Source organism: Paenibacillus tritici (genome assembly GCF_013204885.1).
GTDB lineage: Bacteria > Bacillota > Bacilli > Paenibacillales > Paenibacillaceae > Paenibacillus_AQ > Paenibacillus_AQ tritici.
Genome location: NZ_JABMKX010000002.1, coordinates 1 through 115,343, shown reverse-complemented (window position 1 = coordinate 115,343; position 115,343 = coordinate 1). Strand labels below are relative to the sequence as shown.

General features: G+C 50.3%; 80 protein-coding genes and 1 riboswitch (1 of these 81 running past the window's edge). Of the genes, 62 read left to right on the top strand and 18 right to left on the bottom strand.

All coding sequences use genetic code 11. From position 1 onward, the window contains the following. The 3 genes from HQN87_RS03605 to HQN87_RS03595 all read left to right on the top strand — a co-directional run. A protein-coding gene (locus tag HQN87_RS03605) for an alpha-mannosidase (RefSeq protein WP_254075346.1) crosses the window boundary here: on the top strand, positions 1–1,918 show its 3' portion. 1,013 nt of this gene lie to the left of the window's left edge; the window shows 1,918 of its 2,931 coding nt (coding positions 1,014–2,931); the start codon falls outside the window, past its left edge; its stop codon occupies positions 1,916–1,918. A 32-nt stretch (positions 1,919–1,950) separates the two neighbouring features. After that, positions 1,951–3,558 (top strand): hypothetical protein, encoded by a 1,608-nt coding sequence (locus HQN87_RS03600; RefSeq protein WP_173127951.1) that lies wholly within the window; start codon positions 1,951–1,953, stop codon positions 3,556–3,558. A gap of 104 nt (positions 3,559–3,662) precedes the next feature. Next, complete coding sequence (locus HQN87_RS03595) at positions 3,663–4,685, top strand: SGNH/GDSL hydrolase family protein (RefSeq protein ID WP_254075345.1); 1,023 nt, start codon at positions 3,663–3,665, stop codon at positions 4,683–4,685. A 527-nt stretch (positions 4,686–5,212) separates the two neighbouring features. Here HQN87_RS03595 and HQN87_RS03590 read toward each other — a convergent pair. The 3 genes from HQN87_RS03590 to HQN87_RS03580 all read right to left on the bottom strand — a co-directional run bounded on the left by HQN87_RS03590 (position 5,213) and on the right by HQN87_RS03580 (position 7,863). Next, complete coding sequence (locus tag HQN87_RS03590; RefSeq protein WP_173127948.1) at positions 5,213–5,887, bottom strand: hypothetical protein; 675 nt, start codon at positions 5,885–5,887, stop codon at positions 5,213–5,215. Positions 5,888–6,062: 175 nt separating this feature from the next. Next, positions 6,063–7,253, bottom strand: a complete 1,191-nt coding sequence (locus HQN87_RS03585; RefSeq protein ID WP_173127944.1) for a cohesin domain-containing protein — start codon at positions 7,251–7,253, stop codon at positions 6,063–6,065. 316 nt (positions 7,254–7,569) lie between these two features. Beyond that, positions 7,570–7,863, bottom strand: coding sequence for a DUF6809 family protein (locus HQN87_RS03580; RefSeq protein WP_173127941.1), 294 nt, complete (start codon positions 7,861–7,863; stop codon positions 7,570–7,572). A 398-nt stretch (positions 7,864–8,261) separates the two neighbouring features. Here HQN87_RS03580 and HQN87_RS03575 point away from each other — a divergent pair, with 398 nt between their 5' ends. The 13 genes from HQN87_RS03575 (at position 8,262) to HQN87_RS03515 (ending at position 21,138) form a co-directional block, all read left to right on the top strand. Further along, the gene (locus tag HQN87_RS03575; RefSeq protein ID WP_173127938.1) at positions 8,262–8,645 is read left to right on the top strand and encodes a hypothetical protein; all 384 of its coding nucleotides are present in this window, start codon (positions 8,262–8,264) and stop codon (positions 8,643–8,645) included. 215 nt (positions 8,646–8,860) lie between these two features. After that, entirely contained in the window at positions 8,861–9,199 is a 339-nt protein-coding gene (locus HQN87_RS03570; protein WP_173127935.1) for a DMT family transporter, read from the top strand. A gap of 3 nt (positions 9,200–9,202) precedes the next feature. Next, entirely contained in the window at positions 9,203–9,517 is a 315-nt protein-coding gene (locus tag HQN87_RS03565; RefSeq protein ID WP_173127932.1) for a DMT family transporter, read from the top strand. 183 nt (positions 9,518–9,700) lie between these two features. Further along, positions 9,701–11,464: a S8/S53 family peptidase gene (locus HQN87_RS03560; RefSeq protein WP_173127929.1), complete on the top strand. Its 1,764-nt coding sequence runs from the start codon at positions 9,701–9,703 to the stop codon at positions 11,462–11,464. Positions 11,465–11,492: 28 nt separating this feature from the next. Continuing rightward, positions 11,493–11,729 (top strand): acyl carrier protein, encoded by a 237-nt coding sequence (locus tag HQN87_RS03555; protein ID WP_173127925.1) that lies wholly within the window; start codon positions 11,493–11,495, stop codon positions 11,727–11,729. A gap of 332 nt (positions 11,730–12,061) precedes the next feature. Then, the gene (locus HQN87_RS32940) at positions 12,062–12,328 is read left to right on the top strand and encodes a PqqD family protein (RefSeq protein ID WP_173127922.1); all 267 of its coding nucleotides are present in this window, start codon (positions 12,062–12,064) and stop codon (positions 12,326–12,328) included. A 7-nt stretch (positions 12,329–12,335) separates the two neighbouring features. Continuing rightward, positions 12,336–13,355, top strand: coding sequence for a radical SAM/SPASM domain-containing protein (locus HQN87_RS03545; RefSeq protein ID WP_173127919.1), 1,020 nt, complete (start codon positions 12,336–12,338; stop codon positions 13,353–13,355). Between the two features lie 38 nt (positions 13,356–13,393). Continuing rightward, positions 13,394–15,205, top strand: coding sequence for an ABC transporter ATP-binding protein (locus HQN87_RS03540; RefSeq protein ID WP_173127916.1), 1,812 nt, complete (start codon positions 13,394–13,396; stop codon positions 15,203–15,205). Positions 15,206–15,245: 40 nt separating this feature from the next. Then, positions 15,246–16,967, top strand: a complete 1,722-nt coding sequence (locus HQN87_RS03535; protein ID WP_173127913.1) for an ABC transporter ATP-binding protein — start codon at positions 15,246–15,248, stop codon at positions 16,965–16,967. A gap of 16 nt (positions 16,968–16,983) precedes the next feature. Next, entirely contained in the window at positions 16,984–18,351 is a 1,368-nt protein-coding gene (locus HQN87_RS03530) for a tetratricopeptide repeat protein (RefSeq protein WP_173127910.1), read from the top strand. 58 nt (positions 18,352–18,409) lie between these two features. Further along, the gene (locus HQN87_RS03525) at positions 18,410–20,017 is read left to right on the top strand and encodes a hypothetical protein (protein WP_173127907.1); all 1,608 of its coding nucleotides are present in this window, start codon (positions 18,410–18,412) and stop codon (positions 20,015–20,017) included. Positions 20,018–20,065: 48 nt separating this feature from the next. After that, the gene (locus tag HQN87_RS03520; RefSeq protein WP_173127904.1) at positions 20,066–20,548 is read left to right on the top strand and encodes a macro domain-containing protein; all 483 of its coding nucleotides are present in this window, start codon (positions 20,066–20,068) and stop codon (positions 20,546–20,548) included. Positions 20,549–20,763: 215 nt separating this feature from the next. Continuing rightward, the gene (locus HQN87_RS03515; RefSeq protein ID WP_173127902.1) at positions 20,764–21,138 is read left to right on the top strand and encodes a VOC family protein; all 375 of its coding nucleotides are present in this window, start codon (positions 20,764–20,766) and stop codon (positions 21,136–21,138) included. A gap of 17 nt (positions 21,139–21,155) precedes the next feature. Here HQN87_RS03515 and HQN87_RS03510 read toward each other — a convergent pair whose 3' ends face one another. Next, on the bottom strand, positions 21,156–21,953 hold the full coding sequence (locus tag HQN87_RS03510; protein WP_173127900.1) for a helix-turn-helix transcriptional regulator: 798 nt from the start codon (positions 21,951–21,953) through the stop codon (positions 21,156–21,158). A gap of 187 nt (positions 21,954–22,140) precedes the next feature. On the opposite strand from HQN87_RS03510, the gene HQN87_RS03505 reads away from it, so the two are divergent. The 13 genes from HQN87_RS03505 to HQN87_RS03445 all read left to right on the top strand — a co-directional run bounded on the left by HQN87_RS03505 (position 22,141) and on the right by HQN87_RS03445 (position 45,151). Beyond that, complete coding sequence (locus HQN87_RS03505; protein ID WP_173127898.1) at positions 22,141–23,154, top strand: glycoside hydrolase family 5 protein; 1,014 nt, start codon at positions 22,141–22,143, stop codon at positions 23,152–23,154. Between the two features lie 48 nt (positions 23,155–23,202). Next, positions 23,203–25,146, top strand: a complete 1,944-nt coding sequence (locus HQN87_RS03500) for an alpha-L-arabinofuranosidase family protein (protein WP_173127896.1) — start codon at positions 23,203–23,205, stop codon at positions 25,144–25,146. Between the two features lie 282 nt (positions 25,147–25,428). Then, the gene (locus tag HQN87_RS03495) at positions 25,429–26,001 is read left to right on the top strand and encodes a TetR/AcrR family transcriptional regulator (RefSeq protein WP_173127894.1); all 573 of its coding nucleotides are present in this window, start codon (positions 25,429–25,431) and stop codon (positions 25,999–26,001) included. Positions 26,002–26,024: 23 nt separating this feature from the next. Further along, complete coding sequence (locus HQN87_RS03490; RefSeq protein WP_173127892.1) at positions 26,025–26,636, top strand: GNAT family N-acetyltransferase; 612 nt, start codon at positions 26,025–26,027, stop codon at positions 26,634–26,636. A gap of 537 nt (positions 26,637–27,173) precedes the next feature. Beyond that, the gene (locus HQN87_RS03485; protein ID WP_173127890.1) at positions 27,174–28,367 is read left to right on the top strand and encodes an ROK family transcriptional regulator; all 1,194 of its coding nucleotides are present in this window, start codon (positions 27,174–27,176) and stop codon (positions 28,365–28,367) included. Between the two features lie 26 nt (positions 28,368–28,393). Next, the gene (locus HQN87_RS03480; RefSeq protein ID WP_173127888.1) at positions 28,394–29,377 is read left to right on the top strand and encodes an ROK family protein; all 984 of its coding nucleotides are present in this window, start codon (positions 28,394–28,396) and stop codon (positions 29,375–29,377) included. A 49-nt stretch (positions 29,378–29,426) separates the two neighbouring features. Then, positions 29,427–31,799, top strand: a complete 2,373-nt coding sequence (locus tag HQN87_RS03475) for a glycoside hydrolase family 95 protein (protein ID WP_173127885.1) — start codon at positions 29,427–29,429, stop codon at positions 31,797–31,799. 705 nt (positions 31,800–32,504) lie between these two features. After that, complete coding sequence (locus HQN87_RS03470) at positions 32,505–36,833, top strand: endo-1,4-beta-xylanase (protein ID WP_173127882.1); 4,329 nt, start codon at positions 32,505–32,507, stop codon at positions 36,831–36,833. A 1,300-nt stretch (positions 36,834–38,133) separates the two neighbouring features. Continuing rightward, positions 38,134–39,102 carry an ABC transporter permease gene (locus HQN87_RS03465; RefSeq protein ID WP_173127879.1) on the top strand — a complete coding sequence of 323 codons (969 nt, stop codon included), beginning with the start codon at positions 38,134–38,136 and terminating at the stop codon, positions 39,100–39,102. Positions 39,103–39,120: 18 nt separating this feature from the next. Further along, positions 39,121–39,999, top strand: a complete 879-nt coding sequence (locus tag HQN87_RS03460; protein WP_173127876.1) for a carbohydrate ABC transporter permease — start codon at positions 39,121–39,123, stop codon at positions 39,997–39,999. Positions 40,000–40,093: 94 nt separating this feature from the next. Next, positions 40,094–41,800, top strand: a complete 1,707-nt coding sequence (locus HQN87_RS03455) for an extracellular solute-binding protein (RefSeq protein WP_173127873.1) — start codon at positions 40,094–40,096, stop codon at positions 41,798–41,800. Between the two features lie 56 nt (positions 41,801–41,856). Beyond that, on the top strand, positions 41,857–43,569 hold the full coding sequence (locus tag HQN87_RS32935) for a sensor histidine kinase (RefSeq protein WP_173127870.1): 1,713 nt from the start codon (positions 41,857–41,859) through the stop codon (positions 43,567–43,569). After that, a complete protein-coding gene (locus HQN87_RS03445; protein WP_173127868.1) occupies positions 43,523–45,151 on the top strand; it encodes a response regulator in 1,629 nt (542 codons plus the stop codon). Before HQN87_RS32935 ends, HQN87_RS03445 begins: the two co-directional genes overlap by 47 nt. Before the next feature lie 532 nt (positions 45,152–45,683). On the opposite strand, the gene HQN87_RS03440 is transcribed toward HQN87_RS03445, so the two are convergent. Further along, the gene (locus HQN87_RS03440) at positions 45,684–46,259 is read right to left on the bottom strand and encodes a hypothetical protein (RefSeq protein WP_173127865.1); all 576 of its coding nucleotides are present in this window, start codon (positions 46,257–46,259) and stop codon (positions 45,684–45,686) included. Between the two features lie 831 nt (positions 46,260–47,090). Between HQN87_RS03440 and HQN87_RS03435 the strand changes: the two genes are divergently transcribed. The 15 genes from HQN87_RS03435 (at position 47,091) to HQN87_RS03365 (ending at position 65,143) form a co-directional block, all read left to right on the top strand. Further along, positions 47,091–48,455 (top strand): ABC transporter substrate-binding protein, encoded by a 1,365-nt coding sequence (locus tag HQN87_RS03435; protein ID WP_254075344.1) that lies wholly within the window; start codon positions 47,091–47,093, stop codon positions 48,453–48,455. Positions 48,456–48,540: 85 nt separating this feature from the next. Continuing rightward, positions 48,541–49,422, top strand: a complete 882-nt coding sequence (locus HQN87_RS03430) for a carbohydrate ABC transporter permease (protein WP_173127862.1) — start codon at positions 48,541–48,543, stop codon at positions 49,420–49,422. Further along, entirely contained in the window at positions 49,422–50,249 is an 828-nt protein-coding gene (locus HQN87_RS03425; RefSeq protein ID WP_173127859.1) for a carbohydrate ABC transporter permease, read from the top strand. The genes HQN87_RS03430 and HQN87_RS03425 overlap by 1 nt, the downstream gene beginning before the upstream one ends. A 283-nt stretch (positions 50,250–50,532) precedes the next feature. After that, on the top strand, positions 50,533–51,522 hold the full coding sequence (locus tag HQN87_RS03420; RefSeq protein ID WP_173127856.1) for a LacI family DNA-binding transcriptional regulator: 990 nt from the start codon (positions 50,533–50,535) through the stop codon (positions 51,520–51,522). A gap of 142 nt (positions 51,523–51,664) precedes the next feature. Further along, positions 51,665–52,639 (top strand): LacI family DNA-binding transcriptional regulator, encoded by a 975-nt coding sequence (locus HQN87_RS03415; protein ID WP_173127853.1) that lies wholly within the window; start codon positions 51,665–51,667, stop codon positions 52,637–52,639. Positions 52,640–52,692: 53 nt separating this feature from the next. After that, on the top strand, positions 52,693–53,631 hold the full coding sequence (locus HQN87_RS03410; protein WP_173127850.1) for an alpha/beta hydrolase: 939 nt from the start codon (positions 52,693–52,695) through the stop codon (positions 53,629–53,631). A gap of 179 nt (positions 53,632–53,810) precedes the next feature. Further along, positions 53,811–54,767 carry a carbohydrate kinase family protein gene (locus HQN87_RS03405; RefSeq protein WP_173127847.1) on the top strand — a complete coding sequence of 319 codons (957 nt, stop codon included), beginning with the start codon at positions 53,811–53,813 and terminating at the stop codon, positions 54,765–54,767. Positions 54,768–54,777: 10 nt separating this feature from the next. Beyond that, positions 54,778–56,244: a sucrose phosphorylase gene (gtfA, locus tag HQN87_RS03400; RefSeq protein WP_173127844.1), complete on the top strand. Its 1,467-nt coding sequence runs from the start codon at positions 54,778–54,780 to the stop codon at positions 56,242–56,244. A gap of 27 nt (positions 56,245–56,271) precedes the next feature. Beyond that, positions 56,272–57,063, top strand: a complete 792-nt coding sequence (locus HQN87_RS03395; protein ID WP_173127841.1) for an alpha/beta hydrolase — start codon at positions 56,272–56,274, stop codon at positions 57,061–57,063. Positions 57,064–57,156: 93 nt separating this feature from the next. Beyond that, a complete protein-coding gene (locus HQN87_RS03390; protein ID WP_173127838.1) occupies positions 57,157–58,869 on the top strand; it encodes a sensor histidine kinase in 1,713 nt (570 codons plus the stop codon). A 2-nt stretch (positions 58,870–58,871) separates the two neighbouring features. Then, entirely contained in the window at positions 58,872–60,467 is a 1,596-nt protein-coding gene (locus HQN87_RS03385; RefSeq protein WP_173127835.1) for a helix-turn-helix domain-containing protein, read from the top strand. 387 nt (positions 60,468–60,854) lie between these two features. Beyond that, positions 60,855–62,396: an ABC transporter substrate-binding protein gene (locus HQN87_RS03380; protein WP_173127832.1), complete on the top strand. Its 1,542-nt coding sequence runs from the start codon at positions 60,855–60,857 to the stop codon at positions 62,394–62,396. Positions 62,397–62,469: 73 nt separating this feature from the next. Next, positions 62,470–63,393, top strand: coding sequence for an ABC transporter permease (locus HQN87_RS03375; RefSeq protein ID WP_173127828.1), 924 nt, complete (start codon positions 62,470–62,472; stop codon positions 63,391–63,393). 12 nt (positions 63,394–63,405) lie between these two features. Continuing rightward, positions 63,406–64,299: a carbohydrate ABC transporter permease gene (locus HQN87_RS03370; RefSeq protein WP_173127825.1), complete on the top strand. Its 894-nt coding sequence runs from the start codon at positions 63,406–63,408 to the stop codon at positions 64,297–64,299. A 37-nt stretch (positions 64,300–64,336) separates the two neighbouring features. Next, a complete protein-coding gene (locus tag HQN87_RS03365; RefSeq protein WP_173127822.1) occupies positions 64,337–65,143 on the top strand; it encodes a Nif3-like dinuclear metal center hexameric protein in 807 nt (268 codons plus the stop codon). A gap of 270 nt (positions 65,144–65,413) precedes the next feature. Here the strand turns inward: HQN87_RS03365 and HQN87_RS03360 are convergent, their stop codons facing one another. Continuing rightward, the gene (locus HQN87_RS03360) at positions 65,414–67,030 is read right to left on the bottom strand and encodes a xylulokinase (protein WP_216857131.1); all 1,617 of its coding nucleotides are present in this window, start codon (positions 67,028–67,030) and stop codon (positions 65,414–65,416) included. Between the two features lie 544 nt (positions 67,031–67,574). Here HQN87_RS03360 and HQN87_RS03355 point away from each other — a divergent pair. The 5 genes from HQN87_RS03355 to HQN87_RS03335 all read left to right on the top strand — a co-directional run bounded on the left by HQN87_RS03355 (position 67,575) and on the right by HQN87_RS03335 (position 75,207). After that, positions 67,575–69,158 (top strand): acyl CoA:acetate/3-ketoacid CoA transferase, encoded by a 1,584-nt coding sequence (locus tag HQN87_RS03355; RefSeq protein WP_173127819.1) that lies wholly within the window; start codon positions 67,575–67,577, stop codon positions 69,156–69,158. A gap of 46 nt (positions 69,159–69,204) precedes the next feature. After that, positions 69,205–70,440, top strand: a complete 1,236-nt coding sequence (locus HQN87_RS03350) for an L-lactate MFS transporter (protein ID WP_173127816.1) — start codon at positions 69,205–69,207, stop codon at positions 70,438–70,440. 149 nt (positions 70,441–70,589) lie between these two features. Then, entirely contained in the window at positions 70,590–71,543 is a 954-nt protein-coding gene (locus HQN87_RS03345; protein WP_173127813.1) for a DUF561 domain-containing protein, read from the top strand. A 93-nt stretch (positions 71,544–71,636) separates the two neighbouring features. After that, on the top strand, positions 71,637–73,019 hold the full coding sequence (locus HQN87_RS03340; RefSeq protein ID WP_173127810.1) for a sigma-54 interaction domain-containing protein: 1,383 nt from the start codon (positions 71,637–71,639) through the stop codon (positions 73,017–73,019). A 70-nt stretch (positions 73,020–73,089) separates the two neighbouring features. Then, complete coding sequence (locus tag HQN87_RS03335; protein ID WP_254075343.1) at positions 73,090–75,207, top strand: serine hydrolase domain-containing protein; 2,118 nt, start codon at positions 73,090–73,092, stop codon at positions 75,205–75,207. A gap of 1,179 nt (positions 75,208–76,386) precedes the next feature. On the opposite strand, the gene HQN87_RS03330 is transcribed toward HQN87_RS03335, so the two are convergent. Together HQN87_RS03330 and HQN87_RS03325 are read right to left on the bottom strand one after the other, a co-directional pair. Beyond that, the gene (locus HQN87_RS03330; RefSeq protein ID WP_246552902.1) at positions 76,387–77,262 is read right to left on the bottom strand and encodes an ankyrin repeat domain-containing protein; all 876 of its coding nucleotides are present in this window, start codon (positions 77,260–77,262) and stop codon (positions 76,387–76,389) included. 329 nt (positions 77,263–77,591) lie between these two features. Next, positions 77,592–81,311 (bottom strand): glycoside hydrolase family 9 protein, encoded by a 3,720-nt coding sequence (locus tag HQN87_RS03325; RefSeq protein ID WP_173127807.1) that lies wholly within the window; start codon positions 81,309–81,311, stop codon positions 77,592–77,594. 320 nt (positions 81,312–81,631) lie between these two features. On the opposite strand from HQN87_RS03325, the gene HQN87_RS03320 reads away from it, so the two are divergent. From HQN87_RS03320 to HQN87_RS03275, 10 genes are all read left to right on the top strand, one after another. Then, positions 81,632–83,002, top strand: coding sequence for a response regulator transcription factor (locus tag HQN87_RS03320; RefSeq protein WP_173127804.1), 1,371 nt, complete (start codon positions 81,632–81,634; stop codon positions 83,000–83,002). Between the two features lie 52 nt (positions 83,003–83,054). Then, positions 83,055–84,764, top strand: coding sequence for a sensor histidine kinase (locus tag HQN87_RS32930; RefSeq protein ID WP_173127801.1), 1,710 nt, complete (start codon positions 83,055–83,057; stop codon positions 84,762–84,764). Positions 84,765–84,852: 88 nt separating this feature from the next. Then, on the top strand, positions 84,853–85,788 hold the full coding sequence (locus HQN87_RS03310; RefSeq protein WP_216857130.1) for an ABC transporter permease: 936 nt from the start codon (positions 84,853–84,855) through the stop codon (positions 85,786–85,788). 16 nt (positions 85,789–85,804) lie between these two features. Beyond that, a complete protein-coding gene (locus HQN87_RS03305; RefSeq protein WP_173127795.1) occupies positions 85,805–86,716 on the top strand; it encodes a carbohydrate ABC transporter permease in 912 nt (303 codons plus the stop codon). A gap of 73 nt (positions 86,717–86,789) precedes the next feature. After that, on the top strand, positions 86,790–88,379 hold the full coding sequence (locus HQN87_RS03300) for an ABC transporter substrate-binding protein (RefSeq protein ID WP_173127792.1): 1,590 nt from the start codon (positions 86,790–86,792) through the stop codon (positions 88,377–88,379). 87 nt (positions 88,380–88,466) lie between these two features. Continuing rightward, a complete protein-coding gene (locus HQN87_RS03295; protein WP_173127789.1) occupies positions 88,467–89,570 on the top strand; it encodes a glycoside hydrolase family 88 protein in 1,104 nt (367 codons plus the stop codon). A 33-nt stretch (positions 89,571–89,603) separates the two neighbouring features. Then, on the top strand, positions 89,604–91,775 hold the full coding sequence (locus HQN87_RS03290) for a GH92 family glycosyl hydrolase (protein ID WP_173127786.1): 2,172 nt from the start codon (positions 89,604–89,606) through the stop codon (positions 91,773–91,775). A 27-nt stretch (positions 91,776–91,802) separates the two neighbouring features. Beyond that, positions 91,803–94,073, top strand: coding sequence for a polysaccharide lyase 8 family protein (locus HQN87_RS03285; RefSeq protein ID WP_173127783.1), 2,271 nt, complete (start codon positions 91,803–91,805; stop codon positions 94,071–94,073). Positions 94,074–94,157: 84 nt separating this feature from the next. Beyond that, positions 94,158–95,324: a leucine-rich repeat domain-containing protein gene (locus tag HQN87_RS03280; protein ID WP_216857129.1), complete on the top strand. Its 1,167-nt coding sequence runs from the start codon at positions 94,158–94,160 to the stop codon at positions 95,322–95,324. Positions 95,325–96,257: 933 nt separating this feature from the next. After that, on the top strand, positions 96,258–99,011 hold the full coding sequence (locus tag HQN87_RS03275) for a polysaccharide lyase family 8 super-sandwich domain-containing protein (protein ID WP_173127780.1): 2,754 nt from the start codon (positions 96,258–96,260) through the stop codon (positions 99,009–99,011). Between the two features lie 136 nt (positions 99,012–99,147). On the opposite strand, the gene HQN87_RS03270 is transcribed toward HQN87_RS03275, so the two are convergent. Continuing rightward, entirely contained in the window at positions 99,148–99,999 is an 852-nt protein-coding gene (locus HQN87_RS03270) for an aldo/keto reductase (protein WP_173127776.1), read from the bottom strand. Between the two features lie 174 nt (positions 100,000–100,173). On the opposite strand from HQN87_RS03270, the gene HQN87_RS03265 reads away from it, so the two are divergent. The 3 genes from HQN87_RS03265 to hflC all read left to right on the top strand — a co-directional run bounded on the left by HQN87_RS03265 (position 100,174) and on the right by hflC (position 103,059). Beyond that, positions 100,174–100,629 carry a MerR family transcriptional regulator gene (locus HQN87_RS03265; protein WP_173127773.1) on the top strand — a complete coding sequence of 152 codons (456 nt, stop codon included), beginning with the start codon at positions 100,174–100,176 and terminating at the stop codon, positions 100,627–100,629. Positions 100,630–101,149: 520 nt separating this feature from the next. Next, on the top strand, positions 101,150–102,196 hold the full coding sequence (hflK, locus tag HQN87_RS03260; RefSeq protein WP_173128833.1) for an FtsH protease activity modulator HflK: 1,047 nt from the start codon (positions 101,150–101,152) through the stop codon (positions 102,194–102,196). Beyond that, on the top strand, positions 102,193–103,059 hold the full coding sequence (gene hflC / locus HQN87_RS03255; RefSeq protein ID WP_367272654.1) for a protease modulator HflC: 867 nt from the start codon (positions 102,193–102,195) through the stop codon (positions 103,057–103,059). The genes hflK and hflC overlap by 4 nt, the downstream gene beginning before the upstream one ends. Positions 103,060–103,531: 472 nt before the next feature. Here hflC and HQN87_RS03250 read toward each other — a convergent pair whose 3' ends face one another. From HQN87_RS03250 to HQN87_RS03210, 9 genes are all read right to left on the bottom strand, one after another. After that, positions 103,532–104,344, bottom strand: a complete 813-nt coding sequence (locus tag HQN87_RS03250; RefSeq protein ID WP_173127770.1) for an undecaprenyl-diphosphate phosphatase — start codon at positions 104,342–104,344, stop codon at positions 103,532–103,534. A 37-nt stretch (positions 104,345–104,381) separates the two neighbouring features. Beyond that, on the bottom strand, positions 104,382–104,975 hold the full coding sequence (locus HQN87_RS03245) for a DedA family protein (protein WP_173127767.1): 594 nt from the start codon (positions 104,973–104,975) through the stop codon (positions 104,382–104,384). Between the two features lie 73 nt (positions 104,976–105,048). Next, positions 105,049–105,163: riboswitch (SAM riboswitch) on the bottom strand. A 40-nt stretch (positions 105,164–105,203) separates the two neighbouring features. After that, positions 105,204–106,178, bottom strand: coding sequence for a hypothetical protein (locus HQN87_RS03240; RefSeq protein ID WP_173127764.1), 975 nt, complete (start codon positions 106,176–106,178; stop codon positions 105,204–105,206). A 19-nt stretch (positions 106,179–106,197) separates the two neighbouring features. Then, a complete protein-coding gene (locus HQN87_RS03235) occupies positions 106,198–107,682 on the bottom strand; it encodes a pyocin knob domain-containing protein (protein WP_173127761.1) in 1,485 nt (494 codons plus the stop codon). A 30-nt stretch (positions 107,683–107,712) separates the two neighbouring features. Continuing rightward, complete coding sequence (locus HQN87_RS03230) at positions 107,713–109,182, bottom strand: pyocin knob domain-containing protein (protein ID WP_173127758.1); 1,470 nt, start codon at positions 109,180–109,182, stop codon at positions 107,713–107,715. 220 nt (positions 109,183–109,402) lie between these two features. Then, entirely contained in the window at positions 109,403–111,442 is a 2,040-nt protein-coding gene (locus HQN87_RS03225) for a serine hydrolase domain-containing protein (RefSeq protein WP_173127755.1), read from the bottom strand. A gap of 344 nt (positions 111,443–111,786) precedes the next feature. Further along, complete coding sequence (locus HQN87_RS03220) at positions 111,787–113,091, bottom strand: ATP-binding protein (protein ID WP_173127751.1); 1,305 nt, start codon at positions 113,089–113,091, stop codon at positions 111,787–111,789. After that, a complete protein-coding gene (locus tag HQN87_RS03215) occupies positions 113,078–113,833 on the bottom strand; it encodes a LytR/AlgR family response regulator transcription factor (protein ID WP_173127748.1) in 756 nt (251 codons plus the stop codon). Before HQN87_RS03215 ends, HQN87_RS03220 begins: the two co-directional genes overlap by 14 nt. A 474-nt stretch (positions 113,834–114,307) precedes the next feature. Next, positions 114,308–114,808, bottom strand: coding sequence for a cupin domain-containing protein (locus HQN87_RS03210; protein ID WP_173127745.1), 501 nt, complete (start codon positions 114,806–114,808; stop codon positions 114,308–114,310). Between the last annotated feature and the right edge of the window lie 535 nt (positions 114,809–115,343).

Genomic DNA, 115,343 nt, shown 5'->3' with positions numbered 1-115,343 from the left:
TGATAATGTAGCAGATCCCTTCCCCTATAATACGTTTCTGTGGGAAGGGATCGACGGTTCGCAAATCTTGGCGCATCTGCTGAACTATGGAGACTACTACCCGATCCGGATCAGTCCGTCGTTCTTAATCAATCAGTGGAAAGACCGCGTCCAGCTGGAAGGGATTTCTACGCGGCTCACGCAGTTCGGGCATGGCGACGGAGGCGGAGGCTCGAACCGGGACGATCTTGAGTTTATGCGCAGGCTCGGCAATCTGGAGGGCGTTCCCAAGACGAGGCACGGCTCGCCAATCGAATTTTTCCGGGATCAGATCGAAAAGGGCATCCCGGATGCCAAGTATGTGGGAGAGCTCTATTACCCCGCTCACCGGGGAACTTATACAACACAAGCGGTCATCAAAAAGCTGAACAGGAAGGCGGAAATTGGCTTCCGTGAGGCGGAGGTATGGGGGGCTGCAGCGGAGCATTTAAATAACCGGACCTATCCTTACGGAGAGCTGGACCGTCTGTGGAAGGTATTGCTGCTGCATCAGTTCCACGATATTCTGCCGGGCTCCTCTATCCACCGCGTCCATGAAGAGGCGCAGCTTGAACTGATCGAATTGAATAAGAATGTGTATAACATGGCGTCAGAAGCAAGAGAAGCAATCACGGACGGCGACTCCTCGAGTGTTACCGTATTTAATTCGCTGTCCTGGAGAAGACAGGAACTGGTAGCATTACCTAATGGCGTTCACGGAATTGCGGATAGCCATGGAACAACTCTACCCATGCAATTGCACGAAGGTGTTAGCTATGCCCGGCTGGAGGCTCCTTCCATGGGCTGGTCGAGCTACAAGACTGAACCGCAAGTGCCGGCCGTTCCTGTCCTGTCGACAGTCTTGGCAAGTGAATCGCATATGGAGAATGAATGGATTGAGCTTGGAATTAACGAAAAGGGTGAGATTACACGGGTTGTCGATAAGGAGACCGGTACGGAGTGGGCAGCAGACTGCTGCAATGTCATGCGGATGTACCGGGATCAAAATTCGGATTTCGATGCCTGGGAGATTGACCGGCGCTACCGCTTGGCACCCATTGATCTAAACGCTACTGCCAAGGTCTCCATTACTGCGAATGGACCGCTCTTCGCGAATATTCGGGTGGAGCGGGAATTGAATCATTCGACTATGATTCAGGATATCCGGTTGCTGGCGGGCAGCCGCCGGGTGGAGTTCCATACAACGATTCAGTGGCGCGAGAAGAATAAGCTGCTGAAAGTCGATTTCCCGGTTCGCATTCATACGAACGAGTCCCTGCAGGAGATTCAGTTCGGTCACGTCAAGAGGCCGAATCATGCTTCGCGTCCGCATGATGCGGATCGTTACGAAGTGGTTCAGCATAAGTGGTCCGCCCTTGCAGAGGCAAACCGCGGCTTCGCACTGCTGAACGACTGCAAATACGGCATTTCCGTCGATGATAACACGATGAGCCTAACACTGCTTCGGGCTCCGACCTGGCCGGATGAAACATCCGATCAAGGGGTGCATCATTTTACCTACGGATTTACATTCTGGAACGGCGCGTTTCTTGATAGTCCTGTCGTACGTGAAGCTTATGAGCTGAACTATCCTGTCAGCCTTGCACCTGGAGGAGGGGGCGGGACAGATTCCTTACTCAGCATTGATCAAGCGAATGTGATTGCGGAGACCGTCAAGCTTGCCGAAGACGGATCGGGTGATTGGGTGGTGCGTCTGTACGAGAGTAAAGGGGCTTCTGTAGACTGCAAGCTTCACATCGGGCTGTCCATTGCAGCGGTTAGTGAGACCAATATGCTGGAGGAGAAGATTGCAGAAGTGCCGCACGAAGGCGGAGAGGTCATGCTGAAACTTCGTCCGTTCGAGGTGAAGACCCTTCGGATGGCGCTCCGCAAGGCGTGATATGAAAAAACTAAGATCGGGAGGCCAATAAAATGAAAATGAAGCCGTGGAAAAGTGCGGGAATATGGACTTGCCTTGTGCTGATGATTATGACGGCGCCGGGCGGCGCGTTTGCAGCCCAGGCGGAGGAAAACGGTAGCCGGCAAAATCCGAGCAGCGCAAAGACAGGGGTCCAGGCGCCATTCAAGATCAAGGTCGTGGATGCCGAGACGGGCCGGGGCATTCCTCTTGTGGAGCTGAAGACGACGAACAACATTCTGTATTATACGGATAGTGCTGGTGTGATTGCGTTCAGCGAGCCCGGATTGATGGATCAGTCGGTCTTTTTCCATCTGTCGAGCCACGGTTATGATATCCCTGCCGATATGTTTGGCAATCGTGGGCAGGCGGTACAGATTATGCCTGGGGGCATGATTACCATCGAGATGAACCGGGTCAACATCGCTGAACGGCTGTACCGGATTACGGGGCAAGGTATTTACCGCGACAGTATGCTCCTTGGTCTGGGGGCGCCGATTCAGGAGCCGCTGATAAACGGTCTGGTCATGGGACAGGATTCTGTGCAGACGATCACGTACAACAATAAGCTGTACTGGTTCTGGGGCGACACCGACAGACCGGCGTATCCGCTGGGGAACTTCCGGGTAACAGGAGCAACTTCTCAGCTGCCGCAGGCTGGCGGATTGGACCCGGACGCCGGTGTGAATCTGGATTATCTCACTAAACCGGACGGTTTCGTCAAAAGCCTGGTGCCGCAGCTGCCAGACGGCGCCGGCATCGCTTGGGTGTTCGGATTGATGACTGCCAAGGACAGTGCAGGACATGAACGCCTGCTCGCCGGATATAGTACCCACAATCCCGGACTCAACGCCTTCGGCATCCTTGCTTTTAATGACAATATCAAGGAGTTCGAGCAGGTCGTCCAGTTTCCTTCCATAGACGATTGGCGCCATCCGGGCGGCCAGGCGACCTATTATAAGGAGAACGGCAAGGGCTATTGGCTCTTTACCGAGCACCGGATGCCGAATTTACGCGTGTCCGCAAGCTATGATGCCATCATCGACTATACTCAATATGAATCGTTTACAGCTCTAACACCGGGAACGGCGTACAACGGAGCTCAAACGTCGTTGGAGCGCAATGCAAACGGCCAACTTGTATGGGGATGGAAAAAGAATACGCCGCCGCTTAAGCAGGATCAAGAGAAGGAGCTGATCGGCTTAGGCGTGATCCAGGCGTCCGACCTGAAATATTATCAATTGAAAGATGCCGATACCGGTGAAGAGGTTCAAATCTCCTCAAGCTCCGTCGAATGGAATGCTTACCGGCAGCGTTACGTGATGATCGGTCAGCAGCTGCAGGGGACCTCGGTGCTTGGAGAGATTTGGTACGCGGAAGCTCCGGCGCCTCAAGGTCCATGGACTACTGCCAAAAAGATCGTAACGCACGATAATTATACTTTTTATAACGTTGCCCAGCATAAGAACTTCAATAAGTCCGGCGGCCGGGTAATCTACTTCGAGGGGACTTATACGAATACTTTCACGAATCATGTCGCAACACCGCGGTATAACTATAATCAAATTATGTATAAGCTCGATCTGGCAAATCCAAAGCTAGGGCTTACTCCGGTTCAATGAAAGACTGGTCAATAGAGTGCCGGGTGATATGCACTAACTGAATAAGGACCCTTCCGGAAGTGCTGCAGGTTTTCTGGAAGGGGGCCTTTAGGGGAGGAGTTACTTTGGAATTTGACTTTACTAAGTACACCAGGCTGATGGGGAGATTTGAGCTAACAGTGAACGGGAATCCGAAATGCGGATGGGTGAACAGTGCTGTTCAGCTTGCCTTCCGGGGTACGGCCATCTCTATGACAGCAGAGGATTCCGGCGGCCAGGATTACGTTGAAATCGTATTGGACGGGATCGCCCGGAATTGGATTAATCTGAAGAAGGGGGTTCATGCATACTTAATCGAACAGGGACTCCCGGATGGTGAGCATACTTTGGAAATCCACAAGCGAACAGGGATTTTGACCGGAAATATCGCTTTTCATCATTTTTCTCTTCCGGACGGCGGAAGCTTCCTTGCCCCGCCTGCGGCCAAACCTATCCGGCTTGAATACTTTGGGGATTCCATCACAGATGGAGCAGGGATCGGCCATCCGCATGAGCTCGCTGAAGCCCCGCATCTTGACGACGGCTACATGTCCTATGTCGGGATCAGCGCCAGAATGTTGAACGCGGAATATCATACGATGGCCATTTGCGGCATTGGCGTTTGGCAGGATGCGGTAGGGAATAAGCATGGATTGCCGGAGCATTTTTTCGGGACCCTCGGCAAAGAGACGGCGCCATGGGACTTCTCCCGATATATTCCTGATGGAATTGTCATTAATTTGGGTCAAAACGATTATTCAACGCCCATTGAGGATGAGGCGTATATCGCCGCTTATATAAAATTCATTCAGGTTATCCTGGATCAATATAATGATCCCTATGTCTTTTGCTGTGTCGGAACCATGAACAACAACTATCTGGCCAGTGCAAAGAAGGTCGTTGCCCATTGTAATCAAACTGGAAACGGAAAGGTATTCTTGGTGGATTTAGGGCTGATTCATCCAGAGGTGGAAGGCTGGGGCGGCCGCTACCATCCTGGCTATCAGACGCATTACCGGATGGGCTGCGAGCTTGCCTCTTTTATATCCGCCCAGACCGGATGGGAATTGCTTAAGCGTCCGCTGATTGCTACGGAATGCGTATTCTGAAGAGTCTGAGGGGGGATTTCGGCGGGCAAAGTGCACAGACGTGAATTGGATTCCATATTTGACGCCCGGATAGAGCCCTCGGCTGCACTGAGGTATAGTTATAAGCTGGGAGAGTGCCGTAAATGGTGCTCTCTTTTGTGTTGTAGCGGCAACTGTTCAATAGCGTCGATCTTACTTTTCGATTTCATGTAAAGACAATACATGTCTGGGTATCAATCCTCTTTGTGGCGAGTCAGAGAGCAGGTCAGTGCACTAGGCTGAAAAGTTTAGTTTTACGTTACTTGGAGCTTGGTTAACCTTTTGGAGCCACCGTATACGGACCCCGTTACCATGGTGAGAGAGAACAGGACCAGCTAAGTATGCGATCAACAAAAATAACAATAATAAGGGACTGTTTAACACCAGTAAAGAATATGTGATCTTTGATAAGATACTTACTTTCAGTGTTGACGAATACTCCGTTCAAAAAAATTAATAAGTATAAAATAACCCGTCGGGCATAACAAGCCAGACGGGTTGTCTATTGTTTATTGAGCTGTGTACTCACTTACTTCAAAGGTAAGGATCTTATCATGTATTACGTATTCGGTGCGTTTGCTGAATGGGCCTTTGATGTTGCCGTGTTTATCTATGCCGTGTCGAGCTGATCCAGAGGCTGAATCGTACCATGCAAGGAATGTAGTTACCTCGGACATTGACAGATCAAATTCTTTATCATCACCTGTAATTAAAGTCAATGTTAGGATTGCCCGACTGCCAGAAGGCGCTTCAGGAGTTACAGAAGGTGTTGGTTCAGGTGTCTTTGTAGGTGTTGGTGTTATCAATGGATTAGTGGAGGAAATCATTGTTACTTTTCCGGTGGACCCATTGTTGGCTGTCCAGTTTAATCCGGTTAGCTCAGCTCCATTATCCAAAGTGATTTCTATCATACGGATAACTTCATTGCCAGCAGAATAATTTCCGTAATTACCTGTTAGACTGAGACCTGTAGTTGGTGTGCTGAAGAATGCGATCCCCTCTAAGTTATAGAACTTCATATTATGACCAGTACCTGATCCTTCTAGTTTGAAGGTATTTACATTTTGACCATTTGGTCCAAAATCAATATACACTACTCCTGGACCAATGTTTGCAAAGGCCCCCTTTACAGGTAAAATAGTGAAAATTAATAAGATTACTAATAATGATTTCAGTTTTTTCAAGAATAACACTCCTCTTATGTAATATAGAAAGAAATATTACAAAACATAGAAAGGATTGTCTAAACAAATATGTCTATATATGCAATAAAGTGAGCGATAAGTATTAATTATATCTAATTAGACATAGAAACAACCCCGTCAATAAAATCTGACGAGGTTATTTTTAACTCATTATTTAACTATTAGGCAAGTACTCTGGATTGTTTAAAATCTGATCGACTATAAATAGAAGGTCATCATCATTAACATATTCATCACCGGCTTGTTGGGCGTTGTATTTTACAGGGTCAACATCGGGTGCGAAATACTTAAAGTATCTGGCATCAATCGCAAGGTCAACCAGAGTGAAGGTTCCAGATTTATTTACGTCTGTCGCTTCTATGAGGATGCTGTCCTCTAAACAGTTATCTGTCACAAGATCATATTCCTCTTTGGTATCCGCAATTCTCGCCTTGGTTGAATCGACAACGGCTGTACCTTTGGCCTTTGCCTTAAACTTGAGCTTTACTACTACTGTGTCTTCATTGATGCCGAAATCTTCACCTTGACTGGCTACAACAAAGCGAATGGCGCCGTTTTGATCGACTGGCTTGTTGTATACCTTATAACCGGTTACCTCTTCAAATCCGAGGTACTGTAAGTGCTCTTTGTCGTACTTCACTTCAAAATCCTCGGCGTAAATATCCTTCACATTTTTGAGGGAAATGTCTGCTGTGAACTCTTTGCCTAAACCTATCTTTTCTGGCGTAATGGTTACGTCAAGAGTAGGTTCTAACGCAGGGGTTGGAGTAGGACTTGGTGTAGGTTCAGGTGTTACTGTCGGTGTCGGAGATGGAGTTGTAGTTGGGGTCGGGCTTGGTGTCAGCGTTGGTGTTGGTATTTCTGTCGGCGTTATTGTTACAAAAACATTAACGGAACTTGCTCTATTAGTTCCAGTCAAAACTATCTTATTGATATTTTGATACGAACCCACTGATAAAGAATTATTATAGCCCAAGGTACCTATATTATAAGTTCCAGAATTAGTAATGATACTTACTGAAACTATATTAGGAGAACCATCGCTACCAGTGTATGATCCTCCTGCACCTTGTAACTTGATAGAATTTGCGTCAATAGGCTCTGATGCAATGAATTCATAAGTGTCGTAAGCGTTAACTTTAATGGTGCCACTATATACTGTTCCATCAAATTGTAAACCGGTAATTGTTGGTGAAGCAAAAGCAGTAGATACTGCGAAACACATAAATATTGATAAGAACATAATGATCTTTTTCATATTAAACCCCTCATAATAATATTTTTCCAAGATTGTTTCTAAAATTTTATGTAACTGCTGAGTGAATAGCTTTATTTCTCCTTTCATTGAAAATTATGTGTTCTGTTGCCCGACTATCATAAGACAAAAAAATGGAATTCGTCCAAACAAAAATTCTTATATTTGGGATTATTAGATCATGTTCATTTAATGTACATAATTATGGTAACAAAGGAATTCACTAATGATTTATTAGGAAACGTTAGTTTGGTTGTGATAAAAACAAATGTTAACTTAATTCTGGGGTGTTCAATCATGTGATGAGTATCGGTTACTCAACAGAAAATTGAAGTGAATGTCATACGTGATAGCCGTATCCGTGTTACATGCCTGGCTACCGATGCACCTCATGTATTCTTGGTAGCTATCTCAATGTAACGGCAAGCTCTTCTTCCCCGGTTAAGACCTCTACCATGATGCCTGCGCCCAGGCGGAACCCATAATTGAAAATAGAGGCTAACTCCATGCCATGGGTTTGACCGTATAAGTCTAACAATGCTTCTAACTCTTCGAATTCCTCCGCTGAAAGTCGATCTTTCCACATCTCTATAATTTCAGATACTCTTTTTCTTAAAATAGGGTATTGCGGGTCATTGGATATAACATTCTCATCTGGATGCAATCTGCCATGATATAGCTTCTCTATATTACTTTTCACTTCCTCATCTCCTTCATTTGTAAAGTACTTTGTATTCAACCATAAGTGATCTAAATGGCTAAATCCACGTAGTATACTCTACAAAGAAAAACGTTTTTCATTGATGGGGGGGCCAAAACAAAAAAACCATCTCAGGTACCTTCATACCGTTAATGGTTTGGATAAGGGCTAGGGGCTCGACGATCTCGATGGTCAGACCATCCGCTGCTACAATATTCTGAAGTTGCTGATTCAGAATTAGAATTTTTCACAAAAGATACACCAGCTGCAATGATAAGAAGTACAGCCAAACCTGCAATAATGAAACTTCCTTTTCTGCGGATGATCATAGTTCATTCTCCCTTTTGGATAGACTATACTAAATCTATTCCCTATCTCAACAGAAGGAGGTATTACTAATGAGCAATAAAAGAAAGTTAGTCCTTTCATTTGTACTTCTATTTGTTATTGCATATCTCTCATTTAGTGCATGGATTGCACATGATACTAAAATTATTCTGAAAGAAGCCATGAGTCAGGATGCTAATAGGAAGTACATGAATAGTTCAGCATTTGAAAGTATTAATCCAGTCGAACGTGGCATGAAAGCGGATAGCTTTAAATATAATCCAAGCTCTCATCATATCGGTTTTGTATTGCCGCTGCATTTCTTCGTAGTATCCAAAGCGTTTGTAACTCAGAAATACGAAAATGCTGATTTTGGATTTAGAGAACCTGTCAAATTAACGCTAATATTAAAATCTGGAAAGTGGTACGCCACTAAGGCAACTAGTCAACCGTAGTTAAGGCGGTAAAAAACAGGGCAGCAATACTCCGATAACGGGAGAGACGCTGCTCTTTTTTGCTTGTAAACTTGTCCTGCTGTACTTCGGCTCTGGTTAACCTGTTCATACAAATCACAAAAGTTGAAAATAACTCACGAGTGATTTATTATTGTATTAAATGATATGAAATTATATCAATAAGGTTCTAACTATCGCAGGGAGGAGAATGTTCTATGGCTTGGTTGTTTCTTATTCTTGGAGGGATTTTAGAGGTGGGCTGGGCTCTGGGCTTGGCATTCTCAGACGGGTTCACGCGAATAGAGATCGTAATACCGACGGTCATTGCTATGGTTGGCAGCTTCTATCTATTTGCAAAGTCAGTAAGGATTCTTCCGGTATCGACAGCGTACGCCGTTTTCACAGGACTGGGTTCCTTTGGAACTGCGCTTGCTGGAATGCTCTTCCTGGGGGATAAAGTGAGTGTCATCAAAATCGTGTTAGTCATAACTCTAATTGGTTGTATCATCGGTTTGAAATTCACCTCTGATCAACCTCAAGAAGAAGGTGCGTAGAAGATGAGTTGGATTTTTCTGATCTTAGCGGGGTTGTTCGAAGTAGGGGGCGTCATCTTTTTGAAGCATTCCGAGGGCTTCACCAAATTAAAGCCTACCCTAATATTCGCCTTGTTCTTGGGCTTAAGTTTCATTTTCCTATCTTTGTCTTTAAGGGAAATTCCAATTAGCATTGGCTATGGGATCTGGACCGGGATCGGTGCTTCAGGCAGTGTTCTACTCGGGATGTTTGTGTTCAAGGAGCCTAAGAATATGAAGAAATTAGCCATGGTTGGTGGTATTATCATTAGCATTGTTGGCTTGAAGTTAGTATCGTAAACAGGTCTGGAACTCGGGAGGCACAATAGAGGCTGGCGGATGCTGGCTTGTATTGTGTTTTTTTTATAAAACTATAAATAGGCAGGCTAAATACTATAATTTGACAGGTTATTCCTGGGGGTGGAAAATGATACTGTTAATTAGGAGGTTGTTAGTGATTATGTTAAGTGAGGATTGGTCATTATGAAAAATGTAAGAATCGCTATTATAGATTCAGGCATTTCAGGAAAATCTGAATTCATTAATAATGTGTCAGAATCGTATATTCTAAGCCAAGATGATGGAAACTTCACCATACTACTGGGTGAGGCTACAGATTATATCGGCCATGGTACAGCTGTTGCTCATATTATACATAAAATAAATAGTCAAACGGAATTTGTATGTTTTAGGATTTGCAACGATGTCTTGGATATTGATGAGAAGGGACTATTGTATGTATTAGAGTACATATATGACAATATTGGTGTTGATGTGATTAATATAAGTGCTGGAATTACTTATCTATCCATGCATCGAGAGCTTAATGAAGCTTGTAAGAAGCTGTATCAGAAAGGTGTAATTATTGTATCTGCATTTGATAATGATGGTGCAGTATCCTATCCGGCTGCCTTTGATGAAGTAGTGGGGGTGGATACAAAAGATGAATATGATAATAAAAATGACATTTATTATGCTAGCAATAGTATCATAGATATTTTTGTACCTAATATTTACTACCGTACGATGTGGAATGATAAAAAAACTATAGTAAAGGGCTCTAGTTTTGCTGCTGCTAGAATAACAGGGATTTTGTCTCAGAAATTGCAGGAAGCTGTCCTTCCACTTCAAAAAATGGAATTATTAAAATCAATATCAAATGTGGATCTGAACGTGGAAAAAAACATATCAATAGAACCTCCTCATTTTGACATCAAAAGGGCAATTATATTTCCAATAAATAAGGAAAGCCACTCATTATTAAGATATAAGGATTTGTTAAGTTTTGAAATTGCCGGCGTTTATGACGAGAGGGTGGCCGGAAATGTCGGCAAGACTCTATTTGATGAAAGCATACAGTCGTTTGACTCTATCGATTGGAACAATGATTTTGATACTGTGATTTTGTCGTGTACGTCGGAGCTTTCAGCAATAACAAAGCGTCAGTATGACAATGAAGTTATTAATCTTGCAAAAGCACATAAAAAGAATGTCTACACTTTTGAGAAGATAGAGTCTCATTACGAAAATTTATTTTATCCCGATATTATCCCGGCGATGGTTCCACGAGGAAATTTCCTGAAATTAAGAAAAGCAATAATTCCGGTTGTAGGAGTGTTTGGTACAAGCTCAAAACAAGGTAAATTTACTCTTCAGTTGGAACTTATCAGAAGGCTTTCTGAACTGAAATATAATGTTGGGCACATCTCCACAGAACCTTCAGGATATTTGTTTAATTCAGATTATGTATTTCATTTTGGTTATCATTCATATCTGCCTATCCAACCATGGGAAAGTATAGCCATTCTTAATAATATGGTCTGGGGGACACAGTTAAAAGGCAAAGATATTTTGATCACCGGGTGTCAATCCGCCACATTGCACTACAATAATACACAGATTGAGCATTTTGCATTATTTCAGTATGCATTCGCATTAGGGGTAATGCCGGACTTTTGTGTTCTATGTGTCAATCCACACGATGATATTGATTATATAACTAGAACCATAAATTTCATGAATTCTATTGATGATGGGAAGGTGCGTGCTTTAGTTGTTTTTCCTGTTCTTGCTATAGAAACTTTATCGGGAATCAAATATAAAACCGAAAAGTTATCTAGCAATGAGATATCAGATCTAAAGAATAAGCTACGCGAACTATTTAATATTCCAGTGTATTGCATAGGAAACGAAAAGGATATCATAGAACTTTGTGATTTAGTCATTTCCTATTTTGCAGAAGATTAATTCCTAAAGAAAGAAGGGCATCATTAAAATGAATGTAGAAGAAAGAATACTTAAAAACTTAGAAGAGAATGGAATTGAAATAAGTGAGGACGGCAGTTTGATTAATTTAGACTCGATTGGCTTTATCTCGTCAATTGTTTGTATTGAACAAGAGTTCGAAATAGAGATTCCTGGTGAATATTTAGTCATCGAAACCATGTCGAATATAGATAACATTAGCTACATTGTTAACCAGATTATTTATAATAATCTAGGTTGTGATTAAAATCACAAAAATAAGAAGCTTTGAACAGCTTTCACATGAAAACTTAGGACCAAATCAGGTAATAAGAAGGAAAAAGCGTTAGGCTTTCTCTTTCTATTATAAATAACCTTAAGAAAGGAGGGGATATCCATGCAGAAGTTAGTTAAAAAGATTTCAAAAAAGAAATCGAACTTATCATTATACTATTGTGAGAACACTGGAACTTGTAGCGGCAGATAATCATCATACTTAGAAATAAGAACATAATTAACGAGATTATTCTCGTTAATTATGTTTCTTAATTAGGTAGGTCAATATCAAAAGTGGAAATTTTATGGAGGTGAATAGATTATATGTATAACAATATTCTTTATCCCCAACATATATCGTGGAATTCGCTTAAAGATAGTATCTTTGTTTTTGATGAGATTACGAACAAGATGTACTTGCTCAAGGGGGTGTCCAGGGAGTTTTGGATGTTGATTCTACATAATAACGATTTTGACGATATTATTAAAACTTTGGCTGAAAATAAAAATATTGAATATAGCGTTATGAGAAACGATATTCTTCAAATAACAAAAAGACTTGTGAAAAATAATTTATTGATTTGGAGTTGAGATTACTATGAAACAAGAAATGATTACAGATTATTTCTATGATCTGGCATTTTTAAATAATACCCCAGTAAGTGTAATTATTGAACTCTCGACGAAATGTAATCTGAGATGCGAGCACTGCTATTTGCCGGATTACAAAAATCGAGGGATGACTACCGATAAAATAAAGAGTCTTTTGATTGAATTGAGGCAATTGGGAGTTGTTAATCTTTCATTTACTGGAGGAGAAATTTTACTTCGCGAAGACCTTTTTGAATTGATTGAGTACGCTAGGAGCATATACATGAGGGTGTTCCTTCTTAGCAACGGAACCTTACTTGATGAAATAAAGGTCGAGCGCCTATCAAGGCTATACATATCCGAATTTTCTACAACAATGTTTTCCGTTCAACCAGAAATCCATGATTCAATAACCAAGGCACAGGGTTCTTTAGATATTTTGAAAAAAAACCTGCAGTTGTTAAAAAAGCATAACATAAGAGTACAGGTTAAAATGCCAATAATGCAAACAAATGCTTTGTGTATTGATGCAGTTAGAGACTACTGTGAGCAAAATGATTTTAAATTTTTCGCCTCGCCTATGATATATTCCAAAATAAATGGCGATGAATCGCCCAAATGTCTAAGGGTAAATAGAGATAACCTAGGTCCTGTATTGAAAAAAATTGATGACCTCAATAATAGAAAAAACAAGCTCATTCACGAATCCGATGTACCCTGTGGAGCATTATTCTATTCTTTTTCTATTGACAGTAACGGTGATGTCTTTCCATGCAATTCTTTTCCTTATAAAGTTGGGAGTGTTATGGAGAATTCAGTAAGTAATATATGGAATAAATCAGAATCTCTTCAATATATAAAAAGTATTAAAAAAACGGATTTAAATCATTGCCCGGGATGTCAATATGAAGATCAATGTGAAAGATGCCCCGGAATGGCCCTTCTGGACAGTGAGAATGTTCTTGCATGTGATACATTTGCGAAATCGATTGCTGAAGTGAGGTCCAAAAATTATTGTTTGAATTAGGGTGGTTCTTGGTTCAAGCAGAAGTATAAGGAGACATTATGCTTAATTCAAGAGATTACACCATATTCGATTTAATCGTAACACCCTTTCGGATTATACCTGTTCAGACTCTTGCAGCTATTCTGTATATGCTGCTCGACGCTCTTATGCCTGCGTACCAGACCCTGGTTATTGCTTATTTCATTAATACGGCTACAGAAATATTTAATGGCAGGGCAGACTATTCATTAATTGTTAAGCCGATTGCGCTGATTATGGGCTATGTGATTGTTACCCACCTGTTTCCAAGCCTTATGCAGATTGTGGATCTAACAGGGCGAAACAAGCTGAATGTAACCCTGAAGAAAGAAATCGTGTTGAAGCGGGCCAGGTTAGAGTATAAGCATATTGAGAACAACGACACCTGGGAGTTGATCCATAGAGTGTGCGGAGATCCGGTTGGTTATTTCATGAACGGGTTCAATAATATTTTAAGTGGAATGAATCTGCTGATAGGTACAGCCTCTTTGCTTGTTATTGTGATGTCGTCTACGTTTATTACAGGAATCGTTATCGTGCTGGTCGCCGTACCTTTGTTCTATATAGCTATAAAGACCGGCAGGGAGAATTACGCCATGGGTCTGGATGCTCATAGAATCAGGAGGAAATATAATGATCTGGCAGATATTTTGACCAACAGGGATTATGCTGAGGAACGCACATTGTTCGGGTACAGTAGTGCGATCACGGATAAATACGACAAGCTGTATAAGGAGTCTTACACCATAGAGAAACAGATTCAGATCAGAACCTTTGTGAATTTAAAAAGCGGCTCGATGATAGCCTTGTTGATCGGTATTGTTATCGTGGGATTGCTGTTGCCTCCACTGAACCAAGGCGAGTTATCCATTGGCCTGTTTATTTCGCTGGTTACCGCTATTTTCAGTCTCGTGCAGAGGATGTCATGGCAGTTGTCCGACACTATGCAGCAGCATGCCCGGATTAAGGAGTACTTGAAGGATTTCTCGGAATTTGCCAAACTCAGCGAAAAAGAAGATGCGGAAGCAGTGCCCGTTAAAGTAGATGGCTTTATTTTTCATTCCCTGGAATTCAAAAACGTAGGTTTCCAATATCCGGGTACAGATAGAAGCATTTTAAAGAACTGCTCATTCAGAATGGTTCACGGGAAAACCTATGCCTTTGTCGGAGAAAATGGGGCCGGTAAGACTACAATCATTAAATTGCTGACTGGGATGTACGATGATTATGAAGGTGAAATCTTCATTAATGATAAGAATCTGCGAGAGTATAGCTTTGCCGAGCTTAAAGGGTTCATTGCCGTGGTATTTCAAAACTTCTCTAAATACGCTTTGACGGTAAAAGATAATATTCGGCTGGGGAATATCCTGAAGCATGATGAAGAGGACATCCGAAAAAGTATAAGCGAGATGAATTTGAACGGAATGATTCAAGGCTTGGAGTTCGGTCTTGATACTTATGTCGGCAAAATGAAGGAGAACAGCGTTGATCTGTCCGGAGGGCAGTGGCAACGGCTTGCGATCGCCAGACTATTGTATTCAGACTCCGCAATTCATATCTTGGATGAGCCTACTGCTGCCCTGGACCCTATAGAAGAGAGCAAGTTGTATGAATTGTTCAGTAGGATTAACACAGACAGGTTCACCATTTTCATTACCCACAGACTGGGCGCCGCCAGAATATCGGATGAAATCCTGGTCGTTAGTGAGGGGCGTATTGCAGAGCAGGGCTCTCATGAACAATTGATGGGATATCCGAGCGGGATGTATCAGAAGATGTTTGCAAGCCAGAGGTCATGGTATGAAGCAGAGAGTAAGGTGCACTATGGGTAAAGTGAAGGGCGTGGGTTTCTTAAATAACAGCGCGAGATGCTTGAGACTTTTACTTAAAGTGAATCCGGGCATGGTGTGTACCTATATAGGGATTGCTTTTTTTCAAGCGATATCCTGGGTGCTTCAAGTATTAGTTATGCAATGGTTCTTCGATGCGGCTACGGAGTATGCTAATCATAACCGCAATTTGGGGATGATCCTGTTCTCCTTAGGCGGTTTAGCCGTAGTATATCTCTTTTATCACTTCATGGATGGACTAGGGAACTGTTATGAAGAGATTTTTGGATTAAGCGTTGGCCAACATTTGAATAAACTCATGTTCAAACGGATAGATTCCTTAAATGCTTCTGAATTTGAGGACACCTCGCGTCTGGATACTATTCATAAATCTGTGAACGGAAGCGGTAAATTGATCTGGATCGGGGTGACCTTATTAGACATAGTCTTTTATTATACAACCTACTTTATATTCATGGGATGGTATCTGTTCAGTCTGAAGCCAATCCTGGCTCTAAGTGTAGTGATTGTATTTGTGCCAGTTATTCTCTCTCAGTTGGTTCTAGTATCATCCTTTAAGCATTTGGAAGCTGCCTCTGCTCCTATACGCCGTGAATATGAGTATTATGAGCGATGCTTAACGGACAAGGAGTATTTCAAAGAGACCCGCTTGCTTGGGGCCACTGCCTTTTTCAATGACCTGTATACCTCTTCCATACATCGTTTGAACCGTATGGTATTTCGGACTCAGCTCCGTAAGCATCTGGTTCAACTAACACTGAATATAGTTACGGTTACTGGTTATGGCTTGATCGTGTACATGCTATTTGTCTCCGTCATGAAGCAGGAAATCTCCATCGGTGCTTTTGCAGCTGTGCTTGCCTCTATAGGCAGTCTATACCGCTTCATGAACAAGTTAATATCCGAGAGAATCGCATGGGCCACTGAGAACATAGGCTCTACGGAGAATTATCTGGATTTCATAGATGAGCCGATTCAGGATACAGGTAGTATGCCGATGCCTGCAGAATCTGATATTGAGCTGAGAGGAGTTAGCTTCAAATATCCGGTAGCGACCAGCAATGCTGTGGACCGTGTTGATCTGATCATTCCGTACAAGCAGACCGTAGCCCTTGTAGGCGAGAATGGAAGCGGCAAGACCACGCTGTGCCGCATGATTATGGGATTGTACCCTCCTACCGAAGGGGAAGTAAGGTACGGGAAGGTTCAAGCGTCGCAGGTCAGTTATGACAGAACGTCAGCTATTTTTCAGAAATATCGTGAATATAACACAACCTTAAAGGAAAATGTGCGCATTAGCCAAATGCAAAAAAAAGCAGAGGATGCAGCAATTTCATCTGTATGTGAGGAGGCCGGTGTTCTTATATCGAGCGAAGTCTATACAGAGGGTATACATACGATGCTTGGGCGTGAGTTCGGCGGCACAGATCTATCCGGTGGTCAGTGGCAACGTATAGCGATCGCCCGCGGATTGTTCCGGGATAGTGATTTGATTATTCTGGATGAGCCTACAGCTGCCATTGATCCACTGGAGGAGACCCGTCTATACAATGATTTCTCTACGATATGTCAGGATAAAACCGCCGTTATTGTCTCCCACCGACTGGGTTCAGTGAAGCTGGCAGATAGAATTATCGTGATGAAAGAAGGCCGGATTGTACAGGAGGGTACCCATGATGAGCTTATAGGAACAGAGGGGGAATACCAAAGGATGTATGAGTCGCAGAGGAAATGGTATGCATAGGAAGAGGCGATAGAATATGATGTCAAAGGTGTATCAGATTGATAATCATGATGAAGCTTATCAAATATGGATGGATAATGGCATTCATAACGCCGTATTATTTCATATTGATGCCCATAAAGATTTTATAACCGAAAAGTGTGAATATATCACAATTGGGAATTTTTTGAATTATGCATGGGACAAGGGGCTTATTAATACTATTGTATGGATCATTCCTACCCCTTCTTTTTTGTGTGCAAATATCCTTGCCCAACTAATAGAGGAGATGGAAGTTAATTTTACATTAGTCGATCAGTCTAAAAGAATGCTTAAATTTGTTATGAATAGCCATAGAGTAAATGAAGTAATTATAACAACAATGCCTAACATAAGTTTTGTAGAAGAATCTTTATCTTCCGACATTCCTGTTCTGGTTGATATTGACATCGATTACTTTGTTAATCCCTATGTTCATAGAACATATTCAAATGATTACCCGAATTCTTTTTGGACAAAAAGTGAATCGGTGTATCAGGCCATACAGTCCTTAGTTAGCAAGTGTGATCTGATTACAATTGCCAAGAGTATTTATGGAGGGTATACGCCATTATTATTTTCTTTTATTAGTGATCAACTATACGCTATGTTGGTGAATCAAACAGATTATATTCAGGAATATGTATATCTTGAAAAAGCGATTGAACTTTTAAACATGCATAACTATATAGAGGCATCTAAACTATTTGAGAAAGTCATTCATTATCCTAATTGCTATTTGAGCGCTATTACAGGTCTGCTTTATTCAAATCTGTTTTCGGGTCGCACTGATAAGGTGAGAAAATACTATAGTGATTTATTAACAGGATATCCCCAATATGAGCCGTATTTTTTTCCTGTACATCCAATGCTGAAGAGTGATCATTTTGTACAAGCAGAGCAATTAATAGATAGCTGGTTACATATTTCACCGGAATCAAATCAAGCCAATTTGTATAAAGTCAAGGTGTTTTCATGCTCATCGTGCTATTTTAAGATGGGTTATCAATTATATCTTGATAAGATAGACGATGAAGAAACTAAATCTGAAAAGAGTTATGTTATGGCGGATTATTATTTGAAATTACATTTATACAATGAGTCAATTGAGTGTTGTGAAAAAGTACTGGCTTACTTGAAAAACAATGATTCTCCATTGTGGGTTGGTCAAATAAGCAGCTATGAATCACGTAAAAATCATGGTAATATTCTGGCTTTTCTTTTTGAGAAAATGGCTATAGCCTATTATAAATCGGGAGATTTCAAATGCGCCCAAAAGTATGCATTAATGTGCAAGAAGATCGGCTATAAAAATCAAAATCCACAGGCAATAATTAACACTGTTCTCGAAAAAAGAACAAGTTAATTCAAACTCAAATAGCTTTCTTTTTCAATTATTGGTGAAGCATTGAAAGGAGAATAAAATGAGAAAAAAATTGCCTGTAAGCAAAAACAGTTTTCTCACTGCCTACCCGCATTATGTTAATATATCCTCTGTTTTATTTGATGATAGAATGGACGAACCTTTCAATCTATGGATTTCTAATATCAAAACAAGTGAATCGAAATTCAATGCGGAATGGTTTGAAACAGAAATTACGGAATACAGCTATAGCAAAAAGGTGGAAAATAGGGTTAAAGTTATTTTATCTGATCTTAATAAAATTTCTTGCCATGAAGGAGACCTAACTGGGTGTAATGATTCCTTTAAATATATCCATACTGAGATGAAGGGAGATGGTTATATTGAAATCGAGATAGAGCACTTTAAGAATACTGGCGTTTGGGCAAAAGCAGGCTTAATGTTCAGAGAAAGCCTTTGCTCAGATTCAAGATACATATCCATTCTTGCCACTCCTTCGGTTAATGGTATCATCATTCAAACGAGAGAATCAGCCGGAACAGAGTCCCAATATGAGTATATATGTGCTTCTCTATTTCCGACATCTATGAAAATAGAGCGCATGGGTGATCGCATTCATCTGTACTGCCGCAATTTATCAGGTAAATGGGAATATATCAGAACAATTGAATTTGAATTGAAATCCCATGCTTTTATGGGAATATCATTATGTTCACCTGAGAATAATGCATATTTAAATTGGATTGCTACAAATTTTATTCAATTATACTGCTTCCAAGACTTCAATATCCACGCCATCCCCATGAACTATAATGCCGGTATATACTTAAATGATGACTTTTATTCCTTTTGTCCATATCTGAGAGTTCAAAATATTAAATATTCTCTATTGAAAAAAAATAACATAAATATAACTGAATTTATAATTAATGCTTTGGATGATGATAATTATATTGATGTATATTTAAATGAGTATTTTGTGCCCCAAGGTAAGGGTTTTGGAAAGTATGAGTATCACCATGGAAATATGATCTACGGATATGATCTTCAGAGTAGAACGTTTAATATAGTCGGTTATAGTGAGCACAGTGTTATTAGACATAGTTTGTTGTCATTTCAAGAGTTGGAGGATGCCATGATTGAGGATGGCAGAGAAGGCTGGTATGGAATAGGACTATTATCAATATTTAAACTTCATCCCTATTTTACTTATAAATTTAACTTGGATCTGATGTTACAGCAGCTTGAAGACTATATAAATGCTAAAAACTCGTTAGAAAGTTGTTCACTTATGGAAAACTATGATTCCAGAATCGCCCATGGAATATCTGTATACGATTATTTGATTTTAAATATCTCGGAATTCCAAAGAGATATTCGGCCTTTGCATGTGATATGGGAACACAAGAAAATCATGCTACTGCGATTGAAGTATCTTAAGTCTCACAATTACTTGAATATCAAAGATTTTGAATTTCTTTATAATGAATATTCTTCTATCGAAAGGCTGGCAATGCAGACAAGAAATTTGCAACTGAAAAATAATTTGCGATATGATCTTGATAACATTGATAGGATACAGAAAAATATTGAAATGCTTAAATGTAGGGAAAAGGATATTATACCCAAGCTTATTCAAGCCTGCCAGCCGAATCACAATAATAATTGAAATCACTGTCAGGAAGTAACTACGAAGTGACTATAGGAGGGCAGAGGCATGACAATCCGGTTAATGAACGGCGATCTGTTAGAAGCGGAGGAAGACATCTTGGGACACCAGGTGAATTGTCAGGGGGTGATGGGGTCGGGGATTGCGAAGATCCTGCGGGACCGTTATCCGAATTTATATCCTGAGTATAAAAAATACTGTGAGCAGCACACGCCTGACGAGTTGCTCGGACACTGCCAGCTGGTGCAGACGGGCGCGAAGTACACGGCGAATCTGTTCGGCCAGCTTAACTATGGAAAAAGCAAAACCCGGTATACGGATTATGCTGCGCTGGAGCAAGCGTTAACCATCCTGAAGACAGAGGCACAGGCCAAGGGTCTGTCTGTGGCGCTTCCGTATAACATTGGCTGCGGATTGGCAAATGGGGAGTGGAGTGTGGTGGAACAGATGATCGGCAAGGTTTTTGCAGACTATGAAGTTACTTTGTATAAGATTTATATTATCTGTACGCTATACTTCTGCTATCTATAAGCTTTAAGTAATGAAGCGGTCCGCCTTAGAGGGGACTGTTTTTTTTCAAGAGAATTTATACGTTTTGGGGTCCCCGCAAAGTACCTGAGTCATCATCGAAGCTTAAGCCCCACTTTGTGGGGTTATTTTATGGATTTTTATCAGGAATTACTATAATATAGAATTATATTATGAAATAAAGTTTCATTAGATGAAACTACTGAGGAGGAAGATGGATGGCCTACAATTATTGTGGTTTAGACCATGTACAACTGGCAGCCCCGGAAGGCTGTGAAGCTGAGGCCCGGAGATTCTTCAATAGCTTGTTAGGCTGGCCGGAGATTCCCAAACCAGAATTGCTGCAAAAGCGTGGCGGGGTTTGGTTCCAATGCGGGACGCATCAGGTACATATCGGGGTACAACGGGATTTTGTTCCCGCTACCAAAGCGCATCCGGCATTTCATGTGCAGCACTTGAATAAGTTACGTGAGCATCTGTTGCAGAATAACATTCAAGTCACGGATGATGAAGCAAGGGCGGATGAAGGCGTCAGGCGCTTCTATATAAATGACCCTTTCGGGAATCGTCTTGAGTTCTTGGAATATCACTAAAAATAAAGCCAAACTGCTTACAAGCGGTCTGGCTTTATTTTGTGCTCCCTGTACTGTGACGGCGTCTGCCCCGTCTGCTGCTTGAACTGCCGCATGAAGTGGATCTCGCTTGCGTAGCCGCTCATCTCTGCAATTTTTTTGACAGAGATATCGGTAGTGGTAAGCAGGTATTTCGCATGTTCGATCCGGCTGGCAATGACGTCCGCCATCGGGCTTACGCCGAAGTAATCTTTGTACAGGTGCTGGAAGCAGGAGCGACTCATGGTCAGCTCGTGGGACAGACCCCCGATCGTCCAGTTCAGGAAGGGCTGATTATAGATTTTGGTGCGGATGAGAGACATCTTGTTGTAGTGGGTGTTGCCGACCTCCTTCTGGGCGGAGTGAATCCGGTTGCTCAGCTTAATGAAGAATAATTGCAGATATAATTCCATCGTCTCGTCCTTATGCGGGTTCTCGGAATACGATTCATAGCACAAATGGTTAATGATGATCGACAGCTCGTTCAGATCGCCAACCGGGATCACTTCATCCCTGGGGATCGCCAGCCGGTCCAGCAGTGCAGCGTCGCCCGGCTTGTCCAGCCGGAAATGGAACCAGTCATTGGTGAACTGCGGCCCATAAGCCCGGTAGAACTGCGGGGTATACTCACTGTACAGAATGAAAGAATCAGGTTCTGTAACCTGCTGCAACCCAGCGAAGGTGAAGATTGCCGGGGTCTTCAGCAGCAGCAGCATATAGTCTCCGGACCCCTGGGGCCGGTTGATGATGAAATCCGCGTCATGGCTATGATTGTAGCCGATGTTCTGTATATTCATATGAACCTCCAGTGCAGCAGTTAGGTCTATTGTAGAAGTTAAGAGCACTACTTGTAAATAAGGATTGCACAATAAGTTAGTACTTACGCACGATGTGTAATTGTTCTGCTGCCCGGATGTATCTATGCTTAATACAAGCAGTCACTGAAGCATATGTTGAAGGCTGAGGCCGGAGAGGATGATAGGTATGAGAGAATGGACCGGTTATTCAAGAGGGGTGAATCTCGGAGGCTGGCTGTCCCAGTGTCCTTATCAGCAGGCACATTACGACACCTTCATTACGGAAAAGGATATCCAAACGATTGCCTCCTGGGGCCTGGACCATGTACGGCTGCCGGTGGATTATGAAGTCATTGAAGACCCCTCGAACGCTGAGGCTTATGCAGGGTTCAAGCATATCGACAACTGTATTCGCTGGTGCGCGGCCAACGGGCTGAATCTCATTATTGATCTGCATAAGACGCCCGGGTTCTCCTTCGACAGCGTGTCTGCGAATTCCCTGTTTGATGATCCGGCGCTCCAGGAGCGGTTCCTGAATTTGTGGAAGGCAATCTCTGTCCGTTACGCAGCTTATAAGGATACTGTGGCTTTTGAATTGCTGAATGAAATTGTGGAGCAGGACAGCAGCCGCTGGAATGCACTGGCCCGCCGGACGATTACCGAGATTCGCCAGCATGCGCCGGAGACCAAAATCATTATCGGCGGCATTCAGTGGAACAGCGTGCATACCCTCAAGCTGCTGGATCAGCCCTACGACGACAATATCGTGTATACCTTCCACTTCTATGAGCCGTTCCTGTTCACTCACCAGCGTGCAGAATGGGTGGAGCAGATGCCTAAGAGCAGTATGGACTACCCGGGTGAGCTGGCGGTGTACCGCAGCACTTCGGCCACCATCGGCGCTTTTGGATCGGGATTTCAGGGAGATGGCTTCAGCCAGATGGGGCCTGAGTACATCACCAGCCTGATCCAGACAGCCTTGGATGTTGCAGCAGAGCGTAACGTGTATCTGTATTGCGGGGAATACGGAGTCATTGAACATGCCCCCTCTCCTAGCGTGGTGAACTGGTATAAGGATGTGCATGGAGTGTTTGAACAATACAAGATCGGACGGGCAGCGTGGACCTATAAATCCATGTCCTTCGGCATCTCTGACCGCTACGACAGCAGCATTACGACGGAGATTATTTCTTATTTGTAAGTGGCAAATAGAAAGTTTAATTACTCTTTTCTAAGCGAGGTCCTATAAATGAAATTACAAATCACAGATAAACCAGGAGTATCAATTTCCAAGGGGATGATTGGCCTCTTCTTCGAAGATATCAACTACGGTCTGGACGGCGGGCTGCATGCGGAGATGATTGAGAACCGTTCCTTCGAGTTCATGGAAGCCAAGGGGGACAAGGGGCGCTTCAGCGAGAGCTATGACGGCCTCTATGGCTGGACGGCTTATCCCGCAGAGTCGAGTGGGGCAATGCTGCAGATTCAAACGGAGCATCCCCAGAATGAGGTGAACCCCCATTATCTGGAGTTTACGGCCGCAGACCGTCAGAACGCTTTTACCAATAAAGCCTATGATGGAGTCTCTCTGAAGCCGGGGCTTCAGTATCAGGTATCCTTCTATGCCAGAGCAGAGGGGTATGCAGGAGGCATTGAAGTTTCGGTTGAGAAAAATAGCACGGTTATGGCACAGGCAATCATCGCGACAGCGGTAGGGGAAGAGTGGACACGCTATACGGCGCAGCTTAACTGTAGTGAACCTGTATCGTATGGGGATTTCGTCATCCGGCTGGATGCTCCAGGTACGGTCTGCTTCGACTTCGTATCCATGATTCCCTCCAATGCAGTGCTGGGCTTATTCCGCCGGGATCTGGTTGAACTGCTGCAAGAGATGAAGCCCGGCTTCCTTAGGTTCCCGGGAGGATGTATTGTTGAGGGTTATAACCTGGAGAACCGCTACCAATGGAAGCAGAGTGTGGGTGCCGCCGAGCAGCGCAGGAATAATAGCAGCCGCTGGGCGATGCATGGAAACAATGAAGAGAATCACTACACCAGCGAGTATAGTCATTATAATCAGAGCCTGGGGATTGGGTTCTATGAGTATTTTCTGCTCTGCGAATACCTGGTTGCGCGGCCGATTCCGGTGCTGAACGTCGGGCTGGCCTGCCAGTTCCAGTCTACTGAGCATGTGGGCGTGCATGATGAGGATTTTCAGAAGTATATTCAGGATGCCCTGGATCTGCTGGAATTCGCCAACGGGCCAGTGGAATCGCAGTGGGGCGCTCTCCGCTTGCAGATGGGCCATCCTGCGCCGTTCGGTCTGGAGCTGATTGGGCTAGGCAATGAACAGTGGGAGACGGAGCATGCGGATTTCTTCACCCGGTACGACCTGTTCGAGCAGGCGATTCATGCGCAGTACCCGTCCGTACAGCTCATCGGCTCCGCAGGGCCGGATGTCAGCTCGGAACACTACACCCGGGCGTGGGAGTATTACCGTAAGCGGGCCAAGGCTAACCCTAATTTCGTCTATGCTGTCGATGAGCATTATTATGTGAAGCCGGAATGGCTGTGCGAGAACGTACATTTCTATGATCAGTACCCGAGAGACATTAAGGTGTTCGCGGGGGAATATGCGGGTCACTATGGCAACGGGATGAATGCGCCGCACTTCAACAGCTGGGGAGCAGCGCTGGCAGAGGCCGCATTCCTGACGGGTCTTGAGCGCAACGCCGATATTGTGGTGCTTGCTTCTTATGCACCGTTGTTCGCCAGACTCGGCTACGCCCAGTGGTCGCCTGACATGATCTGGTTCGACGGGGAGAATAGCTACGGCACGCCAAGCTATTATGTGCAGCAGATGTACAGTACGCTAATGGGAACGAAGCTATTGCAGACTGTGAATGAGCAGGAAGAGATCCCGTTCACTGTCTCTTACGACGAAGAGGCGCAGGTAATCTACGTGAAGCTGGTGAACACCTTGGAGCGAAGTGTGAGAGTGGAGCTGGAGACTGAGATGTCCCTGACCGGACTCGGTGAGGCGTATGTCATGCAGGGGCAGGAGGAGGATGTGAACTCGATCGGGACTCCCCGCAACATCGCTCCGCATTCCTATCCGCTGGAGACCGCAGGCTCCATGGTCTATGAGATCGGCCCTAAGTCCTTCCATGTGCTGAAAATGTATTGCGGGGCATAATAGCCCCTGACCTAACCCCCTTGAAGAAGCGTTATGACGCTTTTTTGAGGGGGTTTTTAAAAATATAAGAATTTATATGTTGTACACAATAACTTATCTTTATATTTCTCGCTGAAACGAATACCGTCCTTATAAAAGGACGGCAATGCCGTTTCTACTTGTGTACATCAACAATTTGACACCAGCTATCCGCGGGTATAAAATGATAATAAATGATAGATAAATATATCATTATATTAACAAAGATATCACTTAAATTACAGCAAAGGCAGGCCTATGTTCATGAAACCCAGTGTTAAGGACAATAAACGGAAAGCTATTCTGGACGCAGCCACGGAGCTGATGGTGTTGAAGCCGACGGCTACGCTGCAGGAGATCGCGGATCATGCACACATCGGGATTGCCACGCTGCACCGCTATTTCTCCACAAGGGAGCTGCTGCTGGATGCGCTGGCGCTGAATGCTATCGGGCTGGTGGATGAAGCGCTCACAGGAATCCTGAATGATGACAGCGATATGCTCCGCTTCCTGACAGAGGTGTTCGAGGTGCTGATTCCTTTGGGCAGCAAGATGTCTTTTCTCAGCTTCGCGGCATCGGTTGAAGAGAATCCTGATATTCTTGCCGAGGAAGCCCGCGTCAAGCAACCGCTGCGGGAAGCGGTGGAAGGCTGGCAGACACGCGGTCTGCTGAATGCCGCGATGCCCGCCCACTGGATGATCACCGTCATGTATAATCTGCTGTTCGTCGCCTGGCAGGAGATCCAGAATGGCAATCTTGCGAAGAATGATGCTCCGCAATTGTTGGTATCCACCGTCATTCAAGGCTTCGGCGCCCCGGGACGAAGCGGCAGCTGAAGCAACATTAAGGAGGAAGCTGTATGTCAACGATAGAGGTAGAGATTGTTAACCGCCTGGACGAAGCGCAGAAACTCGAGGTTGCCAGACTGTTTTATCAGGGATTCACCTTGAAGTTCAATGCTCTGTGGTTATTTACCCGCAATGAGCAGCAAGCCGTGGAGGTGCTATGCCGGAGCCTGCGTTATGACGACGGTCTGTATGCGGTACGCGGGGGAAGGGTGATGGGATTCATCGGTCTGGAAAAAGGACACGGCTTCTTCGCAACGCTGGGCTACGAGGCTCTCAGACATACGTTCGGCATAGCAGGCGGTGCGTGGCGTTATGCAGCCTATGGTATATTCCGTATGTTTCACAGCGGCGTTCCGAAGGACTCTATTCATATTGATCCGCTCGTCGTCTCCAGTGAGGCAAGAGGGCTGGGAATCGGAACCCGGCTGCTGGAAGCGGCCTTTGCCTTAACCCGTCAGGCGAACCGCAGCAAGATGCTGCTGGAGGTCGTTGACACCAATCCGCAAGCGAAGAAGCTCTATGAGCGGCTCGGCTTCAGAACCTTCAAGGTGCAGAATACCCGGCTGTTCACGGAACAAGCGGGCTTTGCCAAAGTGCTGCATATGGAGAAGCTGCTGGACTAGCGCGTGACCCTTCCCGATCCTCAATACGGATCGGGAATTTTTGGTTTTTCTACCGGATATGGTGATAGCAAACCGGGAGGTTAAGGGCGGAGCGGAGCAATAGTTGGGTTGTAGTTAAGCATGTAGGATATGGAGAGAGGTGAAAACAATAGCAGTTGGATTTTTAGCACTTGCTGATGAACGACGGGATCGTGTCGGGGCAGCAGTTGGACAAACAGCACTTAAATGCGCACCATTCCTGCAAAGTCGCAAAAATCAACAACAGTAGATGCTGTTTATCCACTTGCTTGCCCATTATCTTCGGAAATGGACAAATTAAGCTACCTATTTCCATTTGCTTAGTACAAGAGACGGCGTGTACTCCTGCCCTTCGTGATGGCCGAACGAATCCGGGCAGAACAACAGGGCTGGAAGGCAACAGGGCACTGATGAACAAGAAACGGTAAGCCCGGGGACTGGATAAATGGTCTGAAACTATGTATTATGTATATTAAGTTAGTAAACTTAATTAACTATATATAGAACGGAGTATGAATCATGAAAATTCAAACCGCAGGGACTCCCAGGGTCATGCGCAATCTGAATGAATTTCTGATTCTGGACCGGATGATTGCCGGCGGACCGCAATCCAGAGCGGAGCTTAGCCGGTACACCGGCTTAAGCAAGCCTACTGTATCTTCGGCTATTGCCCACCTGCTCGAACGTGGACTGGTCAGAGAGACCGGCAGCGCCGGGAACGTCCAGGGCCGCAAAGCCACCCTGGTTGAATTCAACCCGAAATGCTTCTATATCATAGGAGCGGAGCTGGGGGGAAGCAGACTGCGGATGGCGCTCGCAGATATGAGCGGACAGATCTGCCATTACAAGCAGCTCCCGATGCCGGAGGACTCTTTGACAGAGTCGGCATTTCAGGAATGTCTGGTACAGAATATTGAAGGGCTTCTTGTGGACTCGGGACTCTCCTGGGAGAAAATCTCGGCAGCGGTTTTCGGGATTCCTGGTGTTGTGGACCCGGCAGACGGAGTGGTGTCTGAGCTTGTTGCACCGCTGCAGGGGCGTGAAGCAGCCCTGAGGATGGCTAATCTGGCGCAGCTCTTCCCTGTGCCTGTCATGACGGAGAATGATGTCAATCTTGCCGCCCTTGCGGAATATGCCTCATCCGGGTTGGCAGCAAGCGGCTCTCTTCTGTATTTCTCCATCGGGGAGGGGACCGGAGGCGGCCTCATTATCCATGGGGAGATATACCGCGGCCTGGGCGGCGGGGCAGGAGAATTAGCCAACCTGATGCTGAGCGCAGGCAGACTGGAGGATGTGCTGTCCGTAGACGGATTCCTGAAGCTGGCCGCACGGATGGTAAGGGAGCATCACGGAGACGCGGAGCATGTGCTGAGCGCTCCCGGGGTCACGGCGGAGTTCATATTGGATGAAGTGCGCAGAGGCGAGCCTCTGGCCCTGATGATCATCGAGGCCTATTGCGGTCTGCTTGCAGAGGCGCTTGGCAGTATTTGCACGGTGATGGCCCCCGATACTGTTGTTCTTGGTGGAGGGCTTGGCAGTCACGGGGATGTACTGCTGCACAGGCTGGAAGCCAAGCTGGACGGGCTTCAGCGCAGGCCGCGGCTGTCTGCTTCCGGCCACCGGGACAAGGATGTTGTACTTGGAGCCGTTCAAGTCGCGGTCCAGTCGGCGTTCCGGCATATGCGTAATCATAGAAACAACATAAGCTTATAATCTGCAGAATTGCTGGGGGAATCCTAATGAACAGGTATACGGCTGGAATTGATGTGGGCGGAACCAAAACCCTTTTGTGCCTAACGGATGAGGATGGAACTATTCTTGAACAGTATAAGCTGGAGACACAGCTTAGCCGGGAGCCGGAAGTGTTCTTCCGCTGGTTATTCGGTGAATTGGAGCAGCTCTGCAAGCGCAACGGAAGTACGCTCTCCTCCTTACAGGGAGTGGGCATCGGGTTCCCGGGAGTCATGAATGAGCGTACAGGCACGCTGACCAGCGCACCGGCCTTGAATTGGCCTGCAACGACCGACATCCGTCCGGTTATAGCGGCGTTTTATCCGGGACTGGTGGCGCTTGACAATGATGTGAACATGGCTGCAATGGGAGAGTATGCTGCCGGATCGGCTGCCGGGTCGGAGCATTTCATTATGATTACTGTAGGGACGGGAGTGGGAAGTGCCTTGTTCCTTAACGGGCAGCTATACCGGGGCGCAAGCTTCGCGGCTGGCGAGATTGGCTATCTGATCGTTGAGCCTGGGGCTGTTAACGCTGCTGCCGCCCCGGAATACAGTGAGTTTGGCCCTTTTGAAATGGAGGTATCCGGCACGGGAATTGGGGCTAAGGCTGCTGCCGAGCTGCACATGAACAGCAATAACTCGCTAATCCGGGAGCTGGCGCAAGGCGGCGTGATCCGGGCGGAGCATGTATTTGCTGCGGCGCAGCGCAAGGACGCAACGGCAATGAAGCTGCTGGATCAGGCGTATGAGCAGATGGCGGCGGCGGTGAAGAATATAGCCCTCACCCTGGATCTGGAGCTCGTCATTCTGGGCGGCGGAGTCGTGGAGAAGAACCCCGGCTATGTGCAGGAGATTGCGGCAAGAGTCAGCCGTTACACCCCTCAGCAATCCTTAACGCTCCGGCAGGCGGTACTTGGCAACCAGGCGGGAGCGATTGGAGCTGCGGCGGCGGCAAGAAGCAGATCGGCTGCGGGCAGAGGCAGGATCTGAGAGTATGTGAATTCATTGACAAAATAGGTGTAAGGAGGTAGTCAGCGCAATGAATATTTCATTTAATACGCCTGCCACTTATTGGGTGGAGGCGCTTCCAGTCGGGAACGGGAGGCTGGGAGCGATGATTTTTGGCGGTATCGAGAAGGAACGGCTGGCTTTGAATGAGGATACCCTGTGGTCAGGGTATAAGACCGACTGGAATAATCCCGGGGCCAGGGAGATTCTCCCGCAAGTAAGGGCACTGATAGCAGAAGGCAGAAATGAGGAAGCGGATGAGCTGTGCAAGCAAATGATGGGTCCGTATGTACAGTCATATCTGCCGTTCGGGGATCTCCTCCTTACGATGGAGCATGGACAGGTCATTCAAGGAGACTATAGCCGGAATCTGGATCTGTCCACGGGGATCGGCACTGTCTCCTATGAGATCGGCGGTATCCGGTACAATCGTGAGGTCTTCGCCTCCCATCCCGATCAGGTGATCGTTGTCCGTCTCTCGGCAAGCAAGGACCATGCGATCAGCTTCCGGGCGAAGCTGGACAGTCCGCTCCGCTTCCGTTCGGAAGCAGAGGGGGAGCATTACACGATCACGGGACATGCCCCGGAATATGTGGCACCGAATTACTACGATGTGGATGAACCGGTCCGCTACGGCGGGGAGTCTCCCCGAAGTCTGGAGTTCCATGGCCGCCTGGCCGCTGTGCAGACCGGGGGCACCCTTGAAGCTACAGCAGAGGGTATCCGTGTAACGGGAGCGACGGAAGCTGTGCTCTACTTCAGTGCGGCGACCTCCTTCGATGCGGAATCGGGAACGGTGCAGGCGGATTGCAATGTGCGGGATCTGACTGCACAAACGGTGCAGCGGATCAGCGGAGAGCCGTATGCCGGGGTACGGGAGCGCCATGTGCAGGACCATCGCGGGATTTTTGACCGGGTGGAGCTGGAGCTTGGGGAGAGTCTGGCCCCTGAAGGTATGCCGATGGACCAGAGAATTGCCGCCTACGGAAGCGAAGATCCGGGTCTGGTCGAGCTTCTGTTCCATTATGGCCGCTACCTGTTGATCGCCAGTTCCCGTCCGGGAACACAGCCGGCGAATCTGCAGGGCATCTGGAATCAGGATACCCGGGCGCCCTGGAGCAGCAATTACACGCTGAATATCAATGCGCAAATGAATTATTGGCCGGCGGAAATCTGCAATATGGCAGAGCTGCACGAGCCATTGATCGGCTATACCCGGAGACTGGCGGCCAACGGCAGTGAGACGGCCCGCACGAACTATGGCGCACGCGGCTGGGTAGCCCATCATAATGCTGACCTCTGGGCGCAGACGGCTCCGGTGGGCGGCTTCGGCGATGGCGATCCGGTATGGGCATCCTGGGCGATGGGCGGAGTATGGCTTACCCAGCATTTGTGGGAGCATTACGCCTTCGGCGGGGATCTGTCCTATCTGCGGGAGACCGCATACCCTGTCATGAAGGAGTCGGCCCTGTTCTGCCTGGACTGGCTGATTGAGAACAAGGAAGGGTATCTAATTACTTCGCCGTCCACTTCCCCTGAACACAAAATCGTAGACGGAGACAAGCGGTACGCGGTCAGTGAAGCGGCGACGATGGATTTGACGCTGATTGCGGAGCTGTTCACGAACTGTATCCATGCTGCGGAATTGCTCCAGCTTGATGGAGAATTCATCCAGACGCTGCAAGCTGCCAAGGCGCGGCTGCTGCCGCTGCAGATCGGTGCGCAAGGCCAGCTTCAGGAGTGGTCGGTTGATCTGGAGGGCGAGGATGTGCATCACCGCCATGTCTCCCATCTGGTCGGCGTCTATCCCGGAAAGTCGATTACTGAGAAGCTGGTTCCCGGGCTGTATGAAGCCGCCAGAACCTCACTTGAGATTCGCGGGGACGGAGGGACAGGCTGGAGTCTGGGCTGGAAAATCGGACTGTGGGCCAGATTCAAGCAAGGGGACCGGGCCAAGCAGCTCCTCTCCAATCTGCTCACGCTGGTCCAGCCGGAGGCCATTAACAATGAACGCGGCGGCGTCTATCCGAACCTGTTCGATGCCCATCCGCCGTTCCAGATTGACGGGAACTTCGCCGCTACGGCAGGGATTGCCGAGATGCTGCTGCAATCGCACCAGGGATATCTGGAGTTCCTTCCCGCCTTGCCGGCAAGCTGGAAGGAGGGAAGGGTGAAGGGACTGCGGGCCCGCGGCGGCTTTGAAGTGTGCCTGACCTGGAGCGCTGGTGTTCTCGGGCAAGCGGAGGTTACCGCTCATCTTGGCGGAGAGTGCTCTATTCTGGCAGAACGCTCTGTTGAGGTTACGCGCGGGGAACATCAGCAGCGCCTGGAGCCTTCTCCGGAAGGGCTGATTATGCTTCAGACACAGCCGGGAGAACGCATAGTTATGCGGTATGCCGACTAAACAGTGCTGAGTAATAAGGCAGAGTAAATAATAGTCTATGCAGATTGCAGCACACTACAGGTGGATGGAGTGTGCTGCTTTTGTGTTGTATCGGACATTGCCCGGAGTCCACCAGACAGGCCAAACGGTAAATGAGGAGCCCAGGATGTATGCGAAAAACCGAACACAATTGGACTGGGAGCGCCGCGTAGGCCGAATGTAATCGAAAAACCGAACACAATTGGACTGGGAGCGCCGCGTAGGCCGAATGTAATCGAAAAACCGAACACAATTGGACTGGGAGCGCCGCGTAGGCCGAATGTAATCGGAAAACCGAATACAATTAGACTGGGTACGCCACGTAGGCCGAATGTAATCGGAAAACCGAACACAATGGGACTGGACGTGCCACGTAGGCCGAATGTAATCGGAAAACCGAACACAATTGGACTGGGAGCGCCGCATAGGCCGAATGTAATCGAAAAACCGAACACAATCGCAATGGGCTGGAGTGCGTGGGCCGGGCCGGTTTTCGTTGTACAAAACACACTTATAACGCAGGACAGGTCTCCCCGTCGCCCGCTTTTCCCCTCGTGAGTTCGTTTTCCTCTCTCCGCTCATCATTTTGTTATCTATCCTACGATTTTGTTATTTGTAAACGTTTTCCAAACGGCTATAATTCAATCAGGAATCCGCTCGATAGGGATGAACCGAAGGAGGATACGAATGTTTGGTCGTAAACGAATCATGATAGGGGGTCTTGCGCTGATGGTCTTCGCTGCTTCAGTACTGCCCATGCGGACTACGGTCTATGCTGCGGCTGAGGGGGGCCCGGCCGTTATTCTTGCTTCTGATTATGAGGACGGCACCGCGCAGGGCTGGACCCGGAAAGGCGACGAACAGCTTACCGTAACGAAGGAGGTCTATCATGGAGGTTCTTACAGCCTGTATGCAGATGGACGGACCAAGGATTGGGAAGGGCCCAATCAGGTTCTGACGGATCACATGGCTCCGCATACAGCCTACACCGTAGGAGCCTGGGTGAAGTCCCCCGCTCCGGTCAAGTTTACGGTGCATACCAAAATCGGTGAAATCGAGGACTGGAAGCCGGTAGCGGAATTTAGCGGAGCGAAGTGGTCCGGGGAATGGACGTATCTGGAAGGCACTTTTGTTACAGGCAGTACAGTAGGCTTCACGGAGATGTATGCAGAAGCCGCAGCAGGAACCGCATTCTACGTGGACGATATCAAGATTTCTGCCGCAGCGGTTGACGTTCCGGAGGGGGAGGAAGGGCTGCGCACGGATTTTGAAGACGGGACGCTCCAGGGCTGGAAGAACCGGATTGGACCCGAATCGCTGTCGGTGAGTCAGGATACTGCTAATACCGGAGCTCACAGTATGCTGGTCGAGGGGAGAGAGCGCAGCTTCTACGGGCCGAGCCTCAGTGTGAAGGACCATATGCGGCCGGGCACGAGCTACCAGTTCTCGCTGTATGTGCGTCTGAAGGAGAAGCCGGAGGCCGACAAGAGCCTACAGATGACGGTGTACAAGAAAGCCGGCTCCGAGAGCTGGAATGCGATTGATAAGGTTAGTATTAAGGCGGATCAATGGGACCAATGGCATCTGCTTAAGGGCAAATTCCAGTACAGCGACCAGCCGTCGGAAATGAATCTTTTCGTGGAGACTCCCTACATTACTGAGGATACCGTAGATACGTTATCCTTCTATGTCGATGATGTGGTGATTGAGCCTGCCCCGGAGATGAGTATTGAACAGGATATTCCCGGGTTAAAAGAGGTCTACGCTGACGACTTCGCCATCGGAGCCGCTGCGTATTCCTGGCAAATGGAAGGGGTCTACGGGGAGCTTTTGAAGAAGCACTTCAACAGTATTACAGCAACCTATGAAATGAAGCCCAAATTCATTGCGCCTGCCGAGGGTACTTATGTGTTCGACGGGGCTGATCAATACGTGAATTTTGCCCAGGCGAACGGAATGGGGCTCCGGGGACACGCGCTGTTATGGCACACGGATGCCGCAGAATGGATGTTCACTGATGGCGGGAAGCCGGCAAGCAGAGAGCTGCTGCTGGAACGCCTGCAAGATTATATCGAGACCGTGATGAAGCGGTACAAAGGCAAGATCTATGCCTGGGATGTAGTGAACGAAGCGATTGCTGACAATGGCGGCGGTCCGGACGGAATGAGACTGACACCCTGGTATAACCTGATTGGTCCGGACTATATCGAGAAGGCGTTTGAATTTGCCCGGGCGGCCGATCCTGAAGCGAAGCTCTATTATAATGACTATTACACCGAGGTACCGGAAAAGCGTGAGCATATCTATAAGCTGCTCCAGCAGCTCAAGGCGAAGAATCTGATTGACGGCGTGGGTCTCCAGTCTCATCACGGCTTGTACTCTCCGACCACTCAGGAGATAGACAAAACCATTCAAATGTATTCGCAGCTGGGACTGGATATTCAGATCACCGAGCTGGATGTGGATACGGGCATAAGCCCTGACCTGCCGCTACCGGCCAGTATCGCTGCACAGCAAGGGAAACGGTATAAGGATCTGTTTGAACTTTACAAGAAGTATAAGGACAATATTTCCTCGGTCTCCATCTGGGGAGTGCAGGATGAGAAAAGCTACAATAACCATGCCATGTTATTCGACGAGCAGTTAAAAGCGAAGCTGGCTTACTGGGGTGCGGTTGATCCTTCCAAGCTGCCAGCGATCCAGAATGTAGCCGTGGCTCTAGAGGGTACGCCTCAGGCAGGCGAAGCCGGGAAAACACTGTGGAACAAGACAGCGGCGGTTCCGCTTGAACAAGGCAGTACCGTAACAGCCAAGATTCATACCCTGTGGGACCCGCAGAACCTGTATGTGAAGGTAGACGTTACCGACCCAAGTGTGAACGGGGAAGACAAGGTTGAGATTTTCCTGGATGAGAACAATGGCAAGACCTCTGCTTATGAGCCGGATGACCGGAAGATTACACTCCAGCGTTCGGGCTCCGGGACAGAGGGAGTCGGCTTCACTAGCACAGAACGTGAGGGTGGTTATACGCTTGAAGCGAAGATTCCACTCGTATCTATTAGCGGCTCCGCAGGCTTGGAGATGGGACTGGATATCCGGGTGAGCGATGCCGGTGTTCCGAATGCTGTACCCGCTTATTGGAATGACAGAAGCAGATCGCAGGACACGGATACGAGCCGTTACGGGGTTCTCCGCTTGGCTGCAATGCCTAATTCGGCGGAATCGCTGAAGGGGCAGGTGAAGATCGACGGCCAGATGGAGCCGGAATGGGAGAAGGCGAAGCCTTTTCAGGTGAAAATGTCTGCCGCTCCTAACAGCGCCACCGCAGAAGCAAGATCTATGTGGTCAGGGGATAGCCTCTATCTGATCATTAATGTGAAGGATGCCTTGCTGAAGGCGGATGCCGTGAATCCATGGGATCAGGATTCCGTTGAAATCTTCATAGATGAGAATTTCAACAGAACTCCGTACTATGAGGGGGACGACGGCCAATACCGGATTAATATCAATAATGTGGCTTCCTTTGGAGGAGGGGCCTCGGTGAGCAGATTAACCAGCGCGGTGGTTCACACGGACACCGGGTATCGCGTAGAAGCCAAAATTGATTTCGGAACGGTCAAGGCAACACCGGGCAGCTCTATCGGGCTTGATATCCAGGTCAATGATGATCAAGGTGGCGGGAAGCGCAGTACAAGCAAATGGAATGATACGGGAGAGGATACTTGGCGGGATACCTCGAATTTCGGGATATTGACCTTTGTTGCGCCTGAGACGGTACCGCAACCCCCTACAGATGGGACTTCTCCGTCTCCAGCATCAGGCTCTGCTTCATCGTCCCAGGCACCTGCTGCGGTAGAGACCTTTATCGAGGAACGGATTGTTGTTCAGCCCGTAGCGGACAAAGATGGCATTCTTCATGTAAAGCTGTCGCCAGAGGCCGTGCAGCAGGCCGTACTTCAGTCGCTTGGAAGTGGCATCCTGAAGATTGCGGTCAAGCCTGCTTCAGGAGCCGGGGAGCTGCGGCTTAAGCTTCCGCTGCAGAGTCTGGCTGCACAGCCGAAGATTAAGGAGATTCAAATGGAGAGTGGTCTCGGGGCAGTCCTGCGCCTGAACACGCAGCTGTTGAAATTGCAGGATACACAAGCCGGAGATTTCCTTCAGCTTGGGGTGAAGAGTGCGAAGCAGGATGGATGGCCAGCGGCAGTTAAGGACCGCTTGAATGGAGCGGATGTGCTGGATTTCGCACTCGCTGTCCATGGAGCCAAGACGACTGAGATTGACGCTGCTGCTCTTACTGTAAGGCTCCCTTATGAGCTTAAGGCAGGAGAACAGGCGCACCAGGTTGTCGTGTATCAGGTTTTGGAGAACAGCAAGCTAGTGATTGTGAAGGAGCGTAAATATGATCCGGCTACAGGCTATGTCTCCTTCCAGGCGAAGGTGCTGGGCCGATATGCGGTTGCTACAGTGAAGCTACCGGATCAGAAGGGCAGCAAGTGGGCCGCCGAGAGCATTGAAGCACTGGCTGCAAGAGGAATACTTCCTCTGGGCGCAGAGGCTTCCTATGAGGCAGGTGCACTGATGAACCGGGCGGAATTTGCCCAGCTGCTGGTCAATGCTTTTGACCTTCAGACTGCTGCTGGCGCTCCAGACTTCAAGGATGTCAGCAAGGATTCCCCTTATGCCGAAGCCATTGGTATTGCCGGAGCCTTGGGTATTGTCAAAGGGAGAGCAGACGGGCTCTACAGTCCGAGTGATACGCTCAGCCGTCAGGAAATGGCGCTGATGATCTATCGGGTTGTCCAGTTGCAGCAGATCGGGCTGAAGAGCGATTCCCCTGCTGTTCAAGGCTTCAAGGATATGAACCTGCTGACCGGGGAGGCTTCGGCTGCTGTAGAGAAGCTGCGGTCTGCCGGAGTGATTCAAGGCGCGCAGAACGGCTACTTCTTGCCGAAGGGCCGGATGACCAAGGAGCAGGCTGCTGTGGTGGTGTACCGGATAATCAGCCTCAATCCATAGATTAGTGTAAGCGAGCATGTAACATTCATAGAGCAGAGCAGCGGTCTCCCGATATGGGGGCCGCTGCTCTTTGTGATGGAGAGAGTGACGCCTGGAGATGAGAGTGACGCCTGAAGTAGAGTGTACACCTGGAGCCGAGAGTGACGCCTGAAGTAGAGAGAGACATCTGAAGTAGAGAGAGACACCTGGAGCTGAGAGAGACTCCTGAAGTAGAGTGAACACCTGGAGCTGAGAGAGACTCCTGAAGTAGAGTATGTCACCCGAGCAGGCGGGCACCGATGGGGGGAGTGTGCACCTGGAACAGGCGGGTACCGATAGGGGGAGTGTGCACCTGGAGCAGGCGGGTACCGATAGGGGGAGTATGACACATGGAGCAGGCAGATACTGATGGGGGGAGTGTGCACCTGGAGCAGGCAGATACCGGTTGGAAGAGTGTGTCACCCGAGCAGACCAGTACTGATGGCGGGAGCAGCGTGAGCTTGTGGCGACTGCCGAGGCGTTGGTTTGACATAGGGATGGAGATGGAGGCATTGGAGTTGGAGTTTGAGTTGGTGTCTGCATTGAGATTGCGGTGTTGGTGTCACGTTGGCGCCAGGAAATAGTTGGATTTTCTACACTTATTCACGAGCAGAACGGCGATGGCCAGACAGTAGTTGGAAAAACAACACTTACTATACCTGGATTGGCACAAAAAAGAAGATTTCCACGAAAACAAGATACATAAATCCAACTAAATTCCTCTAATACTCCAAATCAGACAAATTAAGATACATTTTTCCAACTAATGCTGCCACAGGGGTAGTGCAACTATAGCGTTCAAGTCTCGAAGCAGGCCGAAGCAGCCAAATCAGCCCGAGCAGCTAGAGTCAGCCGGAGTCAGCTCGAAGCAGGCCAAAGCCGCCCGGCAGCCCGAGCTGCCCGAAGCCGCCGCCCGAAGCATCTCGGCAGCCCGAGCCGCCCGAAGCCGCCGCCTTAAGCAGCTCAAGTTAGCTTGAGCCAGCCCGAGCCAGCCCGACCCAGCCCGAGCCAGCCCGACCCAGCCCGAGCCAGCCCGAATCGTCCGTCCGAATCCCAGCATTCATGCTACTTCCAGACACATATCCGTCCCCGATTCGCTGTGTCAGGGCTGTAGCTGATCGTGCAGTAACCTCGCTCTCACTCATGTACCTGCACTAGCAATGTTATCAATTTGTTATCTATGCTCTGGATTTATTATATATCTGCAAGTCTCTGCTAGTTATGATAAATCTATAAACCACAGTAAAGAGATACACGTTGACCAGCAAAGGGGAGCAGAAGCATGAAAAACTTGGTTACGCCTGCCAGCGTGAAAGGCGAGAAATTGGATGTGAGTACGGGGAAACCCCGGAAGAAATCAAAATGGAGAACGAACCTCAGTCTTGATCTGATGGTCATGCCGGCGTTGATCTTAACCCTGATCTTTGCCTATATTCCTATGACAGGTCTTGCGATTGCCTTCAAGAATTACAAGCCGGGATTAGGGTTCAATGCCTCCAAATGGGTGGGGCTGGATCATTTCGAGTATCTGTTCAGCATTCCCGAGAACGTTCAGGTGATATGGAACACGCTGATTATTGCCGGTCTGAAGATGATTGCCGGCCTGATCGTTCCGTTCCTGTTCGCGCTGCTGCTGAATGAAGTTAGAAAAATGGCTTTTAAGAAAATGGTGCAGACCATCGTCTATATGCCTCACTTTCTGTCATGGGTCATCCTGGGCGGTATCCTGTCCGACCTGCTGGCGAGAGACGGAGGCCTTATCAATCAGGCGCTGGTGAGTATGTTCGGAATCAAACCGATATTTTTCCTGGGTGACGGGAATTGGTTCAGATTTGTCGTGGTCGTGAGTGATGTATGGAAAGAGTTCGGCTTCAACACCATCGTCTTCCTGGCCTCGTTGGCCGGAATTAATCCGGCTCTCTATGAAGCCGCTGAAGTGGACGGAGCAGGGCGCTGGCAGCAGACACGTTCGATTACGATGCCGGCCATGCTGCCGATCACGATTGTGGTTGGAACACTCGCACTTGGGAACGTTCTCAACGGCGGGTTTGACCAGATCTTCAACCTTTATAATGCGCTTGTGTTTGATAAAGGGGATATCATTGATACGTTTGTCTACAGACTGGGAATTGTCGACGGTAAGTTCAGCTTCTCCACTGCGGTCGGACTGTTCAAATCGGTTGTCAGCTTTGTCCTGATCGTGTCGGCTTACCGCATTTCGTATAAATTTGCTAACTACCGTATTTTCTAGAATGGAGGCCAACGTGGCATGTATCATAAGACAAAACCATACCGTATCTTCACCGTGTTCAACTATATCCTGATGATTGCTATTTCGGTCTTGTGCGTGATTCCGCTCATTCATGTCCTTGCCGTATCCTTCAGCGGGAAGGCGGCGGCCAATGCCAATCTGGTAGGTCTGTGGCCGATAGATTTCACCGTGGACGCCTATACCAAGACCATAGCCAATGAGAATTTCACCCGGTCCATCTGGGTGACGCTGCAGCGGACGGTGCTGGGAACCGTGTTCAGCATGGGAGTAGTTATCCTGGCTGCCTATGCGCTATCCAAAGAGAACGCCCGGTTCAGACGCCGGAATCTGTATATCTGGCTGCTCGTGTTCACCATGCTGTTCAGCGGCGGTCTGGTTCCGATGTACATTCTGATGCAGAAGCTGCATTTGATGAATACCCTGTGGGTGCTGATTCTGCCCGGTGCCGTCTCGGTATGGAACATCATCCTGCTGCTTAACTTCTTCAGAGCGGTTCCCAAGGAGATGGAGGAAGCTGCCTTTATCGACGGGGCCGGTCATTTCAGAACATTGTTCAGTGTGTATCTCCCGGTCTCCATGCCGGCGATTGCCACACTGTCGCTGTTCACGATTGTGGGGCACTGGAATTCCTGGTTCGACGGCTTGCTCTATATGACCAATCACCGGAACTATCCGCTGGCTACCTTCCTGCAGACGGTTATTGTCCAGCAGGACTTCAGTAAGGTGACCGTACGTCCGGAGGATCTTGAGAATATCTCGCAAAGAACAGTCAAAGCAGCCCAAATCTTCATCGGAATGGCGCCGATTCTCATCGTCTACCCGTTCCTCCAGCGCTTTTTTGTGAAAGGAATTGTCCTCGGGGCGGTTAAGGAATAGCTGCCCTTCCTATAAAGGGGGTGATGCAAACGCTAAAAAAGATGTACTCATCCATAACTTTTGCTAAAATTTGATCTAAAGGGGTGCAAGATTAATGATAAAGAAAATGAAATTCTCTGCCACGGCGGTGTTATCCACAGCTATGCTGGCGGGTCTGCTGGCCGGATGCGGAGGCAACACCAATAAGGAGAAGGCAGAAGGAGAAGACAAGCCTGCGGCAAGTGAGGATGCGATGTATTCGGCTCCTTTTGAGAACGGCAAATATACAACTCCTGTGACCCTCACGACTGTATTTCCCATTGGGAGCAGCCTGAAATTCAAAAATGGCGAAAATATTGAAAATAACGTGCACACCAAATGGGCTAAGGATACGCTGGGCATTGATATCAAGTATCTCTGGACCGTTAGTGACCAGAACAATGCCTATGAAACCAAGCTTCGCCTGATGCTTACCTCTGGAGAGAAAATGCCGGACATCATCTCGTTCCGGGGCAGCCCTTCGCTGATCTCCGATCTGATTGACAGCGGCCAGTTCACGGATGCCGGGGAATTATTCGACAAATATGCCTCCGATATCTACAAACAAGCGATGGCAGAGGAGCCGACGGTATGGAATCCTTACATTAGAGACGGCAAACGTATGGGGATTCCGATTCTGGAGAATGCCTATAATAATGATCCTGTCATGTATATCAGAGAGGATTGGCTGAAGAAGCTGAATCTCAAGGCGCCGTCTACCCTCGCGGAGCTGGAGACTGTGCTGGACGCCTTCACGAATCAAGATCCGGACGGCAACGGCAAGAAGGATACTACCGGGCTGTCTGTAGGGTTCAAGAACAACCTGAATACCTGGATGTCTGAAGCCGGATGGGTCTTCGGAATGTTCGGTGCTATGCCTAACCAGTGGAACAAGACGGCTGATAACAAGCTCGCTTACGGTTCGGTCCAGCCGGAGATGAAGCAGGGGCTGGCGACGATGCAGAAGTGGATGAAGGAAGGCTATATCTCCTCCGAATCCGGCCTGTATGATGAAGCCAAAGCAACGGAAGCCTTCACAGCAGGCAAGTCCGGCATTATTGTCGGCCCTTACTGGATGACCGGCTGGCCGCTCCCGGATCTGCAAAAGAACGTTCCGGACGCCGAGTTCAAGGCTTATCCGCTTCCGGCAGGACCGGATGGCAAGATCGGCAGACACGGCACGAAGATTGCCTCCGGGGCCGTTCTGATCAACAAGGATATGGAGCATAAGGATGCCTTCTTCGTCTATCAGAATTATCTGTTCGACAACTGGGCCAATCCGGACAGCACGACCTTCGTCAATGGCTTCGCCAAAGGCTATGACTATGATATCGCTCAAGACGGAAAAGTTCTAAAAGAGCAGGACAGCGATAAGATTCAGGGCGGCTGGGTGGATGCGATCCGCTATACCTTGACCTACGACGGAGCGATTATTCCGAACCTGATGATGAATACGCTGGCTAAGCTGGCAGAAGGTGCAGAGCCGTCCAACCAATATGAGAAGAATCTGTCTGAACGGATCCCTGAACAGCTCAAAGCGGCCAAAATCATCATTGACCAGAAGGACAGCGTAATGCCGGAGATGTTCACGGGTACGCCAACTGAAACCCAGCTGTCCCGTGGCGATATGCTGGAGAAGCTGGAGAAGGAAATTCTGAACAAGATTATTTATGACAAAGCGCCGGTGGATGAATTCGATACCTTTGTAGAGAAATGGACTACAACGGGCGGCGATAAAGTGACCACAGAGGTCAATGAATGGTATGAGTCTATTCAGAAATAAATAAATAGTAGACAAGGGCGGCCCCTAAGGCCGTCCTTTCATGCGGAGGAGCCAAGGTGAAATATCGTCTGTCTATCTTTCAGTGGTTATCGTTTGTTCTGATGCTGATGCTCTTGATCATCGTTGGGGCTTTTTGGATCATATACAGGTTGAACGTTAAGGACATTCAGAGTGAGCTGAGGAAGAATAAAATGTATGAGGTTGAATTCATGACCTCCCAGTTATCTACGCAGTTTGAACAGGTACTGGCCAACACCATTACTTTGTCACAGGATCAGTCCGTGCGGGGTTATCCGTATATTCTGAAGTTCGGGGATCAGTATTCCAAATATGAGATGAAGCTGACGATCATTGATAAGCTGGCGCTGAACACGGCTTCCACCACCTGGAAGAACACGGTGATCCTGTATTATGAAGATGAGCAAGAGACGGTATCCTCGGACTCGTCGTTCTCCTTCAGCTCCTTTGCTCCTCCGACGCAAGCCTACAACCGCTGGACTCTGCATATGGATCAGGAGGGTAAGGGGTATTACTCTAACATCATGCGCAGTCATATCAGCTCGCTGTTAATTGAAGTACGGATCTCTCTGGATAATCTGGTGAAAATGATGGAGCAATACGTGTCGGGAATGCCGATCCTATATGATGCTTCTCAGCAGGCATTCATTCAGACCGGGGCGGCATTTCCCGAAGAGTTACTGCAGGCTATGATCCCCCGGATCAGCGGGGACAGCGGCACGATATCGGCGGATGAGAACCATGCAGAGTATTTGATTAATTACAGGAAGGCGGACATGCTGGATTTATACTTCATTGACGCCTATCCCAAACGCCAGTATATTGAGCCGATCAACCGCAATAACCGGCTGTTCCTCTATGCGGTGCTGATTGTGCTGGTGGGTATTATGTTCTACACGCTCCTGCTCCGCAGGCAGGTGCAGAAGCCTGTGATCACGCTGCGCAAGGCCATTGACCGATTCGACCGGGGCGACTTCTCCAGCCGTGCCGTTGATCTGCAGGTCAACGAGTTCAGGGTGCTCGGCAATTCGTTCAACCGGATGGCGGAGAATACCCAGATTCTGATTGAGCAGGTCCTGGTAGGGGAGATTGAAGTCAAGGAAGCGAAGCTGAAGCAATATCAGGCGCAGATCAATCCGCATTTTCTCTATAATTGCCTGAATTTCATCCAGAGCAAAGCCAGCATTGAAGACTATCAGGCGGTGACCGCGATGACGCTTCATCTGGCCTCGTACTGCCGGTATATTCACAAGATCGAACAGCTGGAGTCTTCCCTTCAGGATGAGCTGGAATTTGTAGAGCATTATCTTCATATAGTTCATTTGCGCAAAAAAGAGATTGCCTTCGAGATCGACGTTACGGCAGAAGCGGGGAAATACCGTCTGCCCCGGATGATTCTGCAGCCGCTCGTTGAGAATTGTATTAAGCATGGAATTGAACCGAACTTAAGGCCCGGAATTATCTCGATCACAGCGGAAGAAGTGGATTCGTATCTTCTGATTACCGTGAAGGATAACGGAATCGGCATGAGCGAGGAGCGGCTCAGCGCGGTCCGCCGCCATATCGACGACAATCTGATGAACAATACAATGCTGGGCACCGGACTGAGGAATGTGAATCAGCGGCTGCGCTTATATTTTGGTAAGGAATCAGGGTTGTCCGTGGACTCTGCTCTGTCCGAAGGCACCAGTTACCGGATACGCATTGATAAGGAGGGAGAAGCACATTCTGCAAATTCTGCTGGTAGATGATGAACAATATGTCGTAGATGACCTGGAGCTTGCTTTTCCATGGCAGGACTTCGGGATTGATAAAGTATACAAAGCCTACTCAGGCGCCCAGGCCATGCAGATCGCTCTGCAATACCCGATTGATATTATTATTACCGACATTGCGATGCCCGGAATGAGCGGGCTTGAGCTGGTGAAGCAGATGCGGAAGACCCACCGGAGAGTGAAGTGTATTCTGCTTACCGGCTATGCCGAGTTCGAATATGCCCGCGAAGCCCTTCAATACGGGGTGGTGGAGTACCTGGTCAAGCCGCTCGATCATCATAAGCTGCGTGCTGCACTGGAGAGCACGATTAAGACTATTCAGAAGGAGATTGATACAACAGCGTCCTATGAGCAGGCGATGCTGGCCTTCCGGGAGCATCTTCCGGCACTGCGGGACAAGCTGCTGGTGGAGCTGATTCAGGGCAAAGCTTATTCAGAGGCCCGGCTGAAGGAGAAGCTGGACGGATATCAATTGAATTTTCAGCGAAAAGACAGGGTCTTCCTGATTCTGATCCGCCTGGAGGAGCATTTCACGAACTTCGGGCTGGATAGCCAGCTGCTCTTTGAATATGCGGTTACCAATATCGCCTGTGAGCTGCTGGGTGCAGGCTTTGAGGTGTGGCATTGCCGCGATACGTACGAGAACCTGGTGTTTCTTGTGAAGAGCAATGATGAGGAGGTTATGGACGCGGACAACATACTGAAGCAGCTCACCCATAACACCCATCAGCTGCATAGCAGTGTGAACGAATATCTGAATGGCGGGATCTCGGTTATTCTGTCGTATCCGGGGGAATTCCCGCTGGATATTCGCTCCATGTACGAGGATTCCCAGTCGGCGCTTAGACAGCAGGTGGGGAATGACAAGGGATATTTCATCTCTTTGACGGATAAACAGAAGAGCTCGCCGGTCCAGCCGCTTAAGGACCTGTATGCTTCTCCGACGCTGATGCATCTGCTGGAGACCGGCCAGTGGCAGGGCTACAAAGAAAGACTGCAGCAGATGAAGGACTTCAGCAACAATCTGCCGGCCTATAATGAAGAGTATATTGAGGAGATCCGCAGTATGATCCTGGGCTCTTTTCACTATATTGCCCATAAGAATCATTCCCTGCTGTCGGACCTGGTTGGACGGGAGCTGCTGGATAAAACACTCTTCCGTTCCGTCTCCCAGCTGATCAGCTGGGGCGAAACGCTGGTGGATACCCTGCAGGTCAAGCTGGAACGGGATACCCAGAATAACCGATTGGGCATCATCAAAGAGATGCAGAGCTGCATTGCCGCCAATCTGGCAGAAGCCAGCCAGCAGTTCGTAGCGGACGCCGTCTCGCTTCATCCGGCTTATGTCTCCAGACTGTTCAAGCAGGTCAGCGGAATCAGCATCAGCGAGTACATTCTGAACATGAAGATGGAGCAGGCCGTAGCCTGTCTGCGCAATTCCGATATGAGAATCTATGAGATCTCCGAGCAGCTCGGCTATGCCAACAGCCAGTATTTCATTAAAGTGTTCAAAGAACAATTCGGCATGACGCCCCAGGATTACCGGGGGAAGCTGTGATTGTATTGATGCCCCTGAATTCACCGGGTGCCGGTTCTACTTGCAGAGGGATAGGCAAATTTGGCGACCAAAGTCGGGCAGAACGAGCTAGAGAACAATCTGAATAAATGGATTATAAAGTAATGGCAAATAGCAGTTGGATAAACGTCACTTACTGATGAGCGATGGAACGTTGTCAAAACAACAGGTGGATAAACAGCACTTAAATTCTCCCAATTCACCCCAAGTAGCCAAAACGCACAATAGTAGATGCTGTTTGTCCACTTGTTTCCGTCTATTCATCAGAAAAGGGAGAATTAAGATACGTTTTTCGACTTACTTGTTAAATCTTACTTGTTAGCCCTTACTTGTTAAACCTAATTTGTTACAGGAGAGGTACGCGCTCTGCCTCTAACTCGGTTCCGGTCCTGACAACCCGTATGGTCACCACCCCCTTACCCACACTAAACAGATATTATAATATCCTGTATAACAAAAAAGGCTTCAGCTCGAATGAGCCGAAACCTTTGATCTGGGGACGACGCATAATCATTTAGGGAGAAGCTGTGCGGAGAAATTGTAATACCAAAGATATCTCCTCGGCGTTCGCCAGACTGTTGGTCAATCTATAATGAATACTCATGCTCACACCCTGATCATTACTCTCCCACGATTCAGTCACAAGCTTAACCTCCGACTTGACAGAAAAAGTCTTGTCATGGAAAGCATGGATAGAATCAAGCACCTTCTCTTTTTCTTCCTCAGAAGGGCTATAGTGTCCCAGGAAGGCCTCCAAAATTCTCCCGGCTTGCTGGTATCCAATCTCCGATCTCGGCAATCGTGTCACCAATTCATAACCTTCAATCAATTGATTATTGTCGAGTCGTATTCGTTGTCCGTACTTTTGATCTTCTGCCGTGAGTTCTTCATTCAGAGTAATCGTGTTATTCTTATCCTCGTAATCGACCAAGTCCAGAGCGGCAATCCCTTCATCCTTTGTCATGGCAAACACAGTACGGTGCTCCTCCACATGGTGAAACAGCGAATCGTAAGGATTGTCTTTTTGACAAGCACTCACAAGAAGCATGAACAAACCTATGAAGACCGCCATTAGATGTTTTCTATTCATCTTTAGTCACCTTCTCCAACATAAATTACCCATTCATACTACCGAAATATCACTTTTTATTTATAATTTTTACATATTTAGAAGAAACCGTGCTTTAAGTCATTACTTTTCGGTTTACTCTCTTCCTATTAGTTTAGGTAATAAGTGATTGCTAGAACGTGAGTCCCTTCTGATCACGGCTCTATAGATTAGCATACCTCACAGCTTCCCCAGGATTACCGGGGGAAGCTGTGATTGTATTGATGCCCCTGAATTCACCGGGTGCCGGTTCTACTTCTAGCGGGATGGGTCAAAATTTGGCGACCAAAGTCGGGCAGAACGAGCTTGAGAACAATGTGAATAAATGGATTCTAAAGTAATCGAAAATAGCAGTTGGATAAACGTCACTTACTGATGAGCGATGGAACGTTGTCAAAACAACAGATGGATAAACAGCACTTAAATTCTCCCATTTCCCCCCAAGTAGCCAAAACGTACAGTGGTAGATGCTGTTTTTCCACTTGTTTACGTCTATTCATCAGAAAAGGGAGAATTAAGATACGTTTTTCGACTTACTTGTTAAACCTTACTTGTTAGCCCTTACTTGTTAAACCTAATTTGTTACAGGGGAGGTACGCGCTCTGCCTCTAACCCGGTTCCAATCCTGACATCAATCACCCTGCGGGGTGATTTTTTCTTTTAAAAACCACAGCCCACACCATTTTGTAATCCTTTTCAATAGATTAAATTTAAATATGATAACCGATTGACATAAATATGTTAACCGGTTATCATAAAAATGCATCCGAAATGTATGCGCATTCAAACCATTCTTGGTAAGGGGGAATTCATTTGAAATTAAGAAAGATTGTAAGCTGCGCTATGAGTCTAACAGTGGTACTAGGGCTACTCGCCGGTTGTTCCAAGGGGAATTCAGCAACCAGCGCCGTCAAAGGGGAAGAGGGCGGAGCACAGACACAGACACAGCCAGCCGCCAAAGACGTTAAGCTCACGTTCTTCAATACCTCTGCTGAAGTTAACACAGTGTTCGAGGAGCTGTTTAAGAAGTATCACGAGCTGAATCCGCAGGTAACCATTGAACTGATTCCTACGCCGATCGGAGGAGCGCAGCTTGAGAAGTTCCAATCCCTGCTGGCTTCCGGTAATCCGGCAACGATTGTGAATCTTGATGCAGGAACGATACTTCAATATAAGGACGATTTTCTGAATTTGGAGCCGGATAAGGCGAAGTATGAAGCGCTGACGAATCCGGGAGCCATTGAAGGAGCGTTACTGGACGGACAATTCCTGGGTATTCCATGGACGGCCCAGGGCTACGGCCTGCTGTACAACAAACGTGCGGTAGAGGAGGGCATCGGTGGTGCCTTTGATCCGGCATCAGTGAAGACCCGTGACGATTTGGAAGCGGTCTTCAAGAAGATCGAAGCGGCAGGCAAGGCACCGGTGATGGTCCACGGGGCAGACTGGTCGCTGGGTGCCCACTATCTGGGATTGGCCTATTCCTTACAATCGCAGAAGGTGGAGGACAACCGTAAATTCGTGGAAGAGCTGAAGAACGGGCAGGTCAATCTGACCGAGAATCCGCAATTTACCGGTCTGATGGATACCTTCGACTTGCTGAAGACGTACAACGCCCGTAAGAGTGATCCGCTGGTATCCGATTATAACCGGGACAGTGCTGATTTTGCCAAAGGGGATGCGGCCTTCTACTTCATGGGTGACTGGAGCTGGGCGGTCATTGGACCGCTCGAAGGACGCGACGAAGACTTCGGTATCCTTCCGCTGCCAATCAGCAATAACCCGGATGACTTCGGCAACGCTCAAGTAGCTTACAGCGAACCTAAGCTATTCGCCATTGATGACTCGAAGTCCACACCGGAGCAGCAGGAAGCGGCCAAAGCGTTCATCGAATGGATGGTAACCAGCGAGGACGGGCAAAAGGCCATTATTACCGATATGGGGCTGTCCATGCCATACAAGGATCTTAAGGCACAGAGCACCAACATCATGTCTAATGCCGTCAGCAAATACGTAGAGCAAGGGAACATCATCAATATCGGTGTGATTAACTACTTGCCGCAGGATTACTGGGCCAAGACCGGCGCTGCGATGCAGAAGTATCTGGTAGGTAATATTGACCGCCAGGGACTGGCGCAGGAGGTTCAGGATTACTGGAAATCGTATGCGGGGAAATAAAGAGGCTGCTGGTTTAGGATAAAAGACTGGATGGGACTGGGGCGGCGCCCCAGCCCATCTTTTATGAAGGAAAGGGGGCAGCACTATGAACAAAAAGTTATCACTGAAGAACACGGGAACCTTCTTAGTCTTCGGAGGTCCTTCGATCTTTGCCTTTACCGCCGTTGTGATCATACCGTTCATCGTCGGCTTATATTTGACCTTTACGAATTGGGATGTCCGTACTGGCGACAGCAGCCTAATCGGCTTCGGGAACTATCTGGAAGTGTTCCGCGATAAAGTCTTCCTCAGCCAATTGTGGTTCACGCTTAAGTATGTATTGTTTACCGTGGTGATTGCCAATGTGTTCGCCTTCTTCATTGCGCTGGCACTGACCCGGGGAGGGAAGGGGGAGCAGTGGCTGCGCACCGGCTTCTTCACGCCCAATCTGGTCGGCGGGATCGTCCTCGGATATCTATGGCAGACCTTGTTCTCACAGGTGTTGCCTTACCTGGGCAATAAGTACGGGTGGGATCTGTTCCAGACCTCCTGGCTTACAGACACAGGGACCGCCTTCTGGGCCCTGATCATTGCGACAGCCTGGCAGCTCGTTGGATATCTGATGATCATTTACATTGCCGGCTTCACCGGCGTGCCGGGTGATGTTCTGGAGGCCGCCAGTATCGACGGCGCAGGCCGGTATGCGGTAATCCGCAGAATCATTCTGCCGCTTACGGTTCCTGCGATCGTTATCTGTATCTTCATTTCACTGTCCCGTTCGTTCCTTACGTATGATATCAACCTTGCCTTGACCAAAGGCGGGCCGTTCAATTCGACCGAGCTTGCCACCTACCATATCGTGCAAAAAGCCTTTCTGTCCAATCAATACGGCGTCGGCCAGGCAGAAGCCGTGGTCTTGTTTGCCGTCGTAGCTATCATAGCCTTGACTCAGTCCTACCTGCTCAAGAAACTGGAGGTGGAATCTTAATGAAGGGTAACCAGCGTATCCTATCCGGGCTCAAGACAGGATCTTTATACCTGTTGCTGCTCGCCTTTTTAACGCCGTTCCTGCTGATTATTATGAACTCCTTCAAGACCACCCAGCAATTCTTCGAGAGTCCTTTGTCCCTGCCGACAACGATAAATTTCAAGAACTATGCCAGCGCCTTTGAGAATATGGACTTCATGCAGGGCTTCATGAATTCATTGATCATTACAGGGATTTCGGTATTTGTCATTATTATCTTCTCGGCCATGACCGGGTATTTATTCGTACGTTACAAATGGAAGGTGAACGCCATCCTGTTCTTCCTCATGCTGGCCTCTATGGCGCTTCCTTTTCAGGTACTCATGATTCCAATGGTTATGCTGTACGGGAATATGGGGCTGCTCAATACCAAGCTGACGCTGCTGTTTATGTATTTGGGCTTCGGGGTTCCATTTGGCGTCTTCACCTTCCATGGTTTTATCAAAGGAATACCTTATGAGCTGGAGGAATCGGCCTTTATCGAAGGCAGCAGCACACTGCGGACCTTTTTCAGCATTGTGCTCCCCTTGCTGAAGCCGGTATTCGTAACGCTGCTGGTGCTCGATGTGCTCTGGATTTGGAATGACTATCTTCTGCCCAGTCTCGTGCTGCTGTCGCCGGACCAGAAGACGCTTCCGCTCTCGACTTACACGTTCTTCTCCTCCTATTCGGTGGACTATGCCCCGCTGATGGCCGGGCTGATCATGACGATTATCCCCGTGCTGGTCATCTACCTGTTCCTGCAGAAGCAGATCATCAAGGGGATTACGGAAGGTGCGCTGAAATAAGAGATATACAAGAAGCACTAAAGAAATTAACCAAAAGCAAAAAGAAACGGAGGGGAAATTTGGAACTGTAGGAGCGGTAGCGACCGCCTTTGTCACCGGATTTCCACCGCGAAGAGCGGAATAAATCAAGAAATCTGGGGACAACAGCGGCCGGAAGTCCAAATGTTCACCGCAGTGACGGCCAGGCTTCAAGTTCAAATCTTTAGTGAATCTGATAGAACGATGTAGCTGTAATGCAGGCAGAATTCATCTATAATTGAAACTAAAAAACAAGGTGGTTTCTATGCCGAATCTAAGAGACGTAGCCAAGCAAGCAGGCCTGTCTGTCAATACCGTCTCCAGAGTGCTTAATAATAGAGGATATATCAGTGAGAAGACGAAGGAGAAGGTCTACCGGGTGATGAAGGAAATGAATTATCAGCCGAATGAAATGGCCCGGGCCCTGTTCCGCAAAAAATCCAATATGATCGGGCTGATCATTCCGACGATCTCGCATCCTTTTTTTGCCGAGCTAACCTCCTATCTGGAATATTACGCGGATCTTAAGGGCTACAAGCTATTGCTGTGCAATTCTAACCGTAACGTAGCCAAGGAAGTGGAATATATCGAGATGCTCAAAAAAAATCAGGTTGATGCCATCATCATGGGCAGTGCGGTGCTGGATGTCCAGCATTATCTGAACCTGGATCTGCCGGTGGTCTCCTTCGACCGTATCATCTCGGAGGAGATTCCTGTGGTCACCTCCAATAATCTGGAGGGCGGCAGACTTGCTGCCCGGTTATTAATCGGCAAGGGCTGCCTTCATCCGGTCTATATTTACCGGGGGATTGACGGTCCCCAGCATCATCTGATGCTGGCGGTCCAGAGAAGGGAAGGGTATGAAGCGGAGATGGAGCGATCAGGACTGCAGCCGCTGCATTTGCAGCTTGATGCTGAAGGGGGCAATTACACCGGAAGCAATACCGGCATTACCGCCTATTTGCAGGAGCATCCTGAGATCGACGGTGTTTTTGCCAGCAGTGATGTGATTGCCGCCGATGTGATTCATGCCTGCAACCTGCTGGGCAAGCATATTCCCTCGCAGGTCCGAATCGTAGGTTACGATGATGTACAGATCGCCTTGCTGATCTCACCGCGTCTAAGCACGATCCGGCAGCCGGTTCAGGAGATGAGCGAAGCTATTATTAAGCTGGCGGTTCAGCAGATAGAAGGTGAAACCGTTGCGATGGTGAACACGTTTCCCGTGACAGTGGTGGAACGGGGGACGACATAGAACACAGCTTCGGCCGAAACGGATACCGTCCTCATAAGGACGGCGAACCCGTTTTACACTTATATATTAACCGGTTGATATAAGGTCTCTCCCGTTCCCTGAACGAAGGAGGAGAGCTGATTCCCCGGGGAGGAGGGTACGGATGGCTGTAACGATCAAAGATATTGCAGAGAAGGTGGGCGTCTCCGTCACAACCGTATCCCGTGTGCTCAACAACCGCGGATATCTGAGTGACAGCCTGAAGCAAAAAGTGAACGATGCCATGGAGGAGCTGAACTACCATCCGAGTGAGGTGGCACGCTCCCTGCTGCGCAAAAAATCCAATATTATAGGTCTCATCCTCCCGGATATTTCCCATCCGTTCTTCGGAGAGGTCACCAAGCATATTGAGGCTTATGCCTACGAGCACGGGTACAAGCTCATGCTGTGCAATTCCCTGCACCACAAGAAGAAGGAGAAAGAATATATTGATCTGCTGAGAGCCAGCCGGGTCGATGGAATCATCATGGGCAGCCATACGATGAGCGTGAACGATTATAAGTCGATCAACCTGCCGCTGGTCTCCTTGGACCGGCAGATCTCGAAGTCGATTCCGTTCATTGCCTCTGATAATTATCAGGGAGGTGTACTGGCTACCCGCTTACTGCTGCGGAAAAAATGCCGGAATATAGCCTATCTCAGTGGGAATTTGCGGCTAAGTCTTCTGGCTAAACAGAGGCATGAGGCCTTCCTGGAGCAGGTCAGCGGACGAGATGTCCAGTTCATCGTGAAACAAACCGATCTGAACGGGTTCAAGTATAAGGAGTATGAGAAGCTGGTAAGCGGCTTATTTCAGGAATGTCCTGAGCTCGACGGTGTATTTGCGAGCAGTGATATGCTGGCGCTGCAGGTGCTCAAGCAATGCCGCAGGCTCGGCAGAACGGTACCTGAGCAAGTGAAGGTGATAGGCTATGATGGAATTGCGGCCGGTGATGCTGAGGATCTGACGACCATCGTCCAGCCGATCAAGAAGATGGGCGAATTGGCGGTGCAGTATCTGCTTCAGCAGATTGCCGGGGAGCAGGTCCCGCTGGAGACGATTCTTCCGGTCCGGCTAGCGGAGAAGAGAACTACTTGAGCTTGAAGAACCTAAGATTCATTCACATACGAACAATAATGGAGGAAACATAGATGGAGTTCATTCACCGGGTAGCCCCGGAATTACAACAGGGGATTGCCGAATTGCCGCCGTTTCATCTGCCGGAGGATCTGGCTGCCGCCAGAAATAACATTCCAGTGCCTGCCGTGAATTCTGAGCGCGTCCGCATTACAGAACGGGTTCTGACCGTTGCCGGTGGCCATCAGATGCAGGTCAGAATCTACGAACCGGCACAGAGAAAGGCACAACATGCGCTGCCCGCTCTGCTCTGGACCCATGGCGGAGGCTACATTCTGGGTCATCCCGGCGGGGATGATGCGTTATGTGAGAGCTTCGTAGAGACGGTCAACTGTGTCGTTGTATCGCCCGACTACCGTCTCGCCCCCGAGCATCCGTTCCCGGCAGCCATAGAAGACAGCTATGCGGCGTTAGTGTGGCTGGCGGGTGCCGCAAATGATCTTCATATTGATGCTTCCCGGATAGCAGTCGGCGGAGCGAGTGCCGGCGGGGGACTGGCTGCTGCCCTGGCACTGATGGCCAGGGATAAGGGAGGTCCTTCCCTCTGCTTCCAGCTTCCGCTGTACCCGATGCTGGACGACCGCAATCTTACACCCTCCAGTCATGAGATTACGCATCCGGCAGTGTGGAACCGGGCCAACAACCTGATCGCCTGGGAGATGTATCTGGGCGGACCGGCCGGAGGCGAAGCTACCTCCCCTTATGCTGCGCCCGGCCGTGCAGAGCATCTGGCGGGGCTGCCGCCCGCCTATACTTGCGTCGGACAGCTGGACCCGTTCCGCGATGAGACGATTGAGTATGTCACCCGGCTGGCACAGGCCGGTGTAGAAGTGGAGTTCCATCTCTATCCCGGGGGCTATCACGGCTTCGAGCATGTTGTTCCGGCAGCCGGGATCAGCCGCAGAGCCAGGGAAGAATATATCCATGCCCTGGCAAGGGCTTTGAATTCGTGAGGGAGGGGCCGGACCCTCCATGATCATTTTCCGCTGAAACGGTAGCGTTCTATAGAAGGAAGGCAAAGCCGTTTCCGCTTAAATTGAAAAAAGAGAACGGTTTTTTGAAAGTAAACCATCCACAGAAACCATAGAATGGATATGAAGAAGGGATATTGTAGGGCCAAGGGGGAATACGGGTGTTTAATTTCGGTGAGGCAATACCATTTGAAAATCAAACGAACGATGTGTTAACGGTGGGGGAGCTGCTCGTTGATATGATTGCCAATGAGTATGGCGAGGACACCGCATGTAACGGATATACCAGATATTCCGGCGGATCGCCATCCAATATTGCCATTAATGTCCATAGGCTCGGCATCCGGTCTCATGTCGCTTCGGCGGTGGGGAAGGATGGTCTGGGCGGGTTTCTGATCAGGGGCTTGCAAAGTGCGGAGATGGATACCAGCGGAATCCAGCAGGTAGAGTCGTCTACCAGTATGGTGGTGATTACGAAGAGTCAGAGCACGCCGACTCCGATCTTTTACCGCGGGGCGGATTACGGGCTGGAATATAATGATGAGCTTGAACAGGCCGTCATTAACTCCAAAATCCTCCATTTCTCCTGCTGGCCGATCTCAAGAGTTCCGTCGCGTGATACGGTTGAACGGGTGATTGAGGTCGCCAGGAAGCATAAGCTGCTCATCGGCTTCGATCCCAATTATCATCCCCTGATCTGGCCGCAGGATGAAGACGGGGTGGCCTATGTCAAAAGCATGATCCCGAAGGTGGATATCATCAAGCCTTCGGAGGATGATGCCGAGCGCCTGTTCGGACCCGGCACTCCGGCAGAGCAAGTCGGGAGATTCCTGGCGCTTGGAGCCAAGCTGGTGATTATGACGCTGGGCAAGGACGGCGCCCTGGTGTCCAACGGAAGGGAGACGCTGGCGTTCGCTACCAGAGCTACCCGGATCGAAGATACGACAGGAGCGGGAGATGCCTTCTGGTCGGGATTGTATGCAGCAGTCGTTAAAGGGTATACGCTCAGAGAATCGCTGGAGCTGGGGTTTGCTGTCAGCGCGTACAAATTGAAATATACAGGGGCTGTAGTGAATCTGCCTGCCCTGGAAGTCATACAACAAGAATATAACCTGTAGGAGGAAGAAGATGACACTGAAGAATCAAGTCCAATTGATTACCTATCCCGATTCGCTGGGCGGCGACCTGAAGCAGCTTCATCAGGTGCTGCGCGGGCCGTTCGCTGATCTGTTTGCAGGCGGAATTCATATTCTGCCGCCCTTTCCTTCCTCCGGGGACCGCGGGTTCGCTCCGCTGACATATCTGGAGATAGAGCCGGAGTTCGGCACGTGGGAGGATATCCGCAGCATAGGGGAAGAATTCGATGTGCTGGTGGACCTGATGGTGAATCATATCTCCAGGCAATCGCCTTATTTCCAGGACTTCCTGGAGAAGGGACGGGCTTCGGAGTATGCCGATTTATTCATCACCCTGGACAAAATATGGGCGGACGGCCAGCCTGTCCAGGAAGATATTGCGAAGATGTTCCTGCGGCGGCCTCTGCCTTATTCCACCTACTCCACCCCGGGAAGCGGGGAAGAGAAGGTCTGGACAACCTTTGGCAAAACCGATCCCTCCGAGCAAATTGATCTCGATATCCATTCACCGCTTACCCGGGAGCTGCTGCAGCGGTTCTTCGAGAATTTCAAAGCGCAGAATGTCAAGATCGTCCGGCTGGATGCGGTGGGATATGTGATCAAGAAGCTGGGCACCAGCTGTTTTTTTGTGGAGCCGGAGATTTACGAATTTCTGGACTGGATCAAAGCAATGGCGGATTCGTTGGATATAGAGCTGCTGCCTGAGGTACATGCCCATCACAGTATCCAGAACAAGCTATCTGAATACGGCTGCTGGATCTACGACTTCATCCTGCCCTACCGGGTGCTTGAGGCACTGACCGGCAGATCCAATAAGGAGCTGTACTCCTATCTGCAGACCCGCCCGCATAAGCAGTTCACGATGCTGGATTGTCACGACGGCGTTCCGGTGAAGCCGGATATGGATGATCTGATTGATACGAAGGAAGCACAGAAGCTGGTGGATCTCTGCGTGGAGCGGGGGGCGAACCTGAGCCTGATTCTGTCGGAGGAGCATAAGGCCCCGGACGGCTTCGATGTCCATCAGATCCGCTGCACGTATTACAGCGCACTGAATGAAGATGACGATGCTTATCTGGCGGCCCGGGCGATTCAATTCTTCGCACCGGGAATCCCGCAGGTCTATTATGTGGGCCTGCTGGCCGGCAGCAATGATCTGGAGCAGGTAGCCTTGACGGGTGAAGGACGGGAGATCAACCGCCATAACTATACGCTGGAGGAGATTGAAGCAGATACTCAGCGGGAGGTGGTGCAGCGGCTGATGAAGCTGATTCGTTTCCGCAATACCTACAGTGCCTTCGGAGGAACGTTCCGGGTGCTGGAGGCGCCAGACCATGAGATCCGGCTGATGTGGGAGCAAGGCGGAGACTATTGCCGGCTGTTCATTGACCTGCAGAATTACCAGACCGTGATTGAATATGTGGATGAGCAAGGACAGGAAGCGGTTTACCGCGTCTAATTCGAATCCTGTTAAGGGGGAATGATTATGGCTACACTGCAAATAAGCCTGCAATCGCAATGTCTGAAGCGGGAAGTGACGTTCAATGCGTTATTGCCGCTGGATCTGCCTGAGGGCCTGGGGCTGCCGGTATGGTCGGGCCAGCCCTTAAGATCGCTCTATCTGCTGCACGGCTTCTCCGGGAGCCAGAATGATTGGATGAGCTTCTCACGGATCAGGGAGCTGTCGGACAGATATCAGATTGCGGTATTTATGCCTGCCGGTGAGAATGGATTCTATGTGGATGATGAGAACAGAGACGCATTCTACGGTGAATACGTCGGCAGGGAACTGGTAGAGTTCACGCGCAGGCTGTTCCCGCTGTCTGCGGCGCGCGAGGATACCTGGCTCGGCGGTTTATCCATGGGCGGCTACGGAGCGATCCGCAACGGCCTGAAGTATGCGGAGCAATTCGGCAGGATTATTGCATTGTCCTCAGCGCTGATCCCTTACCGGATTGCGGGCATTCCCCCGGACTATAATGATGGCATCGCCAGCTATTCCTACTACGCAAGTGTGTTCGGTGATTTAAGCCGGCTGCTTGGCAGTGATAAAGACCCGGAGCAGCTTGTGCTGGATGTGAAGACGAAGGGACTTGCGCTGCCGAAGCTGTATATGGCCTGCGGAACAGAGGATATGCTGTTGGATGTGAACCGCCGGTTCCATCAGTTCCTGGAAGCGGAGCAAGTAGGACACCACTATGTGGAAGGCCCGGGAGACCACAACTGGGAGTACTGGGATAAGCACATTGAAGCTGCGCTGGAGTGGGCGGATAATTAACTACAAATCACATACTTGCACGCCCCTGGGCCCGATTGAGAACGAATCGGCTTCAGGGGCTTGCTGAATTCCGGGGGGAAGGAGGAGGCGGGGATGATCCGAACGAACAGTATCGTATTCAAATTTTCGATGCAGATGACCGTGATTCTTGTGATCCTGCTGTCCATCCTGGTTCTGAGCAATATATACTCCCTGGAGGTGGTGCGAAGTAATGCGCTGACCAGCTCGCGGAATACACTTGCCCTCTATCAGGCGAATATTCATAACAACTTCAACAATTTCTCCAAGGATCTGATCGAGGTGTTCGACCATAATATAGATGCCGCAGTGAATACAGCGGGTATGGATGAGAGCAGCCGGTATTTCAAGGTCCAGCAGCTCAAAACCAACCTGCAGGCGAAAATGGCCGGCGGTTATGCCAGTGATGGCATGTTCATCAGACTCTCGGGAGAACTGGTGCTGGAGCAGTTCAACAGCCGGATGGAGTCAGGGGATAAGCTGGCTCTGGTTGATTTTCTGAATATACACAAGTTCGATACGGCTCCGGCAGCGCAAAGCGGGGAATGGAAGGTGTTCCAGATCCAGGGTGAATATTATATGTTCAAGTACATTACCTATTCAGGCGTTAGCTTCGGAACCCTGGTGAAGGCGGACAACCTGTTATCTATGGTAGACAGAGGGGCCAATGATCAGAACCGGTATGTACTGAGTGATGCTGAGGGGACTATACTGGCGGCCAATAATATTTCCCTGAATGAGGCGGACACAACCCTGGAGAGCTTAACTAAGCAACATCAGCGTAGCTTCCTGATTGTGTCCGAACCGATCGGCGAGTTTGGCCGGATGACCAATATGGTCCCCAAGGGCGGCTTGTTCTCGGGCCTCCAGCTTATTCAGTGGGGGATCGCCTTGCTGGCGGTGCTCTCGGCAATCGTTGTACCGCTGGTGCTGAGATTCTTGACCCGGGATGTGCTGAGGCCGATTCTGGAGCTGGTGAAGGCGGCCAAGGCCGTCGAGCAGGGCCAGCTGGAATACCAGATTCCCCAGAATACACCGTACTCCCTGGAATTCATGAAGCTGTTCCATGCGCTGGAATCCATGGTCAGTGAAATTAAGGATCTGAAGATTCAGTCCTATGAAGAACAGATCGAGATCAGCCGCGCAGAGATCAAATATCTGCAGATGCAGATCAGGCCCCATTTCTTCCTGAATGCGATCTCGACGATCACCAGCTTAACCTACCAGAATAAGAATGAAGAAATCCGGCGCCTGATCCACTGTCTGTCGGAACACCTCCGCTATATGTTCAGAGGCGGGCTGATGGAAGTTACGATGGAGGAAGAGATCCGCCACACTGAGAATTATATCCGGATGCAGGAGATTCGTTACCCGGACCAAATTTTCTTCATGATCGAGATCCAGGAGGAAGCCCGGCAGGTACCGATTCCGCAATTCATGATTCAGACCTTTGTGGAGAATACATTCAAGCACGCGATGTTCGTTCAGGAGATGCTGTCCATCTTCATCCGGGTGCGGATAGAGACTAGGGACGGAAGCCCGGGTGTCAGTATTGTGATTGAGGATAACGGAGCGGGCTTCACTGCCGAATGGCTGAATTCGCCGGAGACCATACAGGTGACGGAGGATGGAGGCCGGGTCGGAATCGCCAATATCCGCAAAACCCTCAAGCTGCTCTACAAACGCGATAATCTGCTGAAGCTGTCCAATGTAGAGTCTACAGGCGCAAGAGTAGAGCTATGGATACCTGTCAACCGGTTGGACCAGCCCATATTAGAAGGGGGATAACTATGCGTTGTATGTTAATTGATGATGATATTCCAACCGTAGAAGCCCTGCGCAGGATTGTCAATTGGGAGGAATTCGGGATTACGGAAGTGCAGGCCGCCCATAATATACAGGATGCGAAGCAGTTATTCGGGCAGGCCGAGCCGGATCTGATCATCTGCGATATCGAGATGCCGCGCGGCTCAGGGATTGATATGATCCAGTGGGCGAGAGACCGCCAATATGAAGGCGGGTTCATCTTCCTGACCTGTCATGAGAGCTTCAGCTTCGCCTCCAAGGCCATCTCGTATGACGCAGACTCTTATCTGGTCAAGCCGCTGGACAAGCAGGAGCTGGAGGCGGCCCTGCGCAAGTCCATGGATACGCTGAAGAACAAAATCATGATGGGCGAATACAGCAAAATGGGTCAGGCCTGGCTCAAGAATCAGGATCTGCTGGAACGGAGCTTCTGGAGTGAGGTCCTGACAGCGGCGATATCTCCCCGAATCCAGCTTATTCAGAGTGAAGTGCAGAAGCGCGAGCTGCCTGTCTCCGTACAGGCGGATTATAGGCTGCTGCTGATTAGCGTCCCCCGCTCCCAGATTGAACGGGAGTGGGACGAGAGTATTTTCCATTACGCGCTCTCGAACCTCGTCTCCGAAATTCTCAGCAGCCAGGTGAGCGGAGGGCGGATCATCGCCTACCAGGTCGATAAGGTGTTCTACAATGCGGTCCTTGCCGAGAGCCGGGTGGATAGGAAATGGCTGGAGGCGAGTGCCGGAGAGATTATTCGGCTCAGCAGACATTACCTGAAGTGTACCGCCACCTGCTATTTCAGTGAGGGAGCAGCCATCTCCGGCCTCTCGCAGCTTAAGGCGGAGCTGGAGCAGGCGGATGAGTCGAATCTTATTTTCAGGGGAAGGGTGCACTTGCCGAACGAGCCCTTCCATGTGGATCTTACCGAGCGCTACACCCTGGATACCGAGCTGTTCACCCTGCTGTTCGTCCAGAAGGAGAAGGCGCAGATTGTGAACCGGCTGAAGAAGGAGCTGGAGCTGCTGACCAGCCGGAACAAGCTGGATTCGGCCACCCTCCATGCCATCCGGGAAGATCTGCTTCAGGTAGTCTATTCGCTGCTCTCCCGCCACCATATTCAGGCACACCGGCTGTTTGCGGATGAACTTAGCCAGCAATTGGCCCAGGATGCAGAGAGCAGTGTGTTCGACTTCATGAAGTGGGCGCAGGCGCTTACGGAGAAGACGGTGGATTCCATCCGGGAAGTGCTGCAGTCGGAAGGCGTAGTCGAGCGGGCCAAACGTTTCATCCAGGACCACTATACTCAAGACCTCAGCCGTGAGGATGTTGCCGCAAGCGTCTATCTGACAGCGGATTATCTGGCGAAGGTCTTCAAGAACGGGACCGGGCAGACGGTCAAGGAGTATTTGAACGACTGCCGCATCCGGGCGGCGAAGCAGATGCTCCTGGAGAGTACGGCCAGTATAGGGGAGATCGCGATGGATACCGGGTTTGATACGATTTCTTATTTCTCGACAGTATTCAAAAAATGGACCGGCGAAACACCGGCCGCCTATCGTGCCAAGCACAAGGCCGCTCTATAGCAGGAAGCTCCGCTTTTTCCAAGAGAAGCGGAGCTTCTTGCTGTACAGGTTTTTAGTTGGATTTTATACAGTTGTTGCAGAACGGATGGCCGCTGGCGGAGGAAGAGTTGGATAAACAACACTTCATTCACGGCATTTCCTGCAAAGTTGAAAAAATGCTAATCATAGTTGCTGTTTTTCCACTTGCTTGGGCATCATCCGTAGAAATGGAGAAACTAAGCTACCTTTTTCCACTTGTTTGCTTGGCCGAAGCAGGGCGGTCTCGCCGCCCGCCAGAGAATCACACTGTAGTACGTTTTTTTATAAAAACAGCCCGTATTATTGAAAGCCCGCCCCCCTCCAGGACCAGTACAATGAGAATGTAAATATAGAACAGGAGGCATGATCATGAAGAATAAAAAGGGGTTAGGTTCACTGCTGTTGTCTATGGTAATCTGCGGTTCTCTGCTCTCCGCCTGCGGCGGTAATTCCAATACAGCATCCGAGGGTTCCGGGAATACAGAAGCTAAGGCCAAGGTAGCTGAGATTGTGTTTGCCTTGCCGTCCTTCAACAGGATTCCCGATGATCTGAGCAAGGTGACGAATGCGATCAATGCCATTACAACCGAGAAGATCGGTGTCAAAGTAGATTTCCGGCTCTTCGGTCCCGCGGATTATGCCCAGAAGGTCAACCTGGCGCTCCAGAGCGGGGAGAAAATGGACGTCTTCACTACGCTCGGACAGTTCTCCAACTATGTATCCAAGAGCCAGGTAGCTCCGCTCGAAGAGCTGCTTCCCGAGCATGGTAAGGAGCTGACCGCCATTCTGGACAAGGATTTCGGTCCGGATATTCTCAAGACCACCACGATGGATGGACATATCTACGGGATTCCTGTGAATAAAGGCATGGCGCTGCCTACCAATATTATCTTCAACGCCGATATGCTGACAGACGCGGGAGTCTCGGCTGACTCGATCCAATCCGTGGAGGATCTGCCTGCGGTCTTCGCAGCTGTGAAGAAGAAGTCACCGGATGTAGTTCCGTTTGGCCCGATTAATGTGAACCCGACAGATACGGGACTTGTGAACTGGATGAAGGGTGCCAGCAAGGTAGATTACCTGACCGATACCACCGGAGTCGGTGTGGTCATCGGGGACAGCGGCAAGGTCGTGAACTTCTACGAATCCGATGTGTTCAAGAACGGGATTCAGATGATGCGGGAGTGGTTCAATGCGGGCTACTTGCAGAAGGATACCGCGACCACGACGATTACAGCAATGGAGATGGTCTCCTCCGGGCGCGGCTTCTCTTTCCTGGGAGGGTACAGCGGTATGGAGGTTGGCAAGCAGCTGAGTGCGCAAGTGGGGAAAAACATTCAGACCAAGCGGATCGCGCCGTTCTACTTCGATACCAGTGCCGTGAACTCCGTAACCTGGATGGTCTCCAGCACCTCCAAGGAGACAGAGGCTGCCGTCAAGTTCCTGAACCTGCTGTACACCGACAAAGAGCTGATTAACACCATTCTTTTCGGAATCGAAGGGGAGGATTACCTCAAGGTGGATGAGCATCATGTGAAATTCCCTGAGGGCATGGACGCCAATACGGTTCCTTATACCTCTATGCTCAGCTCCGGGATCGTAGGCTCCGAGTCACTCCAGTATCAGATGGAGGGAATCAACTGGTCAGATGTGGAACTGAAGCTCCAGGAGAACAAGGATACCGCCAGATCCCCATACTTCGGATTTATCTTTGACCAGGGCCAGGTGAAGACACAGATGAGTGCAGTGACCAACGTAGTGAGTCAATTCCTGCCGGCACTGGTCAGCGGATCGGTAGACCCTGATACCATTATTGCGAAGTTCAACAGTGCGCTGAAGGATGCGGGTGCGCAGGACATTATAGACAGCAAGCAGCAACAACTGGATCAATGGCTTGCCGCGCAAAAATAGTAATCTTAAATAAGCCTGCTGAAGGTAGAGCCGCTATGGAAGCTCTGCCTTCGGCAATGGAGGTGAATCCGGCATGACAGCCAAACCTAAATCTAAACCGCTCAAAAAAACACTTCCTTTATTGATTCTGGCGGGTCCGGGCCTGCTGTACTTTCTCATCAACAGCTACTTCCCCATGTTCGGGGTGTTCATCGCGTTCAAGGATGTTAACTATGCGAAGGGCATCTTCGGCAGTGACTGGATCGGCTTCAAGAACTTCACCTTTCTGTTCCAGACCAGCGATGCCTGGATTATGACCCGGAATACGCTCTTGTACAATCTGGCCTTTATCGCGCTTGGTACCATAGTTTCAATTATCATCGCCATTCTGATGTCGGAGCTGCTGACCAAGCTTTACTCCAAGCTGTTCATGACCGGACTGATTCTTCCGAATCTGATCTCGATGGTCGTGCTTTCGCTGCTCGTCTTCGCCTTTCTGAACGCCGACAGCGGCTTCGTGAATCATTCCATTCTGCGGCCGCTGGGGATTCCGGAGATTAACTGGTATTCGGAGGCGAAATATTGGCCTTACCTGCTGGTACTCATTCAGATCTGGAAGACGGCAGGCTACGGTTCCATTATCTATTTCGCCTCTATTGCAGGCATCGACAAGAGCATCTACGAGTCTGCCAAAATTGACGGGGCCGGGAAGCTGAAGCAGATCCGCATGATTACCTTGCCGCTGCTGAAGCCGACGATCATCGTGCTGGTGCTGATGTCCATGGGACGGATTTTCAACTCCGACTTCGGCCTGTTCTATCAGGTGCCTATGAACTCCGGTGCGTTGTACAGCACGACCCAGACGATTGATACGTATGTCTACCGCGCCTTGATGCAGCTCAATGATATTGGAATGTCGGCGGCAGCCGGTCTGTATCAGTCGCTGGTCGGTTTTGCCCTGGTGCTTACGGTTAATGCCATCGTCAAGAAGGTTAATCCAGAAAACGCATTGTTCTAGGAGGAAATACAGATGATCCAAACAAGAGGAGAACGGACGTTTACTGTGTTTTCTGCGGTCGTGATGTTCCTGCTGACAGTTTTTGCTTTTTTACCTTTCCTTCTGATTGTCATTGCCTCGTTCACGAATGAGACGACTCTGATCCGCAACGGGTACAGCTTTTTCCCGGAGCATCTAAGCCTTGACGCCTACCGGTATATTAAGTCCTCGGCGTACATCTTCATCAGAGCCTATGGCGTCTCGTTTCTGGTTACGATCCTGGGAACCGCTATTGGACTGCTGATAACAAGTATGCTCGCTTATCCGATGTCGCGGTCCGATTTCAAATATCATAATCTGCTGGCGTTCGTCGTCTTCTTCACCATGCTGTTCAGCGGGGGGATCGTGCCTTCGTATATCATGTGGACCCAATATTTCCATATCAAAAATACGCTGTGGGCGCTGATTCTGCCCAATCTGCTGGCGAACGGCTTCAACGTCCTGCTGGTCCGCAACTATTTCAAGAATAATGTGCCGCTGGAGATTATCGAAGCCGCCCAGATCGACGGGGCCTCGGAGCTGCGGACCTTCTTCCGCATTATGCTTCCCCTGTCCATGCCGGTGATGGCTACCGTGGGGATGTTCATGGGCCTGGCCTATTGGAATGACTGGATCAATGCGCTATATTTTGTATCTAAGCCGCAATTATACGGCATTCAGAATCTGCTGATGCAGCTGATGAGCAACATCCAATTCCTCAATTCCGGCCAGGCCGGCAACGTACTGGGGGCGGAGTCCGTATCGCTGCCAAGCACGGCCGTGCGGATGGCGATGGCGGTTCTAGGCATTGTGCCCGTGCTGTTCGTTCTGCCGTTCATGCAGAAATACCTGACCCGCGGCGTGATTATTGGTGCGGTCAAAGGCTGACAGGCTGACAATAAATAGATGAAAAGGAGAATGCGCGATGAATGTGCAGGAGGTTATTGACCGGATTCTGCTCGATTGCTGCGGAGGACGCAAGCTGGAACAGACCTGTGATGTGCTTGCCAGCGGCAAGGAAGACATAGAGGTCACAGGGATTGTCACAACGTTCATGGCGACTGTGGATGTGATCAAGGAAGCCATTGCGCTTGGAGCGAACCTGATTATCACCCATGAGCCCACCTATTTTACCGGGATGGATGCGCTGGACTGGCTTCAGCAGGACCCGGTATATCTGGCCAAGAAGAAGCTGATTGATGAACACGGAATCACGATCTGGCGGTTCCATGACCACATGCACCTGGCAGATACCGACCGGATCTATGACGGTCTGCTCAAGGAGCTAGAGTGGGAGGACAAGAAGCTGGACGATAAGGATGCCTGGGGGTATCAGATCGAGGAGACCACCGTCGGTGACCTGGCAGGCTTCCTGAAGCAGCGGCTGGGCATGAAGGTGATTCAGATTGTCGGCAACCCGCAAGCAGCCTGTGCCCGTATCGGCATCCTGGTGGGAGGCGGAAGCCTTGGGCTGGGCCGGGAGCAAATGCCGATGGAGCTGATGCAGGAGAAGAACCTGGATGTGATGATCTGCGGCGATATTACAGAGTGGACCCTATGCGCTTACGTGAATGATGCCGCCATGCTGGGCATGAACAAAGCGATGATCGTAATCGGCCATGAGCGGTCTGAGGAGTGGGGCATGAAGTATATGGCGGAGTGGCTGACGCCGCTGGTGGACGGGCTTCCGGTCACATTCGTGGATGCGAAGGAACCGTTTGTGTATTTGTGAGCGGCCCTGCTTCTAACGGACTGAGATGCACTTATTGGATCACTAACCAATGTTTATCGGTGGAATATCCACCTATAAGGGCTGTGGTGCGACTAGGTTACTTGTGTTTAAAGTGACTTTTGTCCGCAATAACGGATCCTCAGTCCGTTACACAGAGCCGGACGACCCGCTGACCCAAAACGCAAAGCAGTCATTCACCGTTAACGGGAGAATTGCTGCTTTTTGCACAGGTTCTTTTTCATATCCATAGGTGTCCTCTTCTTCTATGTCTCAATTCTTCTTCCCATTCTCCACCAAATGCTCCACCGCAGCCCGCTCAATCGCCAGCCCCTCGGTGTAACGCTCCATATACAAGGCAAAACCCTCCACATCTGCGCTGACAGGAGCTACCTCCTGTCCTCTGGCATCCTGGAACACCTTGGCAGTCAGGTAATCCGCCAAGCTCTCTTGCGGCTCCTTATGCAGCATATAAGAGGCCAGAATCGCCATCCCCCAGGCGCCGCCCTCACCGGCCGTAGACAGGACCGAGACTGGAGTGTTCAGAGCGGCGGCACAGAGCTGTTGACCGACCCGCGGGGTTTTGAACAATCCGCCATGCGCCGAGATCCGTTCAATCGTTACCTGCTCCTGCTGGGTCAGCATATCCATCCCGAGCCTTAACGCAGCGAACGCGCTGAACAGATGCACTCGCATGAAGTTAGGCAGCGTGAAGCGGCTTTGCGGGGAACGGACGAACAGCGGACGGCCTTGGGCGAACCCGGTAATGTTCTCACCCGAATAATAGCCGTAGCTCAGCAAGCCGCCGCCATCCGCGTCCGCTTCCAGCGCTTGGTTGAACAGGACGCTGAATAACTGGTTCATATCAGGCTTCAGCCCCATGGCTTCATGGAATTCACGGAACAAGCCGAGCCAGGCGTTGATATCGCTGGAGCAGTTGTTCGCAAGCACCATGGCGACAGGGCTGCCGTCAGGTGTAGTCACGATATCAATCTCAGGGTACACCTTGGTTAAATCCTTCTCCAGCACGAACATGGCAAAAACCGACGTCCCTACGGAAAGATTACCGGTACGTTTGCTGACACTATTCGTAGCCACCATGCCTGTTCCGGCATCGCCTTCAGGGGGACAGAGCGGAATACCCGGCTGCAGGCTGCCGGATGGATCTAATAACAAGGCTCCGGCTTCACTCAGAGAACCGGCCTGTTCACCTGCTGTATACACTGTAGGCAGGATATCTGTGAGCTTCCAGGGGTAGCGCTTCACGGCTGCCAAGCCGGTGAACTGCTTCACCATATCTTCATTATATTGCTGCGCAGCTTCATCTATCGGGAACATTCCCGAGGCATCTCCGATGCCAATAGCCCTGCTGCCAGTCAGCAGGAAGTGAACATAACCCGACAGAGTTGTCATATAATCTATGCCGGTGACATGCTCCTCCTCGTCCAGAATCGCCTGATACAGGTGGGCGATGCTCCAGCGCTGCGGAATTTTGAAGCTGAATTGCTCCGTTAACCCGGAAGCAGCCCTGCCTGTAGTAGCATTGCGCCAGGTACGGAACGGAACCAGCAGCTCTCCGGCCTGATCCAGTGCAATATAACCCTGCATCATAGCAGAACAGCCAATGGAGCCGATGGTTTGCAAGGTTACGTTATAATTGCGCTCCACCTCTTGCTTCAATTGTCGATAGGTTGCTTGCAGCCCGTGAATCATGTCAGGGATAGAGTAGGTCCAATACCCGTCTATCAATTGATTCTCCCATTCATAGCTGCTGGAAGCGAGGGTCGCACAATGATGATCAATCAGTACAGCCTTGATTCGAGTGGACCCGAGTTCAATGCCAAGCGAGGTTTCTCCCCGGGCTATAGCCAGTGTAACAGGATGCTCCAAGATCACGCTTCCCCTCTCTGAATAAAATTATCCAGAATATAACATGAGAGAATAAAGTTGTACAGTGATACCGGACTTCTTTTCTCTAATCCGCTGTTGCAAATCTGCAATTCTCGCCCCGAAACAAAAATATTTTATTTTTTTTACTATTCATACAATTCCCTAAGTTGCATTCTGCTTACGTTTGCAGGATTCACCGCAGAGGCAAGGTCATTCCCGGATTGTTTTTGATGCGGCCAAGCTAAGCTGGTGGAAATAGTGTGGTTATTTTGCGACTCCCGGACAGAGCCAGTATTCCAGCATACCTCCGAAGCTTTAGTGAATAATTGCGCCTGAAATCAGGATATTCAGACCAGCCAGTCGCAAAAAAGCAACAGAAAAAAACCTTGAATTCAAGGCGTTTTGGAGCTATTGACCCGTTCTTTTTTCTGTAATACGATGACATTGCGAAATATTTCACAAGACAATGAAGACATGCGGAACAGCGATTATATTTTTTTTGGATAACGTAGTGAAAATATTCACATAAAGAGGAGCAGATGAAATGACAAAGGTAATATCAGCCTCAGCAGCAGCGGAACTTATCAAGGATGGGGATACAGTAGCAGCCAGCGGATTTGGATTATCCTGCTGGGCGGAAGAGATGGGGATTGCCATTGAAGACCGCTTCGTGCAGACCGGACAACCGAAGAATCTGACCGTCATGCACGCCAGTGCCGTCGGCAACCGCCGCGACAAGGGAATGAGCCACTTGGGCCATGAAGGCTTGATCAAACGCTGGATCGGCGGGATTGCCATTGCTTCCCCGGGGATGGCCAAGCTCATTGAAGAAGACAAATGCGAAGCGTACAACCTGCCCCAGGGTGTAATTACCCAGCTCTACCGGGAGATTGCAGCCAAGCGTCCGGGTGTGATCACCAAGGTAGGCATGGAGACCTTCGTGGATCCCCGGGTGGAAGGCGGCAAGATGTCTCCGTCAACGAAGGAAGACATTGTGAAGGTGATTGAACTGGAAGGCGAAGAGTGGCTGTTCTATAAGTCCTTCCCCATACAAGTCGGCTTGATCCGTGGAACCGTGGCGGATGAGAACGGCAATCTGACGCTTGAAAAAGAAGGCCTGCACATGGAGGTGCTGCCGATCGCCCAGGCGGTCCGCAACTCGGGAGGGATTGTCATCGCCCAGGTGGAGACGGTCGCCAAGAATGGCACCCTTAATCCAAAGGATGTTAAGGTTCCAGGAATTCTCGTAGATTACATCGTGGTTTCTACACCGGAGAATCATTACCAGACCGAGAACACGCAGTACAATCCGGCCTTCTCCGGTCATGTCAAGGTCCCTGTAGGCTCGATTGAAATCCTGCCGCTGGATGAGCGTAAGATCATCTCCCGCCGCACCGCTGTAGAGCTTCAGCCCAATACCATTTTGAATCTGGGCGTGGGTATTCCGGTGAATGTGGCGAACATTGCCGCAGAGGAGGGAGTTAGCGAACAGCTGATTTTGACCACTGAAGCAGGTTCCATCGGCGGGGTTCCCGCAGGACTGAAGGACTTCGGCCATGCGTACAACTCTGAGGCGATAGTCGATCATGACGCACAGTTCGATTTCTATGACGGCGGTGGCATTGACCTGTCCGTTCTGGGCTTGGCTCAAACCGATGAGTCCGGGAATGTAAATGTCAGCAAATTCGGCACTCGTGTAGCGGGCTGCGGCGGGTTCATCAATATCTCGCAAGCGGCCAAAAAACTGGTGTTCGCAGGTACCTTTACCGCCGGCGGGCTGCAGATCAGAGTCGAAGACGGGAAGCTGCACATCATTCAAGAGGGCAAAGCCAAAAAGTTCATCAAAAAGGTGCAGCAGATTACGTTCAGCGGTTCGTATGCCGCCAAGGTGGAGCAGCCGGTTGTCTATGTGACAGAGCGCGCAGTCTTTGAGCTTCTGAAGGGCAAAATGACGTTAACCGAAATCGCTCCAGGCATTGACCTGCAGACGGAGATTCTGGATCAGATGGAATTTGAACCGGTGATCTCACCCGATCTTAAGGTCATGGACCAGGCCATGTTCCGGGAGAACTGGGGGCAACTGAAGTCCATCATCGCTGATAAGCACCGGGTTCTAGTGGAAGTGTAGTCCGTAATACTTGATTGAATAAACCATACAAAAAAGGGATGATATCATGAATGTACAGTTGAACCGCTGGAGGATACTGATTGCCTCAACGATTATTAATATCTGTGTGGGAGCCATTTACGCTTTTAGTATCTTCGCTCTGCCGTTAACCAAGGTGTTCAGTGTGTCGATGCCGGATATTATGATTGCCTTCACCATTAATGCGGCGATCTCCCCGATTCCAATGATTCTGGGCGGGAAGCTGGTCGATAAAGGCGGAGCGAGGAAGGCCGTATTTATCGGAGGGGCCATGTTCGGGATCGGCTTCATTCTCTCCGGGCTCGCCACCGCACCCTGGATGCTGTATATCACCTACGGTATCATTACCGGCATAGGCCAAGGCATTGTATACTCCTCCACCATCGGGAACAGCGTCAAGCTCTTTCCGGACAAAAGAGGGATGGCCGCAGGGATTGTTACAGCCGGATACGGCGGCGGAACCATCGTTATCGCACCTATAGCCAACGCCTTAATCACCGGGAACGGTGTCCAGTCCGCACTCATCATGCTTGGTGCTGCCTTCCTGGTCATCATTCTAAGTCTTGGCCTGCTGGTTAAGCCGTCCCCGGTCGGTTATGCTCCTCCAGGCTGGACGCCTCCGGCGGCTGGCACAGGCAAGGGCGGAGTGAATATACCATGGAATGAAATGATCAAGAAGCCTTTATTTTACGTCATCGCCTGCCTGTTCCTGATCGGTGCCCTGTCAGGAATGATGGTCACCGCCAATGCTTCGGTCATCGGACAGAATATGTTCGGGCTGTCAGCCGCAGCCGCAGCGCTCTATGTCAGCTTATACTCTCTTAGTAACTGTATCGGCCGTGTATTCTGGGGGGCTGTGTCTGACAAAATCGGCCGGGTGAACTGTCTGCTTGTGATTTATCTAGTTATTGCTAGTATGATGTTGACTATAGCCTTGACGAACTCAGTCGCCGGATTTGCAGTAGCCATCGCAGGAATCGGCTTATGCTTCGGCGGAACGATGGGAATTTTCCCTTCTATAGTAGGGGAGAAATTCGGAATGAAATATTACGGCGTGAACTATGGGGTAACTTTTATCGGTTATTCGGGAGCCGCCTTCTTCGGACCAAGAATTGCTGGTAGCGTGGCAGCAGCCAATGACGGCGTGTTCACGAATGCTTTTTACATCGCACTGGTCATTTCCCTGGTGGGCTTCGCCTTAACCTTTGTCTACAAGGCTATGGAGAAGCAGAAGCCCGAGCCGGAAGTGGCTAAGGCTGCTTAAGATAGTTGTCTAAAGAGCATTTAAGATTTATACGAAAAGCGGATTAAATTAAAGAAATCTGTTGACAACAGCGGCCGGAAGTTCAAATTTTACCGCAGCGACAAATAGGCTTCAAGACCAAATTTTTTAATACATGGAGGTAATATAGAATGTCGATTACACAACTATTAGGTATTAAATATCCAATTTTCCAGGGCGGTATGGCTCAAATCGCGGTTTCCCCGCTGGTAGGCGCGGTATCCAATGCAGGCGGGCTGGGCATCATCGGTTCAGGCGGATTTACCGCCGACCGTCTCCGTGACGAGATTCGCAAGGTCAAAGCAAGCACCACTAAGCCTTTTGCCGTCAACCTGATGCTCATGATGAACAACATTCCTGAACTGATCCAGGTTATCATCGAAGAAGGCGTGAAAATTGTAACTACAGGCGCAGGTACACCTGCTCCATATATGCAAGTTCTGAAAGAAAATGGAATTATCGTCATTCCGGTAGTCCCTTCCGTCAAAATCGCCAAGAAAATGGAAGCTCTGGGTGTGGATGCGATTGTGGCCGAGGGAACCGAAGCTGGCGGACATGTGGGCGAAACTACGACGATGGCTCTGCTGCCGCAAGTAGCCAGTGCCGTGTCTATTCCGGTGATTGGTGCCGGCGGGATTGCGGATGGCCGTGGGGTTGCCGCAGCCTTCGCTCTGGGCGCTCAAGGGGTGCAGGTGGGAACCAGATTCCTGGCTACTGTGGAATGTCCTACTCACGAGAACTTCAAGCTGGCTGTCATTTCTGCGGATGATACAAGCACAACCGTTACCGGCCGCAGCCTGGGAGGCCCAGTACGAAGCATTAAGAACAGTATGATTACCGAATTCCTCAGACTGGAGAATGAGAAAGCCTCCCGGGAAGAGTTAGAGACCCTAAGCCTGGGCTCGCTGCGCAGAGCTGTATTTGAAGGAGATACCGATACCGGCTCCGTCATGGCTGGTCAGATCTGCGGGATGGTCAACAAGATCACGACCGTTGAAGAGATGATCACCACCATGTTCGCAGAGGCGCAGGAAGTCATGGACAAGCTGGGCAAAGTAACCTTTGAAGCCGTGGTTCATGCCTAATTAAGGTTTTGATCTGCATTAGCCAAGTGGTATCATTTAATAATGATGCTGTTTGGCTTTTTGTTTTAATATCAAGGGATAGGACGGGTGAAATTGACCAAAAAAAACAAAAATGCAGGTAAACCTTCCATAGACGAATTCATTGAAGAATATCCTTCCACGTTATTTGTCACCGATCCGAGCGGCAATATCTTAATCTCCAATGAATTTACCGCGTTGACCATAGGCATTCATCTGGAAGAGCTGTTGAAGGCTAATGTCCAGGATCTGGTAAAAGCAGGCTATTACGGCCATTCGATTACGATGGAGGCGATTGAGACGAAGCAGAAGGTCTCAAGGACCGTCAATACCTCTAGAGGATTCCATGTCTTCTCGTCCGCGATTCCCATTCTGGATAAGGATGGCGAAGTGCAGCTGGTAGTTACCACCTCCAATGAATTCAGCCAGGATCATACCTATGCTGAAGCGAGCGGGCCGGTAGCCCGGCAGACGCGTAAGCAATTGGGCGATCCCGCAGCGGAGAAGAAGAAAGGAATTGTCGCGGAGAGCCTGGCCATGAAGCAGATTATCAAGGTCTGCAACCAGATCGCCTCCTATGACAGCAAGGTGTTAATCTATGGTGAATCCGGCACAGGCAAAGAGGTGATCGCCAAATATATTCATCTCAAAAGCGAGAAGTGGAAGGGGCCCTTCATTGCGATTAACTGTGCAGCGATTGCCCCGGCTTTGTTCGAATATGAATTGTTTGGCTATGAGAAGGGGGTCCTGGAGGGGCAGACCGAAGTCAAGACAGGCATGATTGAGATCGCGAATGGCGGGGTTCTCTTCCTCGATGAAATCGCAGATTTGCCTCTTGAGATGCAGGCCAAATTATTGCGGGTGCTGGAGAATAATGAAGTGAGACGCGTCGGCGGCATCACGAATATTCCGGTCAATTGCCGGATCATCTCCGCTACCAACCGGGATCTGTGGAGTCTGGTGAAGAAAGGGCTGTTCCGCGAAGACCTCTACTACCGGATTAATGTGATCCCGATTCATATTCCGCCGCTGCGCAACCGGAAGCTGGACCTTGTAGGGTTAATCTCCAGCTTCATCGCCAGCTTCAATCAGATGTACGGTAAGAAATATGTCTTAAGTGCCGAAGAGTTCGATCAGATGCTGAATCAGCCTTGGCACGGGAATGTGAGAGAGTTAAGGAATTATATCGAGAGACTGGTTGTTACAGAGCAGGTGGGCCCCAGCCAGCCGGAAGAGGACCCGATTGGCGACTGGTTCTCCCTCGACCATTTCATTGAGAAGAATATCCAGCAGTTATCCTCACTGAAGGATTTCACGGCAGTTGCAGAGGGGCATTATATCAAAAAAGTGCTGAAGGATTGTTCCGGGAACGGTACAGAAGCGGCCAAGAAATTAAGTGTGGACCGGTCGGTGATTTACAGAAAGCTGAAGAAGATGGACGAGGTGCTGCGCAATTAAATGAACCATTTTCCAGGTTAAGGCGTATTACCTACTATGCCTATTAATCTATGGAAATGGAGTGAAGTGAATGAAATTGTCAATGTTGCGCCGCCGTTCCGCCTTGTGGACGAAGACTGTACTGACGGCTGCCCTGGTTCTGACGCTTACGGCCCCGGCCGTACAGGCGGCCGCTGTTCCTGCTGCTTCTGCCCCTCCCGCAGCCACCGCTGCAGCGGTCAAGCCGCTGACTACAGAGAATGCTGCGGCCTTCCTCAAACAATTCTTCAGTTCGGATGAAGTGAAAGCACAGCTCGCCGGTGCGGTTGTCGTGGTGGTCAAGGATGGCAAGACAGTAATCGAAGAAGGCTTCGGATTCGCGGATAAGGCTGCCAAAAGCAAGGTGGACCCTGACCAAACCGTCTTCCGCCTGGCCTCGGTATCCAAAACCTTCACCGCCGCCGCTGCTATGCAATTAGTTGAGCAGGGCAAACTGGATTTGAAAGCGGATTTCCAGACCTATACCGGGCCGATGTCCTTCGATAATCCCTTCGGTGTTCCGGTAACGGTGGAGAACCTGCTGACCCACACTACCGGCTTCCGCATTCAGGACCCTCAGCCGGAGGATATCAATGATAATTTCACCGCCAAGGTGTCGATTGAGGATTATGTGGTGAAGCATATGCCGCCGGTTGTGCGTGAGCCGGGTACTTCGTACATGTATGACAACTTCGCTTCGCTGCTGCTTGGTCTGGTGGTGGAGAAGGCCAGCGGGATGGCCTTTGAGGATTATATGGCGAAGAACGTGTTCGCCCCGCTGAATATGAATTCAAGCGGCTACCTGCTGGAAGGCAAGCTGAAGGATAAACTTGCTACAGCCTATGATGCGACCGGCAAGGCGCTTGATCTGTATACAGTCACTCCAACCGTCATGCCGCATGGAGGCATGTTGTCTACCGCTGGTGATGTCGGCAAGTTCATGACCGCTTTTCTGAACGGGGGGACGCTGGGCAACAACCGCATTCTTGCTGCAAGTTCAGTAGACGCTATGAAGGAATACCGGTCGTCCATTCACCCTTTGCTGCCGAACACGACCTACGGATTTGAAGCACCGATTCAGCTTCCGGGCGCTGGCAGCAGCTCCAAGATTATTACCAAGGCCGGGGACCTGATCGGCTTCAGCTCGTATATGTTCCTGATTCCAGAGCAGAACACCGGGGTGTTCATCGGCTATAATCAGCAAAGTGCCCTGCGCGAGCTGTTCTACCCGGCGTTTATCCAGACCTTCTTCCCGCAATACGCCGCACCGGCGAAGCTGGACAGCTTCAAGCCGCTGAGCGCAGCAGCTCTGGATGGATTCGCCGGCTATTATATGGATCTTCGTCTCAAAAGTCTGGTGTCCACCGTTGCGGTACAAGATGGTGCGCTAACTATAAGTGACGCCCTGCTGGGCAGCCGCAAGCTGCGTCAGGTGGACGATAATCTGTTCGTCGATGAGCTTACCAAGAAATTTACCGGCTTTGAATTGAACGCAGACGGACAAAGCACTTATCTGAAGGAGCCATACCTCAATCCTTACAGCTATGAGCAAAAAGGACCGGACGGTGTCGGTTATGCCGACGTTCCTGCAAGCCATCCATATGCCACTCCGGTTATGATGCTGCAATCGCTCGGTTATCTGCCGAATGATGCGACGCTAAGCTTCGAGCCGGATGCGGGAATCACCCGCGCGGAGTATGTGCGGCTGATGCTGGAGAGCAGCGGGGTCAAAGAGAGCAAGACCGCTAAGCTGGCGTTCGCAGATCTGCAGGGGCATCCTGCTGCCGGTTATGTGCAGATGGCTGTTGAGCTTGGAATGGTGCTCGGCACCGCAGACGGTAAGTTCCAGCCCGACCGTGTCATTACCCGCCAGGAGGCGGCGGTAATGGTATGGAGACTGCTTACTGCGCAGTACCCGGATAAGCTGTTCCAGAAGGTCAAGCTGGCCGGGAACACCGATAAATGGGCGGTTCCGGCCGTGAAGATGTCCGTGGCCTTGGGCCTGTACGGACCCGACTTCAAGCCGGATGCCAAAGGCGCTGTGGATTACAAGTCCAGAGAAGCACTGAGCAAGAAGGAGAATGCTGCCATTCTGTATGCGCTCTTCACCAACCCGCTCAACCAGATCGTCGCCGGGTTGACGGAGAAGCCTGCGGAAGCGGGCAAATAATCGCTGTGGATAGCAGCAGGCTCCAGCATTAGTAGGCTGGAGTCTTGGGATGAAGCTTACCTGCGGGAAGCTTGCATATTAATGGGACCGGCCAATGGGCCGGTCCTGTTTCGTTGTTAAAGAGATTGTAATATCCACGAATCCCTCTGATCCTGCGGAAGTCGACGGTACGGACAGTTCGGGGTAATGAGAGGGATAAATGCCTCTGATCCCGCCGGAAGTGGGCGGGTACGGGAAAATGAGAGGGATAAATGCCTCTCATCCCGCTGGAAGTGGGCGGTACGGGAAAATGAGAGGGATAAATCCCTCTGATCTCGCCGAAAGTAGGCGGTATGGGTGAATGAGAGGGATAAATCCCTCTGATCCCGCCGGAAGTAGGCGGTACGTGAAAATGAGAGGGATAAATCCCTCTGATTCCGCCGGAAGTTGGTGGTACGTGAGAAGGAGAGGGATAAATCCCTCTGATTCCGCCGGAAGTGGGCGGTACGTGAAAATGAGAGGGATAAATCCCTCTGATCCCGCCGGAAGTAGGCGGTACGTGAAAATGAGAGGGATAAATCCCTCTGATCCCGCCGGAAGTAGGTGGTAAGGGAAAATGAAAGGGATAAGTCCCTCTGATCCCGCCGGAAGTAGGCGGTACGGAAGGATGAGAGGGATAAATCCCTCTGATTCCGCCGGAAGTGGGCGGTACGTGAAAATGAGAGGGATAAATCCCTCTCATTCCGCCGAAAGTTGGTGCAGAAGTGCACTTGAATTAGTCTAAGGTGGGCAGTGAGCGGAAATGAGGAGCACTAGTGCACCTGAATCGGCCGAAAGTGGGCGGTAAGCAGAAATGAGGAGCACTAGTGCACTTGAATTAGTCTAAGGTGGGCGGCAAGAGGAAATGAGGAGCACTAGTGCACCTGAATCGGCTGAAAGTGGGCGGCAAGCGTGAAGGAGGAGCACTAGTGCACCTGAATAGGCTGAAAGTGGGCAGTGAGCGGAAAGGAAGAGCAAAAGTGCACCTGAATCGGCTGAAAGTGGGTGGCGAGCGGAAATGAGGAGCACTAGTGCACCTGAATCGGCTGAAAGTGGGCGGTGAGCGTAAAGGAAGAGCAAGGAGGAGCAAAAAGTGCACCAAAATGGCCCCGGCCCTGTCTTCTCAGACAAGTCCGGGGCCATCAGTTCATTTCAGGTTACCTAGCGCTGTGCCGATTCGGCCCCCAGGCAGTGCAGCCACTCTACCAGTTCAGTGGCGTTGCTGCGCCTCGCGGCGTCCAGGGGAGTAAGGCCGTCCCACCCGGAGATCCAGTTCAGCTCCGCCCCGCGGCTGAGCAGGTATTCGGCCGCACTTCGTTGTCCGCCATGGCAGGCGCACCAGAAAGCGACGGTCAGCTCGTCCGGGGATGAAGCTGCGCTTGCTCCCCAAGGATAACTCCGGGAGAGCAAGTCACCGGCGAAATGGGCCTCCATCAGACCAATGAGACCAAGGGCAGCAGCATGCCAGAGCGCGGGCTTAGCCCCGCGCTCAATCAGCCGATGCGCCGCCTTCCACTGGGCGAACGCCACCGCGTCGTCCAGCGGTGTGCCACCGGCGATGACTGCGCCGGAGGCCTCGATGTCGGCCCCGGCATCGAGCAGGAGGTCGAGCACCTCGACATCATCGCAGCTCGCCGCCCAGTGCAGCGGCGTCTCGTTGTGATGCCCGTTGAACCGGGCATTCAACTCGGCCCCGGCCTCAATCAGCGCGGTTACAACCGCTGCGTTGTTGGGGAAATGCCCCGGCCAATCGGTGGCAATATGCAGCAGGGTGCGGGACCCTCCGCTGGATGTTCCCTCGCTGTTATAAGCGTTGCTAGTACCAGCGCCGCTTGTCCCTTCGCTGCCCGCACTCTCCTCGCCGGTTTCGGTAATCCTTGCTGTAACCAGCCCGGGATTCCCGGCAAGCAACCGCTTTAGCGAAGAGACGTCGCCCGTATGAATCGCTTCAACAACAGAAATCACCAGCGGGTCCTCACTAGCCATCCAAATGATATTCTTGTCGCTCATGAGATCAATCCCTCCGTATATCACCATCGGACCCGGCCACCAGGCAACAATTCTGGGTGCAGCCTGCAATAGTATCGGCTTATCCGTATATTGACTGTAGTATAACCTCCTTACGCTTCGTATTCAATTTCACGTACGCTTTGCGTTCAATTAAGCTTCGCATTCAATTTCATGTACGCTTCGCGTTCAATTGTGCTTCGGATTCAATTTCACTTACGCTTCGCATTCAATTACGCTATTCCCTCACCTGCGCACGCCTTCAACTTCACACTCGCTCTGCCCGAAGCATCCCTGCGGCTGCGGTTCTTCACTGACTACAGGCCCGTTCGGAACTCCGGTATTTACCGCAACTGTACCTATTCACTGACCTCAGGTCCGCCCAGCACCCCGGTACTTACCGCATCGGTGAAGGTATCGGTGGTGTGGAAGGAATAGGAATGCTGGCCGGGAGGCAGCTTGGTCTTGTATTGATAGATTCGGCCGTCGGCGTAATTCGTGTCTGCCGGATTCACAGGCTGCATCTTCCGGATCACGCCGTCCAGAACAAGCTCCATTACAAAGGGAGGCTGATTGTCTGCATCGGTATAGGTTACATTGAAGGTGAATTCGGTCTGCGGAGTGCCTGCTGCGAGATCCACCCCTCCTGAGGTTAAGGTCGGCGCACTCCCGCTGACTTTGTTGGTCGCCTTGATCTCGTCAATCAGCATTTGCCCCGGAGTGACTGAATTTTGCTTCAGCCATATCGACATCTTCACGGTCTTCTTGTCGATGGCCGGGGAGAGGGCATTGAGGTCGAATTGCAGATCACTCCAAGAGGAAGGAACCTCGATCCAGCCTCCGGTCAGATTGTACGTTCTCTTGCCGTCATTGATCTCAATCCGTGTCCGTAAGTCAGGGGAGGCGGGATTTTTCAGCGTAAGATTCAGATATTGATAGCCGCTCAGATCGACCACATCGTTCCACGGCTGGAATTTGGCTGCTGAATTCACACTGGCCGGCGTCTGGGCGAATTGGCCCGCAGAGCGTCCATCGGCGGTAAGCTTGGTGAACGTTCCCGTGCCGCCATTCTGATTATACCAGTTGACCCAGGTGGTGTTGGCCGCAGAACCGCCCCAGAACCCGGCCCCGCCGAAATCATCATATAACAGCGGAGTAGAAGGGTCCGGCAACGGTGGAGCTACGGTGTAATGGGTGGAACTGTAGGTGTACCCGCCGGAAGGAGCCTTGGCGCGGACATCCACTCTCCGGTTGGTATAAGGCAAGGACTGACTCTCATCAATGACCGCAGCGTAGACGGTGCCGCTCACTGTGGAATATACGTTACCGGAGACCGTCATGGGCTGATAAGGCAAGCCGGTTGCCGCATATTCAACATTGCTCAGACCCTCCCCCGCACGCGCGAATACCGTTACATTGCCCCGCACCCAGTCTCCAATCACCGGAGAGAGGACCGGCAAGGCAGGCGGTACCTCATCATGATCTGCACCTGTCCCCGGAGTGGCGCTTAATCCCATGACCGTATAGAGCAGTCCGGCTTGAATGCTAATACTGAATTCATTGTACCGCCACTGATTCGTATCATCCAGATAGAGGGAACGGTCCTCATACCACGGACTTACACTGCTTTTATTCTTGGGGTCCTTCATATTGGGTCCGCTGACCATCGCCCCCGGAAGGATAATCCCGGTGTCACCCGCAGTATTGGATTCCTCATTGTAGCGGGTATGCGGGAACATCACATGATGGGTGCCAATACCCGATACCCAGCTGATGTTCCACGGATTCTCCCCGAACACCCAGTACATTCCCTTCACCACTGCCTGAAGTGCTGCCGGATCACCGAATAATTCATAATACCGCAGCATGTCCCCCAGATAAGAAGCATGAGGTTCGTTGACCCCGAAGTTCTTGAACTGGTTCAGGACCCCATACGGGGTATCATCGGTCATGGAGATGAAGTAATCGGCTTGCCCCTTGAGCAGGCTGTGAATATGAGACTGCGTTGCAGCATCGGCAACCGGATAGAATTCAGCCATGGACAACGGGCTCATATCCCAGTAGTTCGTGGAGGAGATGTCGCCCAGGGTTAAGGTGTTAATCGTAGTTGTGGCGGCATTCTTATACCGGGTATCACCGGTCAGCAGATACAGCTCCACATCTGCCAGCAGCTTGGAATTGGGGATGCCTCCTCTGGTGGAATAAGATCCGATCGGACCGTCAGGGTTGGCAACCACATATTCATAAAAGGTGACCGCGGCGCTCTCGCATTGATTGGCGAAATCCGTCAGCGCTGCAATCTGAGCGGAAGCGATATCGCCTTCGCTTATGGCGGTGCGGATGGCCCGCGCGGTGGCGGCCAGCGTCCCTGCGGACTTGGCGGAGCCGCCGACACTAAGGTCTGTCAGTTTGCGGTCATCGGCGGTGCCAGAGATGTTGTCGGTAGATTTCTCAGGATGGACGAATGAAGCGTTGTTCCGCAGATTATACATCGCCCCGCCGAGCTGATCGGCGAACTTAATGAGGTACTCGCTGCCGAATACTGCCTCATCGACCAGATCCGGGATACCATTGCTGTCGTTATCGTACTTCACGCTGTCATGGTTAGCATACCGTGTATAGGCCAAAGCGATCTCCGCACCGACCCATTGGTTGCCGCCGTATTTGCCGTAGTCTCCGGCATCATACCAGCTTCCCGTCAGATCATAATGGGTAGTGCCGTCCGCTGACTGGGCATCATCCAGATGACCGGCGTCATGGTAGAGCTTGGCGGAAGGAGCGACGCTGCTGTAGCCTGCCGGATAAGCATCACTGGTTGCTACGGAGGCACGTTGAAGCCGATAGAAGGCCGTCATTTCATCCTTATATTGATCCCACAGATTCGGAGCGATCTCAAAAGAGTAGGAATACACCTGATTACTCCGCACTCGATATTGGTTCCCCGGATCAGTGACGGGTGTGAAGCCGATGGAGTAGACATGCTTGTTCCAATGCAGTCCCTCGTAGGTCATAGTGCCTGAATAGACCACATTCGTCCCGTCGAGTATTTCATAAGTGGCGTCTGTAACGGTGGTGTCGGAGATGAATTTGGCGTTCTTGACATCGTCTGCGCTGTAACCGGCCTGGCTCACAACAATGTCTATCACCGAAGCAGCCTGGACTACGCTCAGATTGTGCACCCCGGTGGAGACTTCATCCGAGGTCGTATCTGTAGTGCGGAAATAGTAGGAATGGGACCCGGCCGGAAGCTTCGTCATGTACCTATAGGTTTTGCCGTCGGTGTAGGTGACATCGGCGGGGTCCGTCTCGCGCATAGCATAGGCTGTGTCATCAAGGATGACCTGGACGGCAAAGGGCGCCTCATTATCCGGGTCGGTATATGTGGCTTCGAAGGTGAAATTAGTATTCTGGTTGTAGCTGCCGTCCGTATTGGCTGTCATCCCTGCCGGGCTTAGCTGGGGAGCAGACCCGCTGGATGCGGTAGTGAACACAATATCATCGACCAGCATCTCCCCGTAAGTTCCGCCGGCTTGTCTCAGCCAGATTTCCAGCTTCACCTTCTTCTTCTGAATCTTGGGCGACAAGGCATCCAGATCGAACTGCAGATCGGTCCAGGCCGCCGTGGCCGGAACATACCCTCCGGTCAGATTGTAATTGGTAATCCCGTCGCTGATCACAACACGAATGAGGGACTGGGCATACCCTGCATTGTTCAGGGACAGATTCATATAACGGTAGCCGGAGAGGTCGAAGGTCTCGTTCATCGGCTGAAACTTGGCCCAGGAGGAAGAGGAGCTTGGGGTTTGCGTGAATTTTCCAATGGTGCGGGTGCCTTGGGTGGTCTTGCTGAAGGTTCCGCTGCCGCCGCTCTGATTGAACCAGTTGGTCCAGTTCTGCTTGAACACGCCTCCGCCGGCGAAATTATCATATAAGAGAGGGTGAGCGGGACCCGGCAAGGGGGCCACAGCAGCGGCGGCAGGCCGGGGAGACAGAGCAACACTGCATAGAATTAACAACAGACTGAGGCTTACAGATACGAACTTGTTAAATCTCTGGGGGAATGGACTTCGGATGAACATCGTAGAACCTCCTCATAATGGAATATCGTTAACCCGGCTCTCCTTTCTTTTATATGAAAACGCTTGCAAAAGTAGCATAAAAGAGTTACTATCACTAATCCATGATGAATTACAGGAAATATGTGATCTATACTAGGGGTGTAAAGGTGCGGTACCTACGGATCGGGGGACGAATGGAGGCTGGCGGCACAACATGCGGAAATAGATCACAGAAAAGCGGAAATAGATCATCTACGCTTATTTATTGCAAGTGTACTGTGGTACACAGAAGGACCTGAAGCTGCCTGGCGATGAATTGGCAATCGAAAGAGGGGGACATCATGTATAAAATTCTCGTTGTGGATGATGAGCCGAGAGTGAGTGCAGGGATCCGGAATTTCCTGCTCACTTCGGAGTTGAACATCACGGAGGTGGAGACGGCCATCAATGGCTTTGAGGCGATTGACTACTTACGGATGGACCATTATGATCTGGTGCTGACCGATATCCAGATGGGCCGGATGAGTGGGATTGAATTAATGGAGAATATCTATATGGAGCAGTGGAATGTTCCGGTAATTGTCATTTCGGCCCATGAGAAATTTGATTTCGCCAAAAAATCGCTCCGGCTGGGAGCCAAGGATTATCTGGTGAAGCCGGTGGAGCGGACGGAGCTGCTGCGGGTGGTCCGCAAAGCGTTAACCCAGAAGGAGCTTCCGGTGACAAGCCCGCAGGCGGAGCACCATCACATCCGGGAGCATTCCCGGCGCGACGAGTGGCTGATGGAGCTGGTCACCGAGCCGAATCTGACGCCGCAGGATATTCAAGAGATCACCGGCGAATTAGGCGGCCTGCTGCAAGGACCCTATTTCGGAGTGATCACCATCCGTATAGATTACAGCCAGGCCGGATTCAGCCGTCAGCAGGTTACGCTGCATGACCGCAAGCTGCTGAAATATGCCGCCCTCAACATTATGAACGAGACGTTATCCGAATGGGATGGCATCACCTTCAACGGCTTCGGCCATTCGATCATCAGCATCATCCAGTTATCCGCTGAGGATATGGGTGATCCCCAGGTTAGAGTGCACTCGCAGATCCAGATGATCGGGCAGATGATCGCCATGAACCTGAAGCAGCATTTGAATGCGGAGGCCATTATCGGACTCAGCACACTTGGCGGGGGTATCTCCACACTTCCCGGACTGCTGGAAGAAGCGGATACGGCTGCCGGGCGGAGCACTGTTCATCCCGGGCAAAAGGTGTTCTATTATGGCGATATCGCCATGCAGGAGCAGCTGAGCAGAGGGAAGCAGGAGCCGGATTCGGCGCAACAGCAACCACTGCAGGACCCGGACGGAGACCCGAGTGTAATCTCACGGATTACAAGCTACATCCAGAACCATTACCGGAATCCGGCGCTGAAGATCCAGGATATTTCCGAGGAGGTCCACTTCAGCGCGGCTCATCTGGGTTATATTTTCAAGCGCGAGATGAAGACCAACCTCTGGGACTACGTGACCACCCTGCGGATGGAGGAGGCCAAGCGTCTTATGATGGCTACGGACAAGAAGCGGTATGAAGTTGCCTATGCGGTAGGGTATGAATCGCCGGAGCACTTCAGCCGGATGTTCAAGCGGGTGCTGGGCCTCACTCCGGCAGAATTCCGCAAACAGGCCAGAGGAGGGGACCGGGCTGAAGCCGAAACTTAAACTTAAACTCAAGCTCAAACATAAGGTCATCCTCGCCTTCCTGCTCTGCATCGTGCTCCCTTTCCTGGTGGTGGGCTGGATTTCAGCGTATGTGGCGCTTCACACGATTAAGGAAGAGGTCGGCAGTACCACTCTGCAGCTGGTGAAACAGAATCATGTCACGCTGGACAAAACGATATCGGCGATCAATGACCGGACGATTACGCTGCTGGATAATCATTTTTTCAGCAACCCGGCGGGGTACAGCTTCTGGACCGGAATTGATACCCTGAATGAGATCCAGCAGGCTGACAACATTCTGGAGAGCTGGTCTACCGGCGGTACGGAATATGCGATATATATGAAGAACATTGAGCGCAGGGATACGCCGTTCGATCTGTCCCACAAGACCAAAGGGTTCAAATATCTGGACCAGGTGAACAGCGGATTGCCGGATGTGATGGTCAAGCAGATGGATGTCAGCGGGGCAGGGGCGCTGCGCGTCATTCCTTTAGCTTCGGGCGAGCGGACGGTCTCCTTCATGCGCAGTATTCTGAACCCGCGGAATTATAACGAGGTGATCGGGCTGCTGGTCGTCCATAAGGTTGAGGTGATGCTGACCCGGGATATGGTCTCGGTGGAGCTGCCTGCTGCGGCCGGAGCCTTCTTATTCAATGATAACGGGGAACTGCTGATGTCCACCGGGTCAGGCAGCATTTCTGCGGCTGAGATCGGCAAGAACATCGACCCGGACGCCGCTTACGGTTATACCTTCGCCCAGGAAGGCGGGGAGGAGTGGCTCTATGCGTATTCGGACAGCTCCAGATTCCACACCCGGTTATTGTACAAAATCCCGCTGGCATCCATTACCGGCAAGCAAGTCTGGTTTCAAAAGCTGCTGGTGCTGATCTCCTTTGTGTTTCTGGCTTTTGTCCTGATGTTTGTTCTCTATCTGGTCAGACTTGTCGTCAAACCGGTCGTGAAGCTCGTCTCTGTGATGAAAATTTATGAGCCCGGCATCAAGCTGCCGCTATCCGAGGAGCCGCTCCGGCATGATGAATTCGGCATTCTCCAGGGATCATTCGTGAAAATGACCCGCAGGCTGGATCATTCGATTGAAGAGAACTACGGGATGAAGCTGAAGCAGAAGGAATATGAGCTGCTGATGCTCCAATCCCAGATTACCCCCCATTATCTGTACAATACCCTGGACTCAATCTACTGGTATGCCCTGGATAGCGGAAATAGCGAGGTGGGCGAGATGGTCAGGGACTTGTCCATGCTACTGCGCATCGGGCTTAGCCGGGGCCGGACGATGATTACTGCCGGGGAAGAACTCGAACATGCCCAGGCGTATACCCGGCTGCAAACCAAACGTTATCCGGGTACCTTTGAAGTCTGGTGGCAGATTGATGATTCCTTGAGGGACTATGAGACACCGAAGGTTATCATCCAGCCGCTGATCGAGAATGCCATTCTTCACGGCGTACGCGGGATGGACGGCGAAGGAGAGATCCGGGTATCTGCGGTTCAGGCAGAAGGAACGATCCGCTTCATCGTAGAGGATAACGGGCATCTGCCGGTAGATCTGGAGGAGCTTGCCGCCATCCTGCGGGAAGAGCATAGTGCAAGAGGTTACGGCATCCGCAACGTGCACCAGCGAATTCAGCTCCATTACGGGGAGGCCTACGGGTTAACCTATGAGCGAAGCGTGGAGGGATGGACACGGGCCATCATCACCTTGCCGCTGCGCCGGACGAAGACCGAACCTGCCGGTAACTGAGTGATAAAAGATCACGTTTTTACGGGAATCCATCATCGAAGCGGTGGCAGGATGGTTCTATAATTAGTCCATGAAAGGAGTAATGGACATGAGCAGAACCACCGGATTCTCAAGATTCATCCATGCCATGTGGAAGTACAAGGCGCTGACACTAATGCTGCTGCCAGCGGTGCTTGTCCTGCTGGCGCACAGCTATCTGCCGATGTTCGGCATCTTTATTGCCTTCAAGAATGTGAATTATCTGGACGGGATTTGGGGCAGCCCCTGGGTAGGCTTCGATAATTTCCAGTTCCTGTTCTCCTCGGGGGATATGTGGAGAATTGTAAGAAACACGCTTTTGTACAGCTTGACCTTCATGATTATGAACCTGGTGCTGTCGGTATCCATTGCGGTAGCCATCAATGAGATCCGGCGGCGGCTGCTGGCGAAGGTGTACCAGAGCTTCATCATCCTGCCGCACTTCCTGTCCATGGTAGTGGTGAGTTATCTCGTATACGCTTTCCTGCAGCCGGATCACGGCTTCATCAATGCCACAGTGCTTAAGGCCTTCGGGCAAGACCCGGTCTTCTGGTACTCGGAGAAGGAATATTGGCCTTACATCCTGGTGTTCGTCAACGCCTGGAAGCATGCAGGCTTCGGCGCAGTGATCTATATCGCGGCGATTGCCGGCATTGATCCGGAATATTACGAGGCGGCGCTGATTGACGGGGCTTCCAAGTGGAAGCAGATTACGCATATCACGCTCCCTTTTATCCGGCCGGTCATCATTATTATGACGATTCTGTCCATGGGCAGCATCTTCAGCTCTGACTTCGGACTGTTCTTCCAGGTGCCCATGAATTCAGGAGCGCTGTATCCGGTAACAGATACCGTTGATACGTATGTCTACCGTGCCCTGATGCAATTGAATGATATCGGAATGTCCTCGGCAACGGCGCTGGTCCAATCGGTGGTAGGCTTCATTATGGTTATTGCCACGAACAGTATGGTAAGACGGATTGACCGGGAACAGGCACTATTCTAATCAAAGGAGAATCCTCATGGCGAATGACACCAGCAGCCCGATCGGCGGAAACTCCGCATTGTCAAATGTACTTTTAAATCTGGCCTTTGTGATCCTCTCACTCCTTTGCTTCATGCCTGTTCTGCTTGTCATTATCGTCTCCTTCACCGACGGGCAGTCCATTCTGACTCAGGGGTACAGCTTCCTTCCGAATAAGTGGTCCTTCATTGCCTATGAATCCATCTTTAAGGATTGGATGACCATTGTGTCGGGATATCGGGTGAGTTTCACTATCACTATTGTAGGTACAGCGCTTAGCGTGCTGCTCATGGCGCTATATGCTTATCCCATCTCTCGTGCGGATTATCCGTTCCGTAATGTGTTCACCTTCTTCCTGTTCTTCACGATGCTGTTCAATGGCGGGATGGTCAGCAGATACCTGATCTACACACAAGCGCTGCATATCAAGGATTCGTATATGGCGCTGATTCTGCCCATGCTGATTGTGCCGTTCAACGTTATTATTATGCGGACCTTCTTCCAGACGACCATTCATCCTGCGGTGATCGAATCGGCCAGAATTGACGGTGCGGGGGAGCTGAGAATCTTCCTGCGGATCGTTCTGCCGCTCTCGTTGCCGGTCCTGGCGACCATGGCCTTGTTCAGTACCATCGGTTATTGGAACGACTGGTTCAATGCGCTGTTGTATATCACCAGCGAGGATAAGTATCCGCTGCAGTATCTGATGATGCGTGTCCTCAACGATGTGCAGTACCTGCGCAATAATGTGGAGCTGGCCGCGCAGAATCCCAATATGATGAAGAACCTTCCGAACGAATCCCTGCAGATGGCGATGGCGGTGATCGGGATGGGACCGATTCTGATTGCGTATCCGTTCTTTCAGAAGTATTTTGTCAAAGGCCTGACGGTCGGGGCAGTAAAAGGTTAAAGCGTGGTGGAACCGGCACTCAGCACATCTGGCTGCCGTTCTATATAAGCAACATCATACAGGGAGGGTTCATATGACAAAGTTAAAAGGGCGCAGAACGCTATTCACGGCGATGGCTCTAATTCTGGCATTATCCTTGCAAGCATGCTCAGGCGGTAATAACGGGGGTTCTGCCGAACCGTCGGCTTCAAGCGGGGCAGCTGGTACGAACAGCACGAGCAGTACTGGCAGTCCAGAGCCTGCTGGCGGTGCGGAAGCACTCAAGCCCTACGAGGTATCCATTATCTACTTCGGGGCGCCGCAGCGGGATGACGCACTGGTCGAAGCCAAGCTCAGTGAATATTTCAAAGAGAAATTCAATGCCACCGTGGATCTGCAGCCGATTGCATCCAGTGAATACAAGCAGAAGACCGAGCTGATGCTCAATGCCGGAGAGCCGATGGACCTAGTATTCACCGCGTCCTGGCTTAATTTCTTCGGTAACGTGGCCAAGGGCGCCTTCCTGGATCTGGATGACCTGCTGGCCAAATACGGGCAGGGGATTACGGAGAACCTGAATCCGATCTATCTGGAGGCTCCGCGCTACAAAGGCAAGCTGTACGGCATTCCAACCAACAAAGAGATTACCCAAGGCAAGGCCTATACGTACCGCAAGGATATCATCGACAAATATAATATTCCGATTGAGGATATTAAGACGATGTCAGACTTTGAACCCTGGTTCAAGCTGCTGAAGGAGAAGGAACCGGGACTGATCCTGGACTTCATTAAGGAATCGGGAGAAGGGATGATGTATGAGACCCGCTCGAACTTCCGCGCCATCGGACCGACGCCGAACAAGATTCCTTTATTCCTCTATGACTACACAAATACAGATAACATCCAGATTAAGTCAGTGATTGATCCGGAGATTTCATCCATTGCCCAAGCGGAGTATGAGCTGAACCGCAGCTATTACGAGAAGGGCTACATCAACAGTGACGCTGCTACCACAACGACAGAGATCGGTGACTTACGGAAGCAGGGTAAAATCTGGATGCAGCAGGCCGTCTGGAAGCCGGGGGCTGACATTGAACTGAAGATTGCTTCAGACAATAAATATGATTTCGTCTCCAAGGTGATCGAGGAGCCTATCGTGACCACGGACCTTGCCGCCGGGTCCATGTTCTCCATCTCCCGGACCTCCAAGGACCCGGAGCGGGCGATGATGGTCTTGAATGCGCTCCATACCGATCCGTACGCCGTGAACCTGTTCGTTAACGGGATTGAAGGTACCCATTACAAGAAGATCAGCGAGAACCGGATCGAGCCGATTGCCGATTCCGGGTATGGCAGCTCTGCCCTGTTCTGGGTGGTCGGCAATCAGCTGATCAATTATCTGAAGCCGGGCCAGCCTGACGATCTGTATACAAGCTGGAAGAAATTCAATGATGAGGCCAAACGTTCGCCGCTGTTAGGCTTCGTCTTCGATGAATCACCGGTGAAGAACGAGATCACCCAGCTTACCTCGGTCATCGGTGAATACCGGGCGGCAAGCACCGGTGCTATTCCTGACCCTGCCAAGATGCTTGCGGAACGCAATGAGAAGTTGAAGAAGGCCGGCATTGAGAAGGTCAAGACTGAACTTCAGACCCAGATTGATGCCTGGAAAGCAGCGCAATAACTGACAGTGGAAGGGATGGCAGGAGGTCCGTTGTTTCTGGGCGTCCTGCCCTCTAATTTGTAGATAAGAAAGGAAGAACTAGAGACTATGGAGACTTGGATCAACGAAGCCTGGGACTATGCCCGGAACAAATTAAGCCGTACACGGAGCCGGATCGGAGCAACCTTCCCGAATGCCACTTACGGCGGACAATATGATGCGCGTGACCCGGATTGCTGGACCAACGGATTCTGGCCGGGCATTCTCTGGCTGGCTTACCGGGCCACAGGGGATGAGGAATACCGGCGCATTGCCGAGAGCTGCGAGGAGCAATTGGACGGACCTCTTCAGGAATACGAACAGCTCCATCACGATAACGGCTTCCTCTGGAGTCTGTCAGCGGTTGCCGATTACAAGCTCACCGGTAACAGGCTGTCCCGGAGAAGAGGGCTGATCGCTGCCAGCCATCTGGCCAGCCGGTTCAATCTCAAGGGGAATTTCATCCGTGCCTGGCTGCATGAAGGCAGTGAAGGTCTGGCGATCATCGACTGCATGATGAATCTTGGACTGCTGTACTGGGCCAGCGGGGAACTGCAGGACCTGAGATACCGTCATATCGCCGTCGCCCATTCGGAAATGGCGCTGCGGGAATTCATCCGCGAGGACGGCTCGGTGCATCATATCGTCCGGTTCGATCCTGAGACGGGAGAGCGGATCGAAGCGCTGGGCGGACAAGGGTATAGTCCGGATTCCGCCTGGTCACGCGGATCGGCCTGGGCGATCTACGGATTCGCGATCGGGTACCGGTATACGGGTGACATCCGGTTCATGAATGCCGCGAGAGCGGCAGCGGATTACTTCGCGGCTGAGCTGCCGGAGGATCTGGTGCCGCCCTGGGATTTCCGGGCGCCTGCCGATCAGCTATGGGCCAAAGATTCAACCGCTGCTGCCTGCGCGGCCAGCGGAATGCTGGAGATGGCCTATCTGCTGGAGGGTGAAGAAGCTGAACGGTACCGGAAGCTCGGAGCAGCCATCACGGAATCGCTGTTCCGCCATTACGCGCCGGAAGACCCGGCGGAAGAAGCGCTCATTACGAAGGGAACCGGCAGCTTCCCGGCTGGTGCCGAAGTCGAGGTGCCGATCATTTACGGCGACTATTTCTTCCTGGAGGCCTTGCTGAAGCTTAAGGGAGAGAGCGAAATCTTTTGGTAGAGGAAATGGATTCACGGGAAAGGAGGAGCAAAGTTGGAGAGAAGAAGAGTGGAGGATGTAGATCCGTTCATCGGGGTGGACGGGGAGAATAACTGCCTGTGCGGGCCTTATCTGCCCAACAGCATCGTAAGGCTGGGACCGGATACCTTGCCGCCGCACCTATCCCACGGCTACGACAGCTCGCGGCCGATTATCCGGTTCAGTCATACGCATGTCAGCGGAACCGGGGGCGGCGGGCGTTATGGCAATGTCGGCTTCACCCCCTATACCGGAATGCCGCGGTTTCAGTTGGACCCCTATGACAAGGGGGAAGAACATGCCGAATCAGGCTATTACAGCGTGAAGCTGCTGCCTGCCGCCATCCAGGCTGAACTGACCAGCACGATGCGGACCGGAGTCCACCGTTATACCTATCCGGCGGATGAATTGGCGGGCCTGCTGATTGATGGCGGTGCGGTCATTCAGGTTGGCGGGGATGAACCAGGGAAGACCACCGGAATATCGACCGGGGGCTATATTGAAGTGCTGTCCGAATATGAGCTGGCGGGCCGCAGCGACCTGCGCGGCGGCTGGGGGCATGAATTCCCTTATTCCGTCTACTTCTATATCCGCTTCGATCAGCCGATGCAGAGCTATATGCTGATGGATGCGGGCGGAGTACGCCAAGGGCCGTCTGTGGATGGCGCAAACTGCAAGGCCTCCCTTAGCTTCGGTGACTGCGGAGTCCTGGTGGCGAAGACGGGCATTTCTTATGTAAGTGCAGGCAAGGCCAGAGCCAGTGTGGACCGGGAAGCCTCCGCCGGATTCGATGACATCCGTCAGGCGGCCAGTAACATCTGGGAGGATAAGCTCAGCAGAGTCACGGTGGAAGGGGGGAGCAGGGAGCATACCCGGCTGTTCTATACCCTGATGACCCGTCTGTTCTGTATGCCGAGTGACCTCGGAGTAGACGACGAGAACTTCGCCTGGGAATCAGGAGTACGGCATTATACCGACCTGTACGCGCTCTGGGACAGTGTACGGAATGCCAATTCGTTGATTACACTGCTCGACCCGCAGCTTGAAGTGGATATCCTGAATTGTCTGCTGGACATCGCGGACCATACCGGCTGGCTGCCGGACGCCTGGATTATGGGGCATAGCGCGATGATTCAAGGGGGAAGCTCCGCAGATATTCTGTTCTGTGAAGCGGCGCTGAAGAAGCTGGAGGGCATCGACTATGGCAAGGCCCTGAAGCAGATGCGCAAGAATAATGAGGTTCCGTCACCGGATACCTGGCTCTACGGCCGTCATCTTAAGGATTATCATACTCTGGGGTATCTGTCCACGGATGTGAAGAAGAACTGTGTGTCCCGCCATATGGAATATGCGTATCAGGACTGGTGTATCGGCCGTCTAGCACAGGAGCTTGGGCAGGCGGAGGCGGCAGCAGACTATTATGAGAGCTCGGAGAAGCTGTGGAATCTATGGCGCGAGGATCTGAAGTGTTTTGCGCCCCGGCGGCCCGGCGGCGAATGGGTTACGTCATTTGACCCGGAATCCTGCCTGCCGGATTCATGGAATGATCCGTATTTCTACGAAGGCACCAGTCTGCAATGGTCGTTCAGCACACATCATGATTTTCATGGACTTGTTGAACGGCATGGGGGAGCGGAAGAATTCATCAGCCATTTGGACCGTTTTTTTGACGGGGGATTCTATAACTCCAAAGAAACTATGCTGCACATTCCTTATCTATACATTTATGCAGGAAGACCGGATAAGGCGGCGGACAGGGTCCGGGAATGTCTGGAGACTTACTTCCGCGCTGAACGTGACGGGTTGGGGGATAACGAGGATATGGGCTGCCAGAGTGCCTTCTACATCTGTTCAGCCATGGGCTTGTATCCGTTGATGGGCCAAGACCTCTATTTCCTCGTTCCTCCGTTGTTCGACAAGGTGATGCTGCTGCTCGGAGCAAAGGAAAATCCGACTTCCCTGACGATTGAGGCTCAGGGTGAATGCAGCGGGTCCGGGAACCGGTACATCCTGTCTGCTACCCTCAACGGTAAGGAGCTGAACCGGGCTTGGGTCCGCCATAAAGAAATTGCCGGAGGAGGCACGCTTCTTCTGGAGCTGGGGGCTGAACCCGGGGAGTGGGGAAGCCTAATTCCACCTTCTCCGCTCGCGGAATGGGAACAAGGCAAACAACAACTGTCAAGGTAGGGCAGTAGGCTCAAGGAGAGAAAGTCCATGCAGAACTTAAAAAACAAATGGCTGCAATATCTCGTGGGAGATACGCTTCGTCCGGAAACGCTGAAGCGGGTCCGCGATGCCAGGGACAAGATGCTTCATCATCAGGAGCTGCTGTGGGCGGACATCCCGGTTCAGGAGAATGCTGCGGATGTATTTCAGATCATCCTCCGTTTGAAGGAGATGGCCATCGCGCTGAAGTCTCCCAAATGTCCCTATTATATGGACTATTCATTAAGGCAGCGGGTTAGCTATGGATTGGAATGGCTGTATACGCAGAGGTACAACGAAACCTGTCAGCCTTATGGCAACTGGTGGTATTGGGAGATTGGCGTGCCGATTGCGCTGCTGGAGACCTTGCTGCTCATGGAGGAACTGCTGGATACAGAGCTTATAGAGCGTCTGCTCCTCCCCGTAGACAAATATGTGGGTGATCCGGTCTTTCATGCCCAGTGGTTCGCAGCGAAGGCTCCGCCTGCAACGGGAGCGAATCTGGTCTGGAAATCTACGGCTGCTGCCCTGGCTGCCGTTATCCGGGGCGACGGGCAGAAGCTGTCCGCCGCCCGGAATGCGCTGCTTCCGCTGTTCAGGAATGTCAGTGAAGGGGATGGCTTCTACGAGGACGGCTCCTTCATTCAGCATGACAGATATGCCTATACTGGCGGATATGGGGTCTCGCTGCTACATGATGTGGTCCGCCTGATGGCGTGGCTGCACGGTACCCCCTGGGAATTGCCGGGTGAAGCCCGGGAATTGACAGCCCGGTGGATTGAGGATTCTTTTGTCCCCCTTATGTTCAGGGGGTCCATGCTGGATATGGTCAGCGGCAGGGAGATCTCGCGGGAGGACTCGCAGAATCATGAGAGCGGACATTCCGTGATCACCTCCTGCTTACGCTTCTCGCGTATGCTGGATGTGGCGGATCAGGCACGGCTGCTCTCCAGAGTGAAGGCGTGGATTGTTGCCGACACCTACAAATCGTATATCGCCGAAGCGCCGCCGGATGCGGCTGCTGGGGCTGGCGCGCTGCTGGACGATGAACTTGTGCCGCCTGCCCGGGAAGAGAGCTTCTGCAAGCTGTTTGCCCATATGGACCGGGCGGTGCTGCAAGGTCCGGGTTTTGCCTACTCGATCAGTATGTTCTCCAGCCGGATCTTCACCTATGAATCTATCAACCGGGAGCACCTGAAGGGCTGGTATACAGCGTATGGCATGAGCCATCTGTACAATAGTGACTTGGGACAATATGCGGATGCCTACTGGCCGACCGTTGATCCTTACCGCCTGCCTGGAACCACGGTAACGAAAACATTGCAGGAGGATGGAGCCGGGCAAGGCCGCTTAAGCACTAAGGCTTATGTTGGCGGGGCTGTGCTTCATAACCAATATGGCGTCATTGCGATGGAGCTTCAGGATGTCGTTAACGAAGCGGATGGACTGACTGCGCTCAAAAGCTGGTTGTTATGCGGTAACCGCATCGTGGCCTTAGGTTCGGGTATTCAGAGCCGGAATTCCGTCAGAGTGGAGACGATTATAGACAACCGGAGAGTGACTCCGTTCGGTGACCATAAGATTACCGCAGACGGAACAGAGATTTGCCGGACGCCGGGAATCGCAGATACGATTCATCCTAAGTGGATTCACATGACAGGGAGTACCGAAGGTGCGGATGTGGGGATTTATTTGCCTGAACGCTGCTGCGTCCATGCCTTGCGCGAGGCCCGGCAAGGGAGCTGGAAGGCCATCAACGATGCCGGTCCCTCTGCGGAAATCGAGCGATCCTATCAGACGCTCTGGTTCGATCATGGAGCAGCGCCGCAGGGGGATACCTATGCCTATGTGCTGCTGCCCGGCTGGAGTGAAGAAGCAACGGCCGGGTTCGCCGGGGCTTCAAGTATACGGATTGTGGAATTGAATGACCGGGTGCACGCGGTGGAAGAGACGGAAGCGGGGCTGTTAGCTGTGCATTTCTGGCAGCCGGGCTGGTATAGAAGCGGGTGGATTGCTTGCAGCAGTGAGGCCTCTATTGTTCTGCAAAAGAATCCGGCAGGCTGGAGTCTGGCTATAGCCGATCCGACTCAACTGCAGCGCCGTCCCATCGAAGTGGAGCTTGAACTCGATCGGCCTGTTACCAGGGTGATCCGCAGGTCTGAGCGGATCACGGTTGACCTGAGTGAAGCTGGAGACACCGGAACCCCCGGAAAGGTTAGACTGGTGTTCGACCCTGACGGTGCCGGGGGCGCCTCGTTCCATGTGGAGCTTGGGACCTGAGGCGAATCTATGAAAATGCACTTCAAGTGAATGACTCTGCGGAGTATGGTAGAATAATCCCAATGATTTTAGAGGGGGAGTACCATGCAGATTTCAATTACCGATGATATCGTAGATGAACGTTTCCGGCAGTTCGTAAGGGACCACTTCTGCGGTGGCCGTGAATCCATCTTCAGGAGCGATCTTGACACTGTGGCTACGCTGAAGCTTGAGGGCTGCAAGTTCTCAAGTCTACAGGGGACCGAACACTTTACGGCGCTTCAGGAGCTGGATTGTTCGTATAATGAGTTAACCGTGCTTAACCTTAGCCAGAATGAGGAACTGGTTACTGTGAACTGCCGGAGTAACCGGCTGATTGAGCTGAATACTCAGCCGAATCGGCTGTTGAAGGAACTGGACTGTAGCAGGAACCATATCCGTAAGCTGGACCTCAGCCAGAATCTTGCGCTAGAGAAGCTGGAGTGTCATGAGAATATGTTGTCCAAACTGGAGTTAAGCAGCAATCCCCGGCTCAAGGTACTGAATTGCAGTTATAACTCGCTGCATGGATTGCGGCTTCAAGACAATACGGCACTGGAGCGGCTCGATTGCGGCAGCAATTATCTAATTGACCTGGATATAGCAAGCTGTAGAGAGCTGACGGAAGTCCGCTGTAATCATAATCACTTAACGGGTCTCGACACCAGTGGCAATCCGTCTCTTACGAGTCTGCGATGCTTCAATAATCATATTACGAGTCTGGACCTCAGTCACAATAGCCAGTTGACCGAAATCTATTGTTCTCAGAACAAGCTTACCGTACTCGATACGAGCCTGCATTCGCAGCTTGTACAATTGGATGTTGCCAATAACCTCATCACTCAGCCGGATCATAGGGTAGAGGGAGTAGGGATTTTTCAATATGATAATACCTTCACCTGTTATAAGGCGGAGCTACACATCAAAGGGAGCGGGCTTACCGTTACAGCGGAAGTTCCCACCAAGGCAGCCATGAGCGGATTGACTTCCCGGATTCAGAAGGTATGGGGAGAGCTGGAGGGGCGGCTTGACCGGGTATTGCAGCTAATTGCGGACGCTCATCCTGATGAAGATGTGAATGAACTGGCGCTGGCCGACTTGACGTTTGCCGAAGACCACTCCTTCCGTATCGGCTACGATGCCGGGGATACACCGGCTGGTCAGCTCTGCATCTATGCAGTGTTTGACCATGAGGATGAGCTGGCGGATCAGCTTAGTTATGAAGTGTACTGAGCTGGTGAGCTGTGGGTGGTAAGTCGCAAGCTGAACGCCGCACGCCGAGCACTGCAAGGGTTTGCGGCTTTTTTCTGGAAGATTCAGAGGGATTAATCCCTCTGAATTTGCTGGAAGTAGGTTCGATGAGGAAATGAGAGGTATAAATCCCTCTGATTAAGCTGGAAGTAGGTTCGATGAGGAAATGAGAGGGATATATCCCTTTGATTAAGCTGGAAGTGGGCTAGAGGAGGAAATGAAAGGTATAAATCCCTTTGAATGGGCTGGAAGTGGGCTAGAGGAGGAAAGAAGAGGGATTAATCCCTTTGAATGGGCTGGAAGTGGGCTAGAGGAGGAAAGGAGAGGTACAAATCCCTTTGAGTAGACCGAAAGTGGGCAGCAGGCGTGAATGAGGAGCAAAAGTGCACCTCGTTCCGTCAAAAGTGGACGGCAGGCGTGAGTGAGGAGCAAAAGTGCACCTCAATCTGTCAAAAGTGGGCGGCAGGCGGGAGTGAGGTGTAAAAGTGCACTCCAATCCGCAGAAAGTGGGCGGTGGGCGTGAATGAGGAGTAAATGTGCACCTCAATCCGCAGAAAGTGGGCAGCAGGCGTAAATAAGGCACATCTTCACCGTAACACTCGAAATCTCATACCTTTTCTCGAATGCAGGCAGTTTCTTTTACTACCAGACCCTATCTATACTATTAAATGTAAGCGCTTTACAACGAGTATCTTTATGAGTGGGGAATACTGAAGCAAGGGTGCAGAAAGCAAGTTTGTGTGAGGAATGCTGAAGCATGTTTGTGTGAGTAAAGCCGAACTATGAGCAGGCAAAGCATGTTTGTGTGAAGGGAAGCCGTGAAAATGTTTAATCCAATGAAAAGGGGGAATATGGATGAGAAGGTGGGGAATGAGAGGAACGTTAACGAGAAGGTTACTCATAAAAAGCGGCTTGGTGGCGTTAGTGTTGCTGCTGTCGATCAGCGGGTTGGGGGGAGTAACGGGACGTGCCCGTGCGGCGGATGAATTCGACGGGATGCGGGAGAACCGGAAGGTGATGCTTACAGGAGGTCCCTCCCTGAATACAGCGGACGCTGATATTGCCGCAGCCCTCACCAAGCTGGCGAATGAAGCGAACGGTTACTGGCAGACGATGAATACCTCGCCCAGCCGTACCTATCTGTGGAGCGATAACCCGGGCATCGGGAACTCGATTCAGATCCGGGTAACCTATGAACGGCTGAAGACGATGGCGCTCGCGTATGCCACGGCCGGCACGGCGCTGCATGGGGATAGTCAGCTCGGGAGCGATATCGTAGCTGCACTCGATTATATGTACACCACCCGATATCATGAGGCGGTAACGCCGACGGCCAGCGGAACGAGTAACTGGTGGGATTGGCAAATCGGCATTCCCATGCAGCTTAATGATACGGTGGTGCTGATGTATGACGTCTTAAGCCCGGCTCAAGTCACTAATTATATGACTGCGGTGGAACGCTTCTCGCCCGCAGTTACCTTGACTGGAGCCAACCGTGCCTGGAAAGCGATAGTTGTAGGCGAGCGGGGAATTCTCGTCAAAGACGGGGCCAAAATCGCCGCGGCGCGCGATGGCCTGTCCTCTATTTTCAATTATACGCTTAGCGGAGACGGCTTCTACCGGGATGGTTCATTCATTCAGCATAATAATATCCCCTATACCGGAGGTTATGGAATTGATCTGCTGCTGGCTGTAAGTGATCTGATGGTGATGCTTCACGGCTCTTCCTGGCAGGTCGCTGATCCCAAGCAGTCCAATGTGTGGGAATGGGTGTATAACTCCTATCAGCCGGTGATGTACAAGGGGGCGATAATGGACATGGTCCGGGGCCGGGAAATCTCCAGGCATTACAGTCAGGACCATGAAGCAGGGCATCGGGTGATGCAAGGGATTCTGCTGCTGTCTGCAATTGCGCCGCCTGCTCCATCAGCCGATTTTGAGAAGATGCTTAAAGGCTGGATTCTATCGGATACATTCAAATCCTTCTATGCTGATGCCCCCGTACCCGCTATCGCTCAGGCCAAGAGGATAACCGCGGACCCGTTGATTGAACCGGCGGCAGAGCTTATAGGTTATAAGCAGTTCTCGGCGATGGATCGGGCCGTTCAGCACCGGCCGGGCTATAGCTTCGGGCTTGCAATGTATTCCAGCCGCATCAGCAGCTACGAAGCGATCAACAGCGAGAACGCCAAAGCCTGGTATACCTCGGCGGGTATGACCAGCTTATATAACAGTGACCTTGAACAATACAGTGAGGATTACTGGCCAACTGTCGATAGTTACCGTCTGCCGGGAACAACGGTGCTGTCGCAGACCGCTTCAAGCAGCCACACCAGCACCAAGCCGTGGACCGGCGGCACCGATATCCAGAATCTATATGGAAGCTCGGGTATGGATTTGCAGTACGCGGGCCGTACGCTTGGAGCCAAGAAATCTTGGTTTATGTTCGATGACGAAGTGGTTGCGCTCGGTGCGGGCATCAGCAGCACGGATAATATTGCTGTGGAGACTACGTTTGAGAACCGGAAGCTGAACACGGCGGGCAGCAATACGCTAACTGTGAACGGTGAAGTGCAGCCTGCCATTTTGGGCGGGGCATCGACCCTGGATCAGGTGGAGTGGGCTCATTTGTCGGGAAGCACCGCCGGTGCGGATACGGGATATTATTTTCCGCAGACGGTATCGCTTGCTGCTAAGAGAGAAGCCAGAACTGGCAACTGGAAGCAGATTAACCCCCGTCCGGTCACACCTTCCACGCCGGTCACCCGCAATTATATGACCTTATGGCTGGATCATGGTGTTAATCCGGTGAGCGGCGAATATCAATATGTCCTGCTGCCGGGCAAGACAGCCTCCCAAGTAGCTGCTTATGCTGCTGCTCCAGACATTGAAGTGCTTGCGAATTCATCCAGTGTTCAGGCGGTAAAAGAAACGAAGCTCGGCATCACCGCAGCGAATTTCTGGGAGGATGGGGCAAACTCCGCCGATCTGATCACCGTCAACAAAAAAGCGGCGGTGATGACCCGGGAAGCCGGGGATACATTGGAGCTGTCCGTCAGTGATCCGACCCAAGCGGGTACCGGCGTAATTGAGGTGGAACTGGACCGTTCAGCAAGCGGATATACGGCAGATGCCGGAATTACGGTGACACAGCTCAGCCCGACCATCCAGTTAACGGCGAATGTCAGCGCGGTCAAGGGCAAGACGTTCAAGGCTTCTTTTGATCTGGGCAGCGGCACACCGCCGACCCTTCCTGGTGAAGAGGTTATTGTAGACAATAATGACACTACAGGAGTGCTGAAGACTGGAGGCTGGAAGACTGCTGCGGTGCAGACTGACCGGTACGGCGCCAACTATCTGCATGATGACAACAGCGGCAAAGGCAGTAAAAGTGTGACCTTCACCCCAGACTTACCCGTCACGGCTACCTACAGCGTCTATATGATGTGGCCGCAGCATATCAACCGCTCCACTGCGATTCCCTTAGACATCGTTCATTCCGCAGGGACGGCTACGCATAGTATAGACCAGACCGCAAACGGCGGGGTATGGAATTTCATCGGCACATATCCCTTCACAGCCGGTTCCTTGGGTAGCGTGACTATTCGTAACAACGGAACAAGCGGGTATGTAGCCGCCGATGCAGTCAAATTTGTACGTAATCCGTAAGGTGAGCTTCGGGCGCAGGTTAGGAGAAGGGCAAGGAGCTGAAGAGGATAACCTGTATATTTGAAAAAGAGACAGGCCCATGCAACCTGTGCATGGGCCTGTGCTGCTGATGGATTAGCCTTGTCAAGCGTCGAGCTTACAGATCAACCTTCCAGTTGCCGAGCCGCTTGGCGATTTCCGGGTCCTGGTGGGAGAAGAAGAGGCTCTCGCCGGTATCCAGCGCCGTAATCTGATCGAGGTCCGCCGGACTCAGCTCAAAATCAAAAATATCGAAGTTCTCCACGATCCGCTCTTTACGCACCGACTTCGGAATCACAACAATATCGCGCTGAACCAGCCAGCGCAGCACAACCTGAGCGACAGATTTGTTGTGTTTGACCGCAATTGCGGACAGCATTTCATTGCTGAACAGGTTGTTGCGTCCTTCGGCGAACGGTCCCCACGACTGAATCTGCACACCCTGTTCCTTCATAAAAGCGGCATTATCAATCTGCTGGTGGAACGGATGCGTCTCGACCTGATTGACGGCGGGCACAATGTCATTGTGCACGATAAGGTCCATCAGACGGTCGGGGAGGAAGTTGCTGACACCGATGGCTCTGATGGAGCCTTCGCGGTACAACTCTTCCATCGCACGCCATGCCCCGTAATAATCACCGAACGGCTGATGAATCAAGTACAGATCCAGGTAGTCCAGTTGCAGCTTCTTCAACGATTTGGCAAAAGCCAGCTTGGCACTCTCATACCCGGCATCCTGAATCCACAGCTTGGTCGTGATGAACAGCTCTTCGCGCGGGACGCCGCTGCGCTTGATCGCGCGTCCGACAGCCTCTTCATTCAGATAACCGGCAGCCGTATCAATTAAGCGGTACCCGGCGGTTATGGCTTCGTACACTGCGTTCTCGCATTCCCCGCTATCCGAAATCTGGTAGACCCCGAAGCCGAGAATCGGCATGGTCACTCCATTGTTCAAGGTTACAGTCTGCATGATCACTCCTCCTATGGTTCATCTCTTAATAATGGCAATCGGCAGCGCATCCCCGGCAGCAGGCATCGCAGCGGGGATTCCAGTTGCGGCCGATTTGCTATACAATAAGCCTACCGTCTTCGTGTAACACGAAGTCAAGCGGGGGTAGTATTTTTTTTATCGAGGAGGGTTATTATGCATACTGTTAAGGAAGCTGCCGAAATGACAGGGCTCACCGAACATGCGGTGCGTTATTATACAGATAAGGGCCTGGTGCCGACCGTTCAGCGCAATAAAAATAATATCCGGCTGTTCGACGCCGACTCGATCAACTGGCTGTATGGCATCAAGTGTCTTAAGCAGACAGGGATGCCGATTGAAAGCATCAAAACCTATGTCGATCTCTGCCTGGAAGGCGATTCGACCGTTGCCCAGCGTTGTGCGCTGATGATGGAGTATAAGGAAGCGGCGCTCATTCAGCTCGAAGAAGCCAAGCAGCGCGTTGCCCATCTGGAACAAAAAGCGCTGCAATATCAGGCCATTCTGGAGCAGCGTATCCCCGACATGACCAATCCCGCCAACTGGGGAAAGGTGCTGGAGGACGGGGGCCAGGTACCTGCACGCAGGAAGAGAGAGCCGCAGCTGTCTTAGAACTGAAGTTCACAACAAAAACCCCGGAGAGCGCGCGAGCTTACGCTTTCCCGGGGTTTTGTGGTGAATGGAATCGGAAGTAGTTGGATTCTCTACACTTGCTGATGGACGAACGGCCGCTGTCAGAACAGCAGATGGATAAACAGCACTTAAATGTTGCCCTTTCACCCAAAGTAGCCAAAACCGACTCCAGTAGATGCTGTTTATCCACTTGTTCAGGCACATTCCTCAGAAAGCGGCGAATTAAGATACACTTTTCCAACTGCTGTATATGGAGGTTCAGCCTCCACCCGTGCCGTGGCCCATCGTTTGAATTGACATTTGGGTAAAACCCACTTAAGTATTGAACTTGAAGCTTCGTCCCGTGAAATAGCGGCAAGGCAATAGCCAGAGAGAAACGCAGTAAAATTCAGTAAGCTTGAACAAAGTCGTAAAAGTTGCGACTTATTTGTTTTATTCACGTATATATACCTTTATTAAGACTAAAACACGCCAAAAGGAGCGATGCATCTTGAATTTCATGAACCAGAACGGCGATGATCAGATGCCGGGACTCAGGCTGCCGAAGCTGAAGCCGGGGATGTACAAAAAGATTTGGGTGGGGGTAGCCGCAGCGGCAGTATTGATTTATGTAGGCTCCACTTCCTTTTATACCGTGCAGGAGCAGGAACGTGCAGCTATTCTGACCTTCGGCAAGTATACGAACGAGTCCTCGGCGGGACTTCATTTCAAATGGCCTTATCCGATCCAGGAAGTGATTACAGTGCCTGCGGAGCTGACCCAGCGGATACATATCGGGTACCGCCAGGAGGGTGAAGGAGCAGTAGCCGTGGATGATGAAGCCATGATGATCACGGGCGATGAGAATATTGTCTCTGCTGATGCGGTAGTCCAGTGGAAGATTAGCAATATCCATGATTATCTGTATAACATTGATGACCCGGACAAATTCCTGCGTAACTCGGCCAGCTCGTCGATCCGCGCAGTGATTGGTTCGGAGAAGCTGGATTATGCGATTACGGACGGGAAGACAGTGATTCAGGATAAGGTGCGGGTGCTGCTGGTGGATCTGCAGAAGAAATACAACACCGGCATTCAGATCATTGATATCAAATTCCAGGATATTGAGCCGCCGAGCGGCCAGGTAGAGGAAGCATTCCGCGAGGTAACCAATGCCCGTGAAGAGAAGAACACAAAGATCAACAACGCCAAGAAGTATGAGAACGATATCATTCCCAAGGCGCGCGGTGAAGCACAGGCGCTGCTGGAGCGGGCTGAAGGCGAGAAGAAGTCGCGTATCCTGAACGCGCAGGGTGATGTCGCCCAGTTCAATGCCATTTATGCCGAATACACCAACAATAAGAGCGTAACCGAGAGCCGGCTGATACTGGAGACGCTGGAGACGATTCTGCCTAGCGCCAAGATTTTCATCACCAACTCGAATAGCGATACTGTGAACTATCTGCCGCTGAATGAGCTGATGCGCAGTACGACGGACAGCAAGTCTGCCCCGGCCACAGTGAATCCGCCTGCTTCAGCGGCGCCGCAAGGAGGAGATGCCCAGTGAAGAAGAACCCTATTATCGCAATGATATCTGCTGTAGTTCTGATTATTCTGCTTGCCGGATCTATGTATATCGTGAAGGAAGGGGAGTATAAGGTAGTCCTGCGTTTCGGTGAAGCGATGCGTACCGTTGAGGAGCCGGGGCTAAAGTTCAAGCTCCCTTTTATCGAGAATGTCTCGGAGCTTCCCAAATACCAGATGACGTACGAGAGCTCGCCAACCAGCATTCTGACCAAGGACCAGAAGCCGATTGTCGTTGATAATTATACCGTCTGGAGAATTACCAACGCCTCACAGTTCCTGAGAACTGTACAATCGGTAAGCGGCGGGGTGCAGCGTATTGATGAAGCGGTATATAACTCGGTACGCCGCAAGCTGTCGGAGGTCAATTATGAGAATATTATTAGTGAGGACACCGGACGGGGCAATATTAACGATGAGATCACCAAAGACGTAGTGGCCGCCTTAACCCGTGATAATTACGGGATCGAAGTGATCGACGTACGGATCAAGCGTACCGACCTGCCGGAAGAGAATAAGCAAAGTGTGTATAACCGCATGATCTCGGACCGTCAATCCATTGCCGCGCGTTATCTGTCTGAGGGGGACGAGGAATCCAAGAAAATAACGTCCAAGGCCGACCGTACCTCCAGAGAGCTGATGGCCCAGGCTGAAGCTGACTCCAAGAAGATCATTGCCGAAGGCGAAGGGCAAGCTGCCAAGATCTATAACCAGGCCTATGGAAAATCTCCTGAGTTCTATAGCTTCTATCGTACGCTGGAGAGTTACGTGACCACGCTGAAGAATGAGCCGGTGATCATGATGCCGATTGATTCGCCGTATGCCAAGATATTGATGGGACAATAGGCTGAACAGCTTTCACTAGCTTCACCGGATAATTGTGAACAAGATATGACAACACCCCTTAGAAAAGATTCATTTTCTAAGGGGTGTTTTGTTTAAGAGAACGCATAGTTACGTATTATGGAAGCGGGAATAGCAGTTGGATTTTCTACACTTACTGATGATCGAATGGGGGCTGCTGGAACAGCAGATGGAAAAACAGCACTTAAATCCGCCCAATTCACCAACTATAGCCCAAACCAGCAAATTTAGATGCTGTTTATCCACTTGCTGTCGTTCATCCCGCAATAAATCGAGGAATTAAGATACGTTTGTCCACTTGCTTGGCGCAGGAGAAGTTACTCTCAATGGGGTTCCCCCGGTTTCCAGGTTCCCCAAGTTTCCAGGTTCCCCAGATCCCCTAGATCCCGACCCCAGCTGCCCCAAGTTCCCCAGTTCCCCCAAGCTTCCCGCCCCACACGATCCCTTAGGCTACTTACAGCAAGATCAGCAGCAATGTTCCTACCAGGAAGCAATAATAGGAAAAGTAAATCAGATTGCCCTTGGCCATAATGCCGATGAACCATCTCATGGCATAGTAGGTTGCGACAAGCGTGGTGAGGAAGGCGATCAGGTAGGGAACCGCCAGCGCGGAGCGGTTAGGATCATGTGCGATATCGGACGCCCCCATGATCAGCCCGCCAATACTGATGGGAATGTACAGCATGAAGGAGAACTTCAAGGCGGTCTCCTGCTTCATCCCAACCGCAATGGAGGCAATTACGGTAGAACCGGAACGGCTGATGCCGGGAATCAGGGCGACCGCCTGAGCCAGTCCGACAATGATGGCGTCCCGTACGGTAAGATTGCCGTCTCTTTTCTGCCCGCGAAGATTGCGGATCAGCCAGAGGGCCACTCCGGTAACGAGTAGACTGATGCCAACGGTATGTACGGAAGTGAAGATACGTTCGATCGTATCTTTGAAGAAGACGGCAGCAACGGCTGCGGGAATCGTCCCGATGATGATGTAGAGGCAGAACATGAACTCCGCCCGGTACTTCGAATTGCGCGTGCGCAGGTAACGGAAGGCACCTGTAATCAAATCTAGGATATCCTTACGAAAAATAAAACAGATAGCGATTAAAGAGGCCGTATTCGTTAATATTTCAAAGGATAGCCCATTCTGCTCCATCCCGAGCAGACGTTGTACGATGATCAGATGCCCGCTGGAAGAGACGGGAATAGGTTCCGTCACTCCCTGTACGATCCCCAGCAGCAAATATTTTAGCCAAGTAAACCAAGTTTCCATAATTTCCTCCTGAATCTGAACTGCAACTGCAATTGGATTAAGCTTGTCTTCTTCTCATCCGTTTGGATAGGACATACAGCCCGAAGCCTACAAGGAACAGCGTACCCGCCGGAATAATATAAGGCTTGAGAATCTGGTCCACATGCTCCCATTGCGCCCCTAATTTGAAGCCCAGATAGACATAGATTGAGGTAATCGGAAGCATGGCCAGGAAGGTGTAGAGACTGAAGGCGAACACATTCATTTTGGCAATTCCGCAAGGGATAGAGATCAGGGTTCTCACTCCAGGGATGAAGCGCCCGTAAAAAGCCACACCGTTGCCGTATTTCTCAAAAAAACGGTCGGAAGCCTCCAAATGATGCGGACGGATGAAAAAGTACTTCCCGTACTTATCAATCGCAGGCCTGCCGCCATACCGGCCCAGGGCATATAACGTGAGCGGACCAAAGGTACCTCCGAGCGTACCGGCAAGGATCGTAAGAATAAGCTTCATGTCCCCCAGGTACACCCAATAACCGGCAAGCGGAAGCACGAGCTCGGCAGGGACGAATTCAAACGACAGGGCGAGGACGATACCGGCATACGACAAATCTTTGAAAAAAAGGATGAATTCTGTAATCCATTGTGTCATAGGTTTCTCTCCTCTCTCTGCATAAAAAAAGCCCCCTAATTAAAGGGGGCAGTTCATATAAACTGTCAGCTCCCTCTCATCTTTGCAAGGTATCTTGGATACCTCTAGTTGCCGCACCGTACATACTTGCGTATACCGGCTGCAGCGGTTTCATCGGGCCAGGCCCTCCACCGAACTCTGGATAAGAGTATTATTCAGTTAGATTACATTAAAACATACCCGAATACGTTAATGCAAGTTCAAGGTCAACTCCTGCTTCTCTCCCAGGGTAACAGGACAGCCTGTTATATTCTTGATTCCAATTCTCTGGCCTTCTGTACATTCGATAATATCACTCAACGTTCCAGTGTAGGGACTGCCGAGTGCAGGAGAACAACCAGGCTGATGATGGAACGAAGCATAGTGCTCGGGTGTTTCTCCATCGACTGAGATGGCGAAGACCAATTTCTGGTTAGTGGGGAATACTAGATTGGCAGTAAGAGTGTAGGCGCCTGATTGCGGAACAATCAGTTCACCTGTCTCAGGATCAAGCAGAATCTTCTGATCCGCACGGCCTGGAACAAAGGGAATCCACTCATCGGTATCAACAACAGTTCCCGCTGGTAATTCTGCGGAAAGAAAAAGTCCATTGTTATAATATTCATCCATCAATTTCCAATTACCCCACGATACTCCACCTCCATTATCGCGACTACCGTACCGCCAATATAACGCATAATCTTCATAAAAGTATTGTAACCAATACCCATTGTTAAAATCTAAGCTCAATACCCCTCCAGTATAGATATTTCCAATAGGCGGGGATTCACCCATTTCATACTTATCAGAGTTATAAAAGCCGGTCTTAGTCAGGTTTTTAATCTCAATGCCCGGGTCATTGTCATCACTGACTATATATTGAGTTGCGCGCATCTTTAATTGGCTGTGCCAGTCATACCAAATCACAAATATATTCTCTATCAGTTCTCCGACGCGTTGCCAAATGCCATGGTCCGTATAAAAAGATTGCAGAAAAAAGGTTGTACTTCCAGCGGTAGTACGAAGCACCTGGAGTGTCCAGGCTCCATCGCTATTGGGGCCATGCTGTGCTCCATAACCGCTACTTAAATAAATCCCTGTATCCCTAAGCTGATTTAAGTCATTGGTGGGGGCTTGCTTAATACTCATAGGTAAGCCATTGGAGAAGAGTGCATTTGTATTCATACCTTAATCTCCTTCAAAGTCAGATTTGCGTCAACGTTATAGTATGTTTCATCTTTCTGCCGTTAGGACCGGGCCATAAGGTAACCGGATGGCCGGCGATGTTCTTGATCCCTATCCGTTGCCCCTCTGTGCATTCAATAAGGTCTGTCAAGGTTGCCGAGAAGTAATCTGCTTGCATCAGCGAATCAGGCTGGTAATGAAAGGAATTATGGTGCTCAGGTGTTTCACCGTCAATCGAAATAGCCAAGGATACCTCCTGATGAGCGCTGAACTGAAGATGGGAGATAATAGAGTACATGCCTGTATGGTTAATAATGAATTCCCCTGTAGTGGAATCCAAAGAACAAGCCCGGTTCGGTCCGACATGGACAAATGGAATAAACTGCTCTGCCTGGAGGACAGACTCCCCCAATACATATGCAGAGCCGAACGCGAGTAATGTTTTGTCTTCGATTTTTACCCAAAGACTCCAACTGCCACCGTTATCATCACTACTTCGCCAGTATTGAGTGGTAGAGTTCGAATTGCTTTGATAAAAGTGCTGTACAAGGCTTGAGTCACCTGGATCTAGAACGAGTATATAGAAATTTTCACTATAGGTCTGAAAGGGAGTATTCCTTACTGTTTTGTTGCTGAAATAAAGGCCGGGACTCTTGGCAGAGTTTGCATCTAATTCTGGAATATCCATCATGAAGGGCAGTTGCGAAGCTTCAAACAAAGTAAGCTTGTCAACGGACACTTCTTCTGAGGTATCAGTAAAAGGTACTCTATATAAATAAACTCCTTCAGTACTATATACCAATTGCAACAGGCGATCTGATCTTCCAGTAGGCAGCACAATCATACTCCATGCTTTATTATCTTGAAACATAAACTGCTGATCATTACCCAAATAAAAACCAGGAGTTGTATAATCGTCCGGGTTATAGCTTGTAGCTTGATACACATTCATAGTAAGTGGAAGATCCTTGGTGTTATTCCATTCAGACCAAGTCGTTCCACTGTCTTGGCTACTCCGCCACCAGATCTCATGGAGAGTGAAGAAGGTCTGTTCCAGGTAGGCAGAATCATCAGGTTCAGGGGAATGGACATGCAGCATCCAATCTGATTGATAATGGGGACCATTCGCTACCTCTTCGCCTTGGTTATAATAGAACCCGGTTTCCTTAATCAAATTCAAGTTATGATTAGTGATAGGGGAGATGAGGCTGGAGGGGGTTGATGGGTGGTGTATGTTCTTCCACTCGGACCAATGGAATCCATCATCTTGACTCCTGCGTACCCATGCCTGGTCACCGGAATAGAAGGTTTGTGTAATATGAGCTATGGAATCCGCCGGGGTGGAGAGGACGAACAGCATCCAATCCCTGGCATTAAGATCCGGGGAATTAAGCGCTGTATGATCTAAACTATGATAAAAACCGGTTGCCAAAATGGTATTGAAGTCCGTGCTCTCTGAATGTTTGATTAAGGAATCATTCGTCATATCCTCTTTCGTGTTCATTGTTACATCCCCTTTCTATAATTGTAGAGATCAAGATTCTAATGGAGTAAGGGTTAGTCCATGTCTGCTCTTCCTGTTGTTTACAGACGGCCATAAGGTGACCGGAGTGCCCGTGATATTCTTAATGCCGATCCGCTGCCCCTCCGTACACTCGAAGGTATGTGTTAAGGTAGCATAGATGAATCCTTGCGATGAAGAGGCCTGACAATGCAGCCCGGTATGATTCCCGGCAGCTCTTCCGTCAATAGAAATGACAAATAATGCTTCCTGATTTCTTGGGAGAATTAGATTAGAGCTAAGGGAATAGCTTCCTCCCTGATTAATAATGAGCTCTCCTGTTACAGCATCCAGTTGACAATCCCGCATAGCCCCAGTATGTGCAAAAGGAATGAGTCCGTTGACTGGAATAATTGCTGTTCCGAGCAGATAGGCGGAGCCCATTGCGGGCCTCTGGGATAGGGTTCTCCATTCTTTAAAAGTACCACCTTCTAATGTCTTACCGCGCCATTGCAGATTTTGAGTCGTATAACGGTACTGTATAGCCTCAAAAAGGGTGGTGGAATAGAGCTGTGTAACCATTGAGAGTATAACCTCATTGTTATTGTGATTTCTCAAAAAACCCAATTGATTCTGCTCTGGATATGAATCTGGAGTCCCATTCCTCCAATCCATACTTGAAGAAGCAGTCTCACTCTTGAACCATGGAGACCAGTCCGCTGCATTATTGGAGCTTTTACGCCACCAGACCCCATCATACGAGTAAAAGGTCTGTAGAATGAAGTGATTACCGTTATATACATTGTTGAAGACCAGCAGTGTCCATTCGTCTGATCTATAGCCATCCGGAGCACCGAGAGCAACGTTGTTATTCCATGTATAATAAGCATTTTTCGTGTAATTTTTTAAATTACCACCTCCCGATCTATAGATTTTCATATCCGATGCGTCCCGGTCGGTAGGGGTCCATTCCGACCAGACGTCACCGCCATCTTGACTGCTGCGTATCCAGCTGTGTGTACCTGAATAATAGGTTTGAATCACTAGGGAGGGATTGAAAGACAAGGGAGGACTGATGTGTACCAACCAATCTACACCAGGGAGTGGTGCATGTTCGGGTTCCAATCCTGTACTATGGTAGAAACCAGGCTTACGAAGCGTATTTAAGTCGTTACCCGGCGAAGGCGAAAGTAAGGAGATACGTGGCGAATGATGGAACAGGTTCTTCCATGCAGACCACACCTCCCCGTTGGATTGGCAGTCTCTGTGCCATACCTGGTCGCCTGAATAGAAGGTCTGGGTGATCAGGTGAAGCGAAGCTGCAGATGTGGACGGGAGGACGAATAGCGTCCAGTCGGTCATGTTATCGTCAGGGGAATGAATAGCAGCAGCTCCCGCACTACGGTAGAAACCTGACTTACGTACCTCATTAAGATCCGTACCCTTCATCAGGGTGATGAACAGCATAGCGTTACTTGTATCTGATTCTTTGGAAGCATTCACAACCTCGTCATTCGGACACATTGCTTGTTAACCCCTTTCCATTGGTTTGAGCTCAAAGTCCACCAAGTCCGTCATCACATTATACTAACAATATATGTAATTTATTACCTCGATCTGGAATGATAAAAAGCACCACTTCTGCCCGGAAGAGTGAGATCGTCAAGATTCACTAACTGGCAGAAGTGATGCTATCCCGTAAAAAGCTATTCAAAATAATTTCTTACTTCAACTCAATCTTGAACACATCTCCGGCCTTCCCGCCGAATACGGCCATTCCGCCCTTCGGTAATACAACGGAAGGGTCTTTACCCACCATGGAGTGGCTTACGATCACTCCATCGGCATCATAGACAGCATAGCCGCCAGTTGATGGTGCTGTAACGGTCATTGTCCGCCCGGCGGACTTTTTATCCAGCTTCATCCATACCGCCTGACCGCTCGCAGGTACTGTACTGATGGAAGCACGGCCTCCGTAGAGAGGCTTCACTGCATCTTCACTGATATAGTCATTTCCGTCAATGGTCAGATATTCCTGGCCGTTCTTGGTGGAGAAGTTCAGATCAAAGGCATCTCTGCCGTTCATCACCGGGATTTCAGCGGCATTAACGGCGGTGTTCCCGTCCACAATCTTCGTTCCGGTGGCGTACCCTTGCTCTACCGCGATAGTCTTCGTCAGGATGGAGGGGGACAGATAGAATAATGAACTGATTTTCTCATCCACGGCGTAGTAATGCTTCCCGTTTCTCTTCTCCCAGGCCTGCTTCGTAGAGGCGTTCAGGGGATTGGCCTCCAGCTTCTGGTATTCATAGGTAACCATCGGCATCTGGCCTATTCCGGGAATATTCAGATGGGCGTCCAGCTTCAGATAGGTGATGCCGTTCTTCTGCTTGTCGAAGCTTACGGCTGCACTGCCATCGCTGTTCTTGAATTGCCCTTTGCCTGTGTATACATATTTCTGAGCGGGGATCAGTCCGCCGAGAACCGGCAGTGTAAGCTCTCCACCCTTAACCGTAATGGGGAGTGTCGCTCCCACGGTACCGTACAATCCCGAATAGGACTGCATCTCAGCAGGCATAGCTGCTTTTACCGGAGGGGTGAAGGTCTGGTCCGGCTGAATCTTCTGAATCTTCCCGGTGTCCTTCAAGTACTCTAGCAGCACCTGTGAGGCAAATACAGTGTTATAGACCGAGCTTCCGCCCGAGGAGAGTACTGCGATTGAAATGTCATCTTCGGGCAGTGTGGTGAGTGCCGCGTGATACATAATCGTATCCCCACCCTTGGTTAAGGCCTTGATGCCATAATCGCCAAAGGGCGCCAGATCCACCGCATCCCAGCCCAGCCCATAGTTGAAGCTGTTACGCTCTTCGGGCACCCAGATTCCGTTCTTATATTCTGGCTGCCGCATTGCTTCGGCCGAGGCTTCCGACAGGATGTCCGGGTAGTTGCCGTTCAGCACTTCTGCGAACTTCGTTAGATCTTCGGCAGTGGAATAGAGACCACCGGCTCCAAGGATGTTGGCGTTCTCGGCAGGCAAGGCCGGCTTAAGGCTCGGGAAATAAGTCTTGGCCAGTTGCTGTCTGTCGAAGCTGTCAAGCGGGGTCTTCGTTGAGCTTACCTTCATCGGGCTGCTGAAGTGCTGGTCCAGGAATTCGGAATAGCTGATCCCGCTCACCTGCTCAATCATCAGCTCCAGCAGCTGAAAGCCATCGTTGCAATAGACAGAATATTCGCCCGGATCAGACTTCAGCCGTTCGGACGCCATCCGGGATAACATCTCATCATGATTCTGTGTATCGTTGTCATCCAGCAAGATGCTGTTCCCATAGTGGCTGCCGTAGAGGCCCGAGGAATGATTCATTAACATGCGCGGCGTAATCTCCTTGTAGCGCTCATCGGCCATTTTGAACTGCGGCAGATACGTTATGAGCGGTTTGTCAATATCAATGACCTTATCCTCCGCCAAAATCATCGTTGCCGCAGACACATACATTTTGCTGACCGAGCCAATGCCAAACATCGTGTCTTTGGTGATCGGTGCCTTAGTCACCGTATCGTAGAACCCGGCGCCTCCTGACAATGTGATGTTGCCCTTATCCATAATGGCATACTGCATGCCGCTTACCCCATAATCTGCTACGATCTTCGACGCCAGCTCGCGGGCCTTGGCCTGCACGGGGTTCTGCTTCTCCTGCGCCGCCGAAGCCTGGGCTGCGGGGATCACCAGCATTGCGGCGAGTACTACTGAAGTTAATTTGTTCATTCGGATTGCCTCCTCTTGTTCCTCATCGGTATACTTCCTGAATGTATCATACCGGCTGGAGGGAGGGGATAGGCCCGAATGCCCCTGAAACGCTGATAACGATCCCTAAACGTAGAAGCTTATGAAGTAGAAGCTTACGAATAAGTAGTATTAAAGAAGATAACGAAAAAGCGAAAGAAGCGGAGGGGAAATTTGGAACTGTAGGAGCGGTAGCGACCGCCTTTGTCAACGGATTTCAACCGCATATAGCGGAATAATTCAGGAAATCTGTTGACAACAGCGGCCGGAAGTCCAAATTTCACCGCAGTGCCGATGAAGCTTGAAGTTCAAATTTTTAGTGCGTCTTATATGGAAGACTCGGGCGAGAAGGGGAGGACCACCATATTATTAAATTCCTTATGCCCCGATTCTATCGTCATATTCCCGCCGTATTTATCGCATATTCTGGAAATGTTGGTAAGGCCGATGCCGTGATATTCCGGATCCGGCTTCTGGCTGTGCAGCGAGGCGGTCTCTTGGGCGATCCGGTTGAGGATGCGGATGAACAGCGCGGATTCACTCGAATGAATCTGGATCAGGATATACCGGTCCTCGGCTACCTTGACCTTTTTCGAAGCTTCAATAGCGTTGTCCAGCATATTGCCAAGCACCACACATAAGTCATAACGGTCAATATGAACCGCCTGTGAATGGAGACGAAGCCGGGTATCGACTCGGATGCCGTTGGCCTGTGCGATATTCAGGGTATTCGTGACCAGCGCATCAATGACGAGATGGCCTGTGTTCACCCGCTGATAGGCATCCTCAACTTTATTGAGCGTCACTTTGATATGCTCCAGGGCTGCCGCTGAATCATTGCGCCGGATACACTCTTCAATGTACAGGAACTGCTGGTGGGTGTCGTGGATAATCCGCTTAATGGACTTGAAGCTGTGCACCGTCTTCTCGTAGTTCGCATCCTGATAATTCATCTGGTGCTGCAATTGGGCATTCTCATGCATGAATTGAAATTTATCAATAATCGTATCAAAGATATAGACGACCATCACATTCAGGAACAGAAAGCCGAGAATCGCCATGAAATAATAGATATCTTTGTTGCTGCTGACTGTAGTGAGCACATTGATCTGATAGATACTGATGAAAGGCACGATCAGGAAAAAGATATAGTAAGGGTAAGGCAGAGCGAAGCTTCTGCGTTTGGAGATGAGCCGGATGACCTGAATCACCGCGAACATAATAATACAGCTAAGGATGATTCCCTTCATGAAGCCCGGCCGGTCGAACCCGTTACCCGACTCCAGGTTGGTATAGTCCACCGAATCAATCGCCGAGAAAATAAACAGCGAGATGAAGCTGACCAGCGTCATTAGCACCGCATACAGGATGGAGAAAATCACCTTGGTCTTAATCTCCACCTGATAGGACCCGGCCATAGCGAATATCATCAGCAGGGCGACAGCCGATGAGAATACGGAGGACATTTCAAAGACCAGATAGACAAAACACAGCAATCCATAAAGGATGAAATACACGGTCCGGTTGGGCTTCTGGGCGGACTTGCCGAATACGGAGCCGAAGTAAAAATTAGTCTGGAAGCCCATCACCAGCAGCACACAGAGGATAATAGGCAGGTTATATGGAATCATACGAATGACCCTTCATGATCATGAATTTGGTATAGAAATCTTTGACCTCTTTGATCTTGGAGCGGCCGATTGGGAACTCCATCCCGCCCGACATGAGCACCGAGCCGCCGGAGAATTTCTTCACATGCAGCAGGTTGATAATAATCGAACGGTGGATGTGCAGGAAATTGCTGTCTTTTAACGCTGCGGCATAATCGGCGATCAGGCCTTTGCTGTCATAGACCTGTGTGGCGGTGATCACATGGAGCTTGCTTTTGACCGTCAGGCTCTTGGCCGCCTCAATCGCAATGATATCATCATATCTCAAGACAACCTCCTCATAACCGGACTTGATGACCATGAATTTCTTTTCTTGAGCCTGGAAGTAATGCAGCAGCTTGGTGATCTTCTCTTCCAGGAGGTCAGGAGCCACCGGCTTAATGAGGTACTGGAACGTGATGACATCGAAGCTCTCCACCATATACTCCGGGTAGCTGGTCAGGAAGATAATCTGTTCGTCAAAATGCTTCAGCTCCCTGATTCTCCGCGCCGCCATAATCCCGTTCATCCCGCCCATCTCCACATCCAGAATCAGAATATGGAAGGGCGCTCCATCCTGTTCATAGTGAGCGGTCAGCTGCTCCCCTGAGTGATATAACTCTATCTCGAATTCTATATTAGTCTTGATGGATAAGGCTATCAGCGTCCTCTTAACCAGCTCTCTGTGCTGCTCCTCATCATCGCATACCGCTACTCTATACATGAATGCCCTCCTCCATTACGGCGTAGTGAAGTTAAATAGTATTACAGAATAGTATATCGCATTCCTGATGAGGGCAAGCCCCGGACGGGGCCAAATGCAAAATGAGATCCCTGGAATGCACAGGTGGAGCGGCGGGAGTGGGTGGACGCCAGGAATACACAGGTGAGCGGCGGGAGTGGGTGGACGCCAGGAATGCACAGGCGTCGGCAAGGAACGGGCGGATTCCAGGAATACATAGGCGGCGGCAAGGAACGGGTGGACTCCACTAATGTACAGGCGGCGGCAAAAAACGGGCGCCTCCAGGAGTGCACAGGTGGGCGGCCGGGAACGTTCAGATCCTGGAATGCACAGGCGGGTGGCAGGAACGGTCGGACTCCGGGAATGCACAGGCGGGCGGCCGGGAACGTTCAGATCCAGGAATGCACAGGCGGTCAGCAAGGAACGGGCGTGTGTTTCCCCTCCGGCTGCCTGATGCTATGTCCACAGCCGGAGCAGCGGCCCTTCCTTACCGTAGACGGGATCACTGACCGGCAGCGGGACCTCGCGGATCTCGGGTAAGGCTGCTGCGAAGTCTGCTGGAGTGGCCCGGCGGGTATTGTAGTCTGCTCCGCCGGGATAAGCGCCGGCGACACGGAAGTTCTCCGTAGCTGAGAGCCGCTTGTGCGCCGTGCCGGCAGGCAGCACCAGCACATCCCCGGCCGCAACCTGGACGGTGCTTCCGGTATCGCCGCCAAGCTGCAAGCGGGCGCTGCCGAACATTACACCGAGCACCTCATGCGCGTTGCTGTGATAGTGGTGGTAGCTGAAGACACCGTTCACCCAGCTGTTCTTCCAGCCATTGTTATTGAAGACCTGTTCCGCCGTGTCTGGCTGATCCTGAAGAGCACCCTTATACAGCACTGCCGGAAGCTCAGGATTATTCGGCAGCAGCTTGTCCGCCTGGAAGCGGAAGGTAACTATAGATTGGTCTGACATAACTCATCATCTCCATTGTGTGGGAATGGTACAGCACAAAAGAAATTACACATAGTGAGGAACAAAGAGTCAATTCCTCTGAACCTACCCAAGTGTGGCTGAAGTAGAGTAATAAGGAGCATTAATACACCTGAATTCACCAGCCGCGTGCTAAATGAGCCAATGAGGTGCAATAGTGCACCTGAATTCACCGGATGCGGGCCAGGTGAGCCAATAAGGAGCATTAGTGCACCTGAATTCACGAGGCGCGTGCTAAATGAGCCAATGAGGAGCATTAGTGCACCTGAATTCACAGGACGCGAGCTAAATGAGCCAATAAGGTGTATTAGTGCACCTGAATTCACCGGAAGCAGGCTAAATGAGCCAATGAGGAGCAATAGTGCACCTGAATTCACCAGCCGCGTGCTAATTGATGATGGCGTAAAATAAGTTGTGTACCAGTATTTGGAGCCTAGTCAGGCAACAAAAAAGTAGGGTATCCTCAGGATTGCGAAACCACTAAGGAGGAACCCTACCAATGCCTATTTTACCCGAA

Coding starts and splice junctions, on each gene's coding strand:
- HQN87_RS03600 (WP_173127951.1), top strand. CDS start 1,951: ATGAAAATGAAGCCGTGGAAAAGTGCGGGAATATGGACTTGCCTTGTG.
- HQN87_RS03585 (WP_173127944.1), bottom strand. CDS start 7,253: ATGAAAGGAGAAATAAAGCTATTCACTCAGCAGTTACATAAAATTTTA.
- HQN87_RS03575 (WP_173127938.1), top strand. CDS start 8,262: ATGAGCAATAAAAGAAAGTTAGTCCTTTCATTTGTACTTCTATTTGTT.
- HQN87_RS03570 (WP_173127935.1), top strand. CDS start 8,861: ATGGCTTGGTTGTTTCTTATTCTTGGAGGGATTTTAGAGGTGGGCTGG.
- HQN87_RS03565 (WP_173127932.1), top strand. CDS start 9,203: ATGAGTTGGATTTTTCTGATCTTAGCGGGGTTGTTCGAAGTAGGGGGC.
- HQN87_RS03560 (WP_173127929.1), top strand. CDS start 9,701: ATGAAAAATGTAAGAATCGCTATTATAGATTCAGGCATTTCAGGAAAA.
- HQN87_RS03555 (WP_173127925.1), top strand. CDS start 11,493: ATGAATGTAGAAGAAAGAATACTTAAAAACTTAGAAGAGAATGGAATT.
- HQN87_RS32940 (WP_173127922.1), top strand. CDS start 12,062: ATGTATAACAATATTCTTTATCCCCAACATATATCGTGGAATTCGCTT.
- HQN87_RS03545 (WP_173127919.1), top strand. CDS start 12,336: ATGAAACAAGAAATGATTACAGATTATTTCTATGATCTGGCATTTTTA.
- HQN87_RS03540 (WP_173127916.1), top strand. CDS start 13,394: ATGCTTAATTCAAGAGATTACACCATATTCGATTTAATCGTAACACCC.
- HQN87_RS03530 (WP_173127910.1), top strand. CDS start 16,984: ATGATGTCAAAGGTGTATCAGATTGATAATCATGATGAAGCTTATCAA.
- HQN87_RS03525 (WP_173127907.1), top strand. CDS start 18,410: ATGAGAAAAAAATTGCCTGTAAGCAAAAACAGTTTTCTCACTGCCTAC.
- HQN87_RS03520 (WP_173127904.1), top strand. CDS start 20,066: ATGACAATCCGGTTAATGAACGGCGATCTGTTAGAAGCGGAGGAAGAC.
- HQN87_RS03515 (WP_173127902.1), top strand. CDS start 20,764: ATGGCCTACAATTATTGTGGTTTAGACCATGTACAACTGGCAGCCCCG.
- HQN87_RS03510 (WP_173127900.1), bottom strand. CDS start 21,953: ATGAATATACAGAACATCGGCTACAATCATAGCCATGACGCGGATTTC.
- HQN87_RS03505 (WP_173127898.1), top strand. CDS start 22,141: ATGAGAGAATGGACCGGTTATTCAAGAGGGGTGAATCTCGGAGGCTGG.
- HQN87_RS03500 (WP_173127896.1), top strand. CDS start 23,203: ATGAAATTACAAATCACAGATAAACCAGGAGTATCAATTTCCAAGGGG.
- HQN87_RS03495 (WP_173127894.1), top strand. CDS start 25,429: ATGAAACCCAGTGTTAAGGACAATAAACGGAAAGCTATTCTGGACGCA.
- HQN87_RS03490 (WP_173127892.1), top strand. CDS start 26,025: ATGTCAACGATAGAGGTAGAGATTGTTAACCGCCTGGACGAAGCGCAG.
- HQN87_RS03485 (WP_173127890.1), top strand. CDS start 27,174: ATGAAAATTCAAACCGCAGGGACTCCCAGGGTCATGCGCAATCTGAAT.
- HQN87_RS03480 (WP_173127888.1), top strand. CDS start 28,394: ATGAACAGGTATACGGCTGGAATTGATGTGGGCGGAACCAAAACCCTT.
- HQN87_RS03475 (WP_173127885.1), top strand. CDS start 29,427: ATGAATATTTCATTTAATACGCCTGCCACTTATTGGGTGGAGGCGCTT.
- HQN87_RS03470 (WP_173127882.1), top strand. CDS start 32,505: ATGTTTGGTCGTAAACGAATCATGATAGGGGGTCTTGCGCTGATGGTC.
- HQN87_RS03465 (WP_173127879.1), top strand. CDS start 38,134: ATGAAAAACTTGGTTACGCCTGCCAGCGTGAAAGGCGAGAAATTGGAT.
- HQN87_RS03460 (WP_173127876.1), top strand. CDS start 39,121: ATGTATCATAAGACAAAACCATACCGTATCTTCACCGTGTTCAACTAT.
- HQN87_RS03455 (WP_173127873.1), top strand. CDS start 40,094: ATGATAAAGAAAATGAAATTCTCTGCCACGGCGGTGTTATCCACAGCT.
- HQN87_RS03440 (WP_173127865.1), bottom strand. CDS start 46,259: ATGAATAGAAAACATCTAATGGCGGTCTTCATAGGTTTGTTCATGCTT.
- HQN87_RS03430 (WP_173127862.1), top strand. CDS start 48,541: ATGAACAAAAAGTTATCACTGAAGAACACGGGAACCTTCTTAGTCTTC.
- HQN87_RS03425 (WP_173127859.1), top strand. CDS start 49,422: ATGAAGGGTAACCAGCGTATCCTATCCGGGCTCAAGACAGGATCTTTA.
- HQN87_RS03420 (WP_173127856.1), top strand. CDS start 50,533: ATGCCGAATCTAAGAGACGTAGCCAAGCAAGCAGGCCTGTCTGTCAAT.
- HQN87_RS03415 (WP_173127853.1), top strand. CDS start 51,665: ATGGCTGTAACGATCAAAGATATTGCAGAGAAGGTGGGCGTCTCCGTC.
- HQN87_RS03410 (WP_173127850.1), top strand. CDS start 52,693: ATGGAGTTCATTCACCGGGTAGCCCCGGAATTACAACAGGGGATTGCC.
- gtfA (WP_173127844.1), top strand. CDS start 54,778: ATGACACTGAAGAATCAAGTCCAATTGATTACCTATCCCGATTCGCTG.
- HQN87_RS03395 (WP_173127841.1), top strand. CDS start 56,272: ATGGCTACACTGCAAATAAGCCTGCAATCGCAATGTCTGAAGCGGGAA.
- HQN87_RS03390 (WP_173127838.1), top strand. CDS start 57,157: ATGATCCGAACGAACAGTATCGTATTCAAATTTTCGATGCAGATGACC.
- HQN87_RS03385 (WP_173127835.1), top strand. CDS start 58,872: ATGCGTTGTATGTTAATTGATGATGATATTCCAACCGTAGAAGCCCTG.
- HQN87_RS03380 (WP_173127832.1), top strand. CDS start 60,855: ATGAAGAATAAAAAGGGGTTAGGTTCACTGCTGTTGTCTATGGTAATC.
- HQN87_RS03375 (WP_173127828.1), top strand. CDS start 62,470: ATGACAGCCAAACCTAAATCTAAACCGCTCAAAAAAACACTTCCTTTA.
- HQN87_RS03370 (WP_173127825.1), top strand. CDS start 63,406: ATGATCCAAACAAGAGGAGAACGGACGTTTACTGTGTTTTCTGCGGTC.
- HQN87_RS03365 (WP_173127822.1), top strand. CDS start 64,337: ATGAATGTGCAGGAGGTTATTGACCGGATTCTGCTCGATTGCTGCGGA.
- HQN87_RS03355 (WP_173127819.1), top strand. CDS start 67,575: ATGACAAAGGTAATATCAGCCTCAGCAGCAGCGGAACTTATCAAGGAT.
- HQN87_RS03350 (WP_173127816.1), top strand. CDS start 69,205: ATGAATGTACAGTTGAACCGCTGGAGGATACTGATTGCCTCAACGATT.
- HQN87_RS03345 (WP_173127813.1), top strand. CDS start 70,590: ATGTCGATTACACAACTATTAGGTATTAAATATCCAATTTTCCAGGGC.
- HQN87_RS03335 (WP_254075343.1), top strand. CDS start 73,090: ATGAAATTGTCAATGTTGCGCCGCCGTTCCGCCTTGTGGACGAAGACT.
- HQN87_RS03330 (WP_246552902.1), bottom strand. CDS start 77,262: ATGGTGATATACGGAGGGATTGATCTCATGAGCGACAAGAATATCATT.
- HQN87_RS03325 (WP_173127807.1), bottom strand. CDS start 81,311: ATGTTCATCCGAAGTCCATTCCCCCAGAGATTTAACAAGTTCGTATCT.
- HQN87_RS03320 (WP_173127804.1), top strand. CDS start 81,632: ATGTATAAAATTCTCGTTGTGGATGATGAGCCGAGAGTGAGTGCAGGG.
- HQN87_RS03310 (WP_216857130.1), top strand. CDS start 84,853: ATGAGCAGAACCACCGGATTCTCAAGATTCATCCATGCCATGTGGAAG.
- HQN87_RS03305 (WP_173127795.1), top strand. CDS start 85,805: ATGGCGAATGACACCAGCAGCCCGATCGGCGGAAACTCCGCATTGTCA.
- HQN87_RS03300 (WP_173127792.1), top strand. CDS start 86,790: ATGACAAAGTTAAAAGGGCGCAGAACGCTATTCACGGCGATGGCTCTA.
- HQN87_RS03295 (WP_173127789.1), top strand. CDS start 88,467: ATGGAGACTTGGATCAACGAAGCCTGGGACTATGCCCGGAACAAATTA.
- HQN87_RS03285 (WP_173127783.1), top strand. CDS start 91,803: ATGCAGAACTTAAAAAACAAATGGCTGCAATATCTCGTGGGAGATACG.
- HQN87_RS03280 (WP_216857129.1), top strand. CDS start 94,158: ATGCAGATTTCAATTACCGATGATATCGTAGATGAACGTTTCCGGCAG.
- HQN87_RS03270 (WP_173127776.1), bottom strand. CDS start 99,999: ATGCAGACTGTAACCTTGAACAATGGAGTGACCATGCCGATTCTCGGC.
- HQN87_RS03265 (WP_173127773.1), top strand. CDS start 100,174: ATGCATACTGTTAAGGAAGCTGCCGAAATGACAGGGCTCACCGAACAT.
- hflK (WP_173128833.1), top strand. CDS start 101,150: ATGAACCAGAACGGCGATGATCAGATGCCGGGACTCAGGCTGCCGAAG.
- HQN87_RS03250 (WP_173127770.1), bottom strand. CDS start 104,344: ATGGAAACTTGGTTTACTTGGCTAAAATATTTGCTGCTGGGGATCGTA.
- HQN87_RS03245 (WP_173127767.1), bottom strand. CDS start 104,975: ATGACACAATGGATTACAGAATTCATCCTTTTTTTCAAAGATTTGTCG.
- HQN87_RS03240 (WP_173127764.1), bottom strand. CDS start 106,178: ATGAATACAAATGCACTCTTCTCCAATGGCTTACCTATGAGTATTAAG.
- HQN87_RS03235 (WP_173127761.1), bottom strand. CDS start 107,682: ATGAACACGAAAGAGGATATGACGAATGATTCCTTAATCAAACATTCA.
- HQN87_RS03225 (WP_173127755.1), bottom strand. CDS start 111,442: ATGAACAAATTAACTTCAGTAGTACTCGCCGCAATGCTGGTGATCCCC.
- HQN87_RS03220 (WP_173127751.1), bottom strand. CDS start 113,091: ATGATTCCATATAACCTGCCTATTATCCTCTGTGTGCTGCTGGTGATG.
- HQN87_RS03215 (WP_173127748.1), bottom strand. CDS start 113,833: ATGTATAGAGTAGCGGTATGCGATGATGAGGAGCAGCACAGAGAGCTG.
- HQN87_RS03210 (WP_173127745.1), bottom strand. CDS start 114,808: ATGTCAGACCAATCTATAGTTACCTTCCGCTTCCAGGCGGACAAGCTG.